The following is a 115343-nucleotide window of genomic DNA, read 5'->3' on the forward strand; positions in this document are numbered from 1 at the left end:
GAACATCCGGAGCCGGAGAGCCAATCCAATCCCTGGGTTGAAAACTGGGGAACTTTACTTTCCTGAGGTAAATCCCTCCCCCCTACGGGAGGGTACCTTTTCGTTTGCTTGCGTTGCCAGTAAGCAAAATCACGACCTGTACACAGTGTAAAGTAACTGAATCGTGTTAGCTTTGGGCATATGCCCGCAAAAGCGGCAGTTTTTTACGGGCGTTTTCATGTAATCAAGCGACCTGTTTCACATTCTTCTCTTTTTATTCCTCCTGCGTCGACGCCTGACGCCTTCTGATTTCATTTCCGTGAAGTGGCTTCCACTGTCCTGGGCTTTTGCCATAAACAGGCGTAATTCATCGCCAAAATACTGTGTTGTTGCACGGTGAGTGTGTGTGGCGCGCTTTTTATACTTCTCCTGCCAGTGAATAAAAGCATGCAGCGTGCAAAGCAAACGACCTAATAAAAGCTGCAACAAGGAAACGTTATCTCTGATTCCCTACCGGTTGTGCAGTTCAGAGTGAGCGTAGCTAACGCGAAATTTCAGGAGTGCAACAATGAGTTCATTAAGTCACGCGGCGAGTAGTGCGGAGAAACGCACGAACGCCCGCTACTGGATAGTGGTGATGCTGTTTATCGTCACATCCTTCAACTACGGCGACCGCGCCACATTGTCCATTGCCGGCTCAGAAATGGCCAAAGATATCGGCCTTGATCCGGTAGGCATGGGCTATGTTTTTTCTGCTTTTTCATGGGCCTATGTTATCGGGCAGATCCCGGGCGGCTGGCTGCTGGACCGCTTTGGTTCCAAACGCGTCTATTTCTGGTCTATTTTCATTTGGTCAGTCTTCACCCTGTTGCAGGGTTTTGTCGATATCTTTAGTGGTTTCGGCATTATTGTCGCCCTCTTTACGCTTCGTTTCCTGGTTGGTCTGGCGGAATCGCCTTCTTTCCCGGGCAACAGTCGCATCGTTGCAGCCTGGTTCCCGGCGCAGGAGAGGGGAACGGCTGTGGCCATCTTTAACTCCGCGCAATACTTTGCCACGGTTATTTTCGCGCCGATTATGGGTTGGCTGACGCACGAAGTGGGCTGGTCGCATGTCTTCTTCTTTATGGGCGGGTTAGGGATCATCATCAGCTTTATCTGGTTGAAAGTTATCCATGAACCAAATAACCATCCGGGCGTAAATAAGAAAGAGTTGGAGTACATCGCAGAAGGCGGCGCGCTGATCAATATGGATCAGAAAGACACCAAAGCGAAAGTACCGTTTAGCGTCAAATGGGGCCAGATCAAACAGCTGCTGGGCTCTCGTATGATGATTGGCGTTTACATCGGTCAGTACTGTATTAACGCATTGACCTATTTCTTTATTACTTGGTTCCCGGTCTATTTGGTCCAGGCGCGCGGCATGTCGATTCTCAAAGCGGGCTTTGTCGCCTCGGTTCCTGCGGTCTGCGGCTTTATCGGCGGCGTGTTGGGCGGCATCATTTCCGACTGGTTGATGCGTCGTACTGGCTCCCTGAATATCGCGCGCAAGACGCCGATTGTGCTGGGGATGTTGCTGTCAATGGTTATGGTGTTCTGTAACTATGTGAACGTGGAATGGATGATCATCGGCTTTATGGCGTTGGCCTTCTTCGGTAAAGGTATCGGCGCGTTGGGCTGGGCAGTAATGGCGGATACCGCGCCGAAAGAGATCAGCGGTCTTTCCGGCGGCTTGTTTAATATGTTCGGCAATATTTCCGGTATTGTGACGCCAATCGCGATTGGTTACATCGTTGGCACCACCGGTTCCTTCAACGGCGCGTTGATCTATGTCGGCGTACATGCCCTGGTGGCCATCATCAGCTATCTGGTGCTGGTAGGCGATATTAAGCGTATTGAACTGAAACCTGTCGCAGGACAATTATCATGACAACGCAATCCAGTCCCGTGATTACGGACATGAAGGTCATTCCGGTTGCCGGACATGACAGTATGCTACTCAACATCGGCGGCGCGCATAACGCGTACTTCACCCGTAACATCGTCGTCCTCACCGATAACGCCGGGCATACTGGCGTCGGCGAGGCGCCGGGCGGAGAAGTGATTTATCAGACGCTGGTCGATGCTATTCCGATGGTATTAGGCCAGGAAGTCGCCCGCCTGAACAAAGTGGTGCAGCAGGTGCATAAAGGCAACCAGGCCGCTGATTTTGACACCTTTGGTAAAGGCGCATGGACGTTTGAACTGCGGGTTAACGCGGTGGCGGCTTTGGAAGCGGCGCTGCTTGATCTACTGGGACAGGCGCTTAATGTGCCGGTCTGTGAACTGTTAGGACCCGGTAAACAGCGCGATGCCGTCACCGTGTTAGGCTATCTCTTCTATATTGGCGATCGTACTAAAACCGATCTGCCGTATCTGGAAAGCACGCCGGGCAGTCATGAATGGTACCGTCTGCGCCATCAGGAAGCGCTGAACAGCGACGCGGTCGTGCGGCTGGCGGAAGCGTCTCAGGATCGCTACGGTTTTAAAGATTTTAAACTCAAGGGCGGCGTGCTGCCGGGCGAACAAGAGATTGATACCGTTCGCGCGCTAAAAAAACGCTTCCCGGACGCGCGTATTACCGTGGATCCGAACGGCGCCTGGCTACTGGATGAAGCCATTGCGTTGTGCAAAGGGCTGAATGATGTACTGACCTACGCGGAAGATCCGTGCGGCGCGGAGCAAGGATTCTCTGGTCGTGAAGTCATGGCGGAGTTCCGCCGTGCTACAGGACTGCCGGTAGCGACCAATATGATTGCCACCAACTGGCGTGAAATGGGACACGCGGCGATGCTCAATGCGGTAGACATTCCTCTTGCCGACCCGCATTTCTGGACTCTCACCGGCGCCGTTCGCGTGGCGCAACTGTGCGATGACTGGGGGCTAACCTGGGGCTGCCATTCGAATAACCATTTTGATATTTCACTGGCGATGTTTACCCATGTCGGCGCGGCGGCGCCAGGCAAACCCACCGCTATTGATACGCACTGGATCTGGCAGGAGGGCGATTGCCGCCTGACTAAAAATCCGCTGGAAATTAAAAACGGCAAAATTGCCGTTCCGGATGCGCCAGGACTGGGCGTGGAGCTTGACTGGGAACAGGTGCGAAAAGCGCATGACGCGTATAAAACGCTGCCAGGCGGCGCGCGTAATGATGCAGGCCCGATGCAATACCTGATCCCCGGCTGGACTTTTGACCGCAAACGCCCTGTTTTTGGTCGTCACTAATTCTGAATAAGGACACAGTTATGAGTAATCAATTTACGACGCCTGTAGTGACTGAAATGCAGGTTATCCCGGTTGCGGGCCATGACAGTATGCTGATGAACCTGAGCGGCGCGCATGCCCCGTTCTTCACGCGCAACATCGTCATTATTAAAGATAACTCCGGTCATACCGGGGTCGGCGAGATTCCGGGCGGCGAAAAAATCCGCAAAACGCTGGAAGATGCGATCCCACTGGTGGTGGGAAAAACGCTGGGTGAATATAAAAATGTCCTGACCGCCGTTCGCAACCAGTTTGCCGATCGCGATGCGGGCGGACGCGGTTTACAAACGTTCGATCTCCGTACCACTATCCATGTGGTGACTGGTATTGAAGCGGCAATGCTTGACCTTTTGGGCCAACACCTGGGCGTCAACGTCGCTTCGCTGTTAGGCGACGGTCAGCAGCGCAGCGAAGTCGAAATGCTGGGTTATCTGTTCTTTGTCGGCAATCGCAAGGCCACGCCGCTGCCGTATCAGAGCCAGCCGGATGAGCAATGCGACTGGTATCGTCTGCGCCATGAAGAGGCGATGACGCCGGAAACGGTAGTACGTCTGGCGGAAGCCGCCTATGAAAAATACGGCTTCAACGACTTCAAACTGAAAGGCGGCGTGCTGGCGGGCGAAGAAGAGGCCGAGTCAATCGTGGCGCTGGCGAAACGTTTCCCACAAGCGCGCGTTACGCTCGATCCAAACGGTGCCTGGTCGTTGAACGAAGCGATCAGCATTGGTAAATACCTGAAAGGTTCTCTGGCCTATGCAGAAGATCCGTGCGGCGCGGAGCAGGGTTTTTCCGGACGTGAAGTGATGGCGGAATTCCGTCGCGCGACTGGATTACCGACGGCCACCAATATGATAGCGACCGACTGGCGTCAAATGGGGCATACGCTGTCGCTGCAATCCGTCGATATCCCGCTGGCGGACCCGCACTTCTGGACTATGCAAGGCTCTGTACGCGTGGCGCAAATGTGTCATGAGTTCGGTCTGACCTGGGGCTCGCACTCTAACAACCACTTTGATATTTCGTTGGCGATGTTTACCCATGTTGCCGCGGCGGCGCCGGGCAAGATCACCGCGATCGATACCCACTGGATCTGGCAGGAAGGCAACCAACGTCTGACTAAAGAACCGTTTGAAATTAAAGGCGGCATGGTGCAAGTACCGACCAAACCGGGGCTGGGCGTTGAGCTCGATATGGATCAGGTGATGAAAGCGCATGAGCTTTATCAAAAGCATGGCTTAGGCGCGCGTGACGACGCGATGGGAATGCAGTACTTAATTCCTGGCTGGACGTTTGATAATAAGCGTCCTTGCATGGTGCGTTAAGTCAGAGCCGGTTCCGTAAGGAACCGGTCCTTCTCTGGGTGTATGCTTAACAGGATCAACATGCGTAAGGACGACTTATGAAAATAGTGATCGCACCAGACTCGTATAAGGAAAGTTTGAGTGCTCTTGAGGTAGCGACCGCCATTGAACAAGGATTTCGCGAGATCTGGCCTGACGCCGATTACCTGAAATTACCGCTGGCTGATGGCGGAGAAGGTACTGTCGAAGCGATGGTTGAAGCGACGGCGGGTCGAATCGTGCATGTTGAGGTCACCGGGCCGTTGGGGCATCGCGTCAATGCGTTTTATGGGCTTTCCGGCGATGCGCGTTCCGCGTTCATTGAAATGGCGGCCGCCAGTGGGCTGGAGCAGGTACCGCCCGCGCAACGCGATCCGTTGAAGACCACATCATGGGGAACCGGCGAGCTGATCCGTCATGCGCTGGATGCGGGCGTTGAGCATATCATTATTGGTATCGGCGGTAGCGCCACCAACGATGGCGGCGCGGGGATGGTGCAGGCGCTGGGGGCCAGGCTACGGGATGCGCAGGGCAATGATATTGTGCAAGGCGGCATTGGGCTGGAAACACTCGCCAGCATTGATATCAGCGGCCTGGATAAGCGTTTGTCGGCGTGTCATATAGAGGTCGCCTGCGATGTCACGAATCCCCTTACCGGCAAAGAGGGCGCGTCTGCGGTTTTTGGTCCGCAAAAAGGGGCGACGCCGGAAATGATTGAACGCCTGGATACGGCATTGACTCGCTATGCGCATTTGATTGCCCGCGATCTGCATGTCGATGTGTTGGATCTGGCAGGCGGCGGCGCGGCAGGCGGCATGGGGGCGGCGTTATACGCGTTTTGCGGCGCGCAGCTACGGCGTGGTATTGAGATTGTCACCGATGCGCTTCATCTGGAAGCGTGTCTTGCGGATGCTGATTTAGTCATCACCGGCGAGGGGCGCATCGACAGCCAGACCATTCACGGTAAAGTCCCTATTGGCGTGGCAAACATCGCCAAACGGTATAACAAGCCGGTAATTGGTATTGCGGGTAGCCTGACGGCGGATGTTGGCGTGGTTCATGAACATGGGCTTGATGCCGTTTTCAGCGTGATTTATACCATCTGCACGCTGGAGGACGCGCTGAAGAATGCGAGTGAAAACGTACGAATGACCGCGCGCAACGTGGCTGCAACGCTGAAAGCGGGGCAACAGTTACGCTGAGTTGTAGGCCGGATAAGGCGGTCACGCCGCCATCCGGCGAATATCAGCCCAATATCTTCTTCGCTTCACGCGCGACATTATCCATCTCATCCAGCAGCTCCAGAAACTCAGGTTCCAGCTCCTCTTCGTGGACGCCGCTGCGAAGCTGTTGCTCAATAAGCTGGCAAAGGTTCTTCATCCGCGGTACGCCGCTATAGCCGCAGCTCCCGTGTAGCTTATGGACTAGATCGACCAGACCGTTGGGATTTTCTCCCACCAGTTGTTCTTCAATTTTGTTGCGCACTTCCGGCAGAAAATCAATCAGCATTTGCAGCATATCCCGCGCCAGATCGGGCTTACCGGCAGCCTGGCGGAGCGCAAGCTGCCAGTCGAGCGTCGCATTCGGATTGAAGATAAATTCAGCCGGTTCCGGCGCCATCAGGCGCGCTGCTACGTTGGCGCCGGGTTTATAGCGCAGCAACAGATTATGCAACTTCTCTTCTTCTATCGGTTTAGCCAGATAGTCGTTCATGCCCGCGCTGAGCAACTTCTCTTTTTGCCCGGCCATCGCATGTGCCGTAACGGCAATAACCGGTGTTTGCTGCTGATGAGGAAGCTGGTGAATTAACTCGCAGGCGCGTATGCCGTCCATATCCGGCATCTGAATATCCATCAAAATCAGATCAAACTGCATTTGTTTCGCCCGATCCACCGCCTGATGTCCGCTATCACAAAGCTCTACGTGCTGGACTTTATCTTCCAGTAACGCGCCGATAAGCTTCAGATTAGCGGGATTATCATCAACCGCCATAACCGTCATGGTGATTTTACTGGTATCCATTAGCAGCGGTTCAGGATGGTGATTCAACTGGCAATATTCCGTCAGCGCTGGCAACAGGCGCGTTGACGTCAATGGTTTTAACAGACAGGCCGCCGCGCCTCCTTGTTTCAGCTTTTCGGCGTTAATTTGCGCATGGCAAGGTAGCGCCAGCAGTAGAAAGTCCGTCATTGATGCCGCTTTCGCCAGACGTTCATGCTGCATGGTGAGCGGCTCGCGGAAGGTCACCGGAACGCTCAAAATCATAATATCGTAGTGCGCTAACGGCAGCGCGGAGAAGGTCGGGCTGTAAACCACCTCCACCGGCGTGTCGCTCAGCAGATCCAGGGTACATTGCGCGGCGGTAGCATTCGGTTCGACATAAGCCAGCCGTTTTCCGGCCAGACATGCGGTCGACGGCCCGTCAATAATGACATTTGGGTTAAGATCAAGATTAATATGAAACCAGAAGGTCGAGCCGCGATTAGGCTGGCTGTGGAAAGAGATGTCCCCGCCCATTTCGTTGACCAGCTTTTGCGTAATCACCAGCCCAAGCCCGGTGCCGCCGTGACGGCGAGAAATACTGGCATCGGCCTGGCGAAACGCCTGAAACAGTCGCGACTGGTCGCGTTCCGGAATGCCGATCCCCGTATCGCGGATCTGCACTTCAATCTGTACTTTGGTGTTACTGAGCGCCCGCTTTTCTACCAGAATATCGATATTGCCACTCTCGGTGAACTTAATGGCATTACCCACCAGATTAGTAATGACCTGTTGCAGGCGCAGCGGGTCGCCAATCACATTATCCGGGACGTCGTTTTTAATATTTAACGTCAACTCCAGCCCTTTATCATGCGACGAGTGGGCCAGCAGCGTAACCACTTCATCCAGCGTGTTGCGCAGTGGAAAAGGGATACTTTCCAGAATGAGCTTACCGGCTTCCAGCTTGGAGAAGTCGAGCACGTCATTAATGATCGCCAGCAAATTATTCGCAGAACGCTCAATGGTGTTCAGATGGTCGCGCTGGGTGGGGTTCAGCTCCGTTTTTAATGTCAGGCGGGTAAAGCCAATGACGCCGTTCAGCGGCGTTCGCAGTTCGTGAGACATGTTCGCCAGGAACTCCGACTTAATACGCGCCGCTTCCTGGGCACGCTTTTTCGCCAGATCCAGCTCAACGTTTTGGATTTCCATCTGCTCAAGGGTTTCACGCAGGTCCGAAGTGGCCTGATCGATATTATGCTGCATCTCTTCGTGATAGGCGGCAAGCGACATCGCCATGGAATTAATGCCGTTTTTCAGCATATCCAGTTCGCCCAGCATAAATCCTTCCACACGGCTATCCAGTTGTCCGCGGCGAATGCGGTCAACGGTATTCACCATATTACGGATAGGCCCGGTGACATCGCGCATAAGCCGCCAGCCAAAGATCAGCGCAATGCCAATACAAAAAAGCATCATCACGCTGGAGATAAAAATCTCTTTGTATTGCTGTAGCCTTACCGACTTGAGATCCAGTTCAAGCGCCACATACCCCAGCATATTTTTGGTATTTTTCGCGTCGGCAATCGCTGACTCGTCCGGCGAATAGCTCTCCGAGATAATCGGGGTGCGCAGAATCATAATATCGCCGTGGCGATCGACGCTCAGACGACGTGGAAACGGCGCTCCGGCGGGAAGCTGCATCTGTGAGGGGTCCAGATGGAAATTAGACGTTACAAACAGGCGGTTATGATCGTCATAAACGGAAATCGCCCGCACAATATCAGAGTGTCTGCGGTGCAGGACGCTGATAAGTTGGCCGATAGACTCCCGGTTTTGTAAGTTCATACCATATTCGCTGGAGACGGCGAGCGGTTCAATAATACTGGCGCCGGCATCTTCCAGTTGACGCTGCAGGTCGTTATAGCGGTGCACTACAAAAAAGATACTGAGCAGCAAACCTATCAGGACGGTCGGGGCCAGGATCAGAATCATCATGCGTGCGCGCAGGCTGTAGTTGGTCATGGAGTTCCGTTATGGGACAATTAGGGTCACACTGTTAAATTGAGAAAAACCTGGTCGATGGCGCAATTCTACTCTGCAAAACGGCGCGTGACGACGCGTCAGATCATAACCGTTAAAGTCAATGACCTCGATTCATTTGGTCAGGGCGTAGCCCGTCATAACGGAAAGGCGCTGTTTATCCCCGGTTTATTGCCTGAGGAAAGCGCAGAAGTCATTATTACAGAAGATAAAAAGCAATTTGCCCGCGCACGCGTTTCGCGCCGTTTGAATGATAGCCCGGAACGAGAAACGCCGCGCTGCCCGCATTTTGGCGTCTGCGGCGGTTGTCAGCAGCAGCATGTCAGCATCGCCCTGCAACAACGCAGCAAAAGCGCGGCGCTGGCGCGTTTGATGAAACACGAGGTGAATGACATCATCGCCGGCGCGCCCTGGGGTTATCGGCGTCGTGCGCGGTTAAGTCTGAATTGCCCGCCGGATAAACCGCTGCAAATGGGATTTCGCAAAGCGGGTTCCAGCGATATCGTCAATGTCGAACAGTGCCCCGTTTTGGCGCCCCAGCTTGCAGTATTGCTGCCCCGAATCAGGGCGTGTCTGGCGAGTTTACACGGCACCCGACATCTTGGGCATGTTGAGCTGGTACAGGCGGGAAGCGGTACGCTGATGATTCTGCGCCATACCGCGCCATTAAGTGCGGCGGATAAAGAAAAACTGGAACGCTTTTCGCATTCTGAGGGATTGTCTCTGTTTCTGGCGCCGTTTAGCGAGATACTGGAAACGGTATCTGGCGAGGCGCCCTGGTATGATTCGCACGGCTTACGTTTAGCCTTCAGTCCGCGAGATTTTATTCAGGTTAATGAGGCGGTAAACCAGCAAATGATCGCCCGCGCGCTGGAGTGGCTTGATGTGCGCGCCGAGGATCGTGTCCTGGATCTGTTCTGCGGAATGGGGAATTTTACGCTGCCGCTGGCAACGCGCGCGGCAAGCGTGGTAGGGGTTGAGGGCGTTCCGGCGCTGGTAGAAAAAGGCCGTGAAAACGCCATCCGCAATGGTTTACATAATGTGACATTCTTCCATGAGAACCTGGAGGAAGATGTCACGAAGCAGCCGTGGGCGAAAAACGGCTTTGACAAAGTCTTACTCGATCCTGCGCGTGCGGGGGCTACAGGAGTGATGCGACATATTATAAAATTAAAACCTATTCGCATTGTTTATGTATCCTGTAACCCGGCGACGCTGGCGCGCGATAGTGAAGCGCTGGTCAATGCGGGATATGAGGTTACGCGTTTAGCGATGCTCGACATGTTCCCGCACACAGGACATCTGGAATCAATGGTTCTGTTCGAGCGCATGTAATGATTACCGGCTTACCGACTTCGGTAGGCCTGGTCCCTTAAGGAGAGGACGATGGTCGCGGTAAGAAGTGCACATATTAATAAAGCTGGTGAATTTGATCCGAAGAAGTGGATCGCAAGCCTGGGAATTTCCAGCCAGCAGTCGTGTGAGCGCTTAGCCGAAACCTGGGCGTATTGCCTGCAACAGACACAAGGACATCCGGATGCGGATCTGTTGCTGTGGCGTGGCGTGGAGATGGTAGAAATTCTTTCCACGCTGAGTATGGATATCGACACGCTGCGGGCGGCGCTACTGTTCCCTCTGGCCGACGCCAACGTAGTCAGCGAAGATGTACTGCGCGAAAGCGTCGGCAAATCTATCGTTACCCTGATTCATGGCGTGCGCGATATGGCGGCGATCCGTCAGCTAAACGCCACTCATAACGACTCTGTTTCTTCGGAGCAGGTTGATAACGTCCGTCGAATGTTATTGGCGATGGTGGATGATTTCCGCTGCGTGGTCATCAAACTGGCCGAGCGAATCGCTCATTTGCGCGAAGTGAAAGAGGCGCCGGAAGATGAGCGCGTGCTGGCGGCGAAAGAATGTACCAACATCTATGCGCCGCTCGCTAATCGTCTGGGCATCGGGCAACTGAAGTGGGAACTGGAAGACTACTGTTTCCGCTACCTGCATCCGGCGGAATACAAACGCATCGCCAAACTGCTGCATGAGCGCCGTCTCGATCGCGAACATTACATCGAAGAGTTTGTTGGACATCTGCGCGCCGAAATGAAAAACGAAGGCGTGCAGGCGGAAGTCTACGGACGACCAAAACATATTTATAGCATCTGGCGCAAAATGCAGAAAAAGCATCTGGCGTTTGATGAACTCTTTGACGTGCGCGCCGTGCGTATCGTCGCTGAACGTCTGCAAGACTGCTACGCCGCGTTGGGGATAGTGCATACGCACTATCGCCACCTGCCGGATGAATTCGATGATTATGTCGCTAACCCGAAACCGAACGGTTACCAGTCTATCCACACCGTGGTCCTGGGGCCGGGCGGTAAAACCGTTGAGATCCAGATTCGTACCAAACAGATGCATGAAGACGCCGAACTGGGCGTGGCGGCGCACTGGAAGTATAAAGAAGGCGCCGCGTCCGGCGGCGTGCGTTCCGGTCATGAAGACAGAATTGCGTGGCTGCGTAAGCTGATCGCCTGGCAGGAAGAGATGGCCGATTCCGGCGAAATGCTGGATGAAGTGCGCAGCCAGGTGTTTGACGATCGGGTCTACGTTTTTACGCCAAAAGGAGACGTGGTTGACTTGCCTGCCGGTTCTACGCCGCTCGATTTTGCTTACCACATCCACAGCGATGTCGGGCACCGCTGCATTGGCGCTAAAATCGGCGGCCGTATTGTGCCATTCACCTATCAGTTGCAGATGGGCGATCAGGTTGAAATTATCACGCAGAAGCAGCCGAATCCCAGCCGCGACTGGCTGAATCCAAACCTGGGCTATGTGACGACCAGCCGCGGGCGCTCGAAAATTCACGCCTGGTTCCGTAAACAGGACCGTGACAAAAATATCCTGGCTGGACGGCAGATCCTCGACGATGAGCTGGCGCATTTAGGGATTAGCCTGAAAGAGGCCGAGAAACATCTGCTGCCGCGCTACAACTTTAATGAGCTGGAAGAGTTGCTGGCGGCGATAGGCGGCGGCGATATCCGTCTTAATCAGATGGTGAATTTCCTGCAATCACAGTTCAATAAGCCGAGTGCAGAGGAGCAGGATGCAGCGGCGCTGAAACAGCTTCAGCAAAAAACATACGCGCCGCAAAATCGTCGTAAAGACGACGGGCGCGTGGTGGTAGAAGGCGTGGGTAATTTGATGCACCACATTGCCCGCTGCTGCCAGCCGATTCCGGGGGATGAAATTGTCGGCTTCATTACTCAGGGGCGGGGGATTTCCGTGCACCGGGCCGATTGTGAACAGTTGGCTGAGCTGCGCTCACATGCGCCGGAGCGGATCGTAGAGGCGGTATGGGGCGAAAGCTACTCGGCGGGATATTCGCTGGTGGTGCGCGTCCAGGCCAACGATCGCAGCGGCTTGCTACGCGATATCACCACCATTCTGGCTAACGAAAAAGTCAACGTGCTGGGCGTCGCCAGCCGCAGCGACATTAAGCAGCAGATCGCCACCATTGATATGACCATCGAGATCTACAACCTGCAGGTGCTGGGCCGGGTGCTCGGTAAGCTGAACCAGGTGCCGGATGTGATTGATGCCCGTCGTTTGCACGGGGGGTAAACCCCAGACAGTAATAATGTAGCGGCTTTGCTACTCGTTCAGCAAAGCCGCATTAGCCAACCCCATAAGCATGAGACATGGGGTATGTTTTTGACGTACATTTCATTTCCGGTGTACTCTTATGTAAGATTTATACTTACAGTGGAGGCTGTTATGGCCAGAACAATGACCGTTGATCTTGGCGATGAACTGCGCGAGTTTATTGAATCGCTCATAGAATCAGGTGATTACAGAACACAAAGTGAAGTGATCAGAGAGTCTCTTCGTCTGCTGAGGGAAAAACAGGCCGGGTCACGACTCCTGGCGTTACGTGAACTTCTGGCTGAAGGTCTGAACAGCGGAGAGCCCCAGGCCTGGGAAAAGGATGCCTTTTTACGGAAGGTCAAAACAGGGATGATCAAACCCGATGAGAACGGTAAAATTAACGCCAAAGGCCAGTGAAGATCTGGAAAATATCTGGCATTACGGCTGGCAGCATTTTGGCGAAATACAGGCCGATCGATATATTAATCATCTATCAGAAATATTCAGCATTATGAGTGCCAATAACATTTGGCACGCCTCGACCTGAACTGGGTGAATACATTTATGCCTTACCGTTTGAAAGGCATATTATCTATTTTATACAATCAGTTACGGAAGTTATCGTGATACGTATTCTGAGCCAGAATCAGGATGCTGGTAAGCATGTAAATTGGTTATAGCCTTTTTATCTAAAAAACAAGTGTGATAGAGCAGGGGGAATCAACAATATTACCAAGGAAAGTGACCTTTGCTGTGTTGCTACCCGCAGCTTGAGCGCCGGAGACAATTCCCATAACTAAAGATGCAGTTACTGCCAGTTTACAAAAATGAGATGACTTCATCGTGTTATCCTTAATTAACGTGTTTTATGGCAGCATTTTGTACGCGTATACCAAGGGATATGCGGCATAGAGCCATGCTGCGGGCTTTGGGTAAAAAATAGGTCATAATAAATATATTATATTTCTACATTTTTATGAGTTTATTCTTATGAGCTGAATGATCGTACAGGCTCATAGAATATTATATGTAATACTTTCAATATATTTATTTCATGTATGTTCCAGAAAAAAATAAAAAAAGCCGTCTTTTTTGAATATTAAACTGGCGTGCATGCTACTCGTTTTTCCGTAAAAGTGAAATAATTTATTTTTTTGAAATGGAAGACTTTTCGGGGAGGGGCTTATAGCGTTCGCATAATTTTTCTTGCTTAATTGATATTATTTATAATGTCTGGTGCAAATATCTGTTTTTTTAATAAGTTAGTTATATGATTATTATATTGTTGTGTATCGATTAATAATTTTAAAATTATACGGGAGAGGTAGCGTTCAACACCTGTTAACAATATATTTTATTATATAGGCGTTGCCGTAGTGTCTCTGTGCGTGAATGGTTAAGAATAATACGTTACAATTGTCGCTAGTATTTACAACCGATTAAAAACCATGACAACTAACCATCAAATTGACCGTCTTCTCACCCTCATGCAGCGCCTGCGTGACCCGGAAAACGGCTGCCCGTGGGATAAAGAGCAGACCTTCGCCAGCATCGCGCCTTATACGCTGGAAGAAACCTATGAAGTACTGGATGCTATTGCGCGTGAGGATTTTGACGATTTGCGCGGCGAACTGGGCGACCTGTTGTTCCAGGTGGTGTTTTACGCGCAGATGGCGCAGGAAGAAGGCCGCTTCGATTTTAATGATATCTGCGCTGCCATCAGCGACAAGCTGGAGCGCCGCCATCCGCATGTTTTTGGCGAGCTTTCCGCGGATAATAGCGAAGAAGCATTAGTTCGCTGGGAGCAAATCAAAACGGAAGAGCGCGCGCAAAAAGCGCAGCATTCCGCGCTGGACGATATTCCGCGCAGCTTACCGGCCTTAATGCGCGCGCAAAAAATCCAGAAACGGTGTTCAAACGTGGGCTTTGACTGGACGACGCTGGGACCGGTCGTCGATAAGGTCTATGAAGAGATCGATGAGGTGATGTTCGAGGCGCGGCAGGCGGTTGTTGATCAGGCTAAACTGGAAGAGGAAATGGGCGATTTGCTCTTTGCCACGGTCAACATGGCGCGTCATTTAGGTACGAAAGCGGAGCTCGCTTTGCAAAAAGCGAACGATAAATTTGAACGTCGTTTTCGCGAAGTTGAACGTATTGTCGCAGCCAGAGGCCTGGAAATGACCGGGGTGGACCTGGAAACAATGGAAGAAGTTTGGCAGGAAGTAAAACGCCAGGAAATTGATCTCTAAAGGTTTTAGGCGGTCAAGAGCGATTTGTGTGATTTTTTAAATAACAAGCGCTTGATTTACGTCAAAAACATTTACCTCAAAGGGGCTATTTTCTCCCTCCCTGTGTGAATGTCAGCCTGACGAAGAGGAGGAATAATGAAAGTTTGTGGCGTAGGTCATGTTCGGGTATACTGCTTTCCCGTCCTGGTTATTCCATCGTCTTTTAAACCTAACTTCTCAGGTTCCGCATGACAACGAACTATATTTTTGTGACCGGCGGGGTCGTATCCTCTCTGGGTAAAGGCATTGCCGCAGCCTCCCTCGCAGCCATTCTGGAAGCCCGTGGTCTCAACGTGACCATCATGAAACTGGATCCGTACATCAACGTTGATCCGGGTACTATGAGCCCAATCCAACACGGGGAAGTGTTCGTTACTGAAGACGGCGCTGAAACCGACCTGGACCTGGGGCACTACGAGCGTTTCATCCGCACCAAGATGTCTCGCCGCAACAACTTCACGACTGGCCGTATCTACTCCGACGTTCTGCGTAAAGAACGCCGTGGCGACTATCTGGGCGCAACTGTACAGGTAATCCCTCACATCACTAACGCGATTAAAGAGCGCGTACTGGAAGGCGGCGAAGGCCACGATGTGGTACTGGTGGAAATCGGCGGTACCGTCGGTGATATCGAATCGCTGCCGTTTCTTGAGGCGATTCGTCAATTGGCGGTAGATATCGGTCGTGAACACGCGCTGTTTATGCACCTGACGCTGGTACCTTACCTGGCGGCTGCGGGCGAAGTGAAAACTAAACCGACTCAGCACTCCGTGAAAGAGCTGCTGTCTATCGGTATTCAGCCCGATATTCTGATTTGTCGTTCCGATCGCGCGGTTCCTGCCAACGAGCGTGCAAAAATTGCATTGTTCTGTAATGTGCCGGAAAAAGCCGTTATTTCAATGAAAGATGTCGATTCCATTTATAAAATTCCAGGCCTGTTGAAATCTCAGGGGCTTGATGATTATATTTGTAAACGATTCAGCTTGAACTGTCCGGAAGCTAACCTGTCTGAATGGGAACAGGTCATTTACGAAGAAGCGAACCCGGCAGGCGAAGTGACTATCGGCATGGTCGGCAAATATATTGAACTGCCGGATGCCTATAAGTCGGTGATCGAAGCGCTGAAACACGGTGGTCTGAAAAACCGCGTTACCGTCAACATCAAATTGATCGATTCGCAAGATGTTGAAACGCGCGGCGTCGAAATTCTGAAAGATTTGGACGCTATCCTGATCCCCGGCGGCTTCGGCTATCGTGGCGTTGAAGGTAAAATCGCCACTGCGCGCTATGCGCGTGAAAACAATATTCCTTATCTGGGCATTTGCCTGGGGATGCAGGTTGCGTTGATTGAGTTCGCTCGTAACGTGGCCGGCATGGACAACGCCAACTCAACGGAATTTGTGCCAGACTGTAAGTACCCGGTTGTGGCGTTAATTACCGAGTGGCGCGATGAAGACGGTAACGTTGAAGTCCGTAGCGAGAAAAGCGATCTGGGCGGCACCATGCGCCTGGGCGCGCAGCAGTGCCAGCTTAGCGATGACAGTCTGGTACGTCAGTTGTACGGCGCGTCGACGATTGTTGAACGTCATCGCCATCGTTACGAAGTCAACAATATGTTGTTGAAACAAATTGAAGCAGCGGGTCTGCGTGTCGCAGGCCGTTCCGGTGATGATCAGTTAGTCGAGATCATTGAGGTACCGAATCATCCGTGGTTCGTGGCCTGTCAGTTCCATCCGGAATTTACTTCCACGCCGCGTGATGGACATCCGTTGTTCGCTGGCTTTGTTAAAGCCGCCAACGAGCATCAGAAACGTCAGGCGAAGTAAAAAAGTTAGAACGGCGGTGCACCCTCAGCGGTGCACCGTTTGTCTGAAGTTTTAGTTTAACTAGTGACTTGAGGAAAACCTAATGTCCAAAATCGTTAAAGTCATCGGTCGTGAAATCATCGACTCCCGTGGTAACCCGACTGTTGAAGCTGAAGTACACCTGGAAGGTGGTTTCGTAGGTATGGCGGCGGCTCCGTCAGGTGCTTCTACTGGTTCCCGCGAAGCGCTGGAGCTGCGCGATGGCGACAAATCCCGTTTCCTGGGTAAAGGCGTAACCAAAGCTGTTGGCGCGGTTAACGGCCCGATCGCTCAGGCTATTCTTGGCAAAGACGCTAAAGACCAGGCTGGCATCGACAAAATCATGATCGACCTGGACGGTACTGAAAACAAATCTAACTTCGGTGCAAACGCCATTCTGGCTGTCTCTCTGGCTAACGCCAAAGCTGCTGCTGCCGCTAAAGGTATGCCGCTGTACGAGCACATTGCTGAACTGAACGGCACTCCGGGCAAATACTCCATGCCGGTTCCGATGATGAACATCATCAACGGCGGCGAGCACGCTGACAACAACGTCGACATCCAGGAATTCATGATCCAGCCGGTTGGCGCGAAAACGGTTAAAGAAGCCATCCGTATGGGTTCTGAAGTTTTCCATCACCTGGCAAAAGTGCTGAAAGGCAAAGGCATGAACACCGCTGTGGGTGACGAAGGCGGCTATGCGCCGAACCTGGGCTCCAACGCGGAAGCACTGGCTGTTATCGCTGAAGCGGTTAAAGCGGCTGGTTACGAGCTGGGTAAAGACATCACCCTGGCGATGGACTGCGCAGCATCTGAATTCTACAAAGACGGTAAATACGTTCTGGCTGGCGAAGGCAACAAAGCGTTCACCTCCGAAGAATTCACCCACTTCCTGGAAGAACTGACCAAACAGTACCCGATCGTTTCCATCGAAGATGGTCTGGACGAGTCTGACTGGGACGGTTTTGCATACCAGACCAAAGTACTGGGCGACAAAATCCAGCTGGTTGGTGACGACCTGTTCGTAACCAACACCAAAATCCTGAAAGAAGGCATCGAGAAAGGCATCGCTAACTCCATCCTGATCAAATTCAACCAGATCGGTTCTCTGACCGAAACTCTGGCTGCAATCAAGATGGCGAAAGACGCTGGCTACACTGCTGTCATCTCTCACCGTTCTGGTGAAACTGAAGACGCTACCATCGCTGACCTGGCTGTTGGTACCGCTGCAGGCCAGATCAAAACCGGTTCTATGAGCCGTTCTGACCGCGTTGCTAAATACAACCAGCTGATTCGTATCGAAGAAGCTCTGGGCGAAAAAGCACCGTACAATGGTCGTAAAGAGATCAAAGGCCAGGCGTAATCCTGCTTTTACCTCTTAACGTAAAAACCCGCTTCGGCGGGTTTTTTTGTATCTATTCAATAGCGCAGCCGCTGTGCATGACCGGGCAGACGAAATCTGCAATAATTAACGATTATCCCCTTAACAGAGAACGCTATGCAGTACCCGATTAACGAGATGTTCCAGACCCTACAAGGCGAGGGTTATTTTACCGGCGTCCCCGCTATTTTTATTCGTTTACAGGGATGTCCGGTCGGCTGTGCCTGGTGTGATACTAAGCATACCTGGGATAAACTGAGCGATCGGGAAGTGTCTCTGTTCAGCATTCTGGCAAAAACCAAAGAGAGCGACAAATGGGGTGCTGCGAGCAGTGAAGACTTGCTGGCAGTAATTAATCGTCAGGGCTATACCGCCCGTCACGTTGTCATCACCGGTGGCGAACCCTGTATTCACGACCTCATGCCGCTCACCGATCTGCTTGAAAAGAGTGGTTTTAGTTGCCAGATTGAGACCAGCGGGACGCACGAAGTGTGCTGTACGCCTAACACCTGGGTAACGGTTTCACCAAAAGTGAATATGCGCGGAGGATATGACGTGCTTTCCCAGGCGCTGGAGCGCGCCAATGAAATCAAGCATCCCGTTGGGCGAGTTCGTGATATTGAGGCGCTGGATGAACTGTTAGCCACGTTGAGCGATGATAAACCGCGCGTGATTGCTTTGCAGCCCATTAGCCAGAAAGAAGACGCGACGCGTCTGTGTATTGAAACGTGTATTGCACGTAACTGGCGGCTGTCTATGCAAACGCATAAATATTTAAATATCGCCTGATGCATTACTAATCTTACAGACGGCCTGCCGATGCCGTCTGTGACTCATCCATTACCTTGCATTGTTTATTTTCTCTATGTGAATTTCGATGAGTGTATAAAAGCACTGATAAATTTTTCCATAGCGATGCACGGATCACGCTATTTTGGTAAATTTAAAGAAAAAATCATTCTATGAACTTTTTTGCATCAAAATCAGCAAATTAGCTGTTCTTTAATAATTTAAATTGTTGCGATTATGTTGGTGGAATGTAGTGCTGATAAAAAGTAGTTTATAAACAATGATATCCGTTTAGTGTGTTCCCCGCGCCAGCGGGGATAAACCGCGAACCTCATACCGTTGACTACGATGAAAATAGTGTTCCCCGCGCCAGCGGGGATAAACCGGCGAGAATCCGCGCCGAATCAGTCGCGGTGCTGGTGTTCCCCGCGCCAGCGGGGATAAACCGAAAACGACCTGCCCTATTGAGGAGGAGGTTCAGTGTTCCCCGCGCCAGCGGGGATAAACCGCATGGTTTCAAGCGCTACTCCCTGCCCGGTCTCGTGTTCCCCGCGCCAGCGGGGATAAACCGTTGACGAACGGAGTATTGAAGATGTCACACCTGTGTTCCCCGCGCCAGCGGGGATAAACCGTAATAACAGGCGGTTCTATTACTACCGATTTCGTGTTCCCCGCGCCAGCGGGGATAAACCGTCATACACAGAGTCTTCTGGAAACAAGCCTCGGTGTTCCCCGCGCCAGCGGGGATAAACCGCCGCAACGATCGAGAGCGAACTGGACAGTAAAGTGTTCCCCGCGCCAGCGATTGATCGCCTGCTAAACATAGAAGTGTTCCCCGCGCCAGCGGGGATAAACCGATTTTAGAATTACGCATTGAGCCGATGATGTAGTGTTCCCCGCGCCAACAAGGATAGCCGTTGCATAATCATAATCTGTGTACCAGTAATGGCTGCTACACACCTGTAAAGTAAAAAGGCCGCGTTTTCCCGGGGAGGCTTTTATACAGGAGAAGGCCATGGCGTTAAGGATCAGGGTATTGCTCGAAAATCATAAGGGAGCTGGAGCGGATAAATCGTTGAAGGCCCGGCCAGGGTTAAGCCTGTTGGTTGAGGATGAGTCTACGTCGATCTTGTTCGATACCGGCCCTGATGGCAGTTTTATGCAAAACGCGTCGGCGATGGGGAGCGACCTGCCCGATGTGTCTGCTGTGGTGCTTTCGCATGGTCATTACGATCATTGCGGCGGCGTGCCGTGGCTTCCTGATAACAGTCGAATCATCTGCCATCCCGATATTGCGCGCGAACGTTATGCGGCAATGACTTTTCTCGGTATTACCCGGAAAATAAAAAAATTGTCGTGTGAGGTGGACTATTCACGCTACCGAATGATGTACACGCGTGACCCCCTGCCGATTGGCGAAAACTTTATCTGGTCAGGGGAAATACCAGTGGTCGCGCCTGAAGCCTACGGCATTTTTGGCGGCCACGATGCGGAGCCGGACTCTATTTTGGATGAGGGCGTACTGATTTACCAGTCGGCAAAAGGATTAGTCATCATTACGGGATGCGGGCATAGGGGGATCGCAAATATTGTTCGGCACTGTCAGAACATTACCGGTATAAAGCAGATTTATGCGCTTATCGGCGGATTTCATCTCCGCTGCGCATCACCGTTCACGATGTGGCGAGTCAGGCGCTTTCTGCAAGAACACAAACCTGAAAAACTATGCGGTTGTCACTGTACAGGGGCCTGGGGGCGGTTGTGGCTACCGGAAATAACCGCACCTGCAACCGGTGATGTGCTGCGCTTTTAACACCGCGCGCTGGACAATGTTTTCACTGATGAAACGTCGTGTGGATGGGCTGGAATCAATCTGCCATCCAGCCCACGCGTTAATAAACCTTATTCGCCGCGATAGACGCAGCCAGCTGTACAGGTTTCTTTCACCATCACGGCGCTCAGGAGCGGCACGACAGGCTTAACCTGATCCCAAATCCATTTTGCCAGCACTTCGCTGGTGGGATTGGACAGCCCTGGAATATCATTCAGATAGTAGTGATCAAGACGATCGTAAGTAGGTTTAAACGCCGCTTTGAGATCCGCGAAATCCATAATCCAACCGGTATGCGGATCGACTTCACCGGTAATTTCGAGACGCACCATAAACGAGTGTCCGTGCAGGCGGCCGCACTTATGCCCTTCAGGCACGTGAGGCAGGCGGTGAGCGGCTTCAAAGGTGAAATCTTTATACAACGTGGTGGACATGATGAACTCTCAGGCAATAAAAAAACCGCCGTAGGGTACCGGAAAGCGCATTTTTTATCATTAACTAAAACCATTCTCCGCCTTGTGACGGGCAATTAATTTAAGAATTTCCAGAAAATTCAATAATTATCAATCAATTATGAAATCGATTTTGGCGTTAATAACGATAACTAAAACAGGTTAGTTCATTTGGTTATTTGTTATTTCCAACCCTTCTTTAATTGTTATTCCTCTCACCGTTAACCTTATCCTCAGTTTGGGATTTATCGCTTATACACTTCATCCTTCAAGCCGCATCTGTGTTGACTGCGTTTACTCGCCCCAGTCACGTATTTATGTACGCTCCTGGGGCGCGATCAGCTTACAGTCTGGGCTACAGCGAACTTGAATGATTTTGTGTATAGATCCGCTTTGCTTACTGGAACATAACGACGCATGACGACACCGGCTCCACTGACTGGGTTGCTTCCGCTTAATCCGGAGCAACTGGCGCGCCTTCAGGCCGCGACAACCGACCTTACTCCCGAACAGCTTGCCTGGGTCTCCGGCTATTTTTGGGGCGTACTGAACCCGCGCTCAGGCGCTGTTGCCGTCACGCCTGCTCCTGAGGGGAAGATGCCGGGGGTTACGCTTATCTCCGCTTCGCAAACCGGCAATGCGCGTCGTGTGGCGGAAGCGCTGCGTGATGATCTGCTGGCGGCCAACCTTAATGTGACACTGGTGAACGCCGGCGACTACAAATTCAAACAGATTGCCAGTGAAAAACGGCTGGTGATAGTGACGTCCACCCAGGGAGAAGGCGAGCCGCCGGAAGAGGCCGTCGCGCTGCATAAATTCCTGTTCTCCAAAAAAGCGCCGAAACTGGAAAACACCGCTTTTGCCGTGTTTAGCCTCGGCGACACCTCTTATGAATTTTTCTGCCAGGCCGGTAAAGATTTTGACAATAAGCTGGCGGAACTGGGTGGTGAACGTCTGCTCGACCGTGTCGATGCTGACGTTGAATATCAGGCAGCTGCCAGCGAATGGCGCGCCCGCGTGGTTGATGTTCTGAAGTCCCGCGCACCTGTCGCGGCACCTTCGCAATCCGTCGCTACTGGCGCGGTAAACGACATCCACACCAGCCCCTATACCAAAGACGCGCCGCTGACCGCGACCCTCTCCGTGAATCAGAAAATCACCGGTCGCAACTCGGAAAAAGACGTGCGTCATATTGAGATTGATTTAGGCGACTCCGGTCTGCGTTACCAGCCGGGCGATGCGCTGGGCGTCTGGTATCAGAACGATCCGGCTCTGGTGAAGGAGCTGGTTGAGTTGCTGTGGCTGAAGGGCGATGAGCCGGTGACGGTTGATGGTAAAACCCTGCCGCTCGCCGAAGCGCTGGAGTGGCACTTCGAGCTGACGGTGAATACCGCCAACATTGTTGAGAACTACGCGACCCTGACGCGCAGTGAGTCGCTGTTGCCATTAGTGGGCGACAAAGCGCAGCTCCAGCACTACGCCGCGACCACGCCCATTGTTGATATGGTGCGTTTCTCTCCGGCGCAGCTCGACGCTGAAGCATTAATCGGCCTGCTGCGTCCGCTGACGCCGCGTCTGTACTCCATCGCCTCCGCGCAGGCGGAAGTCGAAAGCGAAGTACACGTAACCGTCGGCGTCGTGCGCTACGATATTGAAGGCCGCGCCCGCGCGGGTGGTGCTTCCAGCTTCCTCGCCGACCGCGTGGAAGAAGAGGGCGAAGTGCGCGTGTTTATTGAACACAACGATAATTTCCGCCTGCCAGCTAACCCGGAAACGCCGGTGATTATGATTGGCCCAGGTACGGGTATCGCGCCGTTCCGCGCCTTTATGCAGCAACGCGCCGCCGACGGTGCGGAAGGCAAGAACTGGCTGTTCTTCGGTAACCCGCACTTCACCGAAGACTTCCTTTATCAGGTTGAATGGCAGCGTTACGTGAAAGAAGGCGTGCTGAACCGGATCGATCTCGCCTGGTCCCGCGATCAAAAAGAAAAAATCTACGTACAAGACAAACTGCGCGAACAGGGCGCGGAGCTGTGGCGCTGGATCAATGACGGTGCCCACATTTATGTCTGCGGCGACGCCAGGCGTATGGCCGCAGATGTCGAAAAAGCATTGCTGGAAGTGATTGCTGAATTCGGTGCAATGGACATCGAAGCGGCGGATGAATTTTTAAGTGAGCTGCGCGTCGAGCGCCGTTATCAGCGAGATGTCTACTAATGAGCGAAAAACATCCAGGCCCACTGGTGGTCGAAGGTAAACTGTCCGATGCCGAGCGCATGAAGCTGGAAAGCAACTACCTGCGCGGTACCATTGCGGAAGATCTGAACGACGGTCTCACCGGCGGTTTTAAAGGCGACAACTTCCTGCTAATACGCTTTCATGGCATGTATCAGCAGGATGACCGCGATATTCGCGCCGAGCGTGCGGCGCAGAAGCTGGAGCCGCGCCACGCCATGCTGCTGCGCTGCCGCCTGCCGGGCGGGGTGATTACTACGGCGCAATGGCAGGCGATCGATAAATTCGCGGCGGATAACACGATTTATGGCAGTATCCGTCTGACCAACCGCCAGACCTTCCAGTTCCATGGCATTCTGAAGAAGAACGTCAAGCCGGTGCACCAGATGCTGCATTCGGTCGGTCTGGACGCGCTGGCGACCGCCAACGACATGAACCGTAACGTGCTGTGCACCTCCAACCCGTACGAATCGCAGTTGCACGCGGAAGCCTACGAATGGGCGAAGAAGATCTCTGAACATCTGCTGCCGCGCACTCGCGCCTATGCGGAGATCTGGCTCGATCAGGAGAAGGTAGCGACCACCGATGAAGAGCCGATCCTCGGGCAGACCTATCTGCCGCGTAAGTTCAAAACCACGGTAGTGATCCCGCCACAAAACGATATCGATCTGCACGCCAACGACATGAACTTTGTGGCGATTGCCGAAAACGGTAAGCTGGTCGGCTTTAACCTGCTGGTGGGCGGCGGTCTGTCTATTGAGCATGGTAATAAGAAAACGTATGCCCGTACCGCGAGCGAGTTTGGCTATCTGCCGCTGGAGCACACCCTGGCGGTGGCCGAAGCGGTAGTGATCACGCAGCGCGACTGGGGTAACCGTACCGACAGGAAAAACGCCAAAACCAAATATACCCTTGAGCGCGTGGGACTGGAGACGTTTAAAGCGGAAGTCGAGCGTCGCGCGGGGATCACATTTGAACCCATTCGTCCGTATGAATTTACCGGGCGTGGCGACAGGATTGGCTGGGTAAAAGGCATTGATGATAAATGGCACCTGACGCTGTTTATCGAAAATGGTCGTATCCTGGATTATCCGGGGCGTCCGCTGAAAACCGGCCTGCTGGAGATCGCGAAGATTCATCAGGGCGAGTTCCGTATTACCGCTAACCAGAACCTGATTATTGCCAGCGTGCCGGAAAGCCAGAAAGTGAAAATCGAGACGCTGGCGCGCGACCACGGGTTGATGAATGCCGTGAGCGCGCAGCGTGAAAACTCAATGGCCTGTGTATCGTTCCCGACCTGCCCGCTGGCAATGGCGGAAGCCGAGCGTTTCCTGCCGTCGTTCACGGACAAAGTGGAGGCGATTCTGGAAAAACACGGCATTCCTGATGAGCATATCGTGATGCGCGTGACCGGCTGCCCGAACGGCTGTGGTCGCGCGATGCTGGCGGAAATTGGCTTAGTAGGGAAAGCGCCTGGTCGTTATAACCTGCATCTTGGTGGCAACCGTATTGGGACACGTATCCCACGGATGTATCAAGAAAATATCACCGAGCCGGATATTCTGGCTTCGCTGGATGAACTGATTGGGCGCTGGGCGAAAGAGCGTGAAGCGGGTGAAGGCTTCGGCGACTTTACGGTGCGTGCGGGCATCATTCGCCCGGTGCTCGATCCCGCGCGTGATTTCTGGGAATAACCTGAATTGCCGGATGGCGTCTGTGTAGGCCTGATAAGCGCAGCGCCATCAGGCAAGGCAAACAGTGAGGAACTTATGTCCCAACTCGATCTCAACGCATTGAATGAACTGCCAAAAGTCGATCGCGTACTGGCGTTGGCGGAAACCAACGCCCAACTGGAAACGCTGACTGCCGAAGAACGCGTGGTCTGGGCGCTGGAAAATCTGCCCGGCGAATACGTGCTCTCCTCAAGCTTTGGTATCCAGGCGGCGGTGAGCCTGCACCTGGTGAACCAGATTCGCCCGGATATCCCGGTGATCCTCACCGATACCGGCTATTTGTTCCCGGAAACCTATCAGTTTATTGATGAGTTAACGGACAAACTCAAACTCAACCTGAAAGTTTACCGCGCGGGCGAAAGTCCGGCCTGGCAGGAAGCGCGCTACGGCAAGCTGTGGGAGCAGGGCGTAGAAGGTATTGAGAAATACAATGACATCAACAAAGTCGAGCCGATGAACCGGGCGCTAAAAGAGCTGAAAGCGCAGACGTGGTTTGCGGGTCTGCGTCGCGAGCAGTCCGGCAGCCGCGCGCATTTACCTGTTCTCGCTATCCAGCGCGGCGTGTTTAAAGTGCTACCGATTATCGACTGGGATAACCGCACGGTTTACCAGTATCTGCAAAAGCATGGTCTGAAATACCATCCGCTGTGGGATCAGGGCTATCTGTCGGTGGGCGATACACATACTACCCGCAAGTGGGAGCCGGGCATGGCGGAAGAAGAGACACGCTTCTTCGGACTGAAACGTGAGTGCGGGCTGCATGAAGGGTAATTGTCCTTACGCGGTATGATTATACTTGCTGCTATGAAAAATCCGGCAGGCAGCCGGATTTTAAATTGGTTATATTACTGACTATCTTTATGTCAGTAATATATTGCGACTGCACCCATCTTTACCAATGTGCAAAGAACGTTCATGGGTTAGATATAGTTTTTCAAGAATTACATCAATAAACATTTTTTTTGCATGATAGTCGTTATAATCCTGATTAAGTTTTTTTAAAAAACCGGAATTTGTTGGTTTAAACTCTGCAAACGGTGAATAGCTGTGTAGTAAATAGGAGATGCACGGATGCATCATGCTAAAAGCGACTTCACCTTGTACCTCCTGATAACCTATTTTGCAAAACTGAGTCGTAGGCTCAAAGTTACCGGCATTAATACAGGCCAGCATCGATTTTTCATCTTCAGTAAGTAAGTCCTGCCATTCGACAAGCGGGTGGTCTGGAGCCTCTGCTGGACGCATCATCTCATAAACCGCCGTTTTGATTTGTGCATTGCCCGTCACTTCTTTTCGTAGAGTAGAAATCGACTCCTGAAGTAATTCTGGGTGCCAGGTCATCTTCGCACCAATTACCTCGCATATTTGTAAAAATAACTGTCTCTCCTCCCTACTCATAGATTCTATCACTGCATCATCTGATATATTGAGGATGTCCTTAATATTGCTTTGGCTGATCACCGTGTCGCCGACCATAAGTAAAAATTGTGTCTGAGAGGCATCCAACTTGATAGTAAACAGATCCTGATGAGCCGGGCAGGCCAGATGTTGTAGCCGTTTAAAGGCGTAAATTTTATTTATATCCTCTACGTTAACTTCCATCTCTCCAGGTTCACCACGGCCCTGACCGTGAATGATGGAGTGTAACACTTCCAGCGCATGGTCCTTTTTTTCCGCTCTAAAATGATCCTGGACTTTATCCCAGCCCCCCATATGGATTGCTTTTTCTTTATCTGCGCTTAACAGATGAGCAAGCCGACTTTCATTAAGCGTATAATTTTGATGATTACCGAAGCTTAAAGTGACTGGCATAATATTTTCCTTCAAATTTATATTATTCAATATCCGGAGTAAAATATATCGTTCAATTCTCTCTTTTTTATTAAACAGATAAAGTTTACTACAGGAGAGAATTTGAACGACATTATTAATACAGCACATTTATGGTTGGTAATCCTTTGTGGTGACGATAATTCAGACAAAAGGTAGATGATTCGCCGCAAATGGTCGTTTTTTTAAATTTTGCCTCATGCAGGGGGCATTGGACGAAGCCTCTTTGATCGCCTCTTCCAGAAGACAAGGGCGGAAAAATTTATAATAATTATTCGTGAAATAAATATTTCCGAAGAATATATAAACTTGAGTAAGTATATTTAAATATAATCTCATGGTATGCGATTTTTGTGAGATATATCAACAAAAAAGACCATTAAAAAGGCGTAGAGTGCTTTTATTATCCACATGCTGGAGTTTACGTGTCGATATATCACTATTGGGGAAAGTCTCGACGAGGAGAAATTGACGGCGGTGATGATTACCATTTGCTTTGCTGGCATTCTTTAGATGTTGCGGCTGTGGGTTACTGGATGGTGATAAATAATATTTATTTTATTGACCACTATCTAAAAAAATTAGGCATCCAGGATAAGGAGCAGGCGGCGCAATTTTTTGCCTGGATTTTATGTTGGCATGATATTGGAAAATTTGCTCATTCCTTCCAGCAACTATACCGTCATGAGGCTTTAAACATCTTTAATGAGCCTACACGGCATTATGAAAAAATCGCGCATACCACGCTGGGATACGTGTTGTGGAACTCCTGGCTAAGTGAATGCCCTGAATTGTTTCCTCCTTCTTCGCTTTCAGTTCGTAAAAGTAAGCGCGTTATGGCGCTTTGGATGCCAGTCACTACAGGTCATCATGGACGCCCTCCAGAGGCAATCCAGGAGCTGGACCATTTTCGCCAGCAGGATAAAGACGCGGCAAGAGATTTTCTTCTGAGAATAAAAGCGCTCTTTCCTTTAATTACTTTGCCTGAATCCTGGGATGAAGATGAGGGTATCGACCAATTTCAGCAACTTTCCTGGTTTATTTCCGCTGCGGTTGTACTGGCTGACTGGACTGGTTCTGCCAGCCGTTATTTTCCGCGTACTGCGGAAAAAATGCCTGTTGATACCTACTGGCAGCAAGCTCTCGCTAAAGCACAAACTGCCATCACGCTATTTCCCTCAGCGGCGAATGTGTCTGCCTTTACGGGCATAGAAACGCTTTTCCCTTTTATTCAGCATCCCACACCGTTACAACAAAAGGCGCTAGAGCTGGATATCAACGTGGATGGCGCCCAACTCTTTATTCTTGAAGATGTCACCGGGGCCGGAAAAACAGAGGCGGCGCTCATATTAGCTCATCGACTGATGGCGGCAGGTAAAGCGCAGGGACTCTATTTTGGACTGCCGACAATGGCGACAGCCAACGCGATGTTTGAACGTATGGCGAACACCTGGCTGGCGCTGTATCAGCCGGACTCCCGTCCCAGCCTGATTCTGGCGCATAGCGCGCGTCGCTTAATGGATCGTTTCAATCAGTCAATATGGTCGGTCACTCTTTCCGGTACGGAAGAACCCGATGAAGCGCAGCCTGATAGTCAGGGATGCGCCGCCTGGTTTGCCGACAGCAATAAAAAAGCGTTGTTGGCGGAGGTTGGCGTAGGCACGTTGGATCAGGCGATGATGGCGGTAATGCCATTTAAACATAACAACCTGCGGTTACTGGGTCTTAGCAACAAGATTTTACTGGCTGATGAGATCCATGCCTGTGATGCATGGATGTCCAGAATACTTGAAGGTTTGATTGAACGGCAGGCCAGTAATGGCAACGCCACTATTCTGTTATCTGCGACGCTATCGCAGCAGCAGCGAGATAAGCTGGTGGCGGCATTTTCCCGTGGGGTGAGGCGTAGTGTGCAGGCGCCGTTGCTAGGCCATGACGATTATCCCTGGCTGACTCAGGTCACACAAACAGAGTTGATTTCTCAGCGGGTTGATACACGCAAAGAGGTTGAACGTAGCGTAGATATTGGCTGGCTACATAGTGAAGAGGCGTGTCTTGAACGTATAGGTGAAGCAGTGGAAAAAGGAAACTGTATCGCCTGGATACGTAACTCCGTTGATGATGCGATTCGTATCTATCGCCAGCTTCAACTGAGTAAGGTCGTCGCCACGGAAAACCTTTTACTCTTCCATAGTCGCTTTGCTTTTCACGATCGTCAGCGGATTGAGTCACAGACGCTGAATCTCTTTGGCAAACAGAGCGGCGCGCAACGTGCCGGTAAGGTCATTATCGCCACGCAGGTAATCGAACAAAGTCTGGATATTGACTGCGATGAGATGATCTCTGATTTAGCGCCGGTGGATTTATTAATTCAGCGGGCCGGTCGACTACAGCGTCATATTCGCGATCGTAACGGTCTGGTGAAAAAGAGTGGGCAGGATGAGCGAGAGACGCCAGTGCTGCGCATTCTTGCTCCGGAGTGGGATGACGCGCCGCGAGAGAACTGGTTATCCAGCGCCATGCGTAACAGCGCCTATGTCTATCCCGATCATGGGCGCATGTGGCTGACGCAGCGCATATTACGTGAGCAGGGGACGATTCGGATGCCGCAATCTGCCCGATTGTTGATTGAGTCGGTCTACGGCGAGGACGTTAACATGCCGGTTGGATTTGCAAAAACCGAGCAATTGCAGAAAGGCAAATTTTATTGCGACCGGGCATTTGCCAGACAGATGCTGCTTAACTTTGCGCCGGGCTATTGTGCTGAAATTAGCGATTCTCTACCGGAGAAAATGTCAACGCGGTTGGCGGAAGAGTCTGTCACGCTGTGGCTGGCGAAAATCGTGGATGGCGTCGTAACCCCTTATGCCAGCGGTGAACATGCCTGGGAGATGAGCGTGCTGCGGGTACGTCAGAGCTGGTGGGATAAACATAAAGACGAGTTTGAAAAATTAGATGGCGAACCCCTGCGTAAGTGGTGTGCGCAACAGCATCAGGATAAGGATTTTGCCACGGTGATTGTGGTGACGGATTGTGCCGCTTGTGGTTATTCGGCGAATGAGGGATTGATTGGCATGATGGGGGAATAACGAATATAGATATGGACAATTTTTCGCTTTTAACAACGCCCTGGCTCCCCGTCCGTTTCAAAGACGGTTCCACGGGCAAACTGGCTCCTGTCAATCTGGCAGATGAAAACGTGGTGGATATCGCCGCAACGCGAGCAGATTTGCAGGGAGCGGCCTGGCAGTTTCTGTTGGGATTGCTGCAATGCAGTATCGCGCCGAAAAGATACAAAAACTGGGAGGATATCTGGTTTGATGGATTGCATGCCGATGCGCTCCATAAGGCATTAGCACCGTTAGAACACGCTTTTCAGTTTGGCGCGGAAACGCCGTCTTTTATGCAGGATTTTGAAGAATTACCCGACAATAAAATAACTATAGCTTCGCTATTACCGGAAACACCAGGTATTCAAACTACTGAGTTAAATACAGATCATTTTATCAAACGTGGCGTAATGGAATGTTTTTGCCCGCATTGTGCCGCGTTGGCGTTGTTTTCTATGCAGCTTAACGCTCCTTCCGGCGGACAAGGCTACCGCACTGGGCTGCGCGGCGGCGGGCCGCTGACTACATTGATTGAATTGCAGGAATATCAGGGAGAGCGGCAAACGCCGCTCTGGCGCAAGCTGTGGCTCAACGTGATGCCGCAGGATGCTGCGGATCTGCCTTTGCCTGTCGTCTATGATGCGGCTGTATTTCCCTGGCTTGCCGCAACACGTACCAGCGAGCCACCAGCTCATACTATTACAACAGATGAGCAGGTAAATAAATTACAAGCATACTGGGGGATGCCACGCCGTATCCGTCTGGATTTCGCGACAATACGTCAGGGAGTGTGCAATATCTGCGGTAATAATAGCGATGAGCTGCTAATCCAGATGTTGGTCAAGAATTATGGCGTTAATTATGACCGCTGGCGGCACCCATTAACACCACATCGCCTGCAAATAAAGAATAGTAAGGGATTTGAACCTGTTATAACCCAACCTGGTGGACTTCTTTGGCGAGATTGGCTGGGACTAAGTCAAGAAAACCCGACGGAAAAGAATACCGAATATCCGGCACAGGTGATCAAAGTGTTTAATGCCCGAGAGCTCAGGAATATCAAAGTAGGCTTGTGGGGATTTGGTGCCGATTCCAAAAAAATGAAAATCCGCTGTTGGTATGAGCACCACTTTCCGTTGCTGATGACGGAAGGTCTGATCCCTGATTTACGTAAAGCAATACAAACTGCTACCCGACTCCTCAGCCTGCTGCGCAGTGCGCTAAAAGAAGCGTGGTTCGCCAATGCGAAGGGCGCCCGCGGTGATTTCAGTTTTATCGACATTGATTTCTGGAACCTGACGCAGGGGCGCTTTCTCAATCTGATCCACGATCTGGAAAACGGCCACAAGCCGGACGAAAGGCTGAATAAATGGCAAAGAGAACTTTGGCTGTTTACCCGTTGTTACTTCGATGATCACGTCTTTACCAACCCCTACGAGAGCAGCGATCTGGAGCGCATCATGAAGGCGCGCAAAAAATATTTTACCTCATCGGCGGAAAAGCAAAGCGCGAAAGCCGCCAAAGCAAAGAAGCAGGAGGCTGCTGAATGAGTATTGTGCAAGAGGATCACAAAGCCACGCTGCGCAAATGGCATGAGGATTTGCAGGAGAAGCGGGGTGCACGGGCCAGCTTGCGGCGCAGTAAAACGGTGAATGAGGCCTGCTTGTCTGAGGGATTTCATTTGCTGTTAATGCAGACGCATTCGTTGTGGAAAAACAAGGCACCCTGGCATGTTACTGCATTGGCAATCACAGCGGCACTGGCTGCACATATCAAATTTATTGATGAGCAAAAGAGTTTTGCTGCGCAGCTTGGACAGAAGAAAGGTGGCGACACTCCGGTGATGTCAAAATTACGCTTCTCCCACCTATTAGCGGTAAAAACGCCGGATGAACTGCTGCGCCAGTTACGGCGTGCGGTGAAGCTGTTAGATGGTTCGGTCAACCTGTTTTCTCTTGCAGACGATATTTTCTGCTGGTGCCAGGAGCAGAATGACTTGCTGAACCACCATCGCCGCCAGCAGCGGCCAACCGAATTTCTCCGTATCCGCTGGGCGCTGGAATACTACCAGGCTGGCGATAACGAACAAGATTAACAGGGATATCTTTATGACAACGTTTATTCAACTCCATTTATTAACCGCTTATCCTGCCGCCAACCTCAACCGTGACGATACCGGCGCGCCAAAAACCGTGGTGCTTGGCGGCGCGACGCGTCTGCGTATCTCCTCTCAGAGCCTGAAACGTGCCTGGCGTACCTCGGAACTGTTTGAGCAGGCGCTTGCCGGGAATATCGGTATTCGTAGCGGACGTATTGCGCGCGAAGCGGCGCAGATCCTCGTTGAAAGCGGCATTGACGCCAAAAAAGCGGTTGAGTACGTCAAGAACATCGCTAACTATTTTGGCAAGGTAAAGGCGGAAAAGAAACCCAAAGATGAGTTGACGAATGCTGAAACCGGGCAACTGGTGCATATCAGCCCAGCTGAGTTTGAGGCTGTGAAAGCGCTGGCGCACCGTCTGGCAGAAGAAAAACGCGCGCCAAAAGAGGAAGAGCTTGCACTGCTACGTAAAGATCGCATGGCCGTCGATATTGCCATGTTTGGCCGGATGTTAGCGGAGAAAACTGATTTTAACGTTGAAGCCGCCTGCCAGGTCGGCCACGCCTTCGGCGTCAGCGAAACGATCGTCGAAGACGATTTCTTTACTGCTGTGGATGACCTACGCCAGGCATCGGCAGAAGATGCAGGTGCAGGCCATCTCGGCGAAACCGGCTTTGGCTCCGCGCTGTTTTACACCTATATCTGCATCGACAAAGATCTGCTGGTGAAAAACCTGAACGGCAATGAAGAACTGGCAAACAAAACGCTGCGCGCCTTTACTGAAGCGGCGCTGAAAGTGTCGCCGACCGGCAAACAGAACAGCTTTGCCAGCCGTGCCTATGCCTCGTGGGCGCTGGCCGAAAAAGGCACCGACCAACCACGTTCACTGGCGGCTGCGTTTTATGAACCGATCAACGGTACAGACCAATTGAACGTTGCGGTTAAGCGTATTACATCGCTGCATAAGAATATGAATAAGGTTTATGGCCAGCGGACTGATACCGCCAGTTTCGACGTGATGAATCAGCAGGGAAGCATGAAAGACGTGCTTGACTTCATCTGCGCGTAAGGGGCGGCTTATGAGCCAATATCTGGTTTTTCAGCTTCACGGGCCGATGGCCTCCTGGGGCGTGGATGCGCCAGGCGAAGTGCGCCACAGCCATGAGCTACCCTCGCGCTCGGCGCTGTTGGGGTTATTAGCTGCGGCGCTGGGAATTCGCCGCGATGAGGAGGAACGGCTAAACGCCTTCAATCGTCATTACCAATTTTTGCTGTGCGCCAGTGGCAACCCGCGCTGGGCGCGGGATTATCACACGGTGCAGATGCCGAAAGAGGTACGTAAGGCACGTTACTTCAGCCGCCGTGAAGAGTTGCAGGATCCTGAATTACTGAGCGCGCTGATTTCCCGACGCGACTACTACACCGACGCTTGGTGGATGATTGCTGTCAGCGCGACGCCGGACGCGCCTTACACGTTGGCGCAGCTTCAGGCGGCGTTACAACATCCTGTGTTCCCGCTGTATCTGGGGCGCAAAAGTCACCCTCTGGCGTTGCCGCTTGCGCCGCAACTGCTGGAAGGACGCGCGCCGGATGCCCTGCGCGAAGCGTATCGTTGGTATCAGGATCAATTCAATACGCTGAAACTGACTCTCCCCAGATTACAGAACGAATGCTGGTGGGAAGGTGAACACGATGGCTTAACGGCGAACAAAATTTTACGTCGTCGCGACATGCCATTGAGCCGCCAGCAATGGCTGTTCGGTGAACGTAGCGTGAATCAGGGGCCGTGGCTCAGCAAGGAGGACGCGTGTATCTCTCAAGAATAACGCTGCACACCAGCGAGCTTTCGCCGGCACAGCTCTTGCATCTGGTGGAGCGCGGCGAGTACGTGATGCACCAGTGGTTATGGGATCTCTTTCCCGGCGGCAAGGAACGGCAGTTTCTTTATCGCCGCGAAGAATTACAGGGCGCGTTTCGCTTTTTTGTTCTCTCGCAGGAACAGCCTGCCGCCAGCGCGATTTTTGACGTGCAGACTCGCCCGTTTGCGCCAACGCTGAGCGCGGGGCAGACGCTGCGGTTTAATCTGCGCGCCAATCCGACAATTTGCAAAAACGGCAAGCGTCACGATTTGCTGATGGAGGCGAAACGCCAGCGTAAAACGCAGGGTGATAGCCAGGATATTTGGTCTTATCAGCAGCAGGCGGCGCTAGCGTGGTTGGCGCGCCAGGGGGAACAAAATGGCTTCCCCCTGCGCGAGACGAGCGTTGATGCTTATCGGCAGCAGCAGATACGTCGAGAGAAATCCCGGCAGATGATTCAGTTTAGCAGCGTGGACTATACCGGCGTGCTGGTGATTAACGATCCCGTGCTTTTCCTGCAACGTCTGGCGCAGGGGTACGGTAAAAGTCGGGCGTTTGGCTGCGGAATGATGATGATCAAACCCGGAGACGACGCGTGACGTTCGTACCGCTCAACCCGATCCCGTTAAAAGATCGAACCTCGATGATCTTCCTCCAGTACGGTCAAATTGACGTGCTGGATGGGGCATTCGTGCTGATCGATAAAACGGGAATCCGCACGCATATTCCCGTCGGTTCGGTCGCTTGTATCATGCTGGAACCGGGAACGCGGGTTTCCCATGCGGCTGTGCGTCTGGCATCGACGGTAGGAACGCTGCTGGTATGGGTGGGCGAGGCGGGAGTGCGGGTCTATTCCTCCGGACAACCCGGCGGCGCACGAGCCGATAAGCTGCTTTATCAGGCAAAGCTGGCGTTAGATGATGACCTGCGGCTGAAGGTGGTGCGCAAAATGTATGAACTGCGTTTTCGCGAACCGCCGCCCGCCCGTCGTTCCGTTGAGCAACTGCGCGGTATTGAAGGTTCTCGCGTGCGGGCGACCTACGCATTACTGGCGAAGCAATACGGCGTGAAGTGGCATGGTCGTAACTACGATCCGAAAGACTGGGAGAAGGGGGATGTCGTCAACCGATGTATTAGCGCGGCGACATCGTGCCTGTACGGGATTTCAGAAGCGGCTATCCTGGCGGCGGGATATGCGCCAGCTATCGGTTTTATCCATAGCGGTAAGCCGCTTTCTTTTGTTTATGACATTGCCGATATCATCAAATTTGAATCGGTGGTGCCCAAAGCATTTGAGATCGCCGCTCGTCACCCGGCGGAACCAGATAAAGAAGTGCGCCTGGCCTGCCGTGATATTTTTCGCAGTTCGAAGCTGACCGGAAAGTTGATCCCACTGATCGAAGAAGTGCTCGCTGCCGGTGAAATTGAACCGCCTCAGCCTGCGCCGGATATGCTGCCGCCAGCAATACCGGAACCTGAATCCTTGGGGGATAGCGGCCATCGGGGGCATGGTTGATGAGTATGGTGGTTGTGGTCACGGAAAACGTACCGCCGCGCCTGCGGGGACGTCTTGCCGTCTGGTTACTCGAGGTTCGTGCAGGTGTTTATGTTGGCGATACCTCGAAGCGTATTCGGGAAATGATTTGGCAACAGATCACACAGCTTGGCGGTTGCGGGAATGCCGTCATGGCCTGGGCGACCAACACGGAGTCGGGATTTGAGTTCCAGACATGGGGTGAAAACCGACGTATTCCGGTAGATTTGGATGGACTGCGTTTGGTTTCTTTTCTTCCTGTTGAAAATCAATAAGTTGAATGTTCTTTAATAATAAGGAATTGTTATCTTACCGTTGGTAGTTTGTTAGGTAGTAAAAAAGGGCTTTTAGAACAAAAATATAGTTTTAGTGTGTTCCCCGCGCCAGCGGGGATAAACCGCGATTCAATATCAGCGGCCAATTCCGCTAACGGTGTTCCCCGCGCCAGCGGGGATAAACCGACGGGACTGTTAGGGATAGACCCCGGAGATTTGTGTTCCCCGCGCCAGCGGGGATAAACCGGGTTACCCGGCGTTTCTGGCTGCGTACCGGCAGTGTTCCCCGCGCCAGCGGGGATAAACCGTTCGAGTGTCTCGTTAAAAGGCGCGAAAATACGTGTTCCCCGCGCCAGCGGGGATAAACCGGTTTAATCTGATATCCCCAGCACCAAAGGAGTGTGTTCCCCGCGCCAGCGGGGATAAACCGGAGTGGCGAAAGGGGCCGGCCTTGAAAAGTGGGTGTTCCCCGCGCCAGCGGGGATAAACCGCTTCAGGCCAAACGTACAGCGGAGCTACCAGCGTGTTCCCCGCGCCAGCGGGGATAAACCGATCCAGCGCCTCGCGAGTGTTGCCAGTTTTGCGTGTTCCCCGCGCCAGCGGGGATAAACCGCCAATTCCTCTCCGCGCTGCTGCGTGATTTTCGTGTTCCCCGCGCCAGCGGGGATAAACCGGCACCCCCATATCTCCAGCCAACGTCTTGAATGTGTTCCCCGCGCCAGCGGGGATAAACCGTTGTCTTTTTTCATGTTGATGACGTCGCCCTCGTGTTCCCCGCGCCAGCGGGGATAAACCGATCGTTGTCCCGATCAGAATGTCGCCGCAACAGTGTTCCCCGCGCCAGCGGGGATAAACCGTGTTGGTATACTAACTGTCGCTAAGTGTTCAAGTGTTCCCCGCGCCAGCGGGGATAAACCGCCATCACCAACTCTCGGTGTTATGGCTCCTTGGTGTTCCCCGCGCCAGCGGGGATAAACCGATGATGAAATCACCCCGGAGGGGCGGGGCGAAGTGTTCCCCGCGCCAGCGGGGATAAACCGCCTACGGGGATATAAGTAAAGAGATCCAACGAGTGTTCCCCGCGCCAGCGGGGATAAACCGGCTGGAGTGTTACGCCCTGACTCATAATTTGAGTGTTCCCCGCGTCAGCGGGGATAAACACGTTTCACCAGCATATCAGGACGTTTTTTCCGCCTTCGCCAGCTCTTTTACCAACGGCAGCATTATCCGCACTACATCGCGGCTACGGCGCTCAATTCGCCCTGGTAGCGCCTTGTCAATATGCTGTTGATTATCAAGCCGTACGTCGTGCCAGCTATTACCGTTCGGGAAGGAGGCATTTTTCACGCGTTGCTGGTATCCGTCTTTTTTACCCAGATTCCAGTTCGTCGCCTCAACAGAAAGCACAGATATTCCCGCTTTATCGAAAACCTCCGCATCATTACAGCAACCCGTTCCTTTGGGGTAGGATGGATTGCGTCCCGGATTGGTGTTGGCGGCGATACCATAACGGCGCGCAATCGCTAATGCCCGATCGCGGGTCAGCGTACGCACCGCTTCCGGCGTATTTTTCCCGCTATTAAAATAGAGCTTGTCGCCAACAATCAGGTTATCGAGATTAATGACCAGCAGTGTATTTTTCTTCTCAGCGTCACTCATTCGTTTGAGTAAATTTTCCGCGCCTAGCTTTCCCTCTTCTTCCCCGCTGGTGGCGATAAAACGAATCCCATAATGGGTCGGTATATCTTTCAGGCGCGCCGCCAGTTCCAGCATAACGCCTAATCCCGCGGCATTATCATCCATTCCTTGTAACGTTAAACCGCCCAGATTGGCATCGACATCAGCGTCGCTCTGCGGAGCGTAGGTATCCAGATGCGCCATAATAATGATCTGTTGCGGCACGCGCCCTTCATGGGCGGCGATGACCGTACTGCCCGTCACGTTATGCCAGTTTTTGCGATTATCCTTCGTAGTATAAATAAATCGGCTATTAAACGTTCGAATATCGCTTTGGTATCCCATCTGGGTAAATTGTTGGCGTAAATAATCGGCAGATAACATCTCGGCGGGGGAGCCAGTCATTCTCCCGGGAAAAAAGGTGGCGATATGTCGTGCCTGAGTATTCGCTATTTCACCAGGCTCTGGTGATGCTGCTTGTGCAGGAAGGATAAAGCCTACGCCGAGCGCCAGAATGACGGCAAAGCGGCGCGTTGCGGAAAACATAATGAGTCCTTAAATACAGAACAAAATTTTACGTGGCTAGTATGAAACCGCGATCGTGTTAATACAATTTCATTTGCTCCTAAATGCTGGCAATCCGGTACGTTAAGCATTTTTTGATATTGGTTTTTGGGCCGCGTTATTCCTTTGAGGAACTACTCATTCCAATTCGTCATTTCATTCACTCTCCTGCGCTCCCTATAGTCGTGTAATCGAAATGTTTAGCAAAAAACGGTATTGCAAAGGAACGGTTATGGATCAAAAACGACTCACCCACCTGCGGCAACTGGAGGCGGAAAGTATCCACATTATCCGTGAAGTGGCAGCGGAATTCGCTAATCCGGTCATGCTGTACTCCATTGGTAAAGACTCCAGCGTCATGCTGCATCTGGCGCGTAAGGCGTTTTATCCGGGTACGTTGCCGTTCCCGCTATTGCACGTTGATACCGGTTGGAAATTCCGTGAGATGTACGCCTTTCGCGATCGTACCGCCAACGCATACGGCTGCGAATTGCTGGTACATAAAAATCCGGAAGGCGTGGCGATGGGCATCAATCCGTTCGTTCACGGTAGCGCTAAACACACCGACATTATGAAAACCGAAGGGTTAAAGCAGGCGCTGAATAAGTACGGTTTTGATGCCGCGTTCGGCGGCGCACGGCGCGATGAGGAAAAATCCCGCGCGAAAGAACGTATTTACTCCTTTCGTGACCGTTTCCATCGCTGGGACCCGAAAAATCAGCGTCCAGAGTTGTGGCGTAACTATAACGGTCAGATTAATAAAGGCGAAAGTATACGCGTCTTCCCTCTCTCCAACTGGACAGAGCAGGATATCTGGCAATACATCTGGCTGGAAAACATCGACATCGTGCCGCTGTATTTGGCTGCTGAACGCCCGGTTCTGGAACGTGACGGCATGTTGATGATGGTGGATGACGATCGTATCGATCTCCAGCCTGGCGAAGTCATCAAAAAAAGGATGGTGCGCTTCCGTACACTTGGCTGTTGGCCGCTCACCGGGGCGGTGGAATCCCACGCGCAAACGCTGCCGGAAATTATCGAAGAGATGCTGGTTTCTACCACCAGCGAGCGCCAGGGAAGGATGATTGACCGCGATCAGGCGGGGTCGATGGAGCTTAAAAAACGTCAGGGGTATTTCTAAGGAGCCGCCATGAACACCATACTTGCCCAACAAATCGCCAATGAAGGCGGCGTCGAAGCCTGGATGATTGCCCAACAGCACAAAAGCCTGTTGCGTTTTTTAACCTGTGGCAGCGTTGATGACGGTAAAAGTACGCTGATAGGTCGTTTGCTGCACGATACCCTGCAAATTTATGAAGATCAGCTCTCTTCTCTGCATAATGACAGTAAACGTCATGGCACGCAGGGAGAAAAACTCGATCTGGCGCTGCTGGTAGATGGGCTGCAGGCTGAGCGTGAGCAGGGCATTACTATTGACGTCGCGTACCGCTATTTCTCCACGGAAAAACGAAAATTTATTATCGCCGACACGCCGGGCCATGAACAATATACTCGTAATATGGCGACCGGGGCGTCCACCTGCGATCTGGCGATCCTACTGATCGACGCGCGTAAAGGCGTGCTGGATCAGACGCGTCGCCATAGCTTTATCTCCACTCTGTTGGGGATCAAACACCTGGTGGTGGCAATCAACAAAATGGATCTCGTTGACTACCGCGAAGAGACCTTCGCCCGTATTCGTGAAGATTACCTGACCTTTGCTGAACAGTTGCCGGGCGATCTGGATATTCGCTTTGTCCCGCTTTCGGCGCTGGAAGGGGATAATGTCGCCGCGCAGAGCGCGAATATGCGCTGGTACAGCGGTCCGACGCTGCTGGAAGTCCTGGAAACGGTAGACATACAGCGTGCGGTAGACCGTCAGCCGATGCGCTTTCCGGTACAATACGTCAATCGCCCGAATCTTGATTTTCGGGGGTATGCCGGCACTCTGGCGTCTGGTAGCGTCAAAGTCGGAGAGCGCATTAAAGTGCTGCCGTCCGGCGTGGAATCCAGCGTGGCGCGTATCGTCACTTTTGATGGCGATAAAGAAGAAGCCTGTGCGGGCGAAGCCATTACCCTGGTACTCAACGACGACATTGATATTAGCCGCGGCGATCTGCTGCTGGCGGCAAACGAGACGCTGGCACCTGCGCGTCACGCCGCGATCGACGTGGTATGGATGGCGGAACAGCCGCTGGCGCCGGGCCAAAGCTACGACGTTAAACTCGCGGGTAAGAAAACCCGCGCGCGTATCGAGGCTATTCGCTATCAGGTTGATATCAACAATCTGACCCAACGAGACGTCGAGAGTCTGCCGTTAAACGGTATTGGTCTGGTAGAGATGACATTCGATGAGCCGCTCGCGCTGGATATTTATCAGCAAAATCCGGTGACGGGCGGACTGATTTTTATCGACCGACTTTCTAACGTTACCGTGGGCGCTGGCATGGTGCGGGAACTGGACGAACGCGGAGCGACGCCGCCCGTGGAATACAGTGCGTTTGAGCTGGAGCTGAATGCGCTGGTACGCCGTCATTTTCCGCACTGGGACGCCCGCGATTTGCTGGGAGATAAACATGGCGCTGCATGATGAGAACGTGGTCTGGCATTCTCATCCCGTTACTGTCGCCGCCCGTGAACAGCTCCACGGCCACCGTGGCGTGGTGCTGTGGTTTACCGGACTCTCCGGTTCGGGAAAATCAACGGTGGCCGGCGCGCTGGAAGAGGCGTTACATCACCGTGGCGTCAGTACCTACCTGTTGGATGGCGATAATGTGCGCCACGGTTTGTGCCGTGATTTAGGCTTTAGCGATGCCGATCGCCAGGAGAATATCCGGCGGGTAGGCGAAGTGGCCAGCCTGATGGCGGACGCCGGTCTGATTGTTTTGACGGCATTTATTTCTCCGCACCGCGCCGAGCGGCAACTGGTAAAAGAGCGCGTCGGCCACGATCGTTTTATCGAGATTTATGTCAATACGCCGCTGGCTATCTGTGAACAGCGCGATCCTAAAGGGTTGTATAAAAAAGCGCGCGCGGGCGAGTTGCGTAACTTTACCGGCATCGACGCCATTTACGAAGCGCCTGACTCGCCCCAGGTTCATCTTAATGGTGAACAATTAGTAACAAATTTGGTTTCCCAATTATTAGACCTGCTGAGACGGCGCGATATTATCAGATCCTGAGACACCACCGGGCTTGTATGCCCGGTATGGTCAAGGTTACAGGATTTAATATGCGTAATAGCCATAACATTACTTTCACAAGGTCAGACGCCTTCATGGTCGACGATGACGCCACCAGTGCATTTCCGGGGGCGGTGGTCGGCTTTGTGTCATGGCTGCTGGCGTTGGGGATCCCTTTTCTGCTTTATGGCCCTAACACGCTGTTTTTTTTCCTCTATACCTGGCCCTTTTTCCTCGCGTTAATGCCGGTATCGGTGATTATCGGCATTGCGTTGCATCTGTTGGTAAAGGGCAAAATACTTTTTAGCATCATGTTTACTCTACTGGCGGTAGGCGCGCTGTTCGGCGCGTTATTCATATGGCTATTAGGGTAGACGGGTTATCACTGCGCCTCCGGTCATAATTCAAACCGTAACCAACAATGAGATTATGTTCTCCTTACTCGGGTATACGTAACATCCGGCAAATGTGGTACATTTGCCGGCGTTGTCGCGGCAATCCCGTCCTGAATGTGGAGTCACAGAGGACGTTATGGGATGATGATGCCGTTTTTCAGGGGGCAGGATGGGTAAACTAACGCTGCTGTTGCTGGCTTTACTGGTCTGGCTACAGTACTCGCTGTGGTTCGGTAAGAACGGCATACATGACTATAGCCGCGTCAACGATGATGTGGTCGCGCAGCAGGCGACAAACGCCAAACTTAAAGCGCGTAACGATCAGCTTTTTGCCGAAATTGACGATCTCAATGGCGGCCAGGAAGCGATTGAGGAGCGCGCGCGCAACGAACTTAGCATGACCAAACCGGGCGAAACCTTCTATCGTCTGGTGCCTGACGCCTCAAAACGCGCGGCAACGGCGGGGCAAACTCATCGATAAACCATCCAGGGATTTAACATGGCAGCCACTTTATTGGACGTTTGCGCCGTGGTGCCGGCTGCCGGATTTGGCCGCCGAATGCAAACAGAATGTCCTAAGCAGTATCTCTCAATCGGTAATAAAACCATTCTGGAGCACTCAGTTCATGCGCTGCTGGCGCATCCTCGGGTGACACGCGTTGTTATTGCTATCAGCCCTGGCGATCATCGCTTTGCCCAACTTCCGTTGGCGAATCACCCGCAAATCACCGTTGTGGATGGCGGCAACGAACGCGCTGATTCCGTTTTGGCCGGGTTGCAGGCCGTTGCAAAGGCGCAGTGGGTGCTGGTGCACGACGCGGCAAGACCCTGTTTGCATCAGGATGACCTTGCGCGGTTGCTGGCTATCAGCGAAAACAGCCGGGTCGGCGGTATCCTCGCCAGTCCGGTGCGCGACACCATGAAACGCGGCGAACCGGGGAAAAACGCTATTGCCCATACCGTAGAGCGCGCCGATTTATGGCACGCGCTCACCCCGCAGTTTTTCCCCCGCGAACTCTTGCATGATTGTCTGACGCGTGCGCTGAATGAAGGCGCGACCATCACCGACGAAGCGTCAGCGCTGGAGTATTGTGGTTTTCATCCGGCGCTGGTAGAAGGTCGCGCGGATAACATCAAGGTCACCCGTCCGGAAGATCTGGCGCTGGCGGAATTTTATCTGACCCGAACCATCCACCAGGAGAAAGCATAATGCGAATTGGACACGGTTTTGACGTACACGCGTTTGGCGGAGAAGGGCCGATTATCATTGGCGGCGTGCGTATCCCTTATGAAAAAGGGCTATTGGCGCATTCCGATGGCGATGTGGCGTTACATGCGCTGACCGATGCGCTGCTGGGTGCGGCGGCGCTTGGCGATATCGGCAAGCTCTTCCCGGATACCGATCCGGCATTTAAGGGAGCGGATAGCCGCGAACTACTGCGTGAAGCCTGGCGTCGTATTCAGGCGAAGGGGTACACCCTCGGCAACGTAGATGTCACCATTATTGCGCAGGCGCCGAAAATGCTGCCGCATATTCCGCAAATGCGCGTCTTTATCGCCGAAGATCTCGGCTGCCATATGGATGATGTTAACGTGAAGGCGACGACGACGGAAAAGCTCGGATTTACCGGACGCGGAGAAGGCATTGCCTGCGAAGCGGTCGCGTTGCTGATGAAGGCGGCGAAATGACAGAGTTTGACAATCTCACCTGGCTGCACGGAAAACCACAAGGTAGCGGATTGCTGAAAGCGAATCCGGAAGATTTTGTGGTGGTTGAAGATTTAGGCTTTACGCCGGATGGTGAAGGCGAGCACATTCTGCTGCGTATTTTGAAAAACGGTTGCAATACCCGTTTTGTCGCTGACGCGCTGGCGAAATTCCTGAAAATTCACGCTCGCGAAGTGAGCTTTGCCGGGCAAAAAGATAAACACGCCGTTACCGAGCAGTGGCTGTGCGCGCGCGTGCCGGGGAAAGAGATGCCCGATTTCAGCGCCTTTCAGCTGGAAGGTTGTAAAGTGCTGGAATACGCGCGTCACAAGCGTAAGCTGCGTTTAGGCGCGCTGAAAGGCAATGCCTTTACGCTGGTGTTGCGTGAAATAAGCGATCGCCGCGATGTCGAAACGCGATTGCAGGCGATTCGCGATGGCGGCGTGCCGAACTATTTTGGCGCACAGCGATTCGGCATTGGTGGCAGCAACTTGCAGGGCGCGCTGCGCTGGGCGCAAAGTAACGCGCCGGTGCGCGATCGCAATAAACGCAGTTTTTGGTTGTCGGCGGCACGTAGCGCGTTGTTTAATCAAATTGTTCACCAGCGGCTGAAGAAACCAGACTTTAATCAAGTTGTTGACGGCGATGCGCTACAATTAGCGGGGCGTGGAAGCTGGTTCGTCGCGACATCTGAAGAACTGCCTGAATTGCAGCGCCGGGTAGACGAAAAAGAGCTGATGATTACAGCATCGTTGCCGGGCAGCGGAGAGTGGGGAACACAGCGTGCGGCGCTGGCGTTTGAGCAAGATGCCATTGCCCAGGAAACGGTGTTGCAATCGCTGTTGCTGCGCGAAAAAGTAGAGGCGTCGCGCAGAGCGATGCTGCTTTATCCGCAACAATTAAGCTGGAACTGGTGGGATGACGTTACCGTCGAGTTACGTTTCTGGCTGCCCGCAGGCAGTTTTGCCACCAGCGTAGTAAGGGAACTGATCAACACAATGGGTGATTATGCGCATATTGCTGAGTAACGATGACGGGGTTCACGCGCCCGGTATACAAACGCTGGCGAAAGCGCTGCGTGAGTTTGCTGATGTACAGGTCGTAGCCCCGGATCGTAACCGCAGCGGCGCGTCTAATTCCCTCACGCTGGAATCTTCGCTTCGTACTTTTACCTTTGATAATGGCGATATCGCCGTACAGATGGGGACGCCGACCGATTGCGTCTATCTGGGCGTTAATGCCTTAATGCGTCCGCGTCCGGATATTGTCGTTTCCGGTATTAACGCGGGTCCGAATCTGGGCGATGATGTGATCTATTCCGGTACAGTCGCCGCGGCGATGGAAGGTCGTCATCTCGGCTTTCCGGCATTAGCGGTCTCCCTTAACGGCTATCAGCATTATGATACGGCTGCAGCCGTGACTTGCGCGCTTTTGCGAGGGTTAAGCCGGGAGCCGTTGCGTACCGGGCGTATTCTCAACGTGAATGTCCCGGATCTACCGTTAGCGCAGGTTAAAGGTATCCGCGTGACTCGCTGCGGTAGCCGCCATCCAGCGGATAAAGTAATCCCGCAGGAAGATCCGCGCGGTAATACATTGTACTGGATTGGCCCGCCGGGCGATAAATACGATGCCGGGCCGGATACCGATTTCGCGGCGGTGGATGAAGGCTACGTCTCCGTCACGCCGTTGCATGTGGATTTAACCGCGCACAGCGCGCATGATGTGGTTTCAGACTGGTTAGACAGCGTGGGAGTTGGCACGCAATGGTAAGTGGACGTGTACAGGCTCTTCTTGAACAATTGCGCGCGCAGGGCATCAGAGATGAGCTGGTGCTTAATGCGCTTGCTGCAGTGCCGCGCGAGAAATTTATTGATGAAGCGTTTGAACATAAGGCCTGGGAAAATATCGCTTTGCCGATAGGCCAGGGTCAGACGATTTCGCAGCCCTATATGGTGGCGCGAATGACGGAACTGCTCGAACTGACGCCGCAATCCAGGGTGCTGGAAATTGGCACCGGTTCCGGCTATCAGACGGCGATTCTGGCGCATCTGGTACATCACGTTTGCTCCGTTGAGCGGATTAAGGGGCTGCAATGGCAGGCGCGCCGCCGCCTGAAGCAGCTCGATTTACATAATGTTTCTACCCGTCATGGCGATGGCTGGCAAGGCTGGCAGGCGCGTGCGCCGTTTGACGCTATCATTGTGACGGCCGCGCCGCCGGAAATTCCTACCGCGCTCATGGCACAGTTGGATGAAGGCGGCATTCTTGTTCTGCCCGTGGGCGATGAGCAGCAGTTTTTGAAACGCGTGCGTCGCCGGGGCGGCGAATTTATTATCGATACCGTGGAGGCCGTTCGCTTCGTCCCGTTAGTCAAGGGAGAGCTGGCCTAGTTTGCCCTGCAAACACCCACTCTTACGCCTGATGAAGCCGAAACGAATACCTGGAGTTTTCCTGGTTATTCCCGGTGGGTTAAGCGTATCGTGAACACATTTTCCCGTGTTCACTTAATGCGTTGCACGGTTCTTACGTCACTGGTTGTTAACCAAATTTTTTCCTGGGGGATAAATGAGCGCGGGAAGCCCAAAATTCACCGTTAGTCGCATTGCGGCACTATCACTGGTTTCACTATGGCTGGCAGGTTGTACCAGTTCGTCAAACCCTCCGGCGCCGGTCACGTCTGTGGACAGTGGTTCGTCATCAAATACCAATTCCGGGATGTTGATCACACCGCCGCCAAAAATGGGCACGACGACGCAACAAACGCCGCAACAAGCGCCGCAAATTCAACCCGTTCAGCGTCCTGTAACGCAGCCCATGCAAACTCAACCGGTCGCGGAACAGCCCGTGCAGATGGAAAATGGGCGAATCGTATACAATCGCCAGTATGGGAATATTCCGAAAGGTAGCTATACGGGTGGCAGTACTTACACCGTGAAAAAGGGGGATACGCTTTTTTACATCGCCTGGATTACCGGGAACGATTTCCGCGATCTGGCCCAGAGAAACAGTATTCCTGCCCCGTATAGCCTGAATGTAGGGCAAACTTTGCAAGTTGGTAACGCATCCGGTACGCCAATTACTGGCGGAAATGCGATCACCCAGGCGGATGCAGCACAGCAAGGAGTTGTGACCAGGTCTGCACAAAATTCCACCGTTGCAGTTGCGTCTCAACCAACAATTACGTATTCTGAGGGCTCAGGTGAACAAAGTGCTAACAAAATGTTGCCAAACAACAAGCCTGCTGGGACGGTTGTCACAGCGCCTGTAACGGCACCAACGGTAAGCACGACCGAACCAAATGCAAGCAGTACGTCAACCAGCGCGCCGATTTCCGCATGGCGCTGGCCGACGGATGGCAAAGTGATCGAAAACTTTGGCGCTTCCGAAGGGGGCAATAAAGGGATCGACATTGCAGGCAGTAAGGGACAGGCTATCGTCGCAACCGCTGATGGGCGCGTCGTATATGCCGGTAACGCGCTGCGTGGTTACGGTAATCTTATTATCATCAAACATAACGATGATTACCTGAGTGCCTACGCCCATAATGATACGATGCTGGTCCGGGAACAACAGGAAGTTAAGGCGGGGCAAAAAATCGCTACTATGGGTAGCACCGGCACCAGCTCTACACGCTTGCATTTTGAAATTCGTTACAAGGGGAAATCCGTAAACCCGCTGCGTTATTTACCGCAGCGATAAAGCGGCGGAACCAGGCTTTGACTTGCTAGTTCCGTCAAGGGATCACGGGTAGGAGCCACCTTATGAGTCAGAATACGCTGAAAGTTCATGATTTAAATGAAGACGCGGAATTTGATGAGAACGGAGTAGAGGCTTTTGACGAAAAAGCCTTGAGTGAAGAGGAACCCAGTGATAACGACCTGGCTGAAGAAGAGCTGTTATCGCAAGGGGCCACACAGCGTGTGTTGGACGCGACTCAGCTTTACCTTGGTGAGATTGAGTATTCACCACTGTTAACAGCCGAAGAAGAAGTCTATTTTGCGCGTCGCGCACTGCGTGGAGATGTCGCTTCTCGCCGTCGCATGATTGAGAGTAACCTGCGTCTGGTGGTAAAAATTGCCCGCCGTTATGGCAATCGTGGACTGGCGTTGCTGGACCTGATTGAAGAGGGCAACCTGGGGCTTATCCGTGCAGTTGAGAAGTTTGACCCGGAACGCGGGTTCCGCTTCTCAACATACGCAACTTGGTGGATTCGCCAGACAATCGAACGGGCGATTATGAACCAAACCCGTACGATTCGCTTGCCGATTCACATTGTTAAAGAGCTGAACGTATACCTGCGCACCGCACGTGAGTTGTCGCATAAACTGGACCACGAACCGAGTGCGGAAGAAATTGCAGAGCAACTGGATAAACCGGTTGATGACGTCAGCCGTATGCTTCGTCTCAACGAGCGCATTACCTCGGTAGACACCCCGCTGGGCGGTGATTCCGAAAAAGCGTTGCTGGACATCCTGGCCGATGAAAAAGAGAACGGTCCGGAAGACACCACGCAAGATGATGATATGAAACAGAGCATCGTCAAATGGTTGTTCGAACTGAACGCCAAACAGCGTGAAGTGCTGGCGCGCCGTTTCGGTCTGCTGGGATATGAAGCTGCGACACTGGAAGATGTAGGCCGTGAAATCGGTCTTACGCGTGAACGTGTTCGTCAGATTCAGGTTGAAGGCCTGCGCCGTCTGCGCGAAATTCTGCAGACGCAGGGGCTGAATATCGAAGCGCTGTTCCGCGAGTAAGTACCCTTGTCAAAAAAAGGCCAGTCGACAGACTGGCCTTTTTTTTACCGTTTGTCTTCTGCCAGCAGCGGCGGGATACTCGGCACCATTGGCGCGTTATCAATATCTTTTTGCGTCATGCGAAACGCTTGTGGATAGTGTTCGCGGCTGGTACGACGTAACGGTTCGGTATCGCGCCAGGTATACAGACAATGCTGACACTGATATACCGTCCAGACTCCTTTTACCGGCGAAGTCGCCATGAGTTCAATATGTGCATCGGCACAGCGTGGACAAATCATCGGTTACTCCTTATTTACGGTTGGCCAGCATGGCGGTCAGCTTTTCAGCCCAGGCTTTAGTTTCCGGTAAATCAACAACCGGCTGGCTATAGTGACCACGGTTATCTGGCGCAACCGGCGTGGTGGCGTCAATGATCAGCTTGTCGGTAATCCCCGCCGGGCTTGAGCCCGGATCCAGTTCCAGGACGGACATATTCGGTAGCTGTACCAGATCGCCTGCCGGATTCACTTTCGACGACAACGCCCACATCACCTGTGGCAGATTGAATGGATCGACATCTTCATCGACCATGATCACCATCTTCACATATCCCAGACCGTGCGGCGTCGTCATCGCTCGCAGGCCCACCGCACGGGCAAAGCCGCCGTAGCGTTTTTTGGTTGAGATGATGGCCAGCAGGCCGTGGGTGTACATGGCGTTTACCGCCTGCACTTCCGGAAATTCGGCTTTCAACTGTTGATACAGTGGCACGCAGGTCGCCGGCCCCATCAGGTAGTCGATTTCCGTCCACGGCATCCCCAAATAGAGCGATTCAAAAATGGGTTTGCTGCGGTAAGAGACCTTATCGATACGCACCACGGTCATGTTGCGACCGCCGGAATAGTGGCCGGTAAATTCGCCGAACGGTCCTTCAATTTCACGTTTACGGCTTTCGATGACCCCTTCAAGAATGACTTCAGATCCCCACGGCACATCAAAACCGGTCAGCGGCGCGGTGGCGATAGGATAGGGGCTTTCACGCAGCGCGCCTGCCATTTCATACTCTGACTGATCGTATTTCAGCGGCGTTGCGCCCATCAGGGTAATGATCGGATCGTTACCCAACGTGATCGCAATCGGCAGATCTTCGCCACGCTCTTCAGCTTTGTGCAGGTGCAATGCGATATCATGCATCGGCACTGGTTGCAGACCCAGCTTACGCTTGCCTTTAACTTCCATACGGTAGATACCGACATTCTGCTTGCCGAAGTTATCGGGATCGAGCGGATCGCGTGATACCACACAGGCTTTATCCAGATAGAATCCGCCGTCGCCGTCGTTCAGACGAAACAGCGGCAGGATATCAAACAGGTTGATTGCGTCGCCGTCGACGGTATTTTCCGCCCAGCCCGGATTCGCCCGTCGTTCCGGTGCTACCGGAAAATTGTCCCAGCGGCGAATAAATTCATCGATCTGTTTTTTAACCGGCGTGTTAGGCGGCAAACCCAGTGAGATGGCATGGTTCTGCCAGGAACCGATGGTATTCATCGCCACGCGGGCGTCGGTAAAACCACGAATATTGTCAAACCACAGCGCGGGCGCGCCATCGCCGATTCGTCCCGTTGCGTTGGCAGCGGCGGCGAGATCCGGCTCCGCATTCACTTCCTCGCTGATTTTCAGCAGTTGTCCCTGCTGATCCAGCGCATGTAAAAAACTGCGCAAATCATCAAATGCCATTATCCATTCTCCTGTGAAAAATTTGCTGCCTGTCGCAGTCCTTGCCAGCGACGCGCGCGCGTATGCTCCAGACCAAACTGGTCGAGAACGCGCGCTACGATGTGCTGGATAATATCGTCAACGGTTTGCGGCAGGTTGTAGAACGCGGGCATGGGCGGCACTATCGCCACCCCCATACGAGAAAGCGCAAGCATGTTTTCCAGATGAATCGTGCTGAGCGGCATTTCCCGCGGTACAAGCACCAGCTTGCGACCCTCTTTCAACACGACATCGGCAGCGCGTCCCACCAGCCCCTCGGCATAGCCGGCGCGAACTCCCGCCAGTGTTTTCATACTGCAGGGGATAATAATCATGCCGTCGGTACGAAATGAGCCGGAGGAAATGGTCGCCGCCTGATCGGCCGGGCTATGACAATAATCTGCCAGGGCGGCTACCTCAGCGGGCGTGTAGGGCGTCTCCAGTTCAATAGTGGTTTTCGCCCACTTTGACATCACCAGATGCGTTTCAACATCAGGTATCGCCCGCAATGCCTGGAGTAGCTCGACGCCAAGCGGCGCGCCGGTCGCACCGGTCATCCCCACAATCAATCTCATTTCTTACCTCAAATATCGTTCGTATACGAACATTTTGATCAAAATACGCCCACACGGCCTTTGCGACAAGATCGCTCCCGACGCCTGCGCACGTTTAGCTAAAGCATTCGTCATTAAAAAACCGTGCATAAGTCGTTATGATAGAAAAAGTTAATTTATCCGGAGCGCTCATGGAGTTACGAAACACCGCGTTTCATCTGTTACGCCAACTTTTTCAGCAACATACCGCACGCTGGCAGCATGAACTACCGGAGCTCACCAAACCTCAATATGCGGTGATGCGCGTTATTGCTGAACATCCGGGTATTGAACAGGTCGATCTGACCGAAGCGGCGGTCAGCACTAAAGCGACGCTGGCGGAGATGTTAAGCCGGATGGAAAATCGTGGACTGGTAAAGCGAGAAAACGATCCGCTGGATAAACGTCGGCGTTTTGTCTATCTCACCGTTCAGGGCCAAACGTTGCTCGCCGCCGCGATACCACTGGGGGATCGCGTTGACGATGAGTTTTTGGGGCGACTGAGCGCTGAAGAACGCGAACAGTTTACGCAACTGGTACGCAAGATGATGACGTAAGCGGCTTGCGCCGCTTTGCTATTGTTTGGCCATCAGCAGTGAGATATCCACTTTGGCCAGCGCCCGAATTGCGCTTTCCGGCAGGCCGTCATCGGTGACGATTTGGTTGAATTCCGCCAGCGGTAACGCCAGCCATGTAGCGACCTGGCCGTATTTGGTCGCGTCGCACACCAGAATTTTTTGGCGGCTGGCGCTGGCGACGGCCCGTTTCACCGTGACTTTATCTTCTGCCGGCGTTGAAATACCGCGCACGCTCCAGGAAGAGGCGGAAATAAAGGCCTGGTCAATCATCAACCCGCGCAAGAGCGTCGCCGCGGCTTCACCGACGCACGACCGGTTTTCCCGGCATACCGCCCCGCCAGTGTGAATAATTGTGCAATCGCTATTGTCCATCAGGTAATCGGCGATGACGAAATCATTCGTCACCACCGTAAGTTTATTCATCGTAACCAGCTGCCTGGCGATCGCCAGCGTGGTAGTACCTGCATCAAGGTAGATACAGCTTTCTGGCTGTACCAGGCTGGCGGCCAGTTTGCCAATCGCCGCTTTCTGCGGCGTCGCCAGTTCGGTTTTGATCTGATGCGAGGGTTCGTGCGCCACGCGAGTCGATGATTGCACGCCGCCAGAGACCTGGATTACCGCGCCTTGCTGCTCCAGTTTTTGTAAATCACGGCGGATAGTCATGTGGGATACATGCATGCGCTCGGTCAGTTCAGCGATACTGACGATGCCTTTCTCCGCCACCATATCAAGAATGATTTGTCGACGCTCAGTAGGTATCAACGTCTGCTCCTTTCTTTAGTCCTGTCGCGATTTTACGCGATTTCTCGTCACAGCGTGTGAAGTTCTATGAGGATTGCCTTCACAAAAAATAACACATTTTGTTATTTTTTGTGAAACAACTCACCGCAATTGTTTACAAAAACGCCTATATTCACATAACAAAACATAATATCACGTAAATTAACATGGAGTGATAATGACAACAGGAACTGATTTTCATGTCGGCATTGTGGGGCTTGGCTCAATGGGAATGGGCGCTGCGCGTTCATGCCTGCGCGCCGGGCTTTCCACATGGGGGGCCGATCTTAACCCGCAAGCGTGCGCGAATCTTCTCGCTGAAGGGGCTTGTGGGGCTGCCGCCAGCGCCAGGGAGTTCGCCGGCGTCGTGGATGCGTTAGTCATTCTGGTCGTCAATGCCGCCCAGGTCAGACAGGTGTTATTCGGTGAGGATGGCGTCGCCCATCTGATGAAACCCGGAAGCGCGGTGATGGTTTCGTCTACGATCTCAAGCGCCGACGCGCAAGAGATCGCCGCGGCGTTGACGGCATTGAATCTTAATATGCTGGATGCGCCGGTTTCCGGCGGCGCGGTAAAAGCGGCGCAGGGCGAAATGACGGTGATGGCCTCCGGGAGCGAGGCGGCGTTTACCCGCCTGAAGCCTGTGCTGGACGCCGTTGCCAGCAACGTTTATCGCATCAGCGATACGCCGGGCGCAGGCTCAACCGTCAAAATCATTCATCAACTGCTGGCTGGCGTGCATATTGCGGCGGCGGCCGAAGCGATGGCGCTGGCCGCGCGGGCCGGTATTCCTCTGGACGTGATGTATGACGTCGTGACCCATGCCGCCGGAAACTCCTGGATGTTCGAAAACCGTATGCAGCATGTCGTTGATGGCGACTATACCCCGCGTTCGGCCGTCGACATTTTTGTCAAAGATTTGGGGCTGGTTGCCGACACGGCGAAAGCGTTGCGCTTCCCCTTACCGCTGGCCTCTACGGCGTTAAATATGTTCACCAGCGCCAGTAACGCCGGTTATGGCAAAGAGGATGACAGCGCTGTGATCAAAATTTTCTCAGGGATTACTCTGCCTGGCGTCACGCCTGAGGAGCCGTCATGTTAAAAATTGGCGTCATTGCCGATGATTTTACCGGCGCGACCGACATCGCCAGTTTTCTGGTCGAAAACGGGATGCCGACAGTGCAGATCAATGATGTCCCAACCGGGACGCAACCGGAAGGGTGCGACGCGGTGGTTATCAGCCTGAAAACCCGCTCATGCCCGGCGCAAGAGGCGATAAAACAATCGCTGGCGGCGCTGGTATGGCTGAAAAAACAGGGCTGCCAGCAAGTCTATTTCAAATATTGCTCGACTTTCGATAGTACCGCTGAAGGCAATATCGGCCCGGTCACCGATGCGCTGATGGTGGCGCTGGATACCTCATTTACCGTGATTTCTCCCGCGCTGCCGGTTAACGGACGCACGGTTTATCAGGGCTATCTGTTTGTCATGAACCACTTGCTGGCGGAGTCCGGTATGCGCCACCACCCTATCAATCCGATGACCGACAGCTACCTGCCGCGTCTGATGGAAGCGCAGGCGCAAGGGCGCTGCGGCGTTATTCCGGCTCAGACGCTTGATGAAGGCGTTGCCGCGACCCGTGCGGCGCTGTCGCGTTTACAGCAGGAAGGATATCGCTACGCGGTACTTGACGCGCTCAATGAGCGGCACCTGGAAATTCAGGGCGAGGTTTTGCGTGATGCCCCGCTGGTGACTGGCGGTTCCGGGCTGGCAATGGGGCTGGCGCGTCAGTGGGCGAAGCACGGCGTTTCTCAGGCCCGTTCCGCAGGCTATCCGCTGAGCGGTCGTGCGGTGGTGCTTTCCGGTTCCTGTTCGCAAATGACGAATCAGCAGGTGGCCTTCTATCGACAACATGCTCCCACACGCGACGTTGACGTGGCGCGCTGCCTGTCATCCGAGACGCGCGAGGCCTACGTCGAAGCGCTGGCGCAGTGGGTGCTCAGTCAGGACAGCGAACTGGCGCCAATGATTAGCGCCACCGCCTCCACGCAGGCGCTGGCCGCCATCCAGCAGCAATATGGCGCTACCGAAGCCAGCCATGCGGTAGAGGCGCTCTTTTCCCTGCTGGCCGCTCGCTTAGCGGAAGGCGGTATCACCCGGTTTATCGTGGCGGGCGGCGAAACCTCGGGCGTGGTGACGCAAAGCCTCGGTATTACCGGTTTTCACATTGGACCGTGCATTTCACCCGGCGTGCCGTGGGTCAACGCGCTCCATGCGCCAGTCTCACTGGCGCTAAAGTCAGGCAATTTTGGCGATGAATCCTTTTTCATCCGCGCTCAAAGGGAGTTTCAGATATGACGACACTGGCAAAAGAAGAGCACGCTTTGCGAGAAGAGATGGTCAGGATAGCCGCCTCGTTTTTCCAGCGCGGCTATGCCACCGGCTCGGCAGGCAACCTCTCGCTGTTACTGCCGGACGGCAATATTCTGGCGACGCCCACCGGTTCGTGTCTGGGTAATCTCGACCCGCAGCGGCTATCCAAAGTGGACCCGCAGGGCGAATGGCTCAGTGGCGATAAACCGTCTAAAGAGGTGCGTTTTCATCTGGCATTGTATCGCAATAACCCTTGCTGCAAGGCCGTGGTACATCTGCACAGCACCTGGTCAACGGCGCTTTCCTGTCTCGAAGGGCTGGACCCGCAAAATGTGATTCGCCCGTTTACCCCCTATGTGGTGATGCGGATGGGAGACATTCCGCTGGTTCCCTACTATCGCCCGGGGGATGACCGAATTGCCCGCGATTTGGCTGCGCTGGCGGCCCGGCATCAGGCCTTTTTACTGGCTAATCATGGGCCGGTCGTGTGCGGGGAGAATTTGCAGGAAGCCGCTAATAATACCGAGGAGCTGGAAGAGACGGCAAAGCTGATTTTTATCCTTGGCGAACGCCCGATTCGTTATTTAACCACCGAAGAAATTGCGCAGTTAAGGAGATAACCCGATGCCGCGTTTTGCCGCCAATTTGTCGATGATGTTTACCGAAGTGCCGTTTATCGAGCGTTTTGCCGCCGCTGCCGAAGCCGGTTTTCAGGCCGTTGAGTTTTTGTTCCCCTACGGCTTTGCTGCCAGCGAGATTAAAGCCCAGCTATCGCGTCATGATCTGACGCTGGCGCTGTTTAATACTTCGGCGGGCGATACCGCGGCGGGCGAGTGGGGACGCGCCGCGCTACCGGGGCGCGAACACGACGCGCGCGCCGATATCGATCTGGCTCTGGAATACGCTCTGGCGCTGGAATGTGAGCAGGTTCACATCATGGCGGGCGTAGTGCCGGATGGCGCTGATGGCGCACGTTATCGCGCCACGTTTATCGATAATTTGCGTTATGCCGCCGACCGGTTTGCCGCCCACGATAAACGTATTTTGATCGAAGCGCTGAGTCCCGGCGTTAAACCCTGCTACCTCTTTTCCAGCCAATATCAGGCGCTGGGCATCGCAGAAGAGGTTGACCGTCCGAATGTGTTCATCCAACTCGACACTTTCCACGCGCAAAAAGTGGATGGCAATTTGAGTCACCTGATTCGCGAGTACGCGGGCCGCTATGCCCATGTACAAATCGCCTCGCTACCGGACAGACATGAACCGGATGATGGCGAGATCAACTACCCGTGGCTGTTCCGGCTGTTCGATGACGTAGGTTATCGCGGCTGGATAGGCTGCGAATACCAACCACGGAATACCACTCAGGACGGGCTTGGCTGGTTTAACGCCTGGCGCTAACCCTGAACTACCCTACACAACAATAAAGAGGACATCCGGATGCAGATTATCATTACCGGCGGGGGCGGCTTTTTAGGCCAGAAACTCGCAAGCGCCTTATTAAACTCATCGCTGGCGTTTAACGAACTGCTTCTTGTTGATTTAAAAATGCCTGCACGGTTATCAGATTCCCCTCGTTTACGCTGTCTGGAGGCTGACTTAACCCAGCCGGGCGTGCTGGAGAATGTGATTACCGCTAATACCTCTGTTGTTTATCATCTCGCTGCGATTGTCAGCAGCCATGCGGAAGACGATTTCGATCTGGGATGGAAAGTTAACCTGGATCTTACCCGCCAGTTACTTGAGGCGTGTCGTCGGCAACCGCAGAAAATTCGTTTTGTCTTCTCCAGCTCGCTTGCCGTTTATGGCGGTACGCTGCCGGAATGCGTCACCGATACCACCGCGCTCACGCCGCGCTCGTCTTATGGCGCGCAGAAGGCCGCCTGTGAACTGTTGGTCAACGATTATACCCGCAAAGGCTATGTGGATGGGCTGGCGCTGCGTTTGCCGACGATCTGTGTTCGCCCGGGTAAACCAAACCGCGCCGCTTCTTCTTTTGTCAGTGCGATTATTCGTGAACCGTTGCAGGGCGAGACGACCATCTGCCCGGTGTCGGAAAGTTTGCGGCTGTGGATTTCCAGCCCGGCGACGGTGATCCATAACCTGTCGCTGGCCGCAACGTTACCCGCGCCTGGCGAGGCGAGCAGCATCAACTTACCGGGGATCAGCGTAACCGTGGGCGAGATGCTGGAAACGTTGCGTCAGGCGGGCGGCCAGGCGGCGCGCGATCGGGTTACGCATCAGCGCGACGAAGGTGTCGAGAAAATTGTCGCCTCCTGGCCGGGACGTATCGATAACCAGCGTGCGCTGGCGTTAGGTTTTGTCGCCGATAAACGTTTCGATGACATTATCGAACGCTTTCGACAAGATGATATGGAGGGGAGGTCATGACAAGTTTACCGACCCCAATTATCGGCCTGATCGTTGCCGTTTTCGTGCTGGTATGGCTGGTGTTACGCACCCGTGTTCATGCGCTGATCGCGATGCTGGCGGCGGCCTGCATCGCCGGTCTGTTGGGGGGAATGGGCATTGATAAAACGCTCTCTGTCATCACCAGCGGATTCGGTACGACGCTGGGCAGCATTGGCCTGGTGATTGGTCTCGGCGTAATGATGGGGCGCTTGCTGGAGGTTTCCGGCGCGGCGGAGCGTATCGCCTGGAGCTTTATCAAATGGCTGGGGAAACGCCGTGAAGAGTGGGCGCTGGCGATCACGGGTTATATTGTCAGCATCCCCATTTTCGTCGATTCCGCTTTTGTCATTCTTTATCCTGTGGCGAAAGCGCTGGCGAAAAGCGGTAAGCGTTCGCTACTGACGCTGGGCGTCGCGCTGGCGGGCGGGCTGGTGGTCACTCACCATACGGTACCTCCCACGCCCGGTCCGCTGGGGGTAGCCGGAATTTTTAACGTCGACATCGGCGCAATGTTATTGACCGGGATGGCGCTGGCGGTGCCCTGTGTGATCGGCATTGTGTTCTATGCGCAGTGGCTGGATAAGCGCTACCCTGATTTCGTGCCGCGCACGCTGAACGCCGATGAAGTCAATGCCGCGCTGGAGCAGTACAATAAAGAGAAAGAGCAAAAGGATCTGCCGAGCCTGACGCTCTCTCTGCTGCCTATTGTGGTGCCGATCGTGCTGATCTTCCTGAAGGCTATCTGTTCCACCCTCGCCACCATAGAAGGATGGTCCGGCCTGGCGACGCATCCGGTGGTACAGGCAATCAACTTTGTAGGAAGTCCAGTGATCGCGTTGGCCATCAGCGTTCTGCTGGCGGTGTATACGCTGGTGCCGCGTATGGATAAACATACCACCGCAGAGCGTCTGGAAGAGGGCTTGCAAAGCGCCGGGATTATCTTACTGGTCACGGGCGCTGGCGGCGCGTTGGGCGCGATCCTGCGCGATAGCGGCGCGGGGCAACAGCTAGCGGAGCAGGTTGCCAACCTGCCGATCTCGCCGATCCTGATCCCGTTTATCGTGGCGACGTTGGTACGCCTGATTCAGGGATCGGGGACGGTGGCGATGATCACTGCCGCCTCGATTTCCGCGCCGATCCTGGCGCAGATCCCCGGCATCAATATGTTGCTTGCCGCTCAGGCCGCAACGATGGGGTCGCTGTTCTTCGGCTACTTCAACGATAGCCTGTTCTGGGTGGTTAACCGCATGATGGGCGTCTCTGATGTCAAACAGCAGATGGTGGTTTGGTCTGTACCGACGACCATTGCCTGGGCGATTGGCGGCACCGGCGTGGCGCTGATTAACCTGCTGTTTGGTTCCGGCGGCAGTTGGCTCGATCCGTTACTGCCGATCGTCGTTCTGGCGGCAATTATGCTGTGGGTGCGTTGGCAGGCGCAGGGGATCAAAGACAAGCTGGTAGTTAAGGATTAAGACGGTATTATCCGTCCGGGAGCGCAATGCTCCCGGACTGGCTACGATGATGGGGCGTGCTCCCCGCAATCCCATTGCGAACGTAAAAAATCAATAAATGCGCGTACTTTTGTCGATACATGGCGGGCGTCGGGGTAAACGGCATAAATGCCCTGACGGGGAAAATGATAGTCGGGTAACACGTGAATTAACGTTCCATCCTCCAGTGCGGTGTTGACTAACCATTGCGGCAGTAATGCGACGCCGCTTCCCGCGAGAGCGAAGGCCATCAGCGCGCGCGCGCTGTCGACAGAAATTTTGCCGGCTTTGCTTATCTCCAGACGTGAGTGTTGGCCATGATTATTCGTTACTGTCCACCGTAGCGGCGTAGGTAATCGCTCATGAATAATCCATTGCGCCTGGGCCAACGACTCCAGTGACGACACGGGGTGGCGGGCGAGCCACTGCGGCGCGGCGACCGGCAGAATGGTAAAGCGGGATATCAGCGCGGCGCGATAGCGGGAGTCCGCCAGCGAGCCAAGCCGAATCGCCACATCAAAGCGCTCGGCAATTAAATCGGCATGATGTGATGAGGACATATGTCGAATACGGAGATCGGGATGGCGCTGACTAAACTGCGCCAGTACCGGAATGACCACCTGTTCGCCAAACTCGGGCGTAGTGGTAATACGTAACTCGCCGCCCAGCCCACTATGGCTGGCACGCACTTCATCCTGCAAATTTTTCGCGGTGTTGAGTAAATTCACGCCTTTTTGGTAAAAGAGGATGCCGGCGTCTGTGAGCGTCAGTCGTCGGGTGGAACGTAGCAGTAACGTTACGCCAAGCTCTTTTTCAAGCTGCCGAATATTAAAACTCACTACCGCTTTTGTTTGGCCCGATGCGGCCGCCGCCGCCGTGAAGCTGCCGCTATCTACCACGGCGATAAACAGCGACATACGCTGCAAATTGAGCATGGCGAGCTCCTTTACTGTCAAAATTATTTTGACAGTATATCGTTGAAGCGCGGACTTATCTGGCTTTCTCCGGACGGCTACATTAGCGCCTCTGACGGAGGATGCATAATGACGTATCGCAGTAAAGTGGCAGTGGTTTACCTGCTCGGCTTCTTTCTTGATCTGATTAATCTGTTTATTGCCAGCGTGGCTTTTCCTGCGATGTCCGTGGATCTGCATACGTCCATATCGGCGCTGGCATGGGTGAGTAACGGTTATATCGCAGGATTAACGCTGATCGTTCCGTTTAGCGCGTTTCTTTCGCGTTATCTCGGCGCACGACGGCTGATCATATTTTCGCTCATTCTGTTTAGCGTTGCCGCCGCTGCCGCAGGTTTTGCCGATTCATTACACAGCCTTGTTTTCTGGCGTATTGTGCAGGGGGCGGGCGGTGGCTTATTGATCCCGGTTGGTCAGGCGTTAACCTGGCAACAGTTTAAACCGCATGAACGCGCTGGCGTGTCATCGGTTGTCATGATGGTGGCGCTACTGGCGCCGGCATGTTCGCCTGCGATTGGCGGGCTGCTGGTGGAAACGTGCGGCTGGCGCTGGATATTCTTTGCCACGCTGCCGGTGGCCGTTCTCACTTTATTGCTCGCTTATCGTTGGCTGAACGCCGCGCCGACGACAATGGCGTCAGCAAGATTGCTCCATCTGCCGTTGTTGATGGACAAGCTGCTGCGTTTTGCCATGATCGTCTATCTGTGTGTGCCGGGTATGTTCATTGGTATCAGCGTGGTCGGGATGTTTTATCTACAGAACGTCGCGCAGTTATCGCCTGCGGCGGCGGGGTCGCTGATGCTCCCCTGGTCGATCGCTTCATTTGTCGCCATTATGCTTACCGGACGTTACTTCAATCGGCTTGGGCCGCGTCCGCTGATTATCGTCGGCTGTCTTCTTCAGGCCGCAGGGATACTGCTTTTAACTAACGTTACGCCTGCGACATCGCACCGTGTACTGATGATGATATTCGCCTTAATGGGCGCTGGCGGCAGTTTGTGCAGCAGTACCGCGCAGAGTGGCGCTTTCCTGACTATTGCTTGCCGGGACATGCCTGACGCCAGCGCACTATGGAATCTTAATCGTCAGCTCAGCTTTTTCCTTGGCGCGACGCTGTTGACGCTGCTGTTAAACGCGCTCCAGCGCGTTATGTCGCTTGAGGTTGCTTATCGCTGGACCTTTATTGCCGCCGCCGGTATCACCCTGCTGCCCCTTATTTACGCTGTCTGTCTAAACAATAGACAGGCGCTTCTGTGCCTGAAAAAGGAAAGATCATGAATCCATATAAAGATGAAATTATTCACGCCCATGCGGCGATTGAGAACTGGCTTAGTAAGGGGATGGGTAGCCTGGAGGCGTTGATAGCGCGTTTCGCTGCTGATTTTACGATGATAACGCCAGGCGGTGTTTGTCTGGATTATCCGGCGCTGGGCGCTTTTTTCCAGGCGCAGCGCGGGTGTCGCCCGGGTCTGGTTATCGTGGTTGAGCACATTGACCTTGTGGCGGAGTGGCCGGAAGGCGCCGCGCTGCGTTATCGTGAGCGCCAGCAACTACCGGGCCAGGCCGAGACGGTACGCTGGTCGACGGTCATTTTAAAAAGGGAAAGAGGACGGATAGTCTGGCGTCATTTACACGAAACGACAGTCACAGCCTGAAAAGCCTGTGCTGGCGCGTGGGCCCGATAACGCGGCGCTATCGGGCCCGACACGTTTACACCAGACTTTTCAGCCGATAGATCCACTCCAGCGCCTGGCGTGGCGTCAGGGAGTCCGGATCGAGATTCTCCAGCGCTTCAACGGCAGGCGATGTCTCCTCCGGGGCCGCAAGCAACGACATTTGCGTGCCGTCCACCTGCGTTGCCGCCGCATTGGGCGAGATGCTTTCCAGCTCGCGGAGTTTTTGGCGCGCGCGTTTGATGACTTCTTTAGGGACGCCCGCAAGCGCCGCGACCGCCAGGCCATAGCTCTTACTTGCCGCGCCGTCCTGCACGCTGTGCATAAACGCGATAGTATCGCCGTGTTCCAGCGCATCCAGGTGGACGTTCGCCACGCCTTCCATTTTCTCCGGTAATTGGGTTAGCTCGAAGTAGTGGGTAGCGAACAGCGTTAACGCTTTAATCTTATTCGCGAGATTCTCCGCGCAGGCCCAGGCCAACGACAGCCCGTCATACGTGGAGGTACCGCGCCCGATTTCATCCATCAATACCAGACTGTTTTCCGTGGCATTATGCAGAATGTTCGCGGTTTCGGTCATCTCCACCATAAAGGTCGAACGCCCGGAAGCCAGGTCGTCCGCTGCGCCGACGCGGGTAAAAATACGGTCGATGGGGCCGATTTCCACGTTTTGCGCCGGAACGTAACTGCCGATATAGGCCAGCAGGGCGATCAATGCCGTTTGTCGCATATAGGTACTTTTACCGCCCATATTGGGGCCGGTAATGATCAACATCCGTCGTTGCGGCGACAGGTTGAGCGGGTTAGCAATAAACGGCTCATTCAGTACCTGTTCAACCACCGGATGGCGACCTTCGGTAATACGGATACCGGGTTTATCGGTAAATGTCGGGCAGGTGTAATTCAGCGTCCAGGCGCGTTCGGCCAGGTTAACCAGCACATCCAGCTCCGCCAGCGCGTTGGCGCTCTGCTGTAAATCGGCCAGATGCGGCAACAGCAGATCAAACAATTCGTCATATAGCTGTTTTTCCAGCGCCAGCGCTTTGCCTTTCGAGGTCAGAACTTTATCTTCGTACTCTTTTAGCTCAGGAATAATGTAGCGTTCGGCATTTTTCAGCGTCTGGCGACGCACATAATTGATGGGCGCCAGATGGCTTTGACCACGGCTAATCTGAATGTAATAACCATGTACCGCGTTATAGCCGACTTTCAGCGTATCCAGCCCGGTACGCTCGCGTTCGCGAATTTCCAGACGATCGAGATAATCGGTGGCGCCGTCCGCCAGCGCGCGCCATTCGTCCAGCTCTTCATGGTAGCCGGGCGCAATAACGCCGCCGTCGCGGACCAGTACCGGCGGCGCGTCAATAATGGCGCGTTCCAGGAGGTCGCGCAGCTCGGCGAAATCGCCCATTTTTTTACGCAACGCCTGTACCGGCGCGCTGTCAACGGTTTCAAGCTGAGCGTGCAATTCTGGCAGTTGCTGGAAGGCGTGACGCATTCGGGCGAGATCGCGCGGACGCGCGGTGCGCAGCGCCAGACGCGCAAGGATACGCTCCAGATCGCCGACCTGACGCAGCACCGGTTGCAGTTCGCTGACGGTGTCCTGCAAGGCGCCGATGGTCTGCTGGCGTTCACGCAATATGTCGGTATTTCGTACCGGCATATGCAGCCAGCGTTTAAGCATTCGGCTACCCATTGGCGTCACGGTACAGTCAAGCACCGCGGCGAGGGTATTTTCGACGCCGCCGGCCAGGTTCTGGGTAATTTCCAGATTGCGGCGGGTGGCGGCATCCATAATGATGCTGTCCTGCTGGCGTTCCATCGTAATGGAACGAATATGCGGCAGGGAGGTGCGCTGGGTATCTTTTACGTACTGTAACAGGCAGCCTGCCGCACATAATCCACGCGAGGCATTTTCGACGCCGAAACCGACCAGATCCCGCGTACCGAATTGCAGATTTAACTGCTGGCGGGCGGTATCAATCTCAAACTCCCACAACGGGCGACGGCGCAGACCCCGGCGTCCCTCTATTAACGCCATTTCAGCAAAATCTTCGGCATACAACAGTTCGGCGGGATTGGTGCGCTGCAGCTCTGCGGCCATCGTTTCACGGTCGGCGGGTTCGCTCAGACGAAAGCGCCCGGAGCTGATATCCAGCGTGGCGTAACCGTAGCCCTTACCATCCTGCCAGATAGCCGCCAGCAGGTTATCCTGACGCTCCTGTAACAGGGCTTCATCGCTGATGGTGCCAGGCGTAACGATACGCACGACCTTACGTTCAACGGGACCTTTGCTGGTGGCCGGATCGCCAATCTGTTCGCAAATAGCGACGGATTCGCCCTGATTGACCAGTTTCGCGAGGTAGTTTTCTACGGCGTGGTGCGGGATACCCGCCATAGGGATAGGTTCGCCAGCCGATGCGCCGCGTTTGGTCAGCGAAATATCGAGCAACTGCGACGCACGCTTTGCGTCGTCATAAAACAGCTCGTAAAAGTCTCCCATACGATAAAAGAGCAGGATCTCCGGATGCTGGGCTTTCAGCTTGAGATACTGCTGCATCATGGGGGTGTGGTTGGAGAAGTCCTTATCAAATGACTCATTCATATTGATTTTACTCGTTTTTTTATTCTTTCAAGTGCTCATGTGGCCCCAGGTAAAACCCTTATAAACTCACATAAACCCATAAATTTGTAACTCACCTGTAGCCTAAAATGTGACAGGTTACATTCTCATCATTCCTGGACTACAACAGGGGTGATACTTTGAAAACAACTCTCAGCCAGCCTTTTATTATCAACAAGTTAAGTATCAATGTTAAGCCTGCACTCAGTCGCTCTGGAAAAATCGTTTTCGAAGCTAACCCAGCTCAAAAACTCTACACTGTTTTCGATGACCACAGAGAAGCTCCTGCTGGTTTCGGGGTAAAAGCCAGTTTGACGAAAAAAACCTACGTAATCCAGCGAAGAGTAGCCTCGTCAGATCGTAATGTCAGTGAGGGTAGGAAGCCAAGTTCTGTCTTGAAAGTAAAAGTTGGAAATGTGTTCGATTTTCCAAATATTGGTGAAACAAGGCAAGTAGCCAGGCAATTAGTTCAGACCATGCTCGCAACAAAGAGAAATCCCAACAAAATTAAGAGGGGAGCGGATGCTTCCAAACTCGAGACTGTAATCAAGATTGTGTTGCATGAAGGCAAGCCGATCCATTTCGCCACCACGGTTATTGCGCTTTCTTCCGTTAGGTATCTGGAGCTGTGCGATCTTTACTCGTCTCAGGCGATCGAGTAACTACCTGCGTCGGATTACGGCTTCGTTTTTTTGGCCTGCGATCTTAATGCTGAAATGGGCAGAAAAACGCGAAATTTAGACGCTATTACGAATGGGCAATGGTACTTATTGAAGGCTATATCATTGCCCATAATGCAGGGAGGGTTGATATTATATAATTCTATTTCCAGATTACTTTATTTTAAAAAAAGACAGATTGCCTGAACAGAAAGAACCTGTGTCAATGTAGATTTGATTGGCGAATGTTGTTGTGTAGTCAACAATCATATGGCCGAAGATGAAAGTATCCGCACCGCGTATTGGATGGATATTCCCCTGTAACGAACCAAGCAGACGATCGCGTGACCATAGAACGCCATCAATATCAACTTGCTTCCCATAATCGTAGCTGTCATCTGGATAATCGGCATGGGCAATCACGTACTTCTTTGAGGACGTTTCAACCTCTATGATGTGAGGACGCTGCTTAAAAGTTAGTAATAGCTCAGTGGCTTCTTGCCTGTCTTTTTCGGTGACCGAGTCGTACCAGTAACCACCGTTTACATACCAGAAATTGCCATCCTGTGTTTCAAAAGCGTCAAGCGCCATAGCTTCATGATTACCCACTACAGAAATAAACCATGAGGTATTTAACAGTCTCAGTGTTTCAAGGTTTTCTTTTCCTCGATCAATGTTATCTCCAGTGGAGATCAAGAGATCGGTATCAGGAGAGAAATTTAATTGAGCCAGTCTGGTTAACAATAAGGAGTAACATCCATGAATATCACCAACGACCCAAATGTGGCGATAGAGATCGCTGTTGATGTCAGCATAACGAATTAATTCCATGATGTTCCTATAGCACAATTTTGGAGGCTGGTATTATAACAAAGAAGTAGGGTGATATTAATTTTTATTCTTTAAAATACACAGTTATTAAAATAGCCTACAAGCTAGAAATGAACAGAGAATATATATTTTATGAATCGGTTAATTAAAGTAGACGATGTGCTTGAAAGATGCACGATTTCTCGCGCAACACTTTACTGATTAATTGCAAAGGCATACTTTCTCGCTCAGCGGCACGACGGATACGCAGGCACTGCCGGGGCTGATTAGCCAGACTCACTGTAAAATCAGGGAAGCCTCGGCTGACGGCGCTTATGACACGCGCTATTGCCATGATGTGTTATTGAGGAAAAAAATCAGGCCGCTAATCCCGCCACGAAGCGGTGCGCGATACTGGCCGGACAAGTAGTACCATGAGCGTAACCACGCGGTGGCGAATCAACATCGGAGCGGCAGCAATGAGGTCTGGAAAAGAAAGTGGGCTATCACCGTCGTTCAGTAGTGGAAACAGCGATGTTTCGTATTAAAACCTTGCTGGGCGGCTATCTGAGTCTGCGGAACTATGACGCGCAGGTGGGTGAAGCGATGGCGATGCTCAAGGCGCTGAACTGGATGACGTTGTTGGCAATGCCGACCAGCGTCAGGCTCGTATAACGAGTGCTCCGGTGGGAGTCCTGTATCCTTATCGTTGGCCGATTCTGAATTATTCAACAAAGCCTCATGTTGTCATAACCTACCAGATGCAGATAAAGTAGCATAAAGCGTTTTAAACGACAGCAACAAGGAAAGGGGTTGATCGTTTAATGATACTGCGCCAAATAACAAAATTCATAGTAATTAACTCCTGATTAATTCGACATATTTTTCACTAATCATAAAGCCATTTCCCAGCTTTCGCTGACTCAGAAAACATTCTGATTGTTAAAGGTGTACGAGTTCGTTCTACATCTTCCCGTTTTAATTTAAACCATCGTGTAAGCAGTGGAGTATTCTCCCAAGGAAAATAACACGACCATTTAACTTGTGATAAATCTACATTAAATTTTTTTTCAAATTTATCCAAAGCTTCATGCAGGTCATCGCCTGGAGCTTCAAATAAATCAGAATCAAGTTCTAAAGGGATTTCTTTCCAATTGCTGTCTAAATATCCGGGAATCTCTTCATGGAAGAGTGTTAACACCTCTTGCTGAATTGTGTCCATCAAAAGGATATCCATTGTATACGATCTTTAGGGCGTGCTATTAGGTTGTATTTTGCCTGAGTTCTCCTTGATACCTGGTAAATTGAATTCACAAGACCAACCCAACCTAACCATGGAACATATCGTGCTATGACTGCGGCAAGATTATTTGTTTTTCGCATTCTTATACCAACGGGTGTAGGAACTCTAATACCGAAAGGAGTTTGTGCATTTCGTAAAAGCATTCTCCCATACCTGGAGATAACACTTGTCCCTTTGATTGCCTCTCCCGGTTTCGTTCTGGTTTTTAACCACGGTTGCCCGGCGAGGATAGCAGCACCTGACTCAATGCCAATCCCAGGTTCATCACAAAATTGCTCAAGGAAAATTACATCAAATAGTTCACCTGCTGACAGGTTCGATTGTCCGTGGTAGAAGTAGGTTCCGTTTAGTTCTTCTGTCGTATCCATTCAATCACCTTATAGACTGTTTGCCATTCATTCCAGACATCGGGACGTTTCTGCCGCTATACTAGCCTGGTAGTCAATACGCTGTCACAGGTAAAAAGAACGTTATCCGCGAAAAGTAGATGGGGTATCGTAAGAATGCCAACATGTGGGGCAAGAGGGGGATGTCAGTTTATCGCGATATACGAGACGATAGTTTGTCAGTATAAGTTTCGGCTATTCTCCCAAGTCTGGGAGGCCGTTCTTTATCGCAAATAAAAAAAGCAGCAGCGAGGTGCTGCTGTATCAAAAAGCAGATTGATAAATGCAACGTAAGAGACAAATGGCCAACCGTAAAAGTGACCATAGCTATAATAATTATATTGATATTAAGTGGCAATGCAAAATATGGTCTTAATTATATCATGATGAGTTCAGCCAAAGGTGATATGGCCTTATAAGGCTTGCAGTCTTTCATGGGCAGCAAGTAGCGTCTGATATATGCTTAAATTCTTACTTCCGGGTTCAAGCAGAACTTTTTTAAATTCGGTCATGAGTTGTTCTTCATCTTCTTTCGAACGCATGTATTGTGGATGCTCCTGGAAGAAAGTGAGCGCCTGTTCTTTGGTTTGTTTATATTTTTCGCAAAAAATGCTTGAGCTGATTGCGCTATTTTTTGATGCGGAATTATCAGCGGTCTGGTTTGATAATGATTTATTCTTCGCAAGGTCTGACGGCACATACGGAAGAGACTGACACTCATCAATACTATTTGCGTTGGCCTGTTGCTCTTTCTGAGCGCCAGGTTGCGGTACAGGTTTGCTCACGGAGGAAGGGAGGGGCACCTGGGCACAGCCAATCAGTAAAAAGACAGGAAGACAGCTATAAAATTTTTTCATATTAACTCCAACTACAGAAGAATGAGGCACAATGTTTTTACACAACCGTCAGAACGTTATCTGACAATAGTTATAAGGGGGCGAATGCGTTTCAGGAATGCTAGCAAAAAAAACTCCTGATATAAATAATTAATTCTTCATCCCGATGACAATATTTGATTTTTTGCTGCTGCAGAATAATAAGCCAGAATTTATACACTATGAGCTGATTTTCTATTTTAAATTATCAAGCGCTGTGCAAGTGGGCCAATTTAATTAGCGGGTGGCATCAGTTTCATAATGATTGCATCAGGATTTTGCCACCCGCTCCCGGTATTGTTTACATATTAAAATGATTTTTAACTGGTGCTGACAACTATGCTAAATACGCAGGAAGTACTTAAAGAAGGAGAGAAGCGGAAAATCCGCAGCCCGGAAGCATGGTTTATACAGACGTGTTCCGCGCAAAAGCTGCATATGTCATTTTCTGAAGGCCGACACAATGAAAACTGCCTGATTCAGGAAGGCGCGCTGCTTTTTTGCGAGCAGGCTGTTGTCGCACCAGTATCAGGAGACGTGGTTTTTCGACCGTTAAAAATTGAAGTACTCAGCAAATTACTGGCATTTATCGATGGCGCAGGATTAGTGGACACGACATATGCTGAATCCGATAAATGGGTTTTGCTGAGTCCTGAGTTTCGCGCTATTTGGCAAGATCGTAAACGCTGCGAGTACTGGTTTTTGCAGCAAATTATTACGCCTTCTCCGGCCTTCAATAAGGTACTGGCGCTGTTACGAAAAAGCGAGAGTTACTGGTTGGTTGGCTATTTACTCGCTCAGTCAACCAGCGGCAACACGATGAGAATGCTGGGAGAAGACTATGGCGTTTCTTATACCCATTTTCGTCGTTTGTGCAGCAGAGCGTTGGGCGGAAAAGCGAAGAGTGAATTACGAAACTGGCGTATGGCGCAATCGCTGCTGAATAGTGTAGAAGGCCACGAGAACATCACCCAATTAGCCGTTAATCATGGTTACTCATCGCCTTCACATTTTTCTAGTGAGATCAAAGAGCTGATCGGCGTTTCGCCGCGGAAATTATCAAATATTATTCAATTGGCAGACAAATGAAGACACATATTCTTTTGGCCAGAGTGCTGGCATGTGCCGCGCTTGTTCTGGTTGCACCTGGTTATTCTAGTGAAAAAATACCTGTAACGGGAAGTGGGTTTGTTGCGAAAGACGATAGCCTGCGGACATTTTTCGATGCCATGGCGCTACAGCTAAAGGAGCCTGTCATTGTTAGCAAAATGGCGGCACGAAAAAAAATTACGGGCAACTTTGAGTTTCACGATCCTAACGCATTACTGGAGAAGCTTTCCCTACAACTGGGGCTGATTTGGTATTTCGATGGGCAGGCTATCTATATTTATGACGCCAGTGAAATGCGCAATGCCGTGGTTTCTTTACGCAACGTCTCACTCAATGAGTTCAACAATTTTCTAAAACGCTCAGGTTTATATAACAAAAATTACCCGCTACGTGGCGATAACCGTAAAGGAACATTCTATGTTTCAGGGCCACCCGTCTATGTTGATATGGTGGTCAACGCCGCCACCATGATGGACAAGCAAAACGATGGTATTGAGCTGGGACGTCAGAAAATAGGGGTGATGCGTCTGAACAATACCTTCGTGGGCGATCGTACCTACAATCTGCGCGATCAGAAAATGGTTATCCCCGGTATTGCCACGGCCATTGAAAGGTTATTGCAGGGAGAAGAGCAACCCTTAGGTAATATTGTCAGTAGCGAACCCCCGGCGATGCCAGCGTTTTCAGCGAATGGAGAGAAAGGTAAAGCAGCAAATTATGCCGGTGGCATGAGTCTGCAGGAAGCTTTAAAGCAAAATGCCGCGGCGGGCAATATTAAAATCGTGGCCTATCCGGATACCAACAGTTTGTTAGTAAAGGGAACGGCTGAGCAGGTGCATTTTATCGAAATGCTGGTTAAAGCGCTGGATGTCGCCAAACGTCACGTAGAATTATCCCTGTGGATTGTCGATCTTAATAAAAGCGATCTGGAGCGTTTGGGCACTTCATGGAGCGGCAGCATTACTATTGGGGACAAACTTGGCGTGTCATTAAACCAGGCTTCAATAAGTACCCTCGATGGCAGTCGATTCATCGCCGCGGTAAATGCGTTAGAAGAGAAGAAACAGGCGACAGTGGTTTCGCGCCCGGTATTACTGACTCAGGAAAATGTTCCCGCTATTTTTGATAACAACAGAACGTTTTACACCAAGCTGATTGGGGAACGTAATGTGGCGCTTGAGCATGTAACATACGGAACAATGATCCGAGTGCTGCCCCGTTTTTCCGCAGATGGTCAGATAGAAATGTCGCTGGACATTGAAGATGGCAACGATAAGACGCCGCAATCCGATACTACCACCTCCGTAGATGCGTTACCCGAAGTCGGGCGAACGTTAATTAGCACTATTGCGAGAGTTCCGCACGGAAAAAGTTTGCTGGTCGGTGGTTATACACGGGATGCAAATACCGATACTGTCCAAAGTATTCCGTTTTTAGGCAAATTACCGCTTATTGGTAGCCTGTTCCGTTATTCCAGTAAGAATAAAAGTAATGTTGTTCGTGTATTCATGATTGAACCAAAAGAAATTGTCGACCCGTTAACGCCGGATGCCAGCGAATCGGTAAACAATATTCTGAAGCAAAGCGGTGCCTGGAGTGGGGACGATAAGTTACAGAAATGGGTTCGTGTTTATCTGGATAGAGGTCAGGAGGCAATTAAATGATTCCTGGCTCAACCTCCGGTATTTCATTTTCCAGAATATTGTCCCGGCAGACATCTCACCAGGATGCGACCCAGCATACTGATGCGCAACAGGCGGAAATACAACAGGCCGCAGAGGATTCGTCTCCAGGGGCGGAAGTACAAAAATTTGTCCAGTCGACGGACGAAATGTCAGCGGCGCTGGCGCAATTTCGTAACCGTCGCGATTATGAAAAAAAATCCAGTAATTTATCTAATAGTTTTGAACGCGTGCTGGAGGATGAGGCTTTACCGAAGGCGAAGCAAATATTAAAGCTAATTAGCGTACATGGCGGCGCGTTAGAAGATTTTTTACGTCAGGCGCGTAGCTTATTTCCTGACCCCAGTGATTTAGTCCTTGTGTTACGCGAATTGCTTCGTCGTAAAGATCTGGAAGAGATCGTGCGGAAAAAGCTGGAGTCGTTACTTAAGCACGTTGAAGAGCAAACCGATCCGAAGACCCTCAAGGCAGGGATTAATTGTGCGTTGAAGGCCCGGCTTTTTGGGAAAACATTATCGTTAAAACCAGGCTTATTGCGCGCCAGCTATCGGCAATTTATCCAGAGTGAATCACATGAAGTGGAGATTTACTCTGACTGGATAGCCAGTTATGGCTATCAACGTCGACTGGTGGTACTGGATTTTATCGAGGGTTCGCTATTAACCGATATTGACGCGAATGACGCCAGCTGTTCGCGTCTGGAGTTTGGCCAGCTTTTACGACGCCTGACGCAACTTAAAATGTTGCGCTCCGCTGACCTACTGTTTGTGAGTACATTGTTGTCGTATTCGTTTACCAAAGCGTTTAATGCGGAGGAGTCGTCGTGGCTACTACTGATGCTTTCACTATTGCAACAGCCACATGAAGTGGATTCGCTGTTAGCCGATATTATAGGTTTGAATGCGTTATTGCTTAGTCATAAAGAACATGCATCCTTTTTGCAGATATTTTATCAAGTATGTAAAGCCATACCCTCTTCACTCTTTTATGAAGAATATTGGCAGGAAGAATTGTTAATGGCGTTACGTAGTATGACCGATATTGCCTACAAGCATGAAATGGCAGAACAGCGTCGTACTATTGAAAAGCTGTCTTAATTTAATATTAACAGGATACCTATAGTGCTGCTTTCTCTACTTAACAGTGCTCGTTTACGACCTGAATTACTGATTCTGGTACTAATGGTGATGATCATTTCTATGTTCGTCATTCCATTACCTACCTATCTGGTTGATTTCCTGATCGCACTGAATATCGTACTGGCGATATTGGTGTTTATGGGGTCGTTCTACATTGACAGAATCCTCAGTTTTTCAACGTTTCCTGCGGTACTGTTAATTACCACGCTCTTTCGTCTGGCATTATCGATCAGTACCAGCCGTCTTATCTTGATTGAAGCCGATGCCGGTGAAATTATCGCCACGTTCGGGCAATTCGTTATTGGCGATAGCCTGGCGGTGGGTTTTGTTGTCTTCTCTATTGTCACCGTGGTCCAGTTTATCGTTATTACCAAAGGTTCAGAACGCGTCGCGGAAGTCGCGGCCCGATTTTCTCTGGATGGTATGCCCGGTAAACAGATGAGTATTGATGCCGATTTGAAGGCCGGTATTATTGATGCGGATGCCGCGCGCGAACGGCGAAGCGTACTGGAAAGGGAAAGCCAGCTTTACGGTTCCTTTGACGGTGCGATGAAGTTTATCAAAGGTGACGCTATTGCCGGCATCATTATTATCTTTGTGAACTTTATTGGCGGTATTTCGGTGGGGATGACCCGCCATGGTATGGATTTGTCCTCCGCCCTGTCTACTTATACCATGCTGACCATTGGTGATGGTCTTGTCGCCCAGATCCCCGCATTGTTGATTGCGATTAGTGCCGGTTTTATCGTGACTCGCGTAAATGGCGATAGCGATAATATGGGGCGGAATATCATGACGCAGCTGTTGAACAACCCATTTGTATTGGTTGTTACGGCTATTTTGACCATTTCAATGGGAACTCTGCCGGGATTCCCGCTGCCGGTATTTGTTATTTTATCGGTGGTTTTAAGCGTACTCTTCTATTTTAAATTCCGTGAAGCAAAACGTAGCGCCGCCAAACCTAAAACCAGCAAAGGCGAGCAGCCGCTCAGTATTGAGGAAAAAGAAGGGTCGTCGTTAGGACTGATTGGCGATCTCGATAAAGTCTCTACAGAAACCGTACCGTTGATATTACTTGTGCCGAAGAGCCGGCGTGAAGATCTGGAAAAAGCTCAACTTGCGGAGCGTCTACGTAGTCAGTTCTTTATTGATTATGGCGTGCGCCTGCCGGAAGTATTGTTACGCGATGGCGAGGGTCTGGACGATAACAGCATCGTATTGTTGATTAATGAGATCCGTGTTGAACAATTTACGGTCTATTTTGATTTGATGCGAGTGGTAAATTATTCCGATGAAGTCGTGTCCTTTGGCATTAATCCAACAATCCATCAGCAAGGTAGCAGTCAGTATTTCTGGGTAACGCATGAAGAGGGGGAGAAACTCCGGGAGCTTGGCTATGTGTTGCGGAACGCGCTTGATGAGCTTTACCACTGTCTGGCGGTGACGCTGGCGCGCAACGTCAATGAATATTTCGGTATTCAGGAAACAAAACATATGCTGGACCAACTGGAAGCGAAATTTCCTGATTTACTTAAAGAAGTGCTCAGACATGCCACGGTACAACGTATATCTGAAGTTTTGCAGCGTTTGTTAAGCGAACGTGTTTCCGTGCGTAATATGAAATTAATTATGGAAGCGCTCGCCTTGTGGGCGCCAAGAGAAAAAGATGTCATTAACCTTGTGGAGCATATTCGTGGAGCAATGGCGCGTTATATTTGCCATAAATTCGCCAATGGCGGCGAATTACGAGCAGTAATGGTATCTGCTGAAGTTGAGGATGTTATTCGCAAAGGGATCCGTCAGACCTCTGGCAGTACCTTCCTCAGCCTTGACCCGGAAGCCTCCGCTAATTTGATGGATCTCATTACACTTAAGTTGGATGATTTATTGATTGCACATAAAGATCTTGTCCTCCTTACGTCTGTCGATGTCCGTCGATTTATTAAGAAAATGATTGAAGGTCGTTTTCCGGATCTGGAGGTTTTATCTTTCGGTGAGATAGCAGATAGCAAGTCAGTGAATGTTATAAAAACAATATAAGGGCTTAATTAAGGAAAAGATCTATGCAACATTTGGATATCGCTGAATTAGTTCGTTCCGCACTGGAAGTAAGTGGTTGCGATCCTTCACTCATCGGAGGAATAGATAGCCATTCAACAATTGTTCTGGATTTATTTGCATTGCCAAGTATCTGTATCAGCGTCAAGGACGATGATGTATGGATCTGGGCGCAATTGGGTGCTGACAGCATGGTGGTATTACAACAGCGGGCTTATGAAATCTTAATGACCATAATGGAAGGATGCCATTTTGCCCGCGGCGGGCAATTACTACTGGGGGAGCAGAATGGGGAGCTAACGCTTAAAGCCTTAGTGCATCCGGATTTTTTATCTGACGGTGAAAAGTTCTCTACTGCCTTGAATGGGTTTTACAACTATCTGGAAGTTTTTAGTCGGTCGCTAATGAGATGAAAACACCTCGTTTACTGCAATATCTGGCCTACCCACAAAAAATAACCGGCCCAATTATTGAGGCGGAATTGCGCGATGTAGCCATTGGCGAACTGTGTGAAATACGCCGTGGCTGGCACCAAAAACAGGTTGTTGCACGTGCGCAGGTGGTTGGCTTACAGCGGGAACGCACCGTGCTGAGCCTTATCGGCAATGCCCAGGGGCTGAGCCGCGATGTCGTGCTTTATCCCACTGGACGTGCGTTATCGGCGTGGGTGGGATACTCGGTATTAGGCGCGGTGTTGGATCCGACAGGGAAAATCGTTGAGCGTTTTACCCCTGAAGTGGCGCCGATTAGCGAAGAACGCGTTATTGATGTCGCACCGCCTTCTTACGCTTCGCGCGTTGGCGTCCGTGAACCGCTGATTACCGGTGTGCGCGCGATTGACGGGTTATTGACCTGTGGCGTAGGCCAGCGAATGGGCATTTTTGCCTCCGCAGGATGCGGTAAGACCATGCTGATGCATATGCTGATCGAGCAAACGGAGGCGGATGTTTTTGTTATTGGTCTTATCGGTGAACGAGGCCGCGAGGTCACTGAATTCGTGGATATGTTGCGCGCTTCGCATAAGAAAGAAAAATGCGTGCTGGTTTTTGCCACTTCCGATTTCCCCTCGGTCGATCGCTGTAATGCGGCGCAACTGGCGACAACCGTAGCGGAATATTTTCGCGACCAGGGAAAACGGGTCGTGCTTTTTATCGATTCCATGACCCGTTATGCGCGTGCTTTGCGAGATGTGGCACTGGCGTCGGGAGAGCGTCCGGCCCGTCGAGGTTATCCAGCCTCCGTATTCGATAATTTGCCCCGCTTGCTGGAACGCCCCGGGGCGACCAGCGAGGGAAGCATTACTGCCTTTTATACGGTGCTGCTGGAAAGCGAGGAAGAGGCGGACCCGATGGCGGATGAAATTCGCTCTATCCTTGACGGTCACCTGTATCTGAGCAGAAAGCTGGCCGGTCAGGGACATTACCCGGCAATCGATGTACTGAAAAGCGTAAGCCGCGTTTTTGGACAAGTCACGACGCCGACACATGCTGAACAGGCATCTGCTGTGCGTAAATTAATGACGCGTCTGGAAGAGCTCCAGCTTTTCATTGATTTGGGAGAATATCGTCCTGGCGAAAATATCGATAACGATCGGGCGATGCAGATGCGGGATAGCCTGAAAGCCTGGTTATGCCAGCCGGTAGCGCAGTATTCATCCTTTGATGACACGTTGAGCGGTATGAATGCATTCGCTGACCAGAATTAAAGTATTGCAGCGGCGCTGTACGGTATTTCATTCACAGTGTGAGTCGATATTACTTCGCTATCAGGATGAGGACCGCGGGCTGCAGGCCGAGGAGGAGGCGATCCTTGAACAAATAGCGGGTCTGAAATTGTTATTAGATACGCTGCGTGCAGAAAACAGACAGCTCAGTCGTGAGGAAATTTATACGTTATTACGTAAGCAGTCTATTGTTCGCCGGCAGATAAAAGATTTAGAACTCCAGATTATACAAATTCAGGAAAAACGGAGCGAGCTGGAAAAGAAAAGGGAAGAGTTTCAGAAAAAAAGTAAATATTGGTTGCGCAAAGAAGGGAACTATCAACGCTGGATAATCCGTCAGAAAAGACACTATATCCAGCGAGAGATACAGCAGGAAGAGGCCGAGTCAGAGGAGATAATTTAATGGGCGATGTGTCAGCTGTCAGTTCATCCGGGAACATTTTACTGCCGCAGCAGGATGAGGTTGGCGGTTTATCAGAAGCATTAAAAAAAGCGGTGGAAAAACATAAGACAGAATATTCCGATCATAAAAAAGATCGCGACTATGGCGATGCTTTCGTAATGCATAAAGAAACGGCTTTACCGGTATTGCTGGCGGCATGGCGACATGGCGCGCCAGCGAAATCAGAACATCACAATGGTAACGTTTCTGGTCTGCATCATAACGGAAAAGGCGAACTCAGGATTGCTGAAAAACTGTTGAAAGTCACTGCTGAAAAATCTGTCGGTTTGATCTCTGCGGAGGCCAAAGTAGATAAATCCGCAGCGTTGCTATCGTCTAAAAATAGGCCGTTAGAAAACGTAAGCGGTAAAAAATTATCTGCTGATTTAAAAGCTGTGGAATCCGTTAGTGAAGTAGCCGATAACGCCACGGGAATCTCTGACGATAATATCAAGGCATTGCCTGGGGATAATAAAGCCATCGCGGGCGAAGGCGTTCGTAAAGAGGGCGCGCCGCTGGCGCGGGATGTCGCACCTGCCCGAATGGCCGCAGCCAATACCGGTAAGCCTGACGATAAAGATCATAAAAAGGTTAAAGATGTTTCTCAGCTTCCGCTGCAACCAACCACTATCGCCGATCTTAGCCAATTAACCGGCGGCGATGAAAAAATGCCTTTAGCGGCGCAATCAAAGCCGATGATGACTATTTTTCCCACTGCCGATGGCGTGAAAGGGGAGGATAGCTCGCTGACTTACCGTTTTCAGCGCTGGGGAAATGACTATTCCGTCAATATTCAGGCGCGGCAAGCAGGGGAGTTTTCGTTAATACCGTCAAATACGCAGGTTGAACATCGTTTGCATGATCAATGGCAAAACGGTAATCCCCAGCGCTGGCACCTGACGCGAGACGATCAACAAAATCCGCAGCAGCAACAGCACAGACAGCAATCTGGCGAGGAGGATGACGCCTGATGTCATTGCGTGTGAGACAGATTGATCGTCGCGAATGGCTATTGGCGCAAACCGCGACAGAATGCCAGCGCCATGGCCAGGAAGCTACGCTGGAATATCCGACGCGACAGGGAATGTGGGTTCGGTTGAGCGATGCAGAAAAACGGTGGTCGGCGTGGATTAAACCTGGGGACTGGCTTGAGCATGTCTCTCCCGCTCTGGCGGGGGCGGCGGTTTCTGCTGGCGCTGAGCACCTGGTCGTTCCCTGGCTTGCTGCAACAGAGCGACCGTTTGAGTTGCCCGTGCCGCATTTGTCCTGTCGGCGTTTATGCGTAGAGAACCCCGTGCCGGGAAGCGCGCTGCCGGAAGGGAAATTGTTGCACATTATGAGCGATCGGGGCGGCCTGTGGTTTGAATATCTTCCTGAACTGCCTGCAGTCGGGGGCGGCAGGCCGAAAATGCTGCGTTGGCCGTTGCGCTTTGTAATCGGTAGCAGTGATACGCAGCGTTCGTTGCTGGGCCGAATCGGGATCGGAGATGTACTCCTGATTCGTACTTCCCGTGCGGAAGTTTATTGCTACGCGAAAAAGTTAGGTCATTTCAACCGTGTTGAAGGGGGAATTATTGTGGAAACGTTAGATATTCAACATATCGAAGAAGAAAATAATACAACTGAAACTGCAGAAACTCTGCCTGGCTTGAACCAATTGCCCGTCAAACTGGAATTTGTTTTGTATCGTAAGAACGTTACCCTCGCCGAACTCGAAACCATGGGGCAGCAGCAGCTATTATCACTGCCGACCAATGCTGAACTTAACGTTGAAATTATGGCGAATGGTGTTTTGCTGGGTAATGGCGAACTGGTACAGATGAATGACACCTTAGGCGTTGAGATCCATGAATGGCTGAGCGAGTCTGGTAATGGGGAATGATATCTCATTAATTGCCTTACTGGCATTTTCCACCCTGTTGCCATTTATTATTGCGTCAGGAACCTGTTTCGTTAAATTTTCTATTGTATTTGTCATGGTGCGTAACGCCCTGGGATTGCAGCAGATACCTTCAAATATGACGCTTAACGGCGTCGCATTGCTGCTTTCTATGTTTGTTATGTGGCCCATAATGCATGATGCCTACGTCTATTTTGAGGACGAAGATGTCACCTTTAATGATATTTCGTCATTAAGTAAACACGTTGATGAAGGTCTGGATGGTTATCGCGATTATCTGATCAAATATTCAGATCGCGAGTTAGTTCAGTTTTTTGAAAACGCGCAACTGAAGCGTCAGTATGGAGAAGAGACCGAGACGGTAAAGCGTGACAAAGATGAAATTGAAAAGCCATCAATATTTGCGTTATTACCTGCTTATGCGCTGAGCGAAATAAAAAGCGCGTTTAAAATTGGTTTTTATCTCTATTTGCCCTTTGTTGTCGTCGACCTGGTGGTATCCAGCGTGCTACTGGCGCTGGGGATGATGATGATGAGTCCGGTGACGATATCTACACCTATTAAGCTGGTGCTTTTTGTCGCGCTTGATGGCTGGACATTACTGTCTAAGGGATTGATTTTACAGTATATGGACATTGCAACATGACATCATTACGAGACGGGATAGTTAAATGGATGATTTAGTGTTTGCAGGTAATAAGGCGCTCTATCTTGTTTTGATCCTGTCAGGGTGGCCGACGATTGTCGCAACGATTATCGGCCTCCTGGTAGGGTTATTCCAGACGGTAACGCAATTACAGGAACAGACTCTGCCTTTTGGCATTAAATTACTTGGCGTGTGTTTGTGCTTGTTTTTACTGTCTGGCTGGTATGGCGAAGTTTTACTCTCTTACGGGCGTCAGGTGATATTCCTGGCGTTGGCTAAGGGGTAAAAAATGTTTTACGCGTTGTACTTTGAAATTCATCACCTGGTTGCGTCTGCGGCACTAGGGTTTGCTCGCGTGGCGCCGATTTTTTTCTTCCTGCCGTTTTTGAATAGCGGGGTATTAAGCGGCGCGCCGAGAAACGCCATTATCATCCTGGTGGCATTGGGAGTATGGCCGCATGCATTGAACGAGGCGCCGCCGTTTTTATCGGTGGCGATGATCCCGTTAGTTCTGCAAGAAGCGGCGGTAGGCGTCATGCTGGGCTGTCTGCTGTCATGGCCTTTTTGGGTTATGCATGCGCTGGGTTGTATTATCGATAACCAGCGAGGGGCAACGCTAAGTAGCAGTATCGATCCGGCAAACGGCATTGATACCTCGGAAATGGCTAATTTCCTGAATATGTTTGCCGCTGTCGTTTATTTACAAAACGGCGGTCTGGTCACGATGGTTGACGTGTTAAATAAAAGCTATCAGCTATGCGATCCGATGAACGAGTGCACGCCTTCATTACCGCCGCTATTAACGTTTATTAATCAGGTGGCTCAAAACGCGTTGGTTCTGGCCAGTCCGGTGGTATTAGTGCTGTTGCTGTCAGAAGTATTCCTGGGTTTATTGTCGCGCTTTGCTCCGCAAATGAACGCCTTTGCGATTTCACTGACGGTAAAAAGCGGCATTGCCGTTTTAATTATGCTGCTTTATTTCTCTCCGGTGCTACCGGACAATGTACTGCGACTCTCTTTCCAGGCCACAGGATTAAGCAGTTGGTTTTACGAGCGAGGGGCGACGCATGTCCTCGAATAAAACAGAAAAACCGACTAAAAAACGGCTGGAAGACTCCGCTAAAAAAGGCCAGTCATTTAAAAGTAAAGATCTCATTATCGCCTGCCTGACGCTGGGAGGAATTGCCTATCTGGTGTCGTATGGCTCATTTAATGAGTTTATGGGGATAATTAAGATCATTATTGCGGATAATTTTGATCAGAGCATGGCTGACTACAGTTTGGCCGTTTTTGGGATAGGGTTAAAATATCTGATTCCATTTATGCTGCTCTGCTTAGTGTGTTCCGCATTACCGGCGTTATTACAGGCCGGTTTTGTGCTGGCGACAGAAGCATTAAAACCTAATTTATCGGCGTTAAACCCGGTAGAAGGGGCGAAAAAACTTTTTAGTATGCGAACGGTTAAAGATACGGTCAAAACCCTACTGTATCTCTCATCCTTTGTGGTGGCCGCCATCATTTGCTGGAAGAAATATAAGGTTGAAATCTTTTCTCAGCTAAATGGCAATATTGTAGGTATTGCCGTCATTTGGCGTGAGCTTCTTCTCGCGTTGGTATTAACTTGCCTTGCTTGCGCATTGATTGTCTTATTATTGGATGCTATTGCGGAATATTTCCTGACCATGAAAGATATGAAAATGGATAAGGAAGAAGTGAAGCGTGAAATGAAGGAGCAGGAAGGGAACCCAGAGGTTAAATCTAAAAGACGTGAAGTTCATATGGAAATTCTGTCTGAACAGGTGAAATCCGATATTGAAAACTCACGCCTGATTGTTGCCAACCCCACGCATATTACGATCGGGATTTATTTTAAACCCGAACTGATGCCGATTCCGATGATCTCGGTGTATGAAACGAATCAGCGCGCACTGGCCGTCCGCGCCTATGCGGAGAAGGTTGGCGTACCTGTGATCGTCGATATCAAATTGGCGCGCAGTCTTTTCAAAACCCATCGCCGTTATGATCTGGTGAGTCTGGAAGAAATTGATGAAGTTTTACGTCTTCTGGTTTGGCTGGAAGAGGTAGAAAACGCGGGCAAAGACGTTATTCAGCCACAAGAAAACGAGGTACGGCATTGAGCCGCGTAAAGCAGTAGCGATGTATTCATTGGGCGTTTTTTGAATGTTCACTAACCACCGTCGGGGTTTAATAACTGCATCAGATAAACGCAGTCGTTAAGTTCTACAAAGTCGGTGACAGATAACAGGAGTAAGTAATGGATTATCAAAATAATGTCAGCGAAGAACGTGTTGCGGAAATGATTTGGGATGCCGTTAGTGAAGGCGCCACGCTAAAAGACGTTCATGGGATCCCTCAAGATATGATGGACGGTTTATATGCTCATGCTTATGAGTTTTATAACCAGGGACGACTGGATGAAGCTGAGACATTCTTTCGTTTCTTATGCATTTATGATTTTTACAATCCCGATTACACCATGGGACTGGCGGCAGTATGCCAACTGAAAAAACAATTTCAGAAAGCATGTGACCTTTATGCAGTAGCGTTTACGTTACTTAAAAATGATTATCGCCCCGTTTTTTTTACCGGGCAGTGTCAATTATTAATGCGTAAGGCGGCAAAAGCCAGGCAGTGTTTTGAACTTGTCAATGAACGTACTGAAGATGAGTCTCTGCGGGCAAAAGCGTTGGTCTATCTGGAGGCGCTAAAAACGGCGGAGACAGAGCAGCACAGTGAACAAGAAAAGGAATAATTATGGTAAATGACGCAAGTAGCATTAGCCGTAGCGGATATACCCAAAATCCGCGCCTCGCTGAGGCGGCTTTTGAAGGCGTTCGTAAGAACACGGACTTTTTAAAAGCGGCGGATAAAGCTTTTAAAGATGTGGTGGCAACGAAAGCGGGCGACCTTAAAGCCGGAACAAAGTCCGGCGAGAGCGCTATTAATACGGTGGGTCTAAAGCCGCCTACGGACGCCGCCCGGGAAAAACTCTCCAGCGAAGGGCAATTGACATTACTGCTTGGCAAGTTAATGACCCTACTGGGCGATGTTTCGCTGTCTCAACTGGAGTCTCGTCTGGCGGTATGGCAGGCGATGATTGAGTCACAAAAAGAGATGGGGATTCAGGTATCGAAAGAATTCCAGACAGCTCTGGGAGAGGCTCAGGAGGCGACGGATCTCTATGAAGCCAGCATCAAAAAGACGGATACCGCCAAGAGTGTTTATGACGCTGCGGCCAAAAAACTGACGCAGGCGCAAAATAAATTGCAATCGCTGGACCCGGCTGACCCCGGCTATGCACAAGCTGAAGCCGCGGTAGAACAGGCCGGAAAAGAAGCGACAGAGGCGAAAGAGGCATTAGATAAGGCCACGGATGCGACGGTTAAAGCAGGCACAGACGCCAAAGCGAAAGCCGAGAAAGCGGATAACATTCTGACCAAATTCCAGGGAACGGCTAATGCCGCCTCTCAGAATCAGGTTTCCCAGGGTGAGCAGGATAATCTGTCAAATGTCGCCCGCCTCACTATGCTCATGGCCATGTTTATTGAGATTGTGGGCAAAAATACGGAAGAAAGCCTGCAAAACGATCTTGCGCTTTTCAACGCCTTGCAGGAAGGGCGTCAGGCGGAGATGGAAAAGAAATCGGCTGAATTCCAGGAAGAGACGCGCAAAGCCGAGGAAACGAACCGCATTATGGGATGTATCGGGAAAGTCCTCGGCGCGCTGCTAACCATTGTCAGCGTTGTGGCCGCTGTTTTTACCGGTGGGGCGAGTCTGGCGCTGGCTGCGGTGGGACTTGCGGTAATGGTGGCCGATGAAATTGTGAAGGCGGCGACGGGGGTGTCGTTTATTCAGCAGGCGCTAAACCCGATTATGGAGCATGTGCTGAAGCCGTTAATGGAGCTGATTGGCAAGGCGATTACCAAAGCGCTGGAAGGATTAGGCGTCGATAAGAAAACGGCAGAGATGGCCGGCAGCATTGTTGGTGCGATTGTCGCCGCTATTGCCATGGTAGCGGTCATTGTGGTGGTCGCAGTTGTCGGGAAAGGCGCGGCGGCGAAACTGGGTAACGCGCTGAGCAAAATGATGGGCGAAACGATTAAGAAGTTGGTGCCTAACGTGCTGAAACAGTTGGCACAAAACGGCAGCAAACTCTTTACCCAGGGGATGCAACGTATTACTAGCGGTCTGGGTAATGTGGGTAGCAAGATGGGCCTGCAAACGAATGCCTTAAGTAAAGAGCTGGTAGGTAATACCCTAAATAAAGTGGCGTTGGGCATGGAAGTCACGAATACCGCAGCCCAGTCAGCCGGTGGTGTTGCCGAGGGCGTATTTATTAAAAATGCCAGCGAGGCGCTTGCTGATTTTATGCTCGCCCGTTTTGCCATGGATCAGATTCAGCAGTGGCTTAAACAATCCGTAGAAATATTTGGTGAAAACCAGAAGGTAACGGCGGAACTACAAAAAGCCATGTCTTCTGCGGTACAGCAAAATGCGGATGCTTCGCGTTTTATTCTGCGCCAGAGTCGCGCATAAAAACTGCCAAAATAAAGGGAGAAAAATATGTTAATTAGTAATGTGGGAATAAATCCCGCCGCTTATTTAAATAATCATTCTGTTGAGAATAGTTCACAGACAGCTTCGCAATCCGTTAGCGCTAAAGATATTCTGAATAGTATTGGTATTAGCAGCAGTAAAGTCAGTGACCTGGGGTTGAGTCCTACACTGAGCGCGCCTGCGCCAGGGGTATTAACGCAAACCCCCGGAACGATCACGTCCTTTTTAAAAGCCAGTATTCAAAATACCGACATGAATCAGGATTTGAATGCCCTGGCAAATAATGTCACGACTAAAGCGAATGAGGTTGTGCAAACCCAGTTACGCGAGCAGCAGGCAGAAGTCGGAAAGTTTTTTGATATTAGCGGAATGTCTTCCAGTGCCGTTGCGCTGTTGGCTGCCGCGAATACGTTAATGCTGACGTTGAACCAGGCTGATAGCAAACTGTCTGGTAAGTTGTCATTAGTCAGTTTTGATGCAGCTAAAACGACGGCAAGCTCCATGATGCGCGAAGGGATGAATTCGTTGTCCGGTAGTATTTCCCAGAGCGCGCTTCAGTTGGGGATCACTGGCGTGGGCGCCAAACTGGAATATAAGGGGCTGCAGAATGAAAGAGGCGCGCTTAAACATAATGCCGCGAAGATCGATAAACTGACCACTGAAAGCCACAGTATTAAAAACGTGCTGAACGGGCAGAATAGCGTCAAACTCGGTGCTGAAGGCGTCGATTCTCTGAAATCGTTAAATATGAAGAAAACCGGTACCGATGCGACGAAAAATCTTAATGAAGCGACGCTTAAATCTAATGCCGGAACCAGCGCCACGGAAAGTCTGGGTATTAAAGACAGTAATAAACAAATCTCCCCTGAACATCAGGCTATTCTGTCGAAACGTCTTGAGTCTGTCGAATCCGATATTCGTCTTGAGCAGAATACCATGGATATGACCCGAATCGATGCGCGCAAGATGCAGATGACGGGCGATCTGATTATGAAGAACTCGGTCACGGTCGGTGGTATTGCAGGGGCGTCCGGGCAGTACGCCGCTACTCAGGAACGTTCCGAGCAGCAAATTAGCCAGGTGAATAACCGTGTTGCCAGCACCGCATCGGACGAAGCCCGTGAAAGTTCACGTAAATCGACCAGCCTGATTCAGGAAATGCTGAAAACAATGGAGAGCATTAACCAGTCGAAAGCATCCGCACTTGCTGCTATCGCAGGCAATATTCGCGCTTAATCTGAAAGGTCATCTATACGCCATCATGGGGGTGATTTAATCGCGCTCCTGATGGCGAACTGGGGATATTATGCTTAATATTCAAAATTATTCCGCTTCTCCTCATCCGGGGATCGTTGCCGAACGGCCGCAGACTCCCTCGGCGAGCGAGCACGTCGAGACTGCCGTGGTACCGTCTACCACAGAACATCGCGGTACAGATATCATTTCATTATCGCAGGCGGCTACTAAAATCCAGCAGGCACAGCAGACGCTGCAGTCAACGCCACCGATCTCTGAAGAGAATAATGACGAGCGCACGCTGGCGCGCCAACAGTTGACCAGCAGCCTGAATGCTCTGGCGAAGTCTGGCGTGTCATTATCCGCAGAACAAAATGAGAACCTGCGGAGCGCGTTTTCTGCGCCGACGTCGGCCTTATTTAGCGCTTCGCCTATGGCGCAACCGAGAACAACCATTTCTGATGCTGAGATTTGGGATATGGTTTCCCAAAATATATCGGCGATAGGTGACAGCTATCTGGGCGTTTATGAAAACGTTGTCGCAGTCTATACCGATTTTTATCAGGCCTTCAGTGATATTCTTTCCAAAATGGGAGGCTGGTTATCGCCTGGTAAGGATGGAAATACCATTAAGCTAAATGTTGACTCACTTAAAAGTGAAATAAGTAGTTTAATTAATAAATACACTCAAATAAATAAAAATACGATTTTATTTCCCTCGCAAACTGGCAGCGGAGTGACAACAGCAACGAAAGCGGAAGCTGAGCAGTGGATTAAAGAATTGAATTTACCGGACAGCTGTCTAAAGGCGTCTGGTTCTGGTTATGTCGTACTGGTGGATACGGGGCCACTGAGCAAAATGGTTAGCGATCTTAATGGAATAGGATCGGGTTCAGCCCTTGAACTGGATAACGCCAAATATCAAGCCTGGCAGTCGGGTTTTAAAGCACAGGAAGAAAATCTGAAAACCACATTACAGACGCTGACGCAAAAATACAGCAATGCCAATTCATTGTACGACAACCTGGTAAAAGTGCTGAGCAGTACGATAAGTAGCAGCCTGGAAACCGCCAAAAGCTTCCTGCAAGGATAATAGAAGAGGATATTAATAATGGTTACAAGTGTAAGAACTCAGCCCCCCGTCATGATGCCAGGTATGCAGACCGAGATCAAAACGCAGGCCACGAATCTTGCGGCGAATCTTTCCGCAGTCAGAGAAAGTGCCACAGCGACGCTGTCAGGGGAAATTAAAGGCCCGCAACTGGAAGATTTTCCCGCGCTGATCAAACAGGCGAGTCTGGATGCGTTGTTTAAATGCGGGAAAGACGCTGAGGCGTTAAAAGAAATTTTCACCAATTCAAATAATGTCGCCGGTAAGAAAGCGATAATGGAATTTGCCGGGCTCTTTCGTTCAGCGCTCAACGCCACCAGTGATTCTCCTGAGGCGAAGACGCTACTAATGAAGGTGGGGGCAGAGTATACCACGCAAATCATAAAAGATGGCCTGAAAGAAAAGTCAGCTTTTGGGCCATGGCTGCCAGAAACAAAGAAAGCGGAAGCGAAGCTGGAAAACCTGGAAAAGCAGCTGTTAGATATCATCAAAAATAACACTGGCGGTGAATTAAGTAAATTATCGACGAATCTTGTTATGCAGGAGGTGATGCCCTATATTGCCAGCTGCATTGAACATAACTTTGGCTGTACGTTGGATCCGTTAACCCGTAGCAATCTTACGCAGCTTGTTGACGCCGCGGCGGCGAAGGCGGTTAAGGCGCTTGATATGTGCCACCAAAAATTAACGCAAGAGCAGGGTACCAGCGTAGGACGGGAAGCCCGGCACCTTGAAATGCAAACGTTGATACCCCTGCTGCTACGTAATGTTTTTGCACAAATTCCTGCAGATAAACTGCCTGACCCTAAAATTCCGGAACCTGCGGCTGGACCAGTACCTGATGGTGGGAAAAAAGCAGAACCTACGGGTATTAATATCAATATTAATATTGATAGCAGTAACCATAGCGTGGATAACAGTAAGCATATTAACAATAGCCGAAGCCATGTCGATAATAGCCAGCGCCATATCGATAATAGCAATCATGATCATAGCCGGAAGACGATTGATAATAGCCGAACATTTATTGATAACAGCCAACGCCATGGCGAGTCACACCATTCGACTAACAGCAGCAACGTAAGTCATAGTCATTCGCGTGTGGATTCGACTACACATCAAACGGAGACGGCACACAGCGCCAGCACAGGGGCAATTGACCATGGCATCGCAGGTAAAATTGACATCACGGCTCATGCGACGGCAGAGGCTGTGACCAACGCTTCTTCCGAAAGTAAAGATGGAAAGGTGGTCACGTCAGAAAAGGGCACTACGGGTGAAACACCCTCTTTTGATGAAGTCGATGGCGTAACCAGCAAGAGCATTATCGGCAAGCCGGTACAGGCCACGGTGCACGGCGTTGATGATAATAAACAGCAAAGCCAGACGGCAGAGATTGTGAATGTGAAGCCGCTTGCCAGTCAACTGGCTGGCGTCGAGAATGTTAAAATCGATACCTTACAATCAGACTCGACGGTAATTACAGGTAATAAAGCCGGTACGACCGATAATGATAATAGTCAGACAGATAAGACTGGCCCATTTTCTGGTTTGAAGTTTAAGCAAAATAGTTTCCTCTCAACAGTACCGAGCGTTACGAATATGCATTCAATGCATTTCGACGCCCGTGAGACGTTTTTGGGTGTGATACGTAAAGCCCTGGAGCCAGATACCTCCACACCGTTCCCTGTACGCAGAGCGTTTGACGGCTTGCGTGCGGAAATATTACCCAATGACACGATAAAGAGTGCAGCGTTGAAAGCGCAATGTAGCGATATTGACAATCACCCAGAATTGAAAGCGAAAATGGAGACGCTCAAAGAGGTCATTACTCATCATCCACAAAAAGAAAAACTGGCTGAGATTGCATTGCAGTTTGCCAGAGAGGCGGGGTTGACCAGGCAAAAAGGGGAAACTGACTATGTGTTAAGTAATGTGCTGGACGGCCTTATCGGAGACGGTAGCTGGCGAGCTGGCCCGGCTTACGAGTCATACCTGAATAAACCTGGCGTGGATCGGGTTATTACTACCGTTGATGGCTTGCACATGCAGCGTTAATTAGCCGGGAAAGATGCGATGAATATGGATATTGAAGCAAGAGTCAAAAAAGTGATCACCTCCTGTATTGCCGTTGATGTTGATAGTATCAATGGTCAGACCCATCTGGTTGAGGATCTTTATGCTGACTCATTGGATTTAATTGATATTGTATTTGGTCTTAGTGAGGAGTTTGACATTAGTTGCAATGAAAACGATCTTCCTGATATGACGACCTTTGCGGATATATGCCGTGTTGTTAAAAAAAGTCTTGAGTCCAGGGTGTAGTATTTTTCTCTCGCTCGACAACAATTGAACAAGATTAATTGTTATGAAAATCATCACACACGTAGTACCCGGTTCAGGTATGGCTGCAATATATGATGATATTGCTGACAGTCCGCGTTTTGTTATTAAAGGCAAGTTACGTCATGTTGAAAATGATCCGAAGGAGCTGCTGATATGTGTTCCGATGCGTAGTGAATGGCTATTCTACTGGATTAAAGGAGAGAAATATTGCGCCCGGCGATGGGCGCGAAAAAGTATCAAGACATTGTGTAACCAGATTAAATTTGAAGAAGCAATCTTATAAAAGATATAATTCAAGAGGAAAGTAAATTGCAAGCACACCAGGATATTATCGCTAATATTGGTGAGAAATTGGGTTTACCGCTCACTTTTGACGACAACAATCAGTGCTTATTACTACTCGATAGCGATATTTTTACGTCTATTGAAGCTAAAGATGATATCTGGTTATTGAACGGTATGATTATACCGTTATCGCCTGTTTGTGGCGATTCTATCTGGCGGCAGATTATGGTGATTAATGGTGAACTGGCTGCGAATAATGAAGGTACGTTAGCGTATATTGAGGCCGCTGAGACGTTGTTGTTTATACATGCAATTACCGATCTGACAAATACTTACCATATTATATCGCAGCTTGAGTCATTTGTGAATCAGCAGGAAGCGCTCAAAAACATACTGCAGGAATATGCTAAAGTATGAGGAGAGAAAATTGAATAATTTAACGTTGTCTTCGTTTTCAAAAGTTGGTGTGTCGAATGATGCCCGACTTTATATTGCTAAGGAAAATACTGATAAGGCATATGTTGCGCCTGAAAAATTTTCGTCAAAAGTATTAACCTGGCTTGGAAAAATGCCGTTATTTAAAAACACTGAAGTGGTGCAAAAACATACGGAAAACATCAAGGGACAGGATCAGAAAATTTTACAAACATTTCTCCAGGCACTAACGGAAAAATATGGGGAAACAGCGGTCAATAACGCACTGTTAATGTCCCGTATAAATATGAACAAACCCCTTACCCAACGTTTAGCAGTGCAGATCACGGAGTGTGTAAAAGCTGCTGACGAAGGGTTTATAAACCTTATTAAGAGCAAGGATAATGTTGGTGTCATGAATGCCGCTTTAGTCATAAAAGGCGGCGATACAAAAGTGGCAGAAAAAAATAACGATGTTGGAGCAGAAAGTAAGCAACCTTTACTCGATATCGCGCTAAAGGGACTTAAAAGAACATTACCGCAACTGGAACAAATGGATGGAAATAGCCTGCGAGAAAACTTCCAGGAGATGGCTTCAGGTAACGGCCCGCTACGTTCATTAATGACGAATTTACAGAATTTAAATAAAATTCCAGAGGCTAAACAACTTAATGATTATGTTACAACGTTAAAAAATATTCAGATAGGAGCAGACAGGTTCTCACAATGGGGAACCTGTGGGGGAGTGGTTGAGAGGTGGATTGATAAAGCCTCTACCCATGAATTAACCCAGGCTGTAAAAAAAATTCACGTTATTGCTAAAGAACTGAAAAACGTTACAGCTGAACTTGAGAAAATAAAAGCCGGCGCGCCAATGCCACAGACGATGAGCGGACCGACACTGGGCCTGGCACGGTTTGCGGTCAGCAGCATTCCAATTAATCAGCAAACCCAGGTGAAACTGAGCGATGGAATGCCTGTGCCAGTGAATACGTTAACTTTTGACGGTAAGCCTGTGGCATTAGCCGGTTCGTACCCAAAAAATACGCCGGACGCGCTGGAAGCGCATATGAAAATGCTTCTTGAAAAAGAATGCTCGTGCCTGGTGGTGTTAACGTCGGAAGATCAGATGCAGGCAAAACAATTACCAGCCTATTTCAGAGGGAGCTACACTTTTGGCGAGGTGCATACCAACAGCCAAAAAGTGAGCTCAGCCAGTCAGGGAGGAGCGATAGACCAATACAATATGCACCTGTCCTGCGGGGAAAAGCAGTATACAATCCCGGTATTGCATGTGAAAAATTGGCCAGATCACCAGCCGTTACCGTCTACTGATCAGTTAGAATACCTGGCGGATAGGGTGAAAAATAGTAACCAAAATGGCGCGCCGGGGCGTAGTTCATCAGATAAGCATTTACCGATGATTCATTGTCTGGGCGGAGTGGGGAGAACCGGAACGATGGCGGCGGCTCTTGTACTTAAGGATAATCCTCATAGTAATCTGGAGCAGGTACGTGCAGATTTCCGGGATTCACGGAACAATAGAATGCTGGAAGACGCCTCACAGTTTGTACAACTAAAAGCAATGCAAGCCCAGTTGCTTATGACGACGGCAAGCTGATAAAAACATAGCTTACTTTTAGAACTATCTGAAAGTAAGCTATTTCTGTATAATTATTTGTTTACCGCGATAGAAAGTCTTTTGTTTTTCTCTTCTGCTGACATCCCTTTTAATTTTCTGTAATTCTCCCAAATTTTTTTAGCATAACGCTTCCTTATATCCGATCGTTTCGGTGACGTCCCGGCATTATAAGCGCCAACGGCCTCCCAGCTATAACCGTAGATTTTCATCATATCTGATAAAATGGATGCGCCCACAATGACAGAAATGCAGGGGTCCTGTAACAACTGTTTTTCACTAATCCCCATTTTTTTCAGCCTTTTCATATGGAAGCTGTTAATTTGCATCAGGCCAAGATCGGTTGAACCATCTCGGTTATAACCAATGGCGCCTGGTTTCATCGCCGATTCCTGCTGGGCGATAGCGTAAAGTAGTTCGGATTCAATATTGAACATTTTTTCAGCCTGAAGCCAGCAATCAGCCCATGCCGTATTTATGCTAAGCAACCAGATTACGATGATAAAAAAATAATGCATATCTCCTCTCTCAGATTTTACCGTAATTTAATCAAGCGGGGATCCTGTTTCCATCTTTTGAACCAAATATTGTCTTCGTTTTTAAATTTATTCCACATTTTCTCGGCAATAGCTTCGCCGTGGGCAACCAGCACTAACGGTAATAATCCCGGATTATTATCTATACGCTGTTCACTTTCCAGAAATTCTCTTATCGTCGGTAAGGCACGCTCACTATTCTGACAGTATTCAGCATAAAGAAGATTAACAGCAATAAGCCCTGTTATTTCCTGCGTGGATATTTCTTTAGTTAATTTTCGTGCCAGTTCATGTTTACCTTTAAGCGAAAGAAACATAACCTGCATACTTAATAATATTGGATTATCCTGCAGGTGTTGTGAGCGTAATTCATCTCCTAAACGTATAGCATCATCAATACCAGTATGATAATAGGTAATCCACAGCTTAGTGATCCCTGCGGCTGCACGCGTTGGATCCAATTTTAAACACTCATTAATCGTTTGTAAGGCCTCCTCCAACTGACCAGCCATGAAAAGATTCCAGCCATAATAATATTTAATATCTGCAGAAATGGGCGAAAGTAAGTTAGCTTGTTTGAATAGCAAACTCCCGACGATGTATTCTGAATGAATCGTATTAATTAGCCCCAGTAATCCTAAAGCTTGTGGATTATTGTGGTCCAGCTCTGTCGCCTTAATCGCATGTTCTTTAGCTTTGATCATGGCGTTTTGTTTATCAAAAATCCCCATTTGCGCCATGCTGAGGTAGCATTCTGCCAGCGCACAGTAAGGCGCAATGCTGTTTGGCGACATGTTAACGCATTGAGTCAGCAATTTAAGCGCTTGCTGTAAGCTATAGGGGGTATATTGATTTAACTCATGCTTACCGCGTAAGTAAACCATAGTACTGTCAATCGAATTTAGCTCGCTAACCTGCTTTGTGTCCCAGCGAAGCCCGGGAATACATCTGAGCAAAAGATTAGCAATTTTGTTTTGCAAGAGAGAAGCGGGTTGGTGTTCTATCAACTTAATGCTTTCCTGGTGCAGCAGGTGATAACCTTTAACCCGAACTATCTCGATCTGTACAATATTATCATTGCCATCGGGTATCATCTGCCCGGAGATATAATAATCGGGGCGTAATTGATCCATGAGCTCAAGAATATCTTTAACACTGCGACAGTTCTTCGTAATGGTCACCGGTAGCACGCTCAGGCCAAAGGGCGCATACTGCGATAATCCCTTCACGATAGAGTAATGCAGACTCTCGGATTGAACCTGATCCTGCATCTGAAAAGGAAGTATCGCCAATGTATGAGTCGTAGGTTGCGGCGCTGGCGGAGACACCACTACGACCGGACGATTAAACCGATAGCCCTGTCCGTACAGTGTTTCAATGTAACGATGCTCTTTATCTTCCGACAGAATACGTCGTAAGGCATAAATACAGCGGGTAAGAGATTCTTCGTTAACTTCCGCGTCGCCCCATACCTGGTCCAGTAAGGTGTTTTTACTCACAATCTCGCCGGCGGCTTCGAGCAGGATGACCAGAACGGCATATTCTTTTGGCGGAATATTGACTTTCTTTTCTGAGCGTAGCAGGGAGCCGTCCATGTTGAGTATGAAATCATCAAAGACGAATTTTTTATTCGATACAGGAACAGGATTAAAATGTGGCATGATAATAGTGTATTCTCTTACAGGGTGAAAAGTTATAATAGCTAATACAAGTCGTTAGGATAGAATCTACTGTTTCAGTAATTCTGCTGTTAGTACTAACGGTCAGGTTGAGCTTTTATTATGAGCTTAATGTCATATTGTACGGGCTCGGGTTTATATGTTTTTAACATTTGATTATTTAGCTTATGCCTGTGCTTTAAATAACTGACATGTTGGTAATAATATTGTTATAACTAACCGTGATTATCGAATGGACGCTGTCGTATATCCTGGTGCAGAGAGTCAGCGCCGGGCATCTAAATATTTACATATTTAACTTGGCCTCATTGCAATAGAGATTAGTTTTGTAGCTATCTTACTGCATTTTTTTTGGGTGTAAATGCTGCTTATTATATCTTCATGGTTAATGGTCTGATAATTACACCATCAGAACCATTTTTCTCGAAGATTTCCACTAAATGACCATTCGTTGAAAGTTTAAGAGTGTAATTTGTCTTAGGTGCCAAAATATAAATGAAAGACTGTTTTTAATGGTGCGCTTATTTTTATATTTTTTTGCAAAATAATGATATCGTCTTTTCTTTACTCCCTTCAGCTATAGCGTGAAAAAGGCAGGGGGGTTATGAGCAGTATCATCCTCAGGCTGGCCCCCAGGCATTATATCGATATCAGGAGGAAGAGAAGAGGTATGCCTGGCAGAAAGCTAACAAGCGTGACTGTTTCGGTGTAGACCGTTCAGGCAAATAGTTCTCAGAGGGAACGGATGATGTATAAATATGAATAAAATGCCGGCCTTAATCCACAGGATTAAAGCCGGAAGGAGATAGTGTCATCTGGACGAATTCTTACGCTGTGAATAAGGCAATATCGGTTTACTAGTCATCATAGCGATGACAAGTTCACAAAAATCGTGTTATATAATCAGCCTTACTTTAAATTACCAGAGATATCAGTATAAGCTGTCTTCCGGACAGAACAATGATATTGAATAGCCTCCCATTCTGATATAGCGTGTTAATGCGCAGTCTGAATTTTAAATTATTACAATTTTAATAAAAATCTTTACTTGAATGACAGATACAAAAAATGTTAATGGTTCGCCATTTTTATGAATGTCGATGGCGTAGTTTTAAAATATTTTTTGAAACATTGAATGAAGTAGGACGTGCTGTCATAACCACATTTTAATGCTACAGCATTAACATTATGGTTGCCTATGCGTAAAAGTTTTGCTGCCTGATTCATTCTTGCCGATAAGTAGATGTCGCTAAAGCTGGTACCTTCTTCTGCAAGTTTCCGTTTGAGCGTTGACGTACTCATAAATATATGATCGGCAACATCCGTAAGCTTCCACTGTCTACTGGGTGACGAAGATATAATGTTGTAAACGCGCTCCTTTAACGTTATCTGAGCCGAGCTAAGGATGATCTCATAACTCTCCGGGAGTCGGAGAAAAGCAGTAAGCAGGAACAGCAGAAAATAAGGAATTAACTCTTCATTTTCAATACAACTCTTGTTGTTACAGTTACTGCAACCTTTGCTTGTATCCTTCGTACAGGAGAACGCCGTTTTCAGATGTTCAAATACCTCTCTTCTGGCAGGAAAGTCAGGCGTATAGAAGATTTTCTGCGCTTTCTCTGTGGGTACCGCCATTTTTGTTTGCTGCTCGTTTGGGATAAGTGCATAGAGAGCGCCAAGTCGTTGCGTCGGTATCTCGAGTATATCGAAATCCATGTGGCCATTGACCTCTTCAAGCGTCACGTTAACTACCTGCTCTTTTTTGAGCACCAACATCCCAGGTTCGTCACAGTAAATCGTATCGTGATTATTGCTAATCGTCAGTTTACCGCTCCGAAAGCAAACTAAAGTGAAACTGCTTACATAAAGATTTTTGATGGTAACCTGCTGAGTCTGACTTTTAATTTGCTGCCGGGTATTTGTCAAAAGTGATTTTAATTTCTGTAAGTTATCTGCGGCAGGACGCTGATGACTATTACTTACAAAGGTTACATTTTCCATATTATCCCTTTGTTGATGTTATTTTAATGTTCCTTACTGGTATCCTACTGAAAAAATCTGAGTTGTAAATGCTCTTTATTAGCGTGTGTTGGCAATGGTCTGATTGTTACACCAAAAGAACCCAAATTTGGGTAATTTATCTACAGTAGTTTAAGCCCCAATGGGGATGATGGTTCTTTTAATATGTGTTGAGACGCATTATACAGAATAAATTGATTTTATTTCTCACTTTTCATTCTATTTTCATCAGGAATCCCTGTGTCCTGTGCGGTAATCTGCTGCTATCGAGAACGACAGACATCGCTAACAGTATATATGGAAACATCAAAAGAGAAGACGATAACAAGCCCAGGGCCATACATAGTTCGATTACTTAACAGCTCACTGAACGGCTGTGAGTTTCCATTGCTGACAGGCCGAACACTCTTTGTGGTAGGTCAGAGTGATGCGCTCACTGCTTCAGGCCAACTCCCTGATATACCTGCCGATAGCTTTTTTATCCCGCTGGACCATGGCGGAGTAAATTTTGAAATCCAGGTGGATACGGATGCGACCGAAATTATACTCCATGAGCTGAAAGAAGGAAATTCTGAATCTCGTTCGGTGCAATTAAATACGCCAATACAGGTCGGTGAATTGCTTATCCTGATTCGCCCGGAAAGCGAGCCGTGGGTGCCCGAGCAGCCTGAGAAGTTAGAAACGTCTGCAAAAAAGAACGAGCCACGTTTTAAAAACGGAATTGTAGCAGCACTGGCCGGGTTTTTTATATTGGGAATTGGGACGGTGGGGACGTTATGGATACTTAACTCGCCGCAGCGGCAGGCCGCAGAGCTCGATTCGTTATTGGGGCAGGAGAAGGAGCGCTTTCAGGTGTTGCCAGGACGGGACAAAATGCTCTATGTCGCTGCGCAAAATGAAAGAGATACGCTGTGGGCTCGTCAGGTTTTAGCGAGGGGCGATTATGATAAAAATGCGCGAGTGATTAACGAAAACGAAGAAAATAAGCGTATCTCTACCTGGCTGGATACCTATTATCCGCAGCTGGCTTATTATCGGCTTCATTTCGATGAGCCGCGTAAACCCGTTTTCTGGCTAAGCCGCCAGCGAAACACGATGAGCAAGAAAGAGCTCGAGGTGTTAAGTCAAAAGCTGAGAGCGCTAATGCCTTACGCGGATTCGGTTAACATCACGTTGATGGACGATGTTACCGCCGCAGGCCAGGCGGAAGCGGGGCTAAAACAGCAGGCGTTACCTTATTCCCGCAGGAATCATAAGGGGGGCGTAACGTTTGTTATTCAGGGGGCGCTCGATGATGTAGAAATACTCAGAGCCCGTCAATTTGTCGATAGCTATTACCGCACATGGGGAGGACGCTATGTGCAGTTTGCGATCGAATTAAAAGATGACTGGCTCAAGGGGCGCTCATTTCAGTACGGGGCGGAAGGTTATATCAAAATGAGCCCAGGCCATTGGTATTTCCCAAGCCCACTTTAATTTAACGCAAATAAGGAAGTCATTATGGCAACACCTTGGTCAGGCTATCTGGATGACGTCTCAGCAAAATTTGATACGGGCGTTGATAATCTACAAACGCAGGTAACAGAGGCGCTGGATAAATTAGCAGCAAAACCCTCCGATCCGGCGCTACTGGCGGCGTATCAGAGTAAGCTCTCGGAATATAACTTGTACCGTAACGCGCAATCGAACACGGTAAAAGTCTTTAAGGATATTGATGCTGCCATTATTCAGAACTTCCGTTAATCAGTTATAAGGTGGATTATGTCGATTGCAACTATTGTCCCTGAGAATGCCGTTATAGGGCAGGCGGTCAATATCAGGTCTATGGAAACGGACATTGTCTCGCTGGATGACCGGCTACTCCAGGCTTTTTCTGGTTCGGCGATTGCCACGGCTGTGGATAAACAGACGATTACCAACAGGATTGAGGACCCTAATCTGGTGACGGATCCTAAAGAGCTGGCTATTTCGCAAGAGATGATTTCAGATTATAACCTGTATGTTTCTATGGTAAGTACCCTTACTCGTAAAGGAGTCGGGGCTGTTGAAACGCTATTACGCTCATGATTCGTCGATATCTATATACCTTTCTGCTGGTAATGACCCTTGCCGGCTGTAAGGATAAGGATCTTTTAAAAGGACTGGACCAGGAACAGGCTAATGAGGTCATTGCCGTTCTGCAAATGCACAATATAGAGGCGAATAAAATTGATAGCGGAAAATTGGGCTATAGCATTACCGTTGCTGAGCCTGATTTTACCGCTGCGGTGTACTGGATTAAAACTTATCAGCTTCCTCCCCGGCCGCGGGTGGAAATAGCGCAGATGTTCCCGGCGGATTCGCTGGTATCGTCTCCGCGAGCTGAAAAGGCCAGGTTATATTCGGCTATTGAACAGCGACTGGAACAGTCATTACAGACGATGGAGGGCGTGCTCTCCGCCAGGGTCCATATTAGTTATGATATTGATGCTGGTGAAAATGGCCGCCCGCCAAAACCTGTTCATCTGTCGGCATTAGCCGTATATGAACGAGGTTCGCCGCTTGCGCATCAGATCAGCGATATCAAGCGTTTCTTAAAGAATAGTTTTGCCGATGTGGATTATGACAACATTTCTGTTGTGTTGTCAGAACGTTCTGATGCCCAATTACAGGCTCCCGGCACACCAGTAAAACGTAATTCTTTTGCAACCAGTTGGATTGTGTTGATTATTTTGTTATCCGTGATGTCAGCAGGCTTTGGCGTCTGGTATTACAAAAACCATTATGCCCGCAATAAGAAAGGCATAACGGCTGATGATAAGGCGAAATCGTCAAATGAATAGGCAGCCATTACCCATTATCTGGCAAAGAATCATTTTTGATCCGTTATCGTATATCCATCCTCAGCGGTTGCAGATAGCGCCGGAAATGATTGTCAGACCCGCCGCCAGGGCGGCGGCAAATGAGTTAATACTGGCGGCATGGCGGCTTAAGAACGGAGAAAAGGAGTGTATTCAAAACTCACTGACGCAGCTGTGGCTGCGTCAGTGGCGCCGACTGCCGCAAGTAGCGTATTTACTCGGTTGCCATAAACTGAGAGCCGATCTGGCAAGGCAGGGAGCCTTGCTTGGCCTGCCGGATTGGGCGCAAGCATTTTTGGCAATGCATCAGGGAACAAGTTTATCTGTCTGCAATAAGGCGCCGAATCACCGGTTTTTACTTAGCGTCGGGTATGCACAGTTAAATGCCCTGAATGAATTTTTACCTGAATCTTTAGCACAGCGTTTTCCTTTGCTTTTTCCTCCATTTATTGAGGAGGCATCGAAGCAGGATGCTGTAGAAATGTCAATTTTGCTACTGGCCTTACAATATGCTCAAAAATATCCCAATTCCGTCCCCGCTTTCGCCTGTTGAGGGGATACTGATAAAGCGTAAAACGCTGGAACGTTATTTCTCTATTGAAAGATTAGAACAGCAGGCGCATCAACGGGCTAAGCGTATTTTGCGAGAGGCGGAAGAAGAGGCAAAGACCTTGCGGATGTACGCCTATCAGGAAGGTTACGAGCAGGGAATGATAGACGCGTTACAGCAGGTCGCCGCTTATCTTACTGATAATCAGACAATGGCCTGGAAGTGGATGGAAAAAATACAGATTTATGCCCGCGAGTTATTTTCAGCTGCGGTCGACCATCCCGAAACGCTTTTAACCGTCCTGGATGAGTGGCTAAGGGATTTCGATAAGCCTGAGGGGCAACTTTTTTTAACACTACCAGTTAACGCGAAAAAAGATCACCAAAAACTGATGGTGTTGCTTATGGAGAACTGGCCAGGCACTTTTAATCTTAAATATCATCAGGAACAGCGCTTTATCATGAGTTGCGGCGATCAGATCGCAGAATTTTCACCTGAACAATTTGTTGAAACGGCAGTAGGCGTCATTAAGCATCATCTTGATGAACTTCCACAAGACTGCCGGACGATTTCTGATAACGCCATTAACGCACTTATTGATGAATGGAAGACAAAAACGCAAGCATTGTAAAATGGAGGTTATAAGGTGATACCGGGTACGATTCCGACTTCTTATTTGGTCCCGACAGCGGATACTGAAGCGACGGGTGTGGTTTCGTTGAGTGCCAGGGCCGCTATGCTGAATAATGTGGATAGCGCGCCTTTAAGCAATGGCGGCGACGTTGATCTTTATGATGCATTCTACCAACGACTTTTGGCGCTTCCTGAGTCAGCCTCTTCTGAAACGCTTAAAGATAGCATTTATCAAGAGATGAATGCCTTCAAAGATCCGAAAAGTGGTGATTCGGCTTTTGTTTCTTTTGAGCAGCAAACGGCTATGCTACAAAACATGTTAGCAAAAGTTGAACCGGGCACTCATTTATATGAGGCTTTAAACGGGGTATTAGTTGGTACAATGAATGCGCAGTCACAAATGACCTCCTGGATGCAGGAGATTATTTTATCGGGCGGGGAAAACAAAGAGGCAATTGACTGGTGACCCCCATTGCTGGCGATTTGTGATAAGGTATGGTGTATACATTAGCAAATAATGCAGAAAATGCACCATGCCAGTGTATCTATCTTATTGATGTATATGGATTATTAAGGTATCTACCAGGCGTTTTATTCTGAAATGATTATATTAATATTGTAAGCTTCCATTACAAAATTGTGCATAAAGTTTGTAAGAGTATCTTTTTGTGACGAAATGAACGCGCGTTGGAATGTAATTATTGGCTATAATAATAAAAAAATCGGATTTAAATCATCTCTGTGAGTTTTAATTATTTGTTTATAAGAATATAACGATTTTGAGTTCCTTATAGCACACAGGATAAAATATGGTATTGCCTTCAATGAATAAATCAGTTGAGGCCATTAGCAATAATCACCTTCAACAGCCGAACAAATTTCCATTAATAAATGGATTAGCTGACGTAAGAGACTATTATGTCGCAAACTGCTTATTGTTTAAACTTAATAAAGGCAGTTTGCGAATTGAAAACGAATTTGGGGAGTTCATCGAACAATCTGCGCCGTGTTTATTTTTATTGGAAAAAGATCAAACAATCACGCTTAGTATGAGCGAAATAGAAGGGCATATTGATTTTTCTTCACTGGAAGTTTCCTATGACTTAATGCAAAAATTCTACAAAGTTTTTTACAGTACAAGAAACTATAATGATCGAGAGCTATCATTAAAAACGAAACCAAAGTATTTTTTTCATGCGGACTTGTTGCCAGGGATGAGTGATACTTTTGACTCTATTTTGCATGGTGTGGCATGTCCACGGGTTTGTAGTAATGTGAGTATTGATGATCATGATTATTCATATTTCTCATTGATGTATCTTATATCAGCATTTGTACGTAAGCCCGGTGGGTTTGATTTCCTTGAGCGAGCAATAAAAATTACGACAAAAGAGAAAGTTTATAACATTATTATCAGCGATCTCACCCGCAAATGGTCACAGGCTGAGGTAGCAGGAAAGCTGTTTATGAGCGTATCAAGTCTGAAGCGAAAACTGGCCGCTGAAGAGGTGAGTTTTAGCAAAATATATCTGGATGCTCGTATGAATCAGGCTATAAAATTATTACGTATGGGGGCTGGAAATATTTCACAAGTCGCGACGATGTGTGGCTATGATACGCCTTCTTATTTTATCGCTATTTTTAAACGGCATTTTAAGATTACACCGCTTAGCTTTATGCGTACGATGAACCATTGATTTGTGAAATTATTTTAAACGTTACTATCTGTTTGCGTTACAGATACCAAATATTTTTTTAATCGTAGTGTATATTTCAGTATCGCTACACCAGTGATATATAGTTAATGAAAGGGAATCGAAAGCGTTCATTGCCAGACATACATGGCCACCAGGCGTCGGGCAATCGTTGTACTCTAAGAGATTACAGTAAAGTAAAACAGCAAATTTAATCATTATCAGATTTGTAAAAGGAATTCATTTCGGTAACGACATTGCGCATGTAATAACGTATCTGGTCTTATTACCTTTGTAGTAAGAAGGCGTTATCTACTTGCGCAGTAGTCGCCCAGGAAGAAAAATCATTACCGAAGCTGTGGTCAGTTTTCAAAAAAGGATAAATAAATGAGAAATGTAATTATATACGGTATTAACTGGACTAATTGTTATGCCCTTCAGTCTATTTTTAAGCAAAAATATCCGGAAAAGTGCGTTAAAACGTGTAACTCATTAACTGCACTTTTGCATTCTCTATCCGATATGCCGGACGCCGGGCTGATTTTAGCTTTGAACCCGCATGAGCATGTTTATCTTTTTCATGCGTTGCAGACGCGGTTGCAGAACCGTAAAGTTTTGGTAGTGGCAGATCGCTTGTATTATATCGATCGCTGTGTGCTGCAATATTTTGGCGTTATGGATTATGTTTTAAAAGACGAACTATCCTGCGCTATCCGCTCGGATCGAGAGAAGCTTCGTCTTCCGGAAGCCTGGCTGCGTTTCTGCCACAGGCCACAAAAGAAAACCGTGGCTGCTACGTATGCTTTTAATGCCGGCGAGACGCCGGAAGAGGTATTGTTTAATATCAATCAATACGCCTGGTGGAATCTACCTCCCGGCGTCACTCAGGCGAAATATGCGCTGCTGATATTATTATCCTCGGGACATCCGGCAATTGAACTGGCGAAAAAATTTGGTCTGGGAACAAAAACCGTTAGTATTTATCGTAAGAAGGTTATGTATCGTTTGGGGATGGACTCTTCACCGCTATCGCTGTTCCGGGGACTGAAACTAGACGCGCATTTACAGCGCACTGCTTTTGCACATAACCCTGCTGTACCTGACGATAATTGCGCGTTACCGATTGCAGTAGGAATGAATTAAACTATTTTTTATGTGACAATCATGCTCTTGTATTACGTGTAGTTATAGATTTATTTTTTGCTGGGATATTACAGATCTTGTGAGTAATAATCACATTGTGCTGGGTTAGCCAAACTCTGAAAAAATTTCGAAACAGGAAAAACATGGGGAGTAAAGCAGCTCATCTTTACGCTTGTCGCAAAGAAATTTAAAGATAGCTGCTTACCATACTGACCAACAATAGATATAGGGTGGCTTTCTACTACAACTGCCGTATTTATTTTCTGAACGCAGCTTTTAACCTTGCGCCTCTGGTACGATTTCATTACGCCTGTCGCGCCATGTTGCGTAAATAAATACCGCAATAAACACGATGGCAAATAATACCACGATGGTCGGCGCTGGCGCGCTATCAAGATAAAAAGACAGATAGACGCCCGCAAAAGCGGTAATAACTGACAGACTCACCGCTAATCCCAGCGCGCGCGCAAAGCGTCGCGTCAGCAAAATGGCAATTGCGCCGGGGGCGATAAGCAATGAAATCGACAGAATAATGCCCACCGATTTCAGCGTGGCGACGATAGTCAGCGCAATCATACATAGCAGGCCATAATGCAGTAGCGTCGTATTCAGCCCGCTGGCTTTCGCCTGGTGCGGGTCAAAAGCGTGTAGCAGGAGATCTTTCCATTTCAGCCCTATGATTAACGCAATACCCAGTGCAATAACCGACGTTTGTACGATATCCCCCAGCGATACGCCCAGCATATCCCCAAACAGGATGTGATCCAGATGCACTTCCGATTGAATAGAAACATAGAGCACCAGACCTGCGCCAAACATCCCGGAAAAGACGATGCCCATCACCGTATCACGTTTGATGCGGCTGTTATCGTCCAGATAGCCGGTCGCGATAGCGCAAAATAATCCGGCAATGAAAGCGCCAATCGCCAGGGGGATCCCCACAATATATGCCAGCACGACCCCGGGGAATACCGCATGACTCATTGCGTCGCCCATTAACGCCCAGCCTTTTAACACTAAAAACACGGACAGTAAGGCGCAGGGAATCGCCACAATGACCGAAACCATAAGGGCGTTCACCATAAAATCAAACTGAAAGGGTTCCAGTAACGTTGTTAAGAACATGTCGGCTCCTTCTGCAGGCGGGCGCGTCGACGGTTGGCTAACAGACCGTGTTTCGGGGCGAAAATAAAGGCTGTGATGAACAGTAAGGTTTGCATGACGACAATAATTCCACCCGTGGCGCCATCCAGCCAGTAGCTAAGCCATGCGCCCAGAAAACTGGTCAGGCTGCCAATCACGACGGCAATCATGAGCAGACGTGGAAAACGGTCGGTGAGTAACCAGGCCGTCGCGCCCGGCGTGACGACGAGACAGATCACCAGGAACGCCCCAACGGTTTGCAGGGCCGCCACAGTGGAGACGGACAATAGAGTGAAAAACAACAGCTTTAGTCGACCCGGATTAAGCCCGATAGAACGCGCATGAGTTTCATCGAAAAAGACGACCATCAGATCTTTCCACTTTAACAGCAGAATCGTCAGCGAGACTGCGCCGATAATCGCCAGTTGCGCAATATCCGCTGGCGCGATAGCCAGCACGTTGCCGAGAATAATCGTCTGGATATTCACCGACATCGGATTGAGCGACACCATAAAAAGGCCGACGCCAAAAAAAGAGGAGAAGATAAGCCCGATAATCGCGTCTTCTTTCAGGCGTGAGCGTTGGTTAAGAAAGAGCATACTGCCTGCCGCCAGTCCGCCGGAAAGAAACGCGCCGAGCGAGAAGGGCAGCCCTAACATCCAGGCGCCAGCGACGCCAGGCACAATAGAGTGAGATAGCGCATCGCCAATGAGCGACCAGCCTTTGAGCATCAAATAGCAGGAGAGAAACGCGCACAGACCGCCCACCATCGCGGAGACCCACATCGCGTTGAGCATATACTGGTAGCCAAACGGCTCAACAAGCCAGTTCATGACGATTTTCCTCCGCTGGCCACGCGCCGGGAAATAAAGGGGCGCTCGTCATCGGTGATGATGTGCTCTTCACCTCCGCTTAGCGCGATATGACGTAGAACGCCGCTAAACGCCTGTTCCAGATTCGCGGCGGTAAACGTGGTTTCGGTAGGGCCGCTGGCCAGTACGGTTCCTTTAATCATTACCGTATAGTCGCAAAACTCGGTGACGGAGCCGAGATTATGCGTTGAGACCAGCATCGTGCGGCCTTCATCGCGCAGTTCCCGCAGTAGATCGATGATTCGCGCTTCGGTTTTTACATCCACGCCGGTAAAAGGTTCATCCAGCAGGATTACCTGTCCATCCTGAGCGATGGCCCTGGCAAGAAACACACGTTTTTTCTGCCCGCCGGACAGCTCGCCAATCTGCCTGTGACGATATTCCTGTATATCCACCCGCGCCAGCGCGGCGTCAACACAGGCGTGATCATGCGCAGTGGGACGGCGTAGCCAGCCCATATGGCCGTAGCGTCCCATCATCACCACATCTTCTACCAGCACCGGAAATGACCAGTCCACTTCTTCCGATTGCGGAACATAAGCAATGAGGTTTTTTTTCAGCGCCTTGTTGACTGACTGTTGCAGGATAGTGATATCGCCCTGCGCAAGATGCACAAAGCCCATTAACGCTTTAAATAACGTAGACTTACCGGAACCATTTACGCCTACCAGCGCGGCGATTGAACCGCCAGGCACCTGAAAAGTGGCGTCCCGTAGGGCGGTATGACCGTTGCGATACGTCACCGTGACTTGATCAACGGTAATCGCAGATTGACTCATTGTTGACTCCTCAGTCCGTCGTTAATGCCGTTGACGATGGTTTCGGTCGTGACGCGCAGCAGATCCAGATAGGTTGGCACAGGGCCGTCAGCGGCGCTCAGAGAATCGACATACAGCACGCCGCCATAATGCGCGCCGGATTCACGCGCGACCTGGCGGGCCGGTTTATCGGAAACCGTACTCTCGCTAAAGATGGCGGGAATATGGTGCTTTTTAATGGTATCAATCACTTTACGCACCTGTTTTGGCGTCCCCTGTTGATCGGCGTTAATTGGCCAGAGATAAAGCTCTTTCATGTCGTTATCGCGCGCCAGGTAAGAGAAGGCGCCTTCACTGGTGACCAGCCAGCGCTGATCGGCGGGAATTTTTTCCAGCTCGGCACGCAACGGATCGGCCATCTGGCGAATTTTCGCTTTATAGCGTTCGGCGTTTTGCTTATAGATCTGCGCATTATCCGGATCGTACTTCACCAGGGCGTCGCGAATGTTATCGACATAAATCAGCGCGTTTTCTGCCGACATCCAGGCGTGCGGGTTCGGTTTACCGTTATACGGGCCTTCGGTAATGCCCATCGGTTTGACGCCGGTAGAGACGACGACTTCCGGTACGCCGGAAAGGTGCTGATAAAAGCGGGCGAACCATCGCTCCAGGTTCAGACCATTCGCGAGGATAAGCTGTGCCCCCTGCGCTCGTTTAATATCGCCGGGCGTTGGCTGATACTCATGGATTTCAGCGCCGGGCTTGGTAATCGAGCTGACTTCCGCTGCGTCGCCCGCCACGTTTTTCGCCATGTCGGCAATAACGGTAAACGTGGTGATGACTTTAAATTTCTCTTTTGCATAGGCTGGCGATAGCGCGAGTATCGCAACAATACCGGCAATCAGGAGTGTTTTCAGACGATGTAGATTCGTCATAGTATCCCTCGCAACAATGTGGTTAATTAATCATCGAATATAGCCTTTGCTATGTTATATAGCACAAGGCATGAATAAATGAAAATAATTCTTATTTGCGAAATGGCGACGATATGCAGTGATAGTGCTAAAGAGGGATAAGGTGTAAAATAAATACACCTTAATGTTCGGAGAGAGCACGATGCCCGGTAAACGTATCGCTCGTGAAAAACTGACGATCAAAAAAATGATCGCGCTGTATGAAAGCCAGTGCCCACAGGCGTCAGCGGTGCAGGGGCATTACGACGCGCTGTTCGCCTACGCGCAAAAACGTCTTGATAAATGCGTATTTGGCGAGGAAAAACCCGCCTGTAAGCAGTGCCCGGTGCACTGCTATCAGCCGGCTAAACGCGAGGAGATGAAGCAGATTATGCGTTGGGCAGGTCCGCGAATGCTTTGGCGGCATCCTGTCCTGACCGTGCGGCACCTTATCGACGATAAGCGCCCCGTTCCGGAATTGCCGGAAAAATATCAGCGCAAGAAGTGAAGGGGAAGCGCCAGGCCTACGGCGCGCATCATCTCCAGGCCGGATCAGATCCGGCAACCCGTTACGCTAACGCGTCTTTATCAATACCCAATCGCTTCATACGCGACAGCAGGGTGGTTCGTTTAAGCCCCAGACGCTGCGCCGCGCCTTTTGGTCCAGCCACTACGCCATTGGTCTCTTTCAGCACGCGTATAATAAGCTGATATTCATCTTCGCCTTCTTTGGCGCTTTCAGTCGCAACAGGCGAGGTATCGGGCGTTACGGCGGTAATATCCGGCAGCGACAGTTGTAGCACATTGCCGCGCGTTAGCAGCACGGCGCGCTCGACGACATTCTCCAGCTCGCGAACGTTCCCCGGCCATTCCATGCCGCTGAGCGTGCGCAGCGTTTCGGCGGGAATGCTGTCGATATTACGCCCCATTCGGCGGGCGATTTTGAAGGTGAACGCTTTGACCAGTAGTGGAATATCTTCCGGACGTTCGCGTAACGGAGGAAGCTGGATCGGAAAAACATTCAGCCGATAGTAGAGATCGTTACGGAATTCGCGATCGGCGACCATTTTTTTCAGATCGCGGTTAGTCGCGGCGATCAGCCGCACGTCGGTCTGGATCAGTTTATTGCTGCCGAGACGTTCAAACTCTTGCTCCTGAAGGACGCGCAGCAGCTTAGGCTGTAGCTCCAGCGGCATGTCGCCCACTTCATCCAGAAACAGCGAGCTTTTATCCGCCAGCTCGAAACGGCCAATCCGCTGCGCGCTGGCGCCGGTAAACGCGCCGCGCTCATGACCAAACAAATCGCTTTCCAGCAGCCCCGCCGGCATCGCGGCGCAGTTCATCTTTACCATCCTGCGCCCGCTACGTCCGCTCAGGTTGTGAATGGCGCGGGCAATCAACTCTTTACCGGTTCCCGTTTCGCCCAGAATCAGTACGGTACTGTCGCTCTGCGCCACCATCTCAACCTGCTTTAGCACGTTGTACATCGCTTCGCTGCGCCCGATGATCTCGCCAAACTCGCTGTCGACGTTATTAAGCTGCTCCGTGAGCGCCAGGTTTTCGTCGACCAGGCGTTCCTTCAGGCGGTGGATTTCCTGATAGGCCAGCGCATTATCCACGGCAATGGCTACCCGTTCGGCAATCTGACGCAGCAGCTTGAGGTTGGCAGTGGTAAACACTTTTTCTTCGCACTGGGCCAGTTTGAGCACGCCAAGCATCGTCTTGCCGGACATCAACGGCAGCAGGCAAAGCGTCTGGATCTGATTGCCCCAGGTATCGAACAGCATGCGTTCGTAGGGGGCAAGCGGATCGCGTTCGTTGAGGTTGATAAGCAGCATCTCTTTACTTTTAAAGACGCGCTCCGTGAGCGTGCCGGCTTCGTCGACTTCGCTCTGTTCGTGCGCCGGATGATGCTCATCAAGGTAGTGGGTGGAGTAGATATTCAGCTTATTTTTGCGATGGCTGCGCAACACGATGCTGATTGCGTCGATATTGAAATAGTGGTGGATCTCTTTTGCGACTTCGCTTACCAGTTCATCAATATCCAGACGCGACAGGACGGCGTTAGTAATCGCAACCAGAATACGGAAGTTATCGCGTTCTCGGCACAACAGATCATAATCGACATTATTGTTTACCCGGTTTTGAATTTGCTCGGCGACCACGCCGACAATTTGGGTAAACGTATGCAGACGGTCATATTCCTTTTCACTCCAGGGGCGATCTTCCTGACGGATGAATTCGCAGCCGCCGAAAATACGGCCCTCCGCGGCTAAAGGAAGCAGACAATAATGACCAAATTCAGGGTAGAGGCCGCTCGCGGCAAGCTGCGGCCAGGTTTCGGTAAACTCATGGAAATTACAGTGCAATGCATCGGGGCGAGAAAGGATGCGACGTACCGGGCCGTGCGCCAGTACGGTTTCATCTTCATATTCAACAGGACGGCCATTTTCTCGCGTCGCATAATATTGTGCGCGTTGCGACTGCGCCTGCCATAGCACAATGCCGGCGCTGTCGGCGAGCGCTGAACGCTTTACCAGTTGCGAAAGCGCTTCACTGAGCGACGCCAAATCGGGCTGCTGCAATAAGGTACGAGTGATATCGAACAAGCCTTGCTGTCCAAGATCGCTCATGGGTGTATACGACATGTTGCTTTTCCAGGAAAATACCGCAAAACGGTGCGAAAACGGTAAATGAATTATAGGTATAAGTCGTAAGTTATTGCCGGATGGCTGACCGCAAACTCGCTGGTCACACACTCCGTAGGCCTGATAAGCAAAGCGCCATCAGGCGTTCATGCAGCGTTAATGCCGGATGTCGACGCAAATGCGTCTTATCCGGCCTACAGTATGCTGCCAACAGGCTGCTAGCATATACGAGGTAATGGTTCGGCGTGTGGCAAATCAAGGGTTCGCTTCACGCCATAGAGTCCGGCTAAGCGAACGCCTTTGCGTTCCACGACTTCGCCAATCAGCGCCGCATCACGTCCCAGCGGATGCGCGCGTAATGCCGCCAACGCCCGATCTGCGGCCTGCCGTTCAACGGCAATCACCAGTTTTCCTTCGTTGGCAAAGTTCAGGGCATCCAGCCCCAACAGCTCGCAGACGCCGCGCACGGCAGGTTTGAGCGGCAGTGCGGATTCGGACAATTCAATACCGTAACCGCAGGACGCCGCAAACTCATGGGCGACCGCATTCACGCCGCCGCGCGTGGCGTCACGCAATGCCTTCACTCCGTCAATATGACGCAGCGTCTGAATAAGCGGCGTTAATACTGCGCAGTCGCTCGCCAGCTCGCCATCCAGTCCCAGTTGCTCACGCAGGTTGAGGATAGTGGCGCCGTGATCGCCAAGCGTACCGCTGACTAACAGCACATCGCCAACGTTCAGCGTTTGCGCGCCCCAGTGAATATCGGCGGGAATCGCCCCCATGCCGGCAGTGTTGATAAACAATTTATCCGCCGCGCCGCGCTGCACAACTTTGGTGTCGCCGGTTACAATGGCGATACCCGCTTCCCGCGCGGTCGCCGCCATGCTATTGACCACGCTTTTTAACGTCTCCATCGGCAGTCCTTCTTCAAGGATAAAGCCGCAGGAGAGATAGCGGGGGATCGCGCCGCTCACCGCTACGTCGTTCGCCGTACCACAAATCGCCAGTTTGCCGATATTGCCGCCGGGGAAAAAGAGCGGATCGATCACATAGCTATCGGTAGAAAACGCCAGACGGTCGCCCTCCGCCGTCAGCTGCGCCAGCTCCAGACGCGCCTGATCTTCTTGTTCCGCCAGCCACGGGTTGGCAAAGGCCTCCATAAACAGGCTATTAATCAACTGTTGCATAGCCTGGCCGCCGCTACCGTGGGCGAGTTGTATATTGTTCAAACTTCACACTCCTGCTGACGATACTGATACCAGGCGGCGCATGCGCCTTCGGAAGAGACCATCAGCGCGCCAAACGCGGTCTCTGGATTACATGTTTTACCAAATAGCGGGCACTGATGCGGCTTGCATCTGCCGGTCAGCACTTCGCCGCAGCGGGCGCGCGGATCGTCATAGACCTGCTGCGGCGCTGGGCGGAAATGCGCTTCGGCGTCAAAGCGCTGATACTCTGGCGTCAGGTGGACGCCGGAGGATTCAATCACGCCCAGACCGCGCCACTCGCTATCGCCATTAACGCAGAACACATCGGCGATGGCCTGCTGCGCCAGCATGTTTCCGGCATCCGGCACCACGCGACGGTATTGGTTTTCAACCTGGCTTAGGGCCGCTATTTTCTGCTCAACCAGCATGACCACGCCTTGCAGTAGATCAAGCGGTTCGAATCCAGCCACCACCAGCGGGCGATTAAAATCGGCGGCGATAAACTGGTACGCCTCGGTGCCGATGACCATGCTGACGTGGCCTGGCGCAAGAAAGGCGTCAATGCCGTTGTCCGGCTGCTCCAGTAAGCTACGCAGCGTCGGGATCAGCGTAATGTGCTGGCAGAAAAAGTAGAAGTTTCGCACGTCACGCTGTTTTGCCTGCTGCAGCGTGATGGCGGTGGTCGGCATGGTGGTTTCAAAGCCCAGCCCGAAAAATACCACTTTGCGGGTCGGGTTATCCTGCGCCAGCTTCAGCGCGTCCATCGGAGAGTAAACAATACGGACATCCGCGCCGCGCGCTTTAGCCTGCAACAGAGACCCCTGTTTCCCCGGCACGCGCATGGCATCGCCAAAGGTGCAGAAAATCACCTCCGGATGGCTGGCAATTTCCACGCAACTGTCGATGCGTCCCATCGGCAGCACGCAGACCGGACAACCGGGGCCGTGAATAAACTCCACGTTTTCGGGCAGTAACTGATCGAGACCAAATTTAAAAATCGCGTGGGTATGACCCCCGCAGACTTCCATAATGCGCAACGGACGTTCGGCAGTGTAAGGAAGAAGGGCGGCGCGTTCACGCAGGTGTTCAATGAGCTGCATTACCTGTTCCGGCGCACGGTACTCGTCAACAAAACGCATTATCTCTCCTCACCATACAGCAGTGCGCCGACGTCCGGCTCAACATCAAACATATTTTGTAGCGCGTCGAGCGTGTCGCGCGCTTCCGCTTCGTTAATGACGCTCATGGCGAATCCGACATGAACCAGCACCCACTGACCCAGACGCGGCTGACCGTTTTCATCACAACTGCCGACTAATGTGAGATCGACGTCGCGCTGAATGCCGCAGACGTCAACTTTTGCCTGATTGCCGTCAATGGCGCGGATTTGACCCGGAACGCCTATGCACATCGCTGCGCCTCCAGCCAGGCCAGCCACTGATCCATGCCTTCGCCGCTGGTGGCGGAAATCAGGATAATTTCAATCTCCGGGTTCACTTCACGCGCGCTGGCGATGCACTTCTCAACGTCAAAATTGAGGTAGGGCAGCAGATCGACTTTATTGAGCAGCATGAGCGACGCAGCGGCAAACATATGGGGATACTTCAGTGGCTTATCTTCACCTTCGGTCACGGAAAGCACTGCGACTTTATGCTTTTCGCCCAGATCGAAGCTGGCCGGGCAGACGAGATTACCGACGTTTTCGATAAACAGAATACCGTGGTCATCCAGCGGCAGGCGCGGCGCGGCGTCGGCGATCATTTGCGCGTCAAGATGGCAGCCTTTACCGGTGTTGACCTGAATGGCGGGCGTGCCGGTAGCGCGGATGCGGGCGGCGTCGTTCACTGTCTGCTGGTCGCCTTCAATCACCGCGCACGGTACACGGTCTTTCAATTTCATCAGCGTTTCGGTCAGCAGGGTGGTTTTACCGGACCCGGGGCTGGACACCAGGTTGAGCACCAGTTGCTGGCTGGCGGCAAAACGGGCGCGGTTGCGCTCAGCCAGACGATTATTTTTGTCCAGCACGTCGATTTCAACCTCAAGCATCCGCCGCTGACTCATACCAGGCGCGTGGGTTCCGGCTTCGCCGTGGCCGTAATGCAGATCGCCTTCTGCGGTCTGACTTGGGGCAAAGTCAGGCGTTTTAATGCCGGTAATATTCAGCGCCGGGCGGGCCGCTGGGGCAAAGGGCGCGCTACGAAACGCTGAGTGCGGATTATGTTCATCGCCTTCTATATAAAGGTTGCCTTCAGCGCAACCGCAAGTCGTACACATCGCTTACTCCTGATCTTTTTCTTGTTACAGGCTTTCTGCCGGATGGCGACGCGAGCGTCTATCCGGCATTAATCTTCAGTTTCATCAATCTCTATGCGCCGAATTTGTAAGCCGTCATCGGCCACAATTCGCAGCGTATCGCTATGACATTGCGGACAACGACGTACACGGTGGGTTAACAACGTGACATATTGTTGACAATGCTCACACCAGCATTCGGCTTCCTGTTCTTCGAGGTGCAGTTTACAACCTTCTGCTATCGTGCCGCGGCATACCAGATCAAAACAAAAGGAAAGAGCGCTGGTTTCCACGCAAGAAAATGCGCCAATTTTGATCCAGACGGCTGTCACACGTTTTGCACCGTATGCTGAAGCCTGTTGTTCAATCAATTCCAGTGCCCGTTGGCAGAGGGTGATTTCGTGCATATCGCCTCCCGTAGTGGTTGCCCCTGTAAAGCAATATTTATGCCAATATTTTTATCCCCTGGCAGGTTAATGTCGACGATGACGAAATGACATGTCGTCACCGCGTCGAAACGGCAGTTACTGTGCGCGTCTGCCATTAAAAACAATAAGTTAAAAATTGGCATGGAAAATGCTTAACGCAGGCATCTCTGTTAAACGGGTAACCTGACATGACTATTTGGGAAATAAGCGAAAAGGCCGATTACATCGCGCAACGGCATCGTCGCCTACAGGACCAGTGGCATATTTACTGCAACTCGCTGGTTCAGGGGATCACCCTCTCGAAAGCGCGCCTGCATCACGCAATGAGCTGCGCGCCGGAAAGGGATCTTTGCTTTGTCCTGTTTGAGCACTTTCGTATTTACGTCGCGTTGGCGGATGGTTTTAACAGCCACACCATTGAGTACTACGTTGAAACCAAAGATGGCGAAGATAAGCAATTGATTGCACAGGCGCAGCTCGATATCGACGGCAAGGTTGACGAACGGGTTAATAACCGCGATCGCGAGCAGGTGCTGGAGCACTATCTGGAAAAAATCGCCAGCGTTTACGACAGCCTCTATACCGCTGTAGAAACCAATTCGCCGGTTAATTTGCGTCAATTGGTAAAGGGAAACAGCCCGGCGGTATAAGCCTGAGGTGTTGCCCGCTTTGATTCTCGATATGGCGTTGCGCCATGTCATGAATGTTTTGGGGATGGGCGTGTCGATAAGTGTCGAAAATGACATTTCAACGGCATGTTTTCGTCAAAAATGACAATCACCTGAGGAATGCCTGGTGAATCGTTTTGTAATTGCTGACTCCACTCTCTGTATCGGCTGCCACACCTGTGAGGCCGCCTGTTCAGAGACGCATCGCCAGCATGGCCTGCAGTCAATGCCGCGCCTGAAAGTGATGCTGAATGAAAAAGAATCTGCGCCGCAGCTTTGTCACCACTGTGAAGATGCGCCATGCGCCACGGTATGCCCGGTTAACGCGATTAATCGCGTTGACGGCGCTGTCCAGCTTAATGAAAGCCTGTGCGTGAGCTGCAAACTGTGCGGTATTGCCTGTCCGTTTGGCGCTATTGAGTTTTCCGGCAGCCGTCCGCTGCATATTCCGGCGAACGCCAATACGCCGAAAGCGCCGCCCGCGCCGCCAGCGCCTGCGCGCGTCAGTACGTTGCTCGACTGGGTGCCGGGCGTGCGCGCTATCGCGGTGAAATGCGACCTGTGCAGCTTTGACGAGCAAGGCCCGGCCTGCGTGCGGATGTGCCCGACTAAAGCGCTACACCTGGTAGAGAACACGGATATCGCCCGCGCCAGCAAACGTAAACGTGAGCTGACGTTTAATACCGATTTTGGCGATCTCACCTTGTTTCAGCAGGCTCAGAGTGGGGATGCATAATGAGTTCACTTTCACTGATTACTAGCGGCGTCGCGTGGTTTGCCGCCGCCGCCGTTCTGGCGTTTCTGTTTTCGTTTCATAAAGCGCTGAGCGGCTGGATTGCCGGTATCGGCGGCGCGGTCGGCAGCCTGTGTACGGCAGGCGCGGGGTTCACCGCGCTGACCAGCGCCGTTACGGTGAGCGGCGTGATGCCGTTTACCGGTCACATGCTGCAAATAACGCCGCTGAATGCTATCTGGCTGATTACGCTGGGGCTGTGCGGTCTGTTCGTCAGCCTGTTCAATATCGACTGGCATCGCCATCCACAGGTAAAAGCCAACGGACTGTTGATCAACCTGCTGATGGCGACAGCCGTCTGCGCTGTGGTCGCCAGTAACCTGGGGACGATGGTGGTGATGGCGGAAATCATGGCGCTCTGCGCCGTGTTCCTTACCGGCGGTAGCAAAGAGGGCAAACTGTGGTTTGCGCTGGGCCGTCTCGGTACGCTGCTGCTGGCAATCGCCTGCTGGCTGGTGTGGCAGCGCTACGGCACGCTGGATCTGGGGCTGCTGGATCAACGCGCTCAGCAACTGCCGCTGGGCTCCGATATCTGGCTGCTCGGTGTTATCGGCTTTGGTCTGCTGGCCGGGATTATCCCGCTACACGGTTGGGTGCCGCAGGCGCACGCCAACGCCAGCGCTCCCGCCGCCGCGCTGTTCTCGACCGTGGTGATGAAAATCGGGCTGCTGGGCATTCTCACGCTATCTCTGCTTGGCGGCAATGCGCCGCTGTGGTGGGGCGTGGCGCTGTTGGTGCTTGGGATGATCACCGCCTTTGTCGGTGGTTTGTACGCGCTGATGGAGCATAACATTCAGCGCCTGCTGGCCTACCACACGCTGGAAAATATCGGCATCATTTTGCTCGGTCTGGGCGCAGGCGTTACCGGGATTGCTCTCAATCAGCCGGTACTGATCGCGCTGGGTCTGACCGGCGGGCTCTATCACCTGCTGAACCATAGCCTGTTCAAAAGCGTGCTGTTTCTGGGCGCGGGCAGCATCTGGTTCCGTACCGGTCATCGCGATATCGAAAAACTGGGCGGTATTGGTAAACGGATGCCGGTTATTTCTATCGCCATGCTGGTCGGTCTGATGGCGATGGCTGCGTTGCCGCCGCTGAACGGCTTTGCCGGCGAGTGGGTGATTTACCAGTCCTTCTTCAAACTGGGCAACAGCGGCGCGTTTGTTGGTCGTCTGTTAGGACCGCTGCTGGCGGTTGGCCTGGCGATTACCGGCGCGCTGGCGGTGATGTGTATGGCGAAAGTTTACGGCGTGACGTTCCTTGGCGCGCCGCGCACGAAGGAAGCTGAAAATGCCAGCTGCGCGCCGATCCTGATGGGCGTCAGCGTGGTGGCATTGGCGATTTGCTGCGTACTGGGCGGGGTTGCCGCGCCGTGGCTGCTGCCGATGATTTCCACTGCGGTACCGTTGCCGCTGGAAACCGCGCACACCACCGTATCGCAGCCGATGATCACGCTGCTGTTGGTCGCCTGTCCGCTACTGCCGTTCATCATTATGGCGATGTTCAAAGGCAACCGTCTGCCGTCGCGTTCTCGCGGCGCGGCCTGGGTGTGCGGCTACGACCATGAGCAGTCGATGGTGATTACCGCGCACGGTTTCGCCATGCCGGTGAAAGAGGCCTTTGCCCCGGTACTTAAACTGCGTAAATGGCTGAACCCGGTATCGCTGGTGCCGGGCTGGCAGAACGCGGCGGCAGCGGTGCTGTTCCGTCGTCTGGCGCTGATTGAGCTGGCGGTGCTGGTGGTGATTGTGGTTTCACGAGGAGCCTGAAAATGAGTGTGTTTTATCCGTTAATTCAGGCGCTGGTGCTATTTGCCGTTGCGCCATTGCTGTCCGGTATTACTCGCGTGGCGCGCGCCCGTCTACACAATCGCCGAGGGCCGGGCGTGTTGCAGGAGTACCGCGACATTATCAAACTGCTCGGTCGTCAGAGTATTGCGCCCGCGGATTCCGGCTGGGTTTTTCGCCTGACGCCGTTTGTGATGGTCGGCGTGATGCTGACTATCGCCACCGCACTGCCGGTCGTCACCGTTGGATCTCCGTTGCCGCAACTGGGTGATTTAATCACCCTGATTTACCTGTTCGCCATCGCGCGCTTCTTCTTCTCTATTGCAGGCCTGGATACCGGCAGTCCGTTCACCGCGATCGGCGCCAGCCGTGAAGCGATGCTCGGCGTGCTGGTGGAGCCGATTCTGCTGCTGGGTCTGTGGGTCGCCGCGCAGGTGGCGGGTTCAACTCATATCAGCAATATCGCCGATACCATTTATCACTGGCCTGTCGCGCGCAGTATTCCGCTGATTCTGGCGCTGTGCGCCTGCGCCTTCGCCACCTTTATCGAAATGGGCAAGCTGCCGTTCGACCTGGCGGAAGCGGAGCAGGAGTTGCAGGAAGGGCCGTTGACCGAATACAGCGGTAGCGGCTTTGCGGTGCTGAAATGGGGCATCAGCCTGAAACAACTGGTGGTGCTGCAAATGTTCGTCGGCGTGTTTCTGCCGTGGGGACAAATGGAAACCTTCAGCGCAGGCGGACTGTTGCTGGCGCTGGTGATTGCCGTCGTCAAGCTGATTGTCGGCGTACTGGTGATCGCCCTGTTTGAAAACAGCATGGCGCGACTGCGTTTTTGCGCCACTTCACGCGTGACCTGGGCCGGTTTTGGGTTTGCGTTTTTAGCCTTCGTCTCCTTGCTGGCGGCGTGATTTAAGAGAGTTTGAGCATGTCTGAAGAAAAATTAGGTCAACAATACCTTGCGGCGCTGCACCAGGCGTTTCCGGGCGTCGTGCTGGACGAAGCCTGGCAGACCAAAGATCAGCTGACTATTACGGTAAAAGTGAACTATCTGCCGGAAGTGGTGGAGTTTCTTTACTACCAGCAGGGTGGGTGGCTGTCGGTGCTGTTCGGTAATGACGAACGCCAGTTGTGCGGCCACTATGCCGTTTATTACGTGCTGTCGATGGAGCAGGGCACGAAGTGCTGGATTACCGTCCGCGTTGAAGTGGATGCCAATAAGCTGGAATTCCCATCCGTTACGCCGCGCGTGCCGGCTGCAGTGTGGGGTGAGCGCGAAGTACGCGACATGTACGGTTTAAT

General features: G+C 50.9%; 111 protein-coding genes, 4 pseudogenes and 2 CRISPR repeat arrays (2 of these 117 running past the window's edge). Of the genes and pseudogenes, 85 read left to right on the forward strand and 30 right to left on the reverse strand.

Annotated elements, in window-relative coordinates; genetic code table 11:
- The 5 genes from OLG56_RS04375 to OLG56_RS04395 form a co-directional block, all read left to right on the forward strand.
- Nucleotides 1-66, forward strand: partial view of a flavodoxin gene (locus tag OLG56_RS04375; RefSeq protein ID WP_000807739.1) — the 3' end only. Its footprint begins 384 nt before the window's first position; the window shows 66 of its 450 coding nt (coding positions 385-450); the start codon falls outside the window, past its left edge; the stop codon is at nt 64-66.
- Nucleotides 67-547: 481 nt separating this feature from the next.
- A complete protein-coding gene (gene gudP / locus OLG56_RS04380; protein ID WP_000097015.1) occupies nt 548-1906 on the forward strand; it encodes a galactarate/glucarate/glycerate transporter GudP in 1359 nt (452 codons plus the stop codon).
- Nucleotides 1903-3243: an enolase C-terminal domain-like protein gene (locus tag OLG56_RS04385; RefSeq protein WP_000211804.1), complete on the forward strand. Its 1341-nt coding sequence runs from the start codon at nt 1903-1905 to the stop codon at nt 3241-3243. The genes gudP and OLG56_RS04385 overlap by 4 nt, the downstream gene beginning before the upstream one ends.
- A gap of 20 nt (nt 3244-3263) precedes the next feature.
- Nucleotides 3264-4604 carry a glucarate dehydratase gene (gene gudD, locus OLG56_RS04390; RefSeq protein ID WP_000070672.1) on the forward strand — a complete coding sequence of 447 codons (1341 nt, stop codon included), beginning with the start codon at nt 3264-3266 and terminating at the stop codon, nt 4602-4604.
- Nucleotides 4605-4681: 77 nt separating this feature from the next.
- Nucleotides 4682-5824 carry a glycerate kinase gene (locus OLG56_RS04395; protein ID WP_000706486.1) on the forward strand — a complete coding sequence of 381 codons (1143 nt, stop codon included), beginning with the start codon at nt 4682-4684 and terminating at the stop codon, nt 5822-5824.
- Nucleotides 5825-5867: 43 nt separating this feature from the next.
- Here OLG56_RS04395 and barA read toward each other — a convergent pair whose 3' ends face one another.
- Nucleotides 5868-8624 (reverse strand): two-component sensor histidine kinase BarA, encoded by a 2757-nt coding sequence (gene barA, locus OLG56_RS04400; RefSeq protein ID WP_000186400.1) that lies wholly within the window; start codon nt 8622-8624, stop codon nt 5868-5870.
- Nucleotides 8625-8681: 57 nt separating this feature from the next.
- On the opposite strand from barA, the gene rlmD reads away from it, so the two are divergent.
- The 4 genes and pseudogenes from rlmD (at nt 8682) to OLG56_RS04420 (ending at nt 12967) form a co-directional block, all read left to right on the forward strand.
- Nucleotides 8682-9977: a 23S rRNA (uracil(1939)-C(5))-methyltransferase RlmD gene (gene rlmD / locus OLG56_RS04405; RefSeq protein ID WP_023217503.1), complete on the forward strand. Its 1296-nt coding sequence runs from the start codon at nt 8682-8684 to the stop codon at nt 9975-9977.
- Between the two features lie 51 nt (nt 9978-10028).
- Nucleotides 10029-12263 (forward strand): GTP diphosphokinase, encoded by a 2235-nt coding sequence (relA, locus tag OLG56_RS04410; protein WP_000226841.1) that lies wholly within the window; start codon nt 10029-10031, stop codon nt 12261-12263.
- Nucleotides 12264-12347: 84 nt separating this feature from the next.
- The gene (locus OLG56_RS04415) at nt 12348-12704 is read left to right on the forward strand and encodes a type II toxin-antitoxin system ParD family antitoxin (RefSeq protein WP_072105920.1); all 357 of its coding nucleotides are present in this window, start codon (nt 12348-12350) and stop codon (nt 12702-12704) included.
- A pseudogene (locus OLG56_RS04420) lies at nt 12670-12967 on the forward strand (type II toxin-antitoxin system RelE/ParE family toxin). Before OLG56_RS04415 ends, OLG56_RS04420 begins: the two are co-directional and overlap by 35 nt.
- An 18-nt stretch (nt 12968-12985) precedes the next feature.
- Here the strand turns inward: OLG56_RS04420 and OLG56_RS04425 are convergent.
- Nucleotides 12986-13129, reverse strand: a pseudogene (locus OLG56_RS04425) (fimbrial protein); the annotation flags it as partial.
- Between the two features lie 606 nt (nt 13130-13735).
- On the opposite strand from OLG56_RS04425, the gene mazG reads away from it, so the two are divergent.
- From mazG to OLG56_RS04450, 5 genes are all read left to right on the forward strand, one after another.
- Entirely contained in the window at nt 13736-14536 is an 801-nt protein-coding gene (gene mazG / locus OLG56_RS04430; protein WP_000210451.1) for a nucleoside triphosphate pyrophosphohydrolase, read from the forward strand.
- 227 nt (nt 14537-14763) lie between these two features.
- A complete protein-coding gene (gene pyrG / locus OLG56_RS04435; RefSeq protein ID WP_000210863.1) occupies nt 14764-16401 on the forward strand; it encodes a glutamine hydrolyzing CTP synthase in 1638 nt (545 codons plus the stop codon).
- Between the two features lie 82 nt (nt 16402-16483).
- Nucleotides 16484-17782 (forward strand): phosphopyruvate hydratase, encoded by a 1299-nt coding sequence (gene eno, locus OLG56_RS04440; RefSeq protein WP_000036734.1) that lies wholly within the window; start codon nt 16484-16486, stop codon nt 17780-17782.
- Between the two features lie 135 nt (nt 17783-17917).
- Nucleotides 17918-18589 carry a 7-carboxy-7-deazaguanine synthase QueE gene (gene queE / locus OLG56_RS04445; protein ID WP_001199958.1) on the forward strand — a complete coding sequence of 224 codons (672 nt, stop codon included), beginning with the start codon at nt 17918-17920 and terminating at the stop codon, nt 18587-18589.
- A gap of 296 nt (nt 18590-18885) precedes the next feature.
- A CRISPR array of direct repeats spans nt 18886-19343; the repeat unit is 29 nt; unit sequence GTGTTCCCCGCGCCAGCGGGGATAAACCG.
- Nucleotides 19344-19604: 261 nt separating this feature from the next.
- Complete coding sequence (locus OLG56_RS04450) at nt 19605-20402, forward strand: MBL fold metallo-hydrolase (RefSeq protein ID WP_061377584.1); 798 nt, start codon at nt 19605-19607, stop codon at nt 20400-20402.
- Nucleotides 20403-20491: 89 nt separating this feature from the next.
- Here OLG56_RS04450 and queD read toward each other — a convergent pair whose 3' ends face one another.
- The gene (queD, locus tag OLG56_RS04455) at nt 20492-20854 is read right to left on the reverse strand and encodes a 6-carboxytetrahydropterin synthase QueD (RefSeq protein WP_000108313.1); all 363 of its coding nucleotides are present in this window, start codon (nt 20852-20854) and stop codon (nt 20492-20494) included.
- 435 nt (nt 20855-21289) lie between these two features.
- Here queD and cysJ point away from each other — a divergent pair, with 435 nt between their 5' ends.
- From cysJ to cysH, 3 genes are all read left to right on the forward strand, one after another.
- Nucleotides 21290-23089, forward strand: coding sequence for an NADPH-dependent assimilatory sulfite reductase flavoprotein subunit (gene cysJ, locus OLG56_RS04460; protein ID WP_061377583.1), 1800 nt, complete (start codon nt 21290-21292; stop codon nt 23087-23089).
- Nucleotides 23089-24801 carry an assimilatory sulfite reductase (NADPH) hemoprotein subunit gene (gene cysI, locus OLG56_RS04465; RefSeq protein WP_061377582.1) on the forward strand — a complete coding sequence of 571 codons (1713 nt, stop codon included), beginning with the start codon at nt 23089-23091 and terminating at the stop codon, nt 24799-24801. The genes cysJ and cysI overlap by 1 nt, the downstream gene beginning before the upstream one ends.
- A 75-nt stretch (nt 24802-24876) precedes the next feature.
- Nucleotides 24877-25611, forward strand: coding sequence for a phosphoadenosine phosphosulfate reductase (gene cysH / locus OLG56_RS04470; RefSeq protein ID WP_023136478.1), 735 nt, complete (start codon nt 24877-24879; stop codon nt 25609-25611).
- Between the two features lie 87 nt (nt 25612-25698).
- Here cysH and sopD read toward each other — a convergent pair whose 3' ends face one another.
- The gene (gene sopD, locus OLG56_RS04475) at nt 25699-26652 is read right to left on the reverse strand and encodes an SPI-1 type III secretion system effector SopD (protein ID WP_072275026.1); all 954 of its coding nucleotides are present in this window, start codon (nt 26650-26652) and stop codon (nt 25699-25701) included.
- Between the two features lie 443 nt (nt 26653-27095).
- Here sopD and OLG56_RS04480 point away from each other — a divergent pair, with 443 nt between their 5' ends.
- From OLG56_RS04480 to cas2e, 8 genes are read left to right on the forward strand one after another with little or no spacing between them, the layout of a single operon-like run.
- A complete protein-coding gene (locus OLG56_RS04480) occupies nt 27096-29759 on the forward strand; it encodes a CRISPR-associated helicase/endonuclease Cas3 (protein WP_031569639.1) in 2664 nt (887 codons plus the stop codon).
- 11 nt (nt 29760-29770) lie between these two features.
- Nucleotides 29771-31330: a type I-E CRISPR-associated protein Cse1/CasA gene (gene casA / locus OLG56_RS04485; RefSeq protein WP_031569635.1), complete on the forward strand. Its 1560-nt coding sequence runs from the start codon at nt 29771-29773 to the stop codon at nt 31328-31330.
- Nucleotides 31327-31875: a type I-E CRISPR-associated protein Cse2/CasB gene (gene casB / locus OLG56_RS04490; RefSeq protein WP_000029527.1), complete on the forward strand. Its 549-nt coding sequence runs from the start codon at nt 31327-31329 to the stop codon at nt 31873-31875. Before casA ends, casB begins: the two co-directional genes overlap by 4 nt.
- Nucleotides 31876-31888: 13 nt before the next feature.
- A complete protein-coding gene (cas7e, locus tag OLG56_RS04495; protein WP_031569632.1) occupies nt 31889-32947 on the forward strand; it encodes a type I-E CRISPR-associated protein Cas7/Cse4/CasC in 1059 nt (352 codons plus the stop codon).
- 10 nt (nt 32948-32957) lie between these two features.
- Complete coding sequence (cas5e, locus tag OLG56_RS04500) at nt 32958-33704, forward strand: type I-E CRISPR-associated protein Cas5/CasD (RefSeq protein ID WP_061377580.1); 747 nt, start codon at nt 32958-32960, stop codon at nt 33702-33704.
- A complete protein-coding gene (gene cas6e, locus OLG56_RS04505; protein WP_061377579.1) occupies nt 33686-34336 on the forward strand; it encodes a type I-E CRISPR-associated protein Cas6/Cse3/CasE in 651 nt (216 codons plus the stop codon). Before cas5e ends, cas6e begins: the two co-directional genes overlap by 19 nt.
- Nucleotides 34333-35253 (forward strand): type I-E CRISPR-associated endonuclease Cas1e, encoded by a 921-nt coding sequence (cas1e, locus tag OLG56_RS04510; RefSeq protein WP_000144832.1) that lies wholly within the window; start codon nt 34333-34335, stop codon nt 35251-35253. Before cas6e ends, cas1e begins: the two co-directional genes overlap by 4 nt.
- Nucleotides 35253-35546 carry a type I-E CRISPR-associated endoribonuclease Cas2e gene (cas2e, locus tag OLG56_RS04515; RefSeq protein WP_023204590.1) on the forward strand — a complete coding sequence of 98 codons (294 nt, stop codon included), beginning with the start codon at nt 35253-35255 and terminating at the stop codon, nt 35544-35546. Before cas1e ends, cas2e begins: the two co-directional genes overlap by 1 nt.
- Nucleotides 35547-35642: 96 nt before the next feature.
- Nucleotides 35643-36708: direct repeats of the CRISPR family, unit length 29 nt; unit sequence GTGTTCCCCGCGCCAGCGGGGATAAACCG.
- A 14-nt stretch (nt 36709-36722) separates the two neighbouring features.
- Here cas2e and OLG56_RS04520 read toward each other — a convergent pair.
- Nucleotides 36723-37769 carry an aminopeptidase gene (locus OLG56_RS04520; protein ID WP_000490473.1) on the reverse strand — a complete coding sequence of 349 codons (1047 nt, stop codon included), beginning with the start codon at nt 37767-37769 and terminating at the stop codon, nt 36723-36725.
- A gap of 250 nt (nt 37770-38019) precedes the next feature.
- Between OLG56_RS04520 and cysD the strand changes: the two genes are divergently transcribed.
- From cysD to OLG56_RS04570, 10 genes are all read left to right on the forward strand, one after another.
- Nucleotides 38020-38928: a sulfate adenylyltransferase subunit CysD gene (cysD, locus tag OLG56_RS04525; protein ID WP_000372384.1), complete on the forward strand. Its 909-nt coding sequence runs from the start codon at nt 38020-38022 to the stop codon at nt 38926-38928.
- 9 nt (nt 38929-38937) lie between these two features.
- Nucleotides 38938-40377: a sulfate adenylyltransferase subunit CysN gene (gene cysN, locus OLG56_RS04530; protein WP_023254081.1), complete on the forward strand. Its 1440-nt coding sequence runs from the start codon at nt 38938-38940 to the stop codon at nt 40375-40377.
- Nucleotides 40364-40969 carry an adenylyl-sulfate kinase gene (gene cysC, locus OLG56_RS04535; protein WP_001173659.1) on the forward strand — a complete coding sequence of 202 codons (606 nt, stop codon included), beginning with the start codon at nt 40364-40366 and terminating at the stop codon, nt 40967-40969. The genes cysN and cysC overlap by 14 nt, the downstream gene beginning before the upstream one ends.
- Before the next feature lie 50 nt (nt 40970-41019).
- Nucleotides 41020-41343 (forward strand): DUF3561 family protein, encoded by a 324-nt coding sequence (locus OLG56_RS04540; protein WP_001537530.1) that lies wholly within the window; start codon nt 41020-41022, stop codon nt 41341-41343.
- Between the two features lie 190 nt (nt 41344-41533).
- Complete coding sequence (gene ftsB, locus OLG56_RS04545) at nt 41534-41845, forward strand: cell division protein FtsB (RefSeq protein ID WP_000517480.1); 312 nt, start codon at nt 41534-41536, stop codon at nt 41843-41845.
- 18 nt (nt 41846-41863) lie between these two features.
- A complete protein-coding gene (ispD, locus tag OLG56_RS04550; protein WP_000741649.1) occupies nt 41864-42574 on the forward strand; it encodes a 2-C-methyl-D-erythritol 4-phosphate cytidylyltransferase in 711 nt (236 codons plus the stop codon).
- A complete protein-coding gene (ispF, locus tag OLG56_RS04555) occupies nt 42574-43053 on the forward strand; it encodes a 2-C-methyl-D-erythritol 2,4-cyclodiphosphate synthase (protein WP_001219244.1) in 480 nt (159 codons plus the stop codon). The genes ispD and ispF overlap by 1 nt, the downstream gene beginning before the upstream one ends.
- Nucleotides 43050-44099 carry a tRNA pseudouridine(13) synthase TruD gene (gene truD, locus OLG56_RS04560; RefSeq protein ID WP_000134246.1) on the forward strand — a complete coding sequence of 350 codons (1050 nt, stop codon included), beginning with the start codon at nt 43050-43052 and terminating at the stop codon, nt 44097-44099. The genes ispF and truD overlap by 4 nt, the downstream gene beginning before the upstream one ends.
- Nucleotides 44080-44841, forward strand: coding sequence for a 5'/3'-nucleotidase SurE (gene surE, locus OLG56_RS04565; RefSeq protein ID WP_001221538.1), 762 nt, complete (start codon nt 44080-44082; stop codon nt 44839-44841). The genes truD and surE overlap by 20 nt, the downstream gene beginning before the upstream one ends.
- A complete protein-coding gene (locus OLG56_RS04570) occupies nt 44835-45461 on the forward strand; it encodes a protein-L-isoaspartate(D-aspartate) O-methyltransferase (RefSeq protein WP_000253542.1) in 627 nt (208 codons plus the stop codon). The genes surE and OLG56_RS04570 overlap by 7 nt, the downstream gene beginning before the upstream one ends.
- A 138-nt stretch (nt 45462-45599) precedes the next feature.
- Here the strand turns inward: OLG56_RS04570 and OLG56_RS04575 are convergent, their stop codons facing one another.
- Nucleotides 45600-45758: a peptidase gene (locus OLG56_RS04575; protein ID WP_223148970.1), complete on the reverse strand. Its 159-nt coding sequence runs from the start codon at nt 45756-45758 to the stop codon at nt 45600-45602.
- On the opposite strand from OLG56_RS04575, the gene nlpD reads away from it, so the two are divergent.
- Together nlpD and rpoS are read left to right on the forward strand one after the other, a co-directional pair.
- Entirely contained in the window at nt 45688-46770 is a 1083-nt protein-coding gene (gene nlpD / locus OLG56_RS04580) for a murein hydrolase activator NlpD (RefSeq protein WP_223152175.1), read from the forward strand. The two genes, OLG56_RS04575 and nlpD, sit on opposite strands and share 71 nt — an antisense overlap.
- 62 nt (nt 46771-46832) lie before the next feature.
- Complete coding sequence (gene rpoS / locus OLG56_RS04585; protein WP_266027650.1) at nt 46833-47825, forward strand: RNA polymerase sigma factor RpoS; 993 nt, start codon at nt 46833-46835, stop codon at nt 47823-47825.
- Between the two features lie 44 nt (nt 47826-47869).
- Here the strand turns inward: rpoS and OLG56_RS04590 are convergent, their stop codons facing one another.
- From OLG56_RS04590 to OLG56_RS04600, 3 genes are read right to left on the reverse strand one after another with little or no spacing between them, the layout of a single operon-like run.
- On the reverse strand, nt 47870-48106 hold the full coding sequence (locus OLG56_RS04590; protein WP_000562967.1) for a non-oxidative hydroxyarylic acid decarboxylases subunit D: 237 nt from the start codon (nt 48104-48106) through the stop codon (nt 47870-47872).
- Nucleotides 48107-48116: 10 nt separating this feature from the next.
- Complete coding sequence (locus tag OLG56_RS04595; RefSeq protein ID WP_000863168.1) at nt 48117-49544, reverse strand: non-oxidative hydroxyarylic acid decarboxylases subunit C; 1428 nt, start codon at nt 49542-49544, stop codon at nt 48117-48119.
- Entirely contained in the window at nt 49544-50137 is a 594-nt protein-coding gene (locus OLG56_RS04600; protein WP_001237180.1) for a non-oxidative hydroxyarylic acid decarboxylases subunit B, read from the reverse strand. Before OLG56_RS04600 ends, OLG56_RS04595 begins: the two co-directional genes overlap by 1 nt.
- Nucleotides 50138-50307: 170 nt before the next feature.
- Here OLG56_RS04600 and OLG56_RS04605 point away from each other — a divergent pair, with 170 nt between their 5' ends.
- On the forward strand, nt 50308-50712 hold the full coding sequence (locus tag OLG56_RS04605) for a MarR family winged helix-turn-helix transcriptional regulator (RefSeq protein WP_000423338.1): 405 nt from the start codon (nt 50308-50310) through the stop codon (nt 50710-50712).
- Nucleotides 50713-50730: 18 nt separating this feature from the next.
- Here the strand turns inward: OLG56_RS04605 and ygbI are convergent, their stop codons facing one another.
- Nucleotides 50731-51495, reverse strand: a complete 765-nt coding sequence (ygbI, locus tag OLG56_RS04610; protein ID WP_000613179.1) for a DNA-binding transcriptional repressor YgbI — start codon at nt 51493-51495, stop codon at nt 50731-50733.
- 196 nt (nt 51496-51691) lie between these two features.
- Between ygbI and ltnD the strand changes: the two genes are divergently transcribed.
- Genes ltnD through OLG56_RS04640 form a run of 6 tightly spaced genes read left to right on the forward strand, consistent with a single transcriptional unit; the run spans nt 51692 to nt 57770 of the window.
- A complete protein-coding gene (gene ltnD / locus OLG56_RS04615) occupies nt 51692-52615 on the forward strand; it encodes an L-threonate dehydrogenase (protein ID WP_000206958.1) in 924 nt (307 codons plus the stop codon).
- Entirely contained in the window at nt 52609-53871 is a 1263-nt protein-coding gene (gene otnK / locus OLG56_RS04620; RefSeq protein ID WP_061377578.1) for a 3-oxo-tetronate kinase, read from the forward strand. Before ltnD ends, otnK begins: the two co-directional genes overlap by 7 nt.
- Nucleotides 53868-54506, forward strand: a complete 639-nt coding sequence (gene otnC / locus OLG56_RS04625; RefSeq protein ID WP_000209068.1) for a 3-oxo-tetronate 4-phosphate decarboxylase — start codon at nt 53868-53870, stop codon at nt 54504-54506. Before otnK ends, otnC begins: the two co-directional genes overlap by 4 nt.
- A gap of 4 nt (nt 54507-54510) precedes the next feature.
- Complete coding sequence (locus OLG56_RS04630) at nt 54511-55287, forward strand: HPr family phosphocarrier protein (RefSeq protein ID WP_061377577.1); 777 nt, start codon at nt 54511-54513, stop codon at nt 55285-55287.
- A 39-nt stretch (nt 55288-55326) separates the two neighbouring features.
- Nucleotides 55327-56277 carry a D-erythronate dehydrogenase gene (denD, locus tag OLG56_RS04635; protein ID WP_001165727.1) on the forward strand — a complete coding sequence of 317 codons (951 nt, stop codon included), beginning with the start codon at nt 55327-55329 and terminating at the stop codon, nt 56275-56277.
- Nucleotides 56274-57770 (forward strand): GntP family permease, encoded by a 1497-nt coding sequence (locus tag OLG56_RS04640; RefSeq protein ID WP_000202719.1) that lies wholly within the window; start codon nt 56274-56276, stop codon nt 57768-57770. Before denD ends, OLG56_RS04640 begins: the two co-directional genes overlap by 4 nt.
- 41 nt (nt 57771-57811) lie before the next feature.
- Here OLG56_RS04640 and OLG56_RS04645 read toward each other — a convergent pair whose 3' ends face one another.
- Nucleotides 57812-58744, reverse strand: a complete 933-nt coding sequence (locus OLG56_RS04645; RefSeq protein WP_072275020.1) for a LysR family transcriptional regulator — start codon at nt 58742-58744, stop codon at nt 57812-57814.
- Nucleotides 58745-58831: 87 nt separating this feature from the next.
- On the opposite strand from OLG56_RS04645, the gene OLG56_RS04650 reads away from it, so the two are divergent.
- Entirely contained in the window at nt 58832-60040 is a 1209-nt protein-coding gene (locus OLG56_RS04650; RefSeq protein WP_061377575.1) for an MFS transporter, read from the forward strand.
- Complete coding sequence (locus tag OLG56_RS04655) at nt 60037-60417, forward strand: DUF4440 domain-containing protein (RefSeq protein ID WP_001070459.1); 381 nt, start codon at nt 60037-60039, stop codon at nt 60415-60417. The genes OLG56_RS04650 and OLG56_RS04655 overlap by 4 nt, the downstream gene beginning before the upstream one ends.
- 55 nt (nt 60418-60472) lie before the next feature.
- Here the strand turns inward: OLG56_RS04655 and mutS are convergent, their stop codons facing one another.
- Entirely contained in the window at nt 60473-63040 is a 2568-nt protein-coding gene (mutS, locus tag OLG56_RS04660; protein WP_001005807.1) for a DNA mismatch repair protein MutS, read from the reverse strand.
- A 158-nt stretch (nt 63041-63198) separates the two neighbouring features.
- On the opposite strand from mutS, the gene OLG56_RS04665 reads away from it, so the two are divergent.
- Entirely contained in the window at nt 63199-63720 is a 522-nt protein-coding gene (locus OLG56_RS04665) for a hypothetical protein (protein WP_061377574.1), read from the forward strand.
- A gap of 171 nt (nt 63721-63891) precedes the next feature.
- Here the strand turns inward: OLG56_RS04665 and pphB are convergent, their stop codons facing one another.
- Nucleotides 63892-64548, reverse strand: coding sequence for a protein-serine/threonine phosphatase (gene pphB, locus OLG56_RS04670; RefSeq protein ID WP_023262722.1), 657 nt, complete (start codon nt 64546-64548; stop codon nt 63892-63894).
- 223 nt (nt 64549-64771) lie between these two features.
- Here pphB and OLG56_RS04675 point away from each other — a divergent pair.
- Nucleotides 64772-65202, forward strand: a pseudogene (locus tag OLG56_RS04675) (transposase); the annotation flags it as partial.
- A gap of 72 nt (nt 65203-65274) precedes the next feature.
- On the opposite strand, the pseudogene OLG56_RS04680 reads toward OLG56_RS04675, so the two are convergent.
- From OLG56_RS04680 to invH, 4 genes and pseudogenes are all read right to left on the reverse strand, one after another.
- Nucleotides 65275-65367: pseudogene (locus OLG56_RS04680) on the reverse strand (GNAT family N-acetyltransferase); the annotation flags it as partial.
- Between the two features lie 49 nt (nt 65368-65416).
- Nucleotides 65417-65764, reverse strand: coding sequence for a DUF1493 family protein (locus OLG56_RS04685; protein WP_077948848.1), 348 nt, complete (start codon nt 65762-65764; stop codon nt 65417-65419).
- Nucleotides 65749-66198, reverse strand: a complete 450-nt coding sequence (locus OLG56_RS04690; RefSeq protein WP_061377572.1) for an STM2901 family protein — start codon at nt 66196-66198, stop codon at nt 65749-65751. The genes OLG56_RS04685 and OLG56_RS04690 overlap by 16 nt, the downstream gene beginning before the upstream one ends.
- A 431-nt stretch (nt 66199-66629) precedes the next feature.
- Entirely contained in the window at nt 66630-67073 is a 444-nt protein-coding gene (invH, locus tag OLG56_RS04695; protein WP_061377571.1) for an SPI-1 type III secretion system invasion lipoprotein InvH, read from the reverse strand.
- Between the two features lie 456 nt (nt 67074-67529).
- On the opposite strand from invH, the gene invF reads away from it, so the two are divergent.
- From invF to sptP, 22 genes are all read left to right on the forward strand, one after another.
- Nucleotides 67530-68180 carry a type III secretion system transcriptional activator InvF gene (gene invF / locus OLG56_RS04700; protein WP_001747511.1) on the forward strand — a complete coding sequence of 217 codons (651 nt, stop codon included), beginning with the start codon at nt 67530-67532 and terminating at the stop codon, nt 68178-68180.
- The gene (gene invG, locus OLG56_RS04705; protein WP_000848099.1) at nt 68177-69865 is read left to right on the forward strand and encodes a type III secretion system outer membrane ring protein InvG; all 1689 of its coding nucleotides are present in this window, start codon (nt 68177-68179) and stop codon (nt 69863-69865) included. Before invF ends, invG begins: the two co-directional genes overlap by 4 nt.
- The gene (invE, locus tag OLG56_RS04710; RefSeq protein ID WP_000612171.1) at nt 69862-70980 is read left to right on the forward strand and encodes a type III secretion system gatekeeper InvE; all 1119 of its coding nucleotides are present in this window, start codon (nt 69862-69864) and stop codon (nt 70978-70980) included. The genes invG and invE overlap by 4 nt, the downstream gene beginning before the upstream one ends.
- Before the next feature lie 24 nt (nt 70981-71004).
- Entirely contained in the window at nt 71005-73062 is a 2058-nt protein-coding gene (gene invA, locus OLG56_RS04715) for a type III secretion system export apparatus protein InvA (RefSeq protein ID WP_000927219.1), read from the forward strand.
- A 23-nt stretch (nt 73063-73085) separates the two neighbouring features.
- The gene (spaK, locus tag OLG56_RS04720; protein WP_001164066.1) at nt 73086-73493 is read left to right on the forward strand and encodes an SPI-1 type III secretion system chaperone SpaK; all 408 of its coding nucleotides are present in this window, start codon (nt 73086-73088) and stop codon (nt 73491-73493) included.
- Entirely contained in the window at nt 73490-74785 is a 1296-nt protein-coding gene (invC, locus tag OLG56_RS04725; RefSeq protein WP_000856766.1) for a SctN family type III secretion system ATPase InvC, read from the forward strand. Before spaK ends, invC begins: the two co-directional genes overlap by 4 nt.
- Nucleotides 74763-75206: an SPI-1 type III secretion system protein SpaM gene (gene spaM, locus OLG56_RS04730; RefSeq protein ID WP_000555884.1), complete on the forward strand. Its 444-nt coding sequence runs from the start codon at nt 74763-74765 to the stop codon at nt 75204-75206. Before invC ends, spaM begins: the two co-directional genes overlap by 23 nt.
- The gene (gene spaN / locus OLG56_RS04735) at nt 75206-76216 is read left to right on the forward strand and encodes an SPI-1 type III secretion system protein SpaN (protein ID WP_000503095.1); all 1011 of its coding nucleotides are present in this window, start codon (nt 75206-75208) and stop codon (nt 76214-76216) included. The genes spaM and spaN overlap by 1 nt, the downstream gene beginning before the upstream one ends.
- Nucleotides 76216-77127, forward strand: coding sequence for an SPI-1 type III secretion system protein SpaO (gene spaO / locus OLG56_RS04740; protein ID WP_000058727.1), 912 nt, complete (start codon nt 76216-76218; stop codon nt 77125-77127). The genes spaN and spaO overlap by 1 nt, the downstream gene beginning before the upstream one ends.
- Complete coding sequence (spaP, locus tag OLG56_RS04745; protein ID WP_000526016.1) at nt 77117-77791, forward strand: SPI-1 type III secretion system export apparatus protein SpaP; 675 nt, start codon at nt 77117-77119, stop codon at nt 77789-77791. The genes spaO and spaP overlap by 11 nt, the downstream gene beginning before the upstream one ends.
- A gap of 25 nt (nt 77792-77816) precedes the next feature.
- Entirely contained in the window at nt 77817-78077 is a 261-nt protein-coding gene (spaQ, locus tag OLG56_RS04750) for an SPI-1 type III secretion system export apparatus protein SpaQ (protein WP_000342503.1), read from the forward strand.
- Between the two features lie 3 nt (nt 78078-78080).
- Nucleotides 78081-78872: an SPI-1 type III secretion system export apparatus protein SpaR gene (gene spaR / locus OLG56_RS04755; RefSeq protein ID WP_000498965.1), complete on the forward strand. Its 792-nt coding sequence runs from the start codon at nt 78081-78083 to the stop codon at nt 78870-78872.
- Complete coding sequence (gene spaS / locus OLG56_RS04760) at nt 78859-79929, forward strand: SPI-1 type III secretion system export apparatus protein SpaS (RefSeq protein ID WP_000097719.1); 1071 nt, start codon at nt 78859-78861, stop codon at nt 79927-79929. The genes spaR and spaS overlap by 14 nt, the downstream gene beginning before the upstream one ends.
- Before the next feature lie 137 nt (nt 79930-80066).
- The gene (gene sicA, locus OLG56_RS04765; RefSeq protein WP_000386309.1) at nt 80067-80564 is read left to right on the forward strand and encodes a SycD/LcrH family type III secretion system chaperone SicA; all 498 of its coding nucleotides are present in this window, start codon (nt 80067-80069) and stop codon (nt 80562-80564) included.
- A gap of 2 nt (nt 80565-80566) precedes the next feature.
- Complete coding sequence (sipB, locus tag OLG56_RS04770; protein ID WP_000245782.1) at nt 80567-82348, forward strand: SPI-1 type III secretion system needle tip complex protein SipB; 1782 nt, start codon at nt 80567-80569, stop codon at nt 82346-82348.
- A gap of 27 nt (nt 82349-82375) precedes the next feature.
- Nucleotides 82376-83605 (forward strand): SPI-1 type III secretion system needle tip complex protein SipC, encoded by a 1230-nt coding sequence (gene sipC / locus OLG56_RS04775; RefSeq protein ID WP_000909024.1) that lies wholly within the window; start codon nt 82376-82378, stop codon nt 83603-83605.
- Between the two features lie 70 nt (nt 83606-83675).
- Nucleotides 83676-84698 (forward strand): SPI-1 type III secretion system needle tip complex protein SipD, encoded by a 1023-nt coding sequence (gene sipD / locus OLG56_RS04780; protein WP_000932250.1) that lies wholly within the window; start codon nt 83676-83678, stop codon nt 84696-84698.
- An 18-nt stretch (nt 84699-84716) separates the two neighbouring features.
- The gene (gene sipA, locus OLG56_RS04785) at nt 84717-86774 is read left to right on the forward strand and encodes an SPI-1 type III secretion system effector SipA (RefSeq protein WP_023252092.1); all 2058 of its coding nucleotides are present in this window, start codon (nt 84717-84719) and stop codon (nt 86772-86774) included.
- An 18-nt stretch (nt 86775-86792) separates the two neighbouring features.
- Nucleotides 86793-87041: an acyl carrier protein gene (locus OLG56_RS04790; RefSeq protein ID WP_001055579.1), complete on the forward strand. Its 249-nt coding sequence runs from the start codon at nt 86793-86795 to the stop codon at nt 87039-87041.
- A 43-nt stretch (nt 87042-87084) separates the two neighbouring features.
- Nucleotides 87085-87345: a hypothetical protein gene (locus tag OLG56_RS04795; RefSeq protein ID WP_000692251.1), complete on the forward strand. Its 261-nt coding sequence runs from the start codon at nt 87085-87087 to the stop codon at nt 87343-87345.
- Between the two features lie 26 nt (nt 87346-87371).
- Entirely contained in the window at nt 87372-87764 is a 393-nt protein-coding gene (gene sicP / locus OLG56_RS04800) for a chaperone SicP (protein WP_001147854.1), read from the forward strand.
- Nucleotides 87751-89382 (forward strand): SPI-1 type III secretion system effector GTPase-activating protein SptP, encoded by a 1632-nt coding sequence (gene sptP, locus OLG56_RS04805; RefSeq protein WP_023252091.1) that lies wholly within the window; start codon nt 87751-87753, stop codon nt 89380-89382. The genes sicP and sptP overlap by 14 nt, the downstream gene beginning before the upstream one ends.
- A gap of 53 nt (nt 89383-89435) precedes the next feature.
- On the opposite strand, the gene iagB is transcribed toward sptP, so the two are convergent.
- The 3 genes from iagB to hilD form a co-directional block, all read right to left on the reverse strand.
- Entirely contained in the window at nt 89436-89918 is a 483-nt protein-coding gene (iagB, locus tag OLG56_RS04810) for an SPI-1 type III secretion system invasion protein IagB (protein ID WP_000558932.1), read from the reverse strand.
- Nucleotides 89919-89935: 17 nt separating this feature from the next.
- A complete protein-coding gene (gene hilA, locus OLG56_RS04815) occupies nt 89936-91597 on the reverse strand; it encodes a transcriptional regulator HilA (protein ID WP_001120090.1) in 1662 nt (553 codons plus the stop codon).
- A 1089-nt stretch (nt 91598-92686) separates the two neighbouring features.
- Nucleotides 92687-93616, reverse strand: a complete 930-nt coding sequence (hilD, locus tag OLG56_RS04820; RefSeq protein ID WP_000432699.1) for a transcriptional regulator HilD — start codon at nt 93614-93616, stop codon at nt 92687-92689.
- Between the two features lie 315 nt (nt 93617-93931).
- On the opposite strand from hilD, the gene prgH reads away from it, so the two are divergent.
- The 9 genes from prgH (at nt 93932) to sprB (ending at nt 100494) form a co-directional block, all read left to right on the forward strand.
- A complete protein-coding gene (prgH, locus tag OLG56_RS04825; protein ID WP_000450196.1) occupies nt 93932-95110 on the forward strand; it encodes a type III secretion system inner membrane ring protein PrgH in 1179 nt (392 codons plus the stop codon).
- 24 nt (nt 95111-95134) lie between these two features.
- Entirely contained in the window at nt 95135-95377 is a 243-nt protein-coding gene (prgI, locus tag OLG56_RS04830; protein WP_000235228.1) for a type III secretion system needle filament protein PrgI, read from the forward strand.
- An 18-nt stretch (nt 95378-95395) separates the two neighbouring features.
- Entirely contained in the window at nt 95396-95701 is a 306-nt protein-coding gene (gene prgJ / locus OLG56_RS04835; protein WP_000020431.1) for a type III secretion system inner rod protein PrgJ, read from the forward strand.
- Nucleotides 95698-96456, forward strand: a complete 759-nt coding sequence (prgK, locus tag OLG56_RS04840; RefSeq protein ID WP_000621238.1) for a type III secretion system inner membrane ring lipoprotein PrgK — start codon at nt 95698-95700, stop codon at nt 96454-96456. Before prgJ ends, prgK begins: the two co-directional genes overlap by 4 nt.
- Complete coding sequence (orgA, locus tag OLG56_RS04845; RefSeq protein ID WP_001591231.1) at nt 96428-97027, forward strand: oxygen-regulated invasion protein OrgA; 600 nt, start codon at nt 96428-96430, stop codon at nt 97025-97027. Before prgK ends, orgA begins: the two co-directional genes overlap by 29 nt.
- Nucleotides 96984-97655 carry a type III secretion system linker protein OrgB gene (gene orgB, locus OLG56_RS04850; RefSeq protein WP_000916655.1) on the forward strand — a complete coding sequence of 224 codons (672 nt, stop codon included), beginning with the start codon at nt 96984-96986 and terminating at the stop codon, nt 97653-97655. The genes orgA and orgB overlap by 44 nt, the downstream gene beginning before the upstream one ends.
- A gap of 15 nt (nt 97656-97670) precedes the next feature.
- Nucleotides 97671-98123 carry a type III secretion system effector protein OrgC gene (locus OLG56_RS04855; RefSeq protein ID WP_000612177.1) on the forward strand — a complete coding sequence of 151 codons (453 nt, stop codon included), beginning with the start codon at nt 97671-97673 and terminating at the stop codon, nt 98121-98123.
- Nucleotides 98124-98466: 343 nt separating this feature from the next.
- Nucleotides 98467-99354 carry an invasion transcriptional regulator HilC gene (gene hilC, locus OLG56_RS04860; protein ID WP_000243998.1) on the forward strand — a complete coding sequence of 296 codons (888 nt, stop codon included), beginning with the start codon at nt 98467-98469 and terminating at the stop codon, nt 99352-99354.
- A gap of 384 nt (nt 99355-99738) precedes the next feature.
- On the forward strand, nt 99739-100494 hold the full coding sequence (sprB, locus tag OLG56_RS04865) for a transcriptional regulator SprB (RefSeq protein ID WP_001246665.1): 756 nt from the start codon (nt 99739-99741) through the stop codon (nt 100492-100494).
- Between the two features lie 276 nt (nt 100495-100770).
- Here sprB and sitD read toward each other — a convergent pair whose 3' ends face one another.
- The 4 genes from sitD to sitA are packed head-to-tail and all read right to left on the reverse strand — an operon-like array spanning nt 100771 to nt 104202.
- Entirely contained in the window at nt 100771-101619 is an 849-nt protein-coding gene (sitD, locus tag OLG56_RS04870) for an iron/manganese ABC transporter permease subunit SitD (RefSeq protein WP_000480209.1), read from the reverse strand.
- Nucleotides 101610-102470 (reverse strand): iron/manganese ABC transporter permease subunit SitC, encoded by an 861-nt coding sequence (gene sitC / locus OLG56_RS04875; RefSeq protein ID WP_001104336.1) that lies wholly within the window; start codon nt 102468-102470, stop codon nt 101610-101612. Before sitC ends, sitD begins: the two co-directional genes overlap by 10 nt.
- Nucleotides 102467-103288 (reverse strand): iron/manganese ABC transporter ATP-binding protein SitB, encoded by an 822-nt coding sequence (sitB, locus tag OLG56_RS04880; RefSeq protein WP_061377569.1) that lies wholly within the window; start codon nt 103286-103288, stop codon nt 102467-102469. The genes sitC and sitB overlap by 4 nt, the downstream gene beginning before the upstream one ends.
- Nucleotides 103285-104202, reverse strand: coding sequence for an iron/manganese ABC transporter substrate-binding protein SitA (sitA, locus tag OLG56_RS04885; RefSeq protein ID WP_000182930.1), 918 nt, complete (start codon nt 104200-104202; stop codon nt 103285-103287). Before sitA ends, sitB begins: the two co-directional genes overlap by 4 nt.
- Before the next feature lie 181 nt (nt 104203-104383).
- Between sitA and OLG56_RS04890 the strand changes: the two genes are divergently transcribed.
- A complete protein-coding gene (locus OLG56_RS04890) occupies nt 104384-104728 on the forward strand; it encodes a nitrous oxide-stimulated promoter family protein (protein ID WP_001117938.1) in 345 nt (114 codons plus the stop codon).
- Nucleotides 104729-104789: 61 nt separating this feature from the next.
- Here the strand turns inward: OLG56_RS04890 and flhA are convergent, their stop codons facing one another.
- The 6 genes from flhA to hypA all read right to left on the reverse strand — a co-directional run bounded on the left by flhA (nt 104790) and on the right by hypA (nt 110775).
- On the reverse strand, nt 104790-106868 hold the full coding sequence (flhA, locus tag OLG56_RS04895) for a formate hydrogenlyase transcriptional activator FlhA (protein WP_000122691.1): 2079 nt from the start codon (nt 106866-106868) through the stop codon (nt 104790-104792).
- A gap of 218 nt (nt 106869-107086) precedes the next feature.
- Nucleotides 107087-108097 (reverse strand): hydrogenase expression/formation protein HypE, encoded by a 1011-nt coding sequence (hypE, locus tag OLG56_RS04900; protein WP_001059957.1) that lies wholly within the window; start codon nt 108095-108097, stop codon nt 107087-107089.
- Nucleotides 108094-109215 carry a hydrogenase formation protein HypD gene (gene hypD / locus OLG56_RS04905; RefSeq protein WP_001212962.1) on the reverse strand — a complete coding sequence of 374 codons (1122 nt, stop codon included), beginning with the start codon at nt 109213-109215 and terminating at the stop codon, nt 108094-108096. Before hypD ends, hypE begins: the two co-directional genes overlap by 4 nt.
- Entirely contained in the window at nt 109215-109487 is a 273-nt protein-coding gene (gene hypC / locus OLG56_RS04910) for a hydrogenase 3 maturation protein HypC (RefSeq protein WP_000334871.1), read from the reverse strand. The genes hypD and hypC overlap by 1 nt, the downstream gene beginning before the upstream one ends.
- Complete coding sequence (gene hypB / locus OLG56_RS04915; protein ID WP_000337641.1) at nt 109478-110350, reverse strand: hydrogenase nickel incorporation protein HypB; 873 nt, start codon at nt 110348-110350, stop codon at nt 109478-109480. The genes hypC and hypB overlap by 10 nt, the downstream gene beginning before the upstream one ends.
- A 68-nt stretch (nt 110351-110418) precedes the next feature.
- Complete coding sequence (gene hypA, locus OLG56_RS04920) at nt 110419-110775, reverse strand: hydrogenase maturation nickel metallochaperone HypA (RefSeq protein WP_000544461.1); 357 nt, start codon at nt 110773-110775, stop codon at nt 110419-110421.
- A gap of 209 nt (nt 110776-110984) precedes the next feature.
- Between hypA and hycA the strand changes: the two genes are divergently transcribed.
- The 5 genes from hycA to hycE form a co-directional block, all read left to right on the forward strand.
- The gene (hycA, locus tag OLG56_RS04925; RefSeq protein ID WP_000158075.1) at nt 110985-111446 is read left to right on the forward strand and encodes a formate hydrogenlyase regulator HycA; all 462 of its coding nucleotides are present in this window, start codon (nt 110985-110987) and stop codon (nt 111444-111446) included.
- A 145-nt stretch (nt 111447-111591) separates the two neighbouring features.
- Nucleotides 111592-112200, forward strand: coding sequence for a formate hydrogenlyase subunit HycB (hycB, locus tag OLG56_RS04930; protein WP_001079164.1), 609 nt, complete (start codon nt 111592-111594; stop codon nt 112198-112200).
- Nucleotides 112200-114026: a formate hydrogenlyase subunit 3 gene (gene hycC, locus OLG56_RS04935; RefSeq protein WP_000097051.1), complete on the forward strand. Its 1827-nt coding sequence runs from the start codon at nt 112200-112202 to the stop codon at nt 114024-114026. The genes hycB and hycC overlap by 1 nt, the downstream gene beginning before the upstream one ends.
- 2 nt (nt 114027-114028) lie before the next feature.
- Entirely contained in the window at nt 114029-114952 is a 924-nt protein-coding gene (locus OLG56_RS04940; RefSeq protein ID WP_000110563.1) for a respiratory chain complex I subunit 1 family protein, read from the forward strand.
- A gap of 17 nt (nt 114953-114969) precedes the next feature.
- Nucleotides 114970-115343 carry the 5' portion of a formate hydrogenlyase subunit HycE gene (hycE, locus tag OLG56_RS04945; protein ID WP_001288155.1) on the forward strand. 1336 nt of this gene lie beyond the right edge of the window, so 374 of the gene's 1710 nt are visible here — the first part of the coding sequence; its start codon is at nt 114970-114972; its stop codon lies off the right edge, out of view.

This window comes from Salmonella sp. 2018103, from assembly GCF_026247685.1.
Classification (GTDB): Bacteria; Pseudomonadota; Gammaproteobacteria; order Enterobacterales; family Enterobacteriaceae; genus Salmonella; species Salmonella enterica.

Coding starts and splice junctions, on each gene's coding strand:
- OLG56_RS04395 (WP_000706486.1), top strand. CDS start 4,682: ATGAAAATAGTGATCGCACCAGACTCGTATAAGGAAAGTTTGAGTGCT.
- pyrG (WP_000210863.1), top strand. CDS start 14,764: ATGACAACGAACTATATTTTTGTGACCGGCGGGGTCGTATCCTCTCTG.
- OLG56_RS04685 (WP_077948848.1), bottom strand. CDS start 65,764: ATGGATATCCTTTTGATGGACACAATTCAGCAAGAGGTGTTAACACTC.
- OLG56_RS04605 (WP_000423338.1), top strand. CDS start 50,308: ATGGAGTTACGAAACACCGCGTTTCATCTGTTACGCCAACTTTTTCAG.
- iagB (WP_000558932.1), bottom strand. CDS start 89,918: ATGCATTATTTTTTTATCATCGTAATCTGGTTGCTTAGCATAAATACG.
- OLG56_RS04595 (WP_000863168.1), bottom strand. CDS start 49,544: ATGGCATTTGATGATTTGCGCAGTTTTTTACATGCGCTGGATCAGCAG.
- ispF (WP_001219244.1), top strand. CDS start 42,574: ATGCGAATTGGACACGGTTTTGACGTACACGCGTTTGGCGGAGAAGGG.
- cysD (WP_000372384.1), top strand. CDS start 38,020: ATGGATCAAAAACGACTCACCCACCTGCGGCAACTGGAGGCGGAAAGT.
- sicA (WP_000386309.1), top strand. CDS start 80,067: ATGGATTATCAAAATAATGTCAGCGAAGAACGTGTTGCGGAAATGATT.
- truD (WP_000134246.1), top strand. CDS start 43,050: ATGACAGAGTTTGACAATCTCACCTGGCTGCACGGAAAACCACAAGGT.
- spaS (WP_000097719.1), top strand. CDS start 78,859: ATGTCCTCGAATAAAACAGAAAAACCGACTAAAAAACGGCTGGAAGAC.
- OLG56_RS04600 (WP_001237180.1), bottom strand. CDS start 50,137: ATGAGATTGATTGTGGGGATGACCGGTGCGACCGGCGCGCCGCTTGGC.
- hycA (WP_000158075.1), top strand. CDS start 110,985: ATGACTATTTGGGAAATAAGCGAAAAGGCCGATTACATCGCGCAACGG.
- OLG56_RS04795 (WP_000692251.1), top strand. CDS start 87,085: ATGAAAATCATCACACACGTAGTACCCGGTTCAGGTATGGCTGCAATA.
- ispD (WP_000741649.1), top strand. CDS start 41,864: ATGGCAGCCACTTTATTGGACGTTTGCGCCGTGGTGCCGGCTGCCGGA.
- cas5e (WP_061377580.1), top strand. CDS start 32,958: ATGAGCCAATATCTGGTTTTTCAGCTTCACGGGCCGATGGCCTCCTGG.
- spaO (WP_000058727.1), top strand. CDS start 76,216: ATGTCATTGCGTGTGAGACAGATTGATCGTCGCGAATGGCTATTGGCG.
- spaR (WP_000498965.1), top strand. CDS start 78,081: ATGTTTTACGCGTTGTACTTTGAAATTCATCACCTGGTTGCGTCTGCG.
- orgB (WP_000916655.1), top strand. CDS start 96,984: ATGCTCAAAAATATCCCAATTCCGTCCCCGCTTTCGCCTGTTGAGGGG.
- hypA (WP_000544461.1), bottom strand. CDS start 110,775: ATGCACGAAATCACCCTCTGCCAACGGGCACTGGAATTGATTGAACAA.
- casB (WP_000029527.1), top strand. CDS start 31,327: ATGAGTATTGTGCAAGAGGATCACAAAGCCACGCTGCGCAAATGGCAT.
- queD (WP_000108313.1), bottom strand. CDS start 20,854: ATGTCCACCACGTTGTATAAAGATTTCACCTTTGAAGCCGCTCACCGC.
- OLG56_RS04790 (WP_001055579.1), top strand. CDS start 86,793: ATGAATATGGATATTGAAGCAAGAGTCAAAAAAGTGATCACCTCCTGT.
- ltnD (WP_000206958.1), top strand. CDS start 51,692: ATGACAACAGGAACTGATTTTCATGTCGGCATTGTGGGGCTTGGCTCA.
- OLG56_RS04450 (WP_061377584.1), top strand. CDS start 19,605: ATGGCGTTAAGGATCAGGGTATTGCTCGAAAATCATAAGGGAGCTGGA.
- sitB (WP_061377569.1), bottom strand. CDS start 103,288: ATGAGTCAATCTGCGATTACCGTTGATCAAGTCACGGTGACGTATCGC.
- pphB (WP_023262722.1), bottom strand. CDS start 64,548: ATGGAATTAATTCGTTATGCTGACATCAACAGCGATCTCTATCGCCAC.
- cysH (WP_023136478.1), top strand. CDS start 24,877: ATGTCCCAACTCGATCTCAACGCATTGAATGAACTGCCAAAAGTCGAT.
- sipD (WP_000932250.1), top strand. CDS start 83,676: ATGCTTAATATTCAAAATTATTCCGCTTCTCCTCATCCGGGGATCGTT.
- sopD (WP_072275026.1), bottom strand. CDS start 26,652: ATGCCAGTCACTTTAAGCTTCGGTAATCATCAAAATTATACGCTTAAT.
- rpoS (WP_266027650.1), top strand. CDS start 46,833: ATGAGTCAGAATACGCTGAAAGTTCATGATTTAAATGAAGACGCGGAA.
- OLG56_RS04570 (WP_000253542.1), top strand. CDS start 44,835: ATGGTAAGTGGACGTGTACAGGCTCTTCTTGAACAATTGCGCGCGCAG.
- gudD (WP_000070672.1), top strand. CDS start 3,264: ATGAGTAATCAATTTACGACGCCTGTAGTGACTGAAATGCAGGTTATC.
- spaM (WP_000555884.1), top strand. CDS start 74,763: ATGCATTCGCTGACCAGAATTAAAGTATTGCAGCGGCGCTGTACGGTA.
- spaP (WP_000526016.1), top strand. CDS start 77,117: ATGGGGAATGATATCTCATTAATTGCCTTACTGGCATTTTCCACCCTG.
- OLG56_RS04520 (WP_000490473.1), bottom strand. CDS start 37,769: ATGTTTTCCGCAACGCGCCGCTTTGCCGTCATTCTGGCGCTCGGCGTA.
- sipB (WP_000245782.1), top strand. CDS start 80,567: ATGGTAAATGACGCAAGTAGCATTAGCCGTAGCGGATATACCCAAAAT.
- casA (WP_031569635.1), top strand. CDS start 29,771: ATGGACAATTTTTCGCTTTTAACAACGCCCTGGCTCCCCGTCCGTTTC.
- eno (WP_000036734.1), top strand. CDS start 16,484: ATGTCCAAAATCGTTAAAGTCATCGGTCGTGAAATCATCGACTCCCGT.
- sitC (WP_001104336.1), bottom strand. CDS start 102,470: ATGAACTGGCTTGTTGAGCCGTTTGGCTACCAGTATATGCTCAACGCG.
- sprB (WP_001246665.1), top strand. CDS start 99,739: ATGAGAAATGTAATTATATACGGTATTAACTGGACTAATTGTTATGCC.
- sipC (WP_000909024.1), top strand. CDS start 82,376: ATGTTAATTAGTAATGTGGGAATAAATCCCGCCGCTTATTTAAATAAT.
- invC (WP_000856766.1), top strand. CDS start 73,490: ATGAAAACACCTCGTTTACTGCAATATCTGGCCTACCCACAAAAAATA.
- hypC (WP_000334871.1), bottom strand. CDS start 109,487: ATGTGCATAGGCGTTCCGGGTCAAATCCGCGCCATTGACGGCAATCAG.
- OLG56_RS04415 (WP_072105920.1), top strand. CDS start 12,348: ATGTTTTTGACGTACATTTCATTTCCGGTGTACTCTTATGTAAGATTT.
- prgK (WP_000621238.1), top strand. CDS start 95,698: ATGATTCGTCGATATCTATATACCTTTCTGCTGGTAATGACCCTTGCC.
- sipA (WP_023252092.1), top strand. CDS start 84,717: ATGGTTACAAGTGTAAGAACTCAGCCCCCCGTCATGATGCCAGGTATG.
- cas7e (WP_031569632.1), top strand. CDS start 31,889: ATGACAACGTTTATTCAACTCCATTTATTAACCGCTTATCCTGCCGCC.
- OLG56_RS04590 (WP_000562967.1), bottom strand. CDS start 48,106: ATGATTTGTCCACGCTGTGCCGATGCACATATTGAACTCATGGCGACT.
- spaN (WP_000503095.1), top strand. CDS start 75,206: ATGGGCGATGTGTCAGCTGTCAGTTCATCCGGGAACATTTTACTGCCG.
- barA (WP_000186400.1), bottom strand. CDS start 8,624: ATGACCAACTACAGCCTGCGCGCACGCATGATGATTCTGATCCTGGCC.
- OLG56_RS04385 (WP_000211804.1), top strand. CDS start 1,903: ATGACAACGCAATCCAGTCCCGTGATTACGGACATGAAGGTCATTCCG.
- orgA (WP_001591231.1), top strand. CDS start 96,428: ATGATAAGGCGAAATCGTCAAATGAATAGGCAGCCATTACCCATTATC.
- OLG56_RS04655 (WP_001070459.1), top strand. CDS start 60,037: ATGAATCCATATAAAGATGAAATTATTCACGCCCATGCGGCGATTGAG.
- mutS (WP_001005807.1), bottom strand. CDS start 63,040: ATGAATGAGTCATTTGATAAGGACTTCTCCAACCACACCCCCATGATG.
- rlmD (WP_023217503.1), top strand. CDS start 8,682: ATGGCGCAATTCTACTCTGCAAAACGGCGCGTGACGACGCGTCAGATC.
- surE (WP_001221538.1), top strand. CDS start 44,080: ATGCGCATATTGCTGAGTAACGATGACGGGGTTCACGCGCCCGGTATA.
- sptP (WP_023252091.1), top strand. CDS start 87,751: ATGCTAAAGTATGAGGAGAGAAAATTGAATAATTTAACGTTGTCTTCG.
- sitA (WP_000182930.1), bottom strand. CDS start 104,202: ATGACGAATCTACATCGTCTGAAAACACTCCTGATTGCCGGTATTGTT.
- denD (WP_001165727.1), top strand. CDS start 55,327: ATGCAGATTATCATTACCGGCGGGGGCGGCTTTTTAGGCCAGAAACTC.
- OLG56_RS04690 (WP_061377572.1), bottom strand. CDS start 66,198: ATGGATACGACAGAAGAACTAAACGGAACCTACTTCTACCACGGACAA.
- spaQ (WP_000342503.1), top strand. CDS start 77,817: ATGGATGATTTAGTGTTTGCAGGTAATAAGGCGCTCTATCTTGTTTTG.
- hilD (WP_000432699.1), bottom strand. CDS start 93,616: ATGGAAAATGTAACCTTTGTAAGTAATAGTCATCAGCGTCCTGCCGCA.
- cysN (WP_023254081.1), top strand. CDS start 38,938: ATGAACACCATACTTGCCCAACAAATCGCCAATGAAGGCGGCGTCGAA.
- otnC (WP_000209068.1), top strand. CDS start 53,868: ATGACGACACTGGCAAAAGAAGAGCACGCTTTGCGAGAAGAGATGGTC.
- hycC (WP_000097051.1), top strand. CDS start 112,200: ATGAGTTCACTTTCACTGATTACTAGCGGCGTCGCGTGGTTTGCCGCC.
- spaK (WP_001164066.1), top strand. CDS start 73,086: ATGCAACATTTGGATATCGCTGAATTAGTTCGTTCCGCACTGGAAGTA.
- cysJ (WP_061377583.1), top strand. CDS start 21,290: ATGACGACACCGGCTCCACTGACTGGGTTGCTTCCGCTTAATCCGGAG.
- relA (WP_000226841.1), top strand. CDS start 10,029: ATGGTCGCGGTAAGAAGTGCACATATTAATAAAGCTGGTGAATTTGAT.
- flhA (WP_000122691.1), bottom strand. CDS start 106,868: ATGTCGTATACACCCATGAGCGATCTTGGACAGCAAGGCTTGTTCGAT.
- OLG56_RS04630 (WP_061377577.1), top strand. CDS start 54,511: ATGCCGCGTTTTGCCGCCAATTTGTCGATGATGTTTACCGAAGTGCCG.
- prgI (WP_000235228.1), top strand. CDS start 95,135: ATGGCAACACCTTGGTCAGGCTATCTGGATGACGTCTCAGCAAAATTT.
- invF (WP_001747511.1), top strand. CDS start 67,530: ATGTCATTTTCTGAAGGCCGACACAATGAAAACTGCCTGATTCAGGAA.
- ftsB (WP_000517480.1), top strand. CDS start 41,534: ATGGGTAAACTAACGCTGCTGTTGCTGGCTTTACTGGTCTGGCTACAG.
- cysC (WP_001173659.1), top strand. CDS start 40,364: ATGGCGCTGCATGATGAGAACGTGGTCTGGCATTCTCATCCCGTTACT.
- OLG56_RS04650 (WP_061377575.1), top strand. CDS start 58,832: ATGACGTATCGCAGTAAAGTGGCAGTGGTTTACCTGCTCGGCTTCTTT.
- hypD (WP_001212962.1), bottom strand. CDS start 109,215: ATGCGTTTTGTTGACGAGTACCGTGCGCCGGAACAGGTAATGCAGCTC.
- otnK (WP_061377578.1), top strand. CDS start 52,609: ATGTTAAAAATTGGCGTCATTGCCGATGATTTTACCGGCGCGACCGAC.
- hilA (WP_001120090.1), bottom strand. CDS start 91,597: ATGCCACATTTTAATCCTGTTCCTGTATCGAATAAAAAATTCGTCTTT.
- prgJ (WP_000020431.1), top strand. CDS start 95,396: ATGTCGATTGCAACTATTGTCCCTGAGAATGCCGTTATAGGGCAGGCG.
- hilC (WP_000243998.1), top strand. CDS start 98,467: ATGGTATTGCCTTCAATGAATAAATCAGTTGAGGCCATTAGCAATAAT.
- gudP (WP_000097015.1), top strand. CDS start 548: ATGAGTTCATTAAGTCACGCGGCGAGTAGTGCGGAGAAACGCACGAAC.
- mazG (WP_000210451.1), top strand. CDS start 13,736: ATGACAACTAACCATCAAATTGACCGTCTTCTCACCCTCATGCAGCGC.
- queE (WP_001199958.1), top strand. CDS start 17,918: ATGCAGTACCCGATTAACGAGATGTTCCAGACCCTACAAGGCGAGGGT.
- OLG56_RS04890 (WP_001117938.1), top strand. CDS start 104,384: ATGCCCGGTAAACGTATCGCTCGTGAAAAACTGACGATCAAAAAAATG.
- invG (WP_000848099.1), top strand. CDS start 68,177: ATGAAGACACATATTCTTTTGGCCAGAGTGCTGGCATGTGCCGCGCTT.
- OLG56_RS04640 (WP_000202719.1), top strand. CDS start 56,274: ATGACAAGTTTACCGACCCCAATTATCGGCCTGATCGTTGCCGTTTTC.
- prgH (WP_000450196.1), top strand. CDS start 93,932: ATGGAAACATCAAAAGAGAAGACGATAACAAGCCCAGGGCCATACATA.
- OLG56_RS04540 (WP_001537530.1), top strand. CDS start 41,020: ATGCGTAATAGCCATAACATTACTTTCACAAGGTCAGACGCCTTCATG.
- invH (WP_061377571.1), bottom strand. CDS start 67,073: ATGAAAAAATTTTATAGCTGTCTTCCTGTCTTTTTACTGATTGGCTGT.
- cysI (WP_061377582.1), top strand. CDS start 23,089: ATGAGCGAAAAACATCCAGGCCCACTGGTGGTCGAAGGTAAACTGTCC.
- invE (WP_000612171.1), top strand. CDS start 69,862: ATGATTCCTGGCTCAACCTCCGGTATTTCATTTTCCAGAATATTGTCC.
- hypB (WP_000337641.1), bottom strand. CDS start 110,350: ATGTGTACGACTTGCGGTTGCGCTGAAGGCAACCTTTATATAGAAGGC.
- cas2e (WP_023204590.1), top strand. CDS start 35,253: ATGAGTATGGTGGTTGTGGTCACGGAAAACGTACCGCCGCGCCTGCGG.
- sitD (WP_000480209.1), bottom strand. CDS start 101,619: ATGTTCTTAACAACGTTACTGGAACCCTTTCAGTTTGATTTTATGGTG.
- OLG56_RS04940 (WP_000110563.1), top strand. CDS start 114,029: ATGAGTGTGTTTTATCCGTTAATTCAGGCGCTGGTGCTATTTGCCGTT.